Source organism: Stenotrophomonas sp. STEN033 (assembly GCF_056856655.1).
Window position 1 is genome coordinate 1 of the sequence record NZ_JBXFWM010000013.1, and the last position, 83,846, is coordinate 83,846.

69 protein-coding genes and 1 tRNA gene are annotated in these 83,846 nt (G+C 65.0%); 29 read left to right on the forward strand and 41 right to left on the reverse strand.

Translation table 11 applies throughout. The features are described 5' to 3' along the window. Window positions 1-52: 52 nt before the first annotated feature. A complete protein-coding gene (gene mprF / locus AC1VXC_RS06480; protein WP_481539853.1) occupies window positions 53-2,605 on the reverse strand; it encodes a bifunctional lysylphosphatidylglycerol flippase/synthetase MprF in 2,553 nt (850 codons plus the stop codon). Window positions 2,606-2,767: 162 nt separating this feature from the next. On the opposite strand from mprF, the gene AC1VXC_RS06485 reads away from it, so the two are divergent. From AC1VXC_RS06485 to AC1VXC_RS06495, 3 genes are all read left to right on the forward strand, one after another. Beyond that, the gene (locus AC1VXC_RS06485) at window positions 2,768-3,460 is read left to right on the forward strand and encodes a DUF998 domain-containing protein (RefSeq protein WP_481539854.1); all 693 of its coding nucleotides are present in this window, start codon (window positions 2,768-2,770) and stop codon (window positions 3,458-3,460) included. Continuing rightward, a complete protein-coding gene (locus tag AC1VXC_RS06490; RefSeq protein ID WP_313170746.1) occupies window positions 3,457-3,804 on the forward strand; it encodes a RidA family protein in 348 nt (115 codons plus the stop codon). Before AC1VXC_RS06485 ends, AC1VXC_RS06490 begins: the two co-directional genes overlap by 4 nt. Window positions 3,805-3,906: 102 nt before the next feature. Then, window positions 3,907-4,431: a hypothetical protein gene (locus tag AC1VXC_RS06495; protein WP_313170748.1), complete on the forward strand. Its 525-nt coding sequence runs from the start codon at window positions 3,907-3,909 to the stop codon at window positions 4,429-4,431. A 153-nt stretch (window positions 4,432-4,584) separates the two neighbouring features. Here the strand turns inward: AC1VXC_RS06495 and rnfB are convergent, their stop codons facing one another. The 10 genes from rnfB to AC1VXC_RS06545 form a co-directional block, all read right to left on the reverse strand. Then, window positions 4,585-5,073 (reverse strand): Rnf electron transport complex subunit RnfB, encoded by a 489-nt coding sequence (rnfB, locus tag AC1VXC_RS06500; RefSeq protein WP_313493372.1) that lies wholly within the window; start codon window positions 5,071-5,073, stop codon window positions 4,585-4,587. A 55-nt stretch (window positions 5,074-5,128) separates the two neighbouring features. Further along, window positions 5,129-5,719, reverse strand: a complete 591-nt coding sequence (locus tag AC1VXC_RS06505; RefSeq protein ID WP_313170752.1) for an HAD family hydrolase — start codon at window positions 5,717-5,719, stop codon at window positions 5,129-5,131. Window positions 5,720-5,889: 170 nt separating this feature from the next. Further along, the gene (metG, locus tag AC1VXC_RS06510; protein WP_481539855.1) at window positions 5,890-7,968 is read right to left on the reverse strand and encodes a methionine--tRNA ligase; all 2,079 of its coding nucleotides are present in this window, start codon (window positions 7,966-7,968) and stop codon (window positions 5,890-5,892) included. A 247-nt stretch (window positions 7,969-8,215) separates the two neighbouring features. Beyond that, window positions 8,216-8,662: a DUF2147 domain-containing protein gene (locus tag AC1VXC_RS06515; RefSeq protein ID WP_313170756.1), complete on the reverse strand. Its 447-nt coding sequence runs from the start codon at window positions 8,660-8,662 to the stop codon at window positions 8,216-8,218. 343 nt (window positions 8,663-9,005) lie between these two features. Further along, window positions 9,006-12,584: a M1 family aminopeptidase gene (locus AC1VXC_RS06520; protein ID WP_481538672.1), complete on the reverse strand. Its 3,579-nt coding sequence runs from the start codon at window positions 12,582-12,584 to the stop codon at window positions 9,006-9,008. Between the two features lie 11 nt (window positions 12,585-12,595). Continuing rightward, complete coding sequence (locus AC1VXC_RS06525) at window positions 12,596-13,489, reverse strand: ABC transporter ATP-binding protein (RefSeq protein WP_481538673.1); 894 nt, start codon at window positions 13,487-13,489, stop codon at window positions 12,596-12,598. 382 nt (window positions 13,490-13,871) lie between these two features. Continuing rightward, window positions 13,872-14,267: an SMU1112c/YaeR family gloxylase I-like metalloprotein gene (gene gloA2 / locus AC1VXC_RS06530; protein ID WP_481538674.1), complete on the reverse strand. Its 396-nt coding sequence runs from the start codon at window positions 14,265-14,267 to the stop codon at window positions 13,872-13,874. Then, complete coding sequence (locus tag AC1VXC_RS06535) at window positions 14,264-15,334, reverse strand: serine hydrolase domain-containing protein (RefSeq protein ID WP_313493377.1); 1,071 nt, start codon at window positions 15,332-15,334, stop codon at window positions 14,264-14,266. Before AC1VXC_RS06535 ends, gloA2 begins: the two co-directional genes overlap by 4 nt. 20 nt (window positions 15,335-15,354) lie before the next feature. Beyond that, window positions 15,355-17,250: a DUF885 domain-containing protein gene (locus AC1VXC_RS06540; RefSeq protein ID WP_481538675.1), complete on the reverse strand. Its 1,896-nt coding sequence runs from the start codon at window positions 17,248-17,250 to the stop codon at window positions 15,355-15,357. A gap of 146 nt (window positions 17,251-17,396) precedes the next feature. After that, window positions 17,397-18,074: a DUF502 domain-containing protein gene (locus AC1VXC_RS06545; RefSeq protein WP_313173861.1), complete on the reverse strand. Its 678-nt coding sequence runs from the start codon at window positions 18,072-18,074 to the stop codon at window positions 17,397-17,399. Between the two features lie 78 nt (window positions 18,075-18,152). Here AC1VXC_RS06545 and AC1VXC_RS06550 point away from each other — a divergent pair, with 78 nt between their 5' ends. Further along, complete coding sequence (locus AC1VXC_RS06550; protein WP_481538677.1) at window positions 18,153-19,472, forward strand: hypothetical protein; 1,320 nt, start codon at window positions 18,153-18,155, stop codon at window positions 19,470-19,472. A 27-nt stretch (window positions 19,473-19,499) separates the two neighbouring features. On the opposite strand, the gene AC1VXC_RS06555 is transcribed toward AC1VXC_RS06550, so the two are convergent. The 17 genes from AC1VXC_RS06555 to AC1VXC_RS06635 all read right to left on the reverse strand — a co-directional run bounded on the left by AC1VXC_RS06555 (window position 19,500) and on the right by AC1VXC_RS06635 (window position 37,206). Continuing rightward, window positions 19,500-19,961, reverse strand: coding sequence for a DUF4442 domain-containing protein (locus tag AC1VXC_RS06555; RefSeq protein ID WP_313173859.1), 462 nt, complete (start codon window positions 19,959-19,961; stop codon window positions 19,500-19,502). 56 nt (window positions 19,962-20,017) lie between these two features. Further along, complete coding sequence (locus AC1VXC_RS06560) at window positions 20,018-21,661, reverse strand: CHASE2 domain-containing protein (protein ID WP_481538678.1); 1,644 nt, start codon at window positions 21,659-21,661, stop codon at window positions 20,018-20,020. Further along, window positions 21,658-23,262, reverse strand: a complete 1,605-nt coding sequence (locus AC1VXC_RS06565) for a FecR family protein (RefSeq protein WP_481538679.1) — start codon at window positions 23,260-23,262, stop codon at window positions 21,658-21,660. The genes AC1VXC_RS06560 and AC1VXC_RS06565 overlap by 4 nt, the downstream gene beginning before the upstream one ends. Window positions 23,263-23,472: 210 nt before the next feature. Next, complete coding sequence (gene trxA, locus AC1VXC_RS06570) at window positions 23,473-24,336, reverse strand: thioredoxin (protein ID WP_313173856.1); 864 nt, start codon at window positions 24,334-24,336, stop codon at window positions 23,473-23,475. Between the two features lie 443 nt (window positions 24,337-24,779). After that, window positions 24,780-25,514: a DUF2968 domain-containing protein gene (locus AC1VXC_RS06575; RefSeq protein WP_313173855.1), complete on the reverse strand. Its 735-nt coding sequence runs from the start codon at window positions 25,512-25,514 to the stop codon at window positions 24,780-24,782. A gap of 134 nt (window positions 25,515-25,648) precedes the next feature. After that, complete coding sequence (locus AC1VXC_RS06580) at window positions 25,649-27,808, reverse strand: TadG family pilus assembly protein (protein ID WP_481538680.1); 2,160 nt, start codon at window positions 27,806-27,808, stop codon at window positions 25,649-25,651. Between the two features lie 8 nt (window positions 27,809-27,816). Continuing rightward, window positions 27,817-28,215 (reverse strand): DUF3613 domain-containing protein, encoded by a 399-nt coding sequence (locus AC1VXC_RS06585; RefSeq protein WP_313495455.1) that lies wholly within the window; start codon window positions 28,213-28,215, stop codon window positions 27,817-27,819. Further along, window positions 28,212-29,048, reverse strand: coding sequence for a tetratricopeptide repeat protein (locus tag AC1VXC_RS06590; RefSeq protein WP_481538681.1), 837 nt, complete (start codon window positions 29,046-29,048; stop codon window positions 28,212-28,214). The genes AC1VXC_RS06585 and AC1VXC_RS06590 overlap by 4 nt, the downstream gene beginning before the upstream one ends. Beyond that, window positions 29,048-29,980 carry a type II secretion system F family protein gene (locus AC1VXC_RS06595; protein ID WP_313173851.1) on the reverse strand — a complete coding sequence of 311 codons (933 nt, stop codon included), beginning with the start codon at window positions 29,978-29,980 and terminating at the stop codon, window positions 29,048-29,050. Before AC1VXC_RS06595 ends, AC1VXC_RS06590 begins: the two co-directional genes overlap by 1 nt. A gap of 37 nt (window positions 29,981-30,017) precedes the next feature. Beyond that, entirely contained in the window at window positions 30,018-30,932 is a 915-nt protein-coding gene (locus tag AC1VXC_RS06600; RefSeq protein ID WP_481538682.1) for a type II secretion system F family protein, read from the reverse strand. Continuing rightward, complete coding sequence (locus tag AC1VXC_RS06605) at window positions 30,929-32,284, reverse strand: TadA family conjugal transfer-associated ATPase (protein WP_481538683.1); 1,356 nt, start codon at window positions 32,282-32,284, stop codon at window positions 30,929-30,931. Before AC1VXC_RS06605 ends, AC1VXC_RS06600 begins: the two co-directional genes overlap by 4 nt. A gap of 2 nt (window positions 32,285-32,286) precedes the next feature. After that, entirely contained in the window at window positions 32,287-33,537 is a 1,251-nt protein-coding gene (locus AC1VXC_RS06610; protein WP_313173848.1) for a CpaE/TadZ family protein, read from the reverse strand. Window positions 33,538-33,564: 27 nt separating this feature from the next. Continuing rightward, on the reverse strand, window positions 33,565-34,797 hold the full coding sequence (locus tag AC1VXC_RS06615; protein ID WP_481538692.1) for a type II and III secretion system protein family protein: 1,233 nt from the start codon (window positions 34,795-34,797) through the stop codon (window positions 33,565-33,567). Between the two features lie 95 nt (window positions 34,798-34,892). After that, window positions 34,893-35,960: a Flp pilus assembly protein CpaB gene (gene cpaB / locus AC1VXC_RS06620; protein ID WP_481538684.1), complete on the reverse strand. Its 1,068-nt coding sequence runs from the start codon at window positions 35,958-35,960 to the stop codon at window positions 34,893-34,895. A 30-nt stretch (window positions 35,961-35,990) separates the two neighbouring features. Next, the gene (locus AC1VXC_RS06625; protein WP_313173845.1) at window positions 35,991-36,473 is read right to left on the reverse strand and encodes a pilus assembly protein; all 483 of its coding nucleotides are present in this window, start codon (window positions 36,471-36,473) and stop codon (window positions 35,991-35,993) included. Beyond that, window positions 36,466-36,999 (reverse strand): A24 family peptidase, encoded by a 534-nt coding sequence (locus tag AC1VXC_RS06630; protein WP_481538685.1) that lies wholly within the window; start codon window positions 36,997-36,999, stop codon window positions 36,466-36,468. The genes AC1VXC_RS06625 and AC1VXC_RS06630 overlap by 8 nt, the downstream gene beginning before the upstream one ends. Before the next feature lie 15 nt (window positions 37,000-37,014). Further along, window positions 37,015-37,206: a Flp family type IVb pilin gene (locus AC1VXC_RS06635; RefSeq protein ID WP_313173843.1), complete on the reverse strand. Its 192-nt coding sequence runs from the start codon at window positions 37,204-37,206 to the stop codon at window positions 37,015-37,017. A gap of 488 nt (window positions 37,207-37,694) precedes the next feature. On the opposite strand from AC1VXC_RS06635, the gene AC1VXC_RS06640 reads away from it, so the two are divergent. The 11 genes from AC1VXC_RS06640 (at window position 37,695) to AC1VXC_RS06690 (ending at window position 50,985) form a co-directional block, all read left to right on the forward strand. Beyond that, window positions 37,695-38,648 carry a helix-turn-helix domain-containing protein gene (locus AC1VXC_RS06640; protein WP_313173842.1) on the forward strand — a complete coding sequence of 318 codons (954 nt, stop codon included), beginning with the start codon at window positions 37,695-37,697 and terminating at the stop codon, window positions 38,646-38,648. 208 nt (window positions 38,649-38,856) lie between these two features. Then, window positions 38,857-42,978 (forward strand): ESPR-type extended signal peptide-containing protein, encoded by a 4,122-nt coding sequence (locus AC1VXC_RS06645; RefSeq protein ID WP_482995021.1) that lies wholly within the window; start codon window positions 38,857-38,859, stop codon window positions 42,976-42,978. 48 nt (window positions 42,979-43,026) lie between these two features. Beyond that, window positions 43,027-43,800, forward strand: a complete 774-nt coding sequence (locus AC1VXC_RS06650; RefSeq protein WP_481538687.1) for an outer membrane protein assembly factor BamE — start codon at window positions 43,027-43,029, stop codon at window positions 43,798-43,800. Between the two features lie 129 nt (window positions 43,801-43,929). Beyond that, window positions 43,930-44,514, forward strand: coding sequence for a DUF998 domain-containing protein (locus tag AC1VXC_RS06655; RefSeq protein ID WP_481538688.1), 585 nt, complete (start codon window positions 43,930-43,932; stop codon window positions 44,512-44,514). 203 nt (window positions 44,515-44,717) lie between these two features. Further along, window positions 44,718-47,360 carry a leucine--tRNA ligase gene (gene leuS / locus AC1VXC_RS06660; protein WP_313173838.1) on the forward strand — a complete coding sequence of 881 codons (2,643 nt, stop codon included), beginning with the start codon at window positions 44,718-44,720 and terminating at the stop codon, window positions 47,358-47,360. Window positions 47,361-47,451: 91 nt separating this feature from the next. Beyond that, window positions 47,452-48,057 (forward strand): LPS-assembly lipoprotein LptE, encoded by a 606-nt coding sequence (locus AC1VXC_RS06665; RefSeq protein ID WP_313173837.1) that lies wholly within the window; start codon window positions 47,452-47,454, stop codon window positions 48,055-48,057. 43 nt (window positions 48,058-48,100) lie between these two features. Then, window positions 48,101-49,144, forward strand: coding sequence for a DNA polymerase III subunit delta (gene holA / locus AC1VXC_RS06670; RefSeq protein ID WP_313173836.1), 1,044 nt, complete (start codon window positions 48,101-48,103; stop codon window positions 49,142-49,144). Then, window positions 49,145-49,852: a nicotinate-nucleotide adenylyltransferase gene (nadD, locus tag AC1VXC_RS06675; protein ID WP_313495012.1), complete on the forward strand. Its 708-nt coding sequence runs from the start codon at window positions 49,145-49,147 to the stop codon at window positions 49,850-49,852. It abuts the gene before it with no gap. Window positions 49,853-49,912: 60 nt separating this feature from the next. Then, window positions 49,913-50,332, forward strand: a complete 420-nt coding sequence (gene rsfS, locus AC1VXC_RS06680; protein WP_282269796.1) for a ribosome silencing factor — start codon at window positions 49,913-49,915, stop codon at window positions 50,330-50,332. Window positions 50,333-50,413: 81 nt separating this feature from the next. After that, window positions 50,414-50,884, forward strand: coding sequence for a 23S rRNA (pseudouridine(1915)-N(3))-methyltransferase RlmH (gene rlmH, locus AC1VXC_RS06685; RefSeq protein WP_282269795.1), 471 nt, complete (start codon window positions 50,414-50,416; stop codon window positions 50,882-50,884). Between the two features lie 24 nt (window positions 50,885-50,908). Next, a tRNA-Asn gene (locus AC1VXC_RS06690) sits at window positions 50,909-50,985 on the forward strand. 88 nt (window positions 50,986-51,073) lie between these two features. Here AC1VXC_RS06690 and AC1VXC_RS06695 read toward each other — a convergent pair. From AC1VXC_RS06695 to AC1VXC_RS06710, 4 genes are all read right to left on the reverse strand, one after another. After that, window positions 51,074-52,078, reverse strand: coding sequence for a hypothetical protein (locus tag AC1VXC_RS06695; protein WP_481538689.1), 1,005 nt, complete (start codon window positions 52,076-52,078; stop codon window positions 51,074-51,076). Window positions 52,079-52,238: 160 nt separating this feature from the next. Then, window positions 52,239-55,049 carry a TonB-dependent receptor gene (locus AC1VXC_RS06700; protein WP_481538690.1) on the reverse strand — a complete coding sequence of 937 codons (2,811 nt, stop codon included), beginning with the start codon at window positions 55,047-55,049 and terminating at the stop codon, window positions 52,239-52,241. A gap of 183 nt (window positions 55,050-55,232) precedes the next feature. Then, window positions 55,233-55,898: an energy transducer TonB gene (locus AC1VXC_RS06705; protein ID WP_481538691.1), complete on the reverse strand. Its 666-nt coding sequence runs from the start codon at window positions 55,896-55,898 to the stop codon at window positions 55,233-55,235. Window positions 55,899-56,253: 355 nt separating this feature from the next. Then, complete coding sequence (locus AC1VXC_RS06710; RefSeq protein WP_313173832.1) at window positions 56,254-56,991, reverse strand: SIMPL domain-containing protein; 738 nt, start codon at window positions 56,989-56,991, stop codon at window positions 56,254-56,256. A gap of 131 nt (window positions 56,992-57,122) precedes the next feature. Here AC1VXC_RS06710 and AC1VXC_RS06715 point away from each other — a divergent pair, with 131 nt between their 5' ends. From AC1VXC_RS06715 to tldD, 4 genes are read left to right on the forward strand one after another with little or no spacing between them, the layout of a single operon-like run. Continuing rightward, window positions 57,123-57,719, forward strand: coding sequence for a Maf family nucleotide pyrophosphatase (locus tag AC1VXC_RS06715; protein ID WP_313495018.1), 597 nt, complete (start codon window positions 57,123-57,125; stop codon window positions 57,717-57,719). Between the two features lie 5 nt (window positions 57,720-57,724). Beyond that, window positions 57,725-59,215 (forward strand): ribonuclease G, encoded by a 1,491-nt coding sequence (gene rng / locus AC1VXC_RS06720; protein WP_057627141.1) that lies wholly within the window; start codon window positions 57,725-57,727, stop codon window positions 59,213-59,215. 39 nt (window positions 59,216-59,254) lie between these two features. Beyond that, a complete protein-coding gene (locus AC1VXC_RS06725) occupies window positions 59,255-63,076 on the forward strand; it encodes a YhdP family protein (protein ID WP_481539396.1) in 3,822 nt (1,273 codons plus the stop codon). A gap of 48 nt (window positions 63,077-63,124) precedes the next feature. After that, window positions 63,125-64,570 carry a metalloprotease TldD gene (gene tldD, locus AC1VXC_RS06730; protein WP_481539397.1) on the forward strand — a complete coding sequence of 482 codons (1,446 nt, stop codon included), beginning with the start codon at window positions 63,125-63,127 and terminating at the stop codon, window positions 64,568-64,570. A 214-nt stretch (window positions 64,571-64,784) separates the two neighbouring features. On the opposite strand, the gene yjgA is transcribed toward tldD, so the two are convergent. After that, window positions 64,785-65,384 carry a ribosome biogenesis factor YjgA gene (gene yjgA, locus AC1VXC_RS06735; RefSeq protein WP_481539398.1) on the reverse strand — a complete coding sequence of 200 codons (600 nt, stop codon included), beginning with the start codon at window positions 65,382-65,384 and terminating at the stop codon, window positions 64,785-64,787. A gap of 132 nt (window positions 65,385-65,516) precedes the next feature. Here yjgA and pmbA point away from each other — a divergent pair, with 132 nt between their 5' ends. Both pmbA and AC1VXC_RS06745 read left to right on the forward strand, forming a co-directional pair. Continuing rightward, complete coding sequence (gene pmbA, locus AC1VXC_RS06740; RefSeq protein WP_481539399.1) at window positions 65,517-66,884, forward strand: metalloprotease PmbA; 1,368 nt, start codon at window positions 65,517-65,519, stop codon at window positions 66,882-66,884. 104 nt (window positions 66,885-66,988) lie between these two features. Next, the gene (locus AC1VXC_RS06745; RefSeq protein WP_313173826.1) at window positions 66,989-67,360 is read left to right on the forward strand and encodes a DUF4870 domain-containing protein; all 372 of its coding nucleotides are present in this window, start codon (window positions 66,989-66,991) and stop codon (window positions 67,358-67,360) included. 235 nt (window positions 67,361-67,595) lie between these two features. Here the strand turns inward: AC1VXC_RS06745 and AC1VXC_RS06750 are convergent, their stop codons facing one another. From AC1VXC_RS06750 to AC1VXC_RS06770, 5 genes are all read right to left on the reverse strand, one after another. Next, the gene (locus tag AC1VXC_RS06750; RefSeq protein ID WP_313173825.1) at window positions 67,596-68,474 is read right to left on the reverse strand and encodes a polyprenyl synthetase family protein; all 879 of its coding nucleotides are present in this window, start codon (window positions 68,472-68,474) and stop codon (window positions 67,596-67,598) included. Further along, the gene (locus tag AC1VXC_RS06755; RefSeq protein WP_313173824.1) at window positions 68,464-68,724 is read right to left on the reverse strand and encodes an exodeoxyribonuclease VII small subunit; all 261 of its coding nucleotides are present in this window, start codon (window positions 68,722-68,724) and stop codon (window positions 68,464-68,466) included. The genes AC1VXC_RS06750 and AC1VXC_RS06755 overlap by 11 nt, the downstream gene beginning before the upstream one ends. A gap of 31 nt (window positions 68,725-68,755) precedes the next feature. Further along, window positions 68,756-70,054, reverse strand: a complete 1,299-nt coding sequence (tilS, locus tag AC1VXC_RS06760; RefSeq protein WP_481539400.1) for a tRNA lysidine(34) synthetase TilS — start codon at window positions 70,052-70,054, stop codon at window positions 68,756-68,758. A 438-nt stretch (window positions 70,055-70,492) separates the two neighbouring features. Then, complete coding sequence (locus AC1VXC_RS06765) at window positions 70,493-71,020, reverse strand: WG repeat-containing protein (protein ID WP_481539683.1); 528 nt, start codon at window positions 71,018-71,020, stop codon at window positions 70,493-70,495. Then, complete coding sequence (locus AC1VXC_RS06770; RefSeq protein WP_313173821.1) at window positions 71,017-72,717, reverse strand: alkaline phosphatase; 1,701 nt, start codon at window positions 72,715-72,717, stop codon at window positions 71,017-71,019. Before AC1VXC_RS06770 ends, AC1VXC_RS06765 begins: the two co-directional genes overlap by 4 nt. 151 nt (window positions 72,718-72,868) lie before the next feature. Here AC1VXC_RS06770 and AC1VXC_RS06775 point away from each other — a divergent pair, with 151 nt between their 5' ends. The 7 genes from AC1VXC_RS06775 (at window position 72,869) to AC1VXC_RS06805 (ending at window position 80,148) form a co-directional block, all read left to right on the forward strand. Further along, entirely contained in the window at window positions 72,869-74,200 is a 1,332-nt protein-coding gene (locus AC1VXC_RS06775) for a dicarboxylate/amino acid:cation symporter (RefSeq protein ID WP_481539684.1), read from the forward strand. A gap of 310 nt (window positions 74,201-74,510) precedes the next feature. Continuing rightward, on the forward strand, window positions 74,511-75,044 hold the full coding sequence (locus AC1VXC_RS06780) for a hypothetical protein (RefSeq protein ID WP_313173819.1): 534 nt from the start codon (window positions 74,511-74,513) through the stop codon (window positions 75,042-75,044). Continuing rightward, entirely contained in the window at window positions 75,041-75,682 is a 642-nt protein-coding gene (locus AC1VXC_RS06785; protein WP_481539685.1) for a hypothetical protein, read from the forward strand. Before AC1VXC_RS06780 ends, AC1VXC_RS06785 begins: the two co-directional genes overlap by 4 nt. A gap of 47 nt (window positions 75,683-75,729) precedes the next feature. Further along, complete coding sequence (locus tag AC1VXC_RS06790; RefSeq protein ID WP_481539686.1) at window positions 75,730-77,145, forward strand: adhesin; 1,416 nt, start codon at window positions 75,730-75,732, stop codon at window positions 77,143-77,145. 143 nt (window positions 77,146-77,288) lie between these two features. Next, on the forward strand, window positions 77,289-77,990 hold the full coding sequence (locus AC1VXC_RS06795) for a C39 family peptidase (RefSeq protein ID WP_313173869.1): 702 nt from the start codon (window positions 77,289-77,291) through the stop codon (window positions 77,988-77,990). 12 nt (window positions 77,991-78,002) lie between these two features. Next, the gene (locus AC1VXC_RS06800; RefSeq protein WP_481539687.1) at window positions 78,003-78,770 is read left to right on the forward strand and encodes a hypothetical protein; all 768 of its coding nucleotides are present in this window, start codon (window positions 78,003-78,005) and stop codon (window positions 78,768-78,770) included. A 49-nt stretch (window positions 78,771-78,819) separates the two neighbouring features. Beyond that, window positions 78,820-80,148, forward strand: coding sequence for a transporter family protein (locus AC1VXC_RS06805; protein ID WP_313173817.1), 1,329 nt, complete (start codon window positions 78,820-78,822; stop codon window positions 80,146-80,148). A 54-nt stretch (window positions 80,149-80,202) separates the two neighbouring features. Here AC1VXC_RS06805 and AC1VXC_RS06810 read toward each other — a convergent pair whose 3' ends face one another. From AC1VXC_RS06810 to AC1VXC_RS06820, 3 genes are all read right to left on the reverse strand, one after another. Beyond that, a complete protein-coding gene (locus AC1VXC_RS06810) occupies window positions 80,203-81,534 on the reverse strand; it encodes a sigma-54 interaction domain-containing protein (RefSeq protein ID WP_313173816.1) in 1,332 nt (443 codons plus the stop codon). 205 nt (window positions 81,535-81,739) lie between these two features. After that, on the reverse strand, window positions 81,740-82,483 hold the full coding sequence (locus tag AC1VXC_RS06815) for a C40 family peptidase (protein WP_481529224.1): 744 nt from the start codon (window positions 82,481-82,483) through the stop codon (window positions 81,740-81,742). A gap of 106 nt (window positions 82,484-82,589) precedes the next feature. Then, window positions 82,590-83,123 carry a C40 family peptidase gene (locus AC1VXC_RS06820; protein ID WP_481539688.1) on the reverse strand — a complete coding sequence of 178 codons (534 nt, stop codon included), beginning with the start codon at window positions 83,121-83,123 and terminating at the stop codon, window positions 82,590-82,592. Between the two features lie 110 nt (window positions 83,124-83,233). Between AC1VXC_RS06820 and AC1VXC_RS06825 the strand changes: the two genes are divergently transcribed. Next, window positions 83,234-83,713 carry an FKBP-type peptidyl-prolyl cis-trans isomerase gene (locus tag AC1VXC_RS06825; protein WP_313173815.1) on the forward strand — a complete coding sequence of 160 codons (480 nt, stop codon included), beginning with the start codon at window positions 83,234-83,236 and terminating at the stop codon, window positions 83,711-83,713. The last annotated feature ends 133 nt before the right edge of the window (window positions 83,714-83,846 follow it).

The window sequence follows — 83,846 nt, forward strand, 5'->3', positions numbered from 1 at the left end:
TCTCCGTCGTCGGCAGCGTCAGATGTGTATAAGAGACAGCAAACCAACTTGCTTATTTCCTGCTGGGGTCCAGCGAAATCAAACGGGTCACATCCAGCAGCGCAGCCGGTAGATGCACGCCACCGGGCGCAGCCAGATAACGGGGCCGCCACTGTGGTGCGAACTTGGACTTGAAACGACGCAGCCCGCTGAAACCATAGAAGCGCTCTCCATGGCGCGCGACCAGATTGGCAAACCGGTTCCAGCGGCCCGCAAGGCGATGCTGGGCCAGGCCTGTGAGCGGTGCCATGCCGAGCGAGAAGCGGGTATAGCCATTGGCCGCGCCCCACAGGAACAATTCTATGAACAGGAAGTCCATCGTGCCCTTGGGCGCATCCGGGCGGTGTCGCATCAGGTCAACCGACAGCTCATGGCCTGCCGGTGCCTGCCAGATGTTGGCGAAGGCGACGATGCGTCCGTCCGCCTCGACCAGCGCCACCGGAAAGCGGCACAGGTAACCGGGCTCGAAGCTGCCCAGCGAGAACCCTTTTTCTTCGCCGGCCTTCTCGTCCAGCCATGCCTCGGAGATTTCTTCCAGCGTATCCAGCAAAGCGGGAACTTCGCTGGCCGCTGCCAGCCTGAAGCTCAGGCCGCTGCGTTTGCCCTTGTTCCATGCCTGGCGCAGATCGGCCCGTTCGCTGCCGGCCAGGCTGAAATCCTGCAATGGCACCATTGCCTCCTCGCCCAGTTTCACCAGCGTCAGGCCAAGGTCCAGGTAGTGCTGCCAGTACCTGTCGCTGGTCTGGTAGAACACCGGGCGCAGGCCGAGTCGATCAGCCTCCTCGCGGAACTTCCAGATCAACGCTGCTGCTACTGCTGGCGGCCCGACCGGGTCGCCCATCGCCACCAGCGAACCGCCGTAGCGCTGCAGCATCACAAAGCCATCGCCGGCCTCGCTGCGCAGGATCGCCTTGTCGCCGGTCATCGCCACGCAGGCCTGGGTATCTTCGGCCAAGGCGAGCACCGGGCGCAGCTGCTCCAGTGTTGCCGCATCCGGCAAGGGCAGGGGGCTGCGGGTGCTGTGCAGCAAACGTGCAAGCCCGAATACGACCAGCGCGATGCAGACCAGCAGCAAGGCGCGCAGCGCACGTGGTGCGTTGCCGGAGGTGGCGAATTGCCACCACAGTTCGTTCTGGTATTCGACGTGGCTGTAGACGAAGAACAGCAACCACACCGTCGCCACCAGCACCAGCGCGACATTGCGCAGCCATGGCCACGACCATGCCTCGTCGAGCAAGGCACCTTCGCGGTAGAACTCGCGCCGGGCCGCCCACAGCGCCACCGCCACCAGCGGCAAGGCCAGGGCTACGGTCAGATGGCCGCCACGCAACCAGGCCGGCACGGGCAGGGCGATGCACAGCGCCAATGCCAGCATCCACGCGGCATGGCTGCGCCGCTGCAGGCCTTGTCCGATCAACAGCAACAACACGCCGCCCAGACTGCCAAGCAGGTGTGAGGTCTCCACGATCGGCAGCGATGCCGGCAACACCCGCTGATGGGGCACTGGCAGCGTGCCGTCGATCAGCAGCAGTGCGCCGGCCGCAAACACGGCCAGTGCGATCAGTTGCGGCAGCCAGGGGCGGATCACCGTCCAGGCGGTACCGGCACCGCTGCGCAGCGGGCGACGCACGCTGGCCAGGGCGGCCAGCAACGCGGAAAGGAATAACGGCAGCAGGTAATAGGTGATGCGATAGGCCACGGCGGCGGCGAGGATGGCGGCCGGCGCCACCTGCGGCAGCAGCTTGAGCAGGCTCCACTCGAATACGCCCAAGCCTGCGGGCACTGTGGAGATCAGTCCGGCCACCACCGCGACCAGATACAGGCCAACGAAGCCGATGAAGCCGACCTCGGCCTGCGCCGGCAGCAGGACGTAGAACGCGGCCGAGGCCAGGCACAGCTCAACCACGCTCAGTACGGTTACTTCCAGTACCGTGCGACGGTCAGGAATCCACATCCGGTGCGTGCCCCAACCGACGCTGCGGCCGTCGCGGCCGACCAACAGCAACATCGCGGCGAAACCGACCAACACGCCGATGCCGAGGGCATGCACCGTCGTGGCCGAGATGGGCAGCGCCAAGGCGGCGGCGCCTGGTTCCAGCAGCAAGGCCAGGCCAAGCAGCAGCCAGGCACCGAACACGAAGCCCAGGGTGCTCATCAGCACCACCTGGCCGATCTCGCCCAGGCTGAGCCCGGCACGGCCGTAGCTGCGCACGCGGATGGCACCACCGGTCAGTGCGGCGAAGCCAAGGGTCTGCCCTGCGGCGTGGGCCAGGAAGGCGGTGATGCCGACGCGGGCGGCGGGCAGGGGATGCCTGGCGCGGCGCAGGCCAATCGCATCGAATCCGATCAGGCAGGCATAGCTGGCCATGCCCAACAGCGTGGCCAGACCCAACTGCGCCCATGACAGCCCGCGCACGGCGGCGCGGATCTGGTGGTAACCGTGATCGCTGAACTCACCCGCCAGCGCATGCAACGCCATTGCCATGATGGCCAGGGTGACGAGGATGGCGGCCATGCGCCGCCAAACCGGCGCGGAAGGTTCCGAAGGCGTGGAGGACGCGGTCATGCAGGCGGATAGGGCTATGCGCTGGTGCGGCGCGGACGCATAAGACTAGTCCTCACGCGTGATGATGGCTGCATGCATGCGCTGTCGCGTTTTCACCGCCTTCAGTCAGCGTAGCGGCCGCAGGCAGACTAGACTGGGTAATTCGAACGCAGGGGCAGGGGCATGGGGCGTGGTTCGCATGGACGGGCTTGGCAATCGGCAGCGCTGGCCTTGGCCGTGGTGCTGGCCCTGCTGCTGTTCTCGGCCATTGCCATCAGCCTGCAGTTTGCGCGCGATGATCTGGATTGGGTTCGCGCAACCCTCAGTCTGTACCTGCACGGCCCGTACGGCATCCTGCTGCGCGTCGCCTATTGTCTGCTGGCGCTGGCCATCGCCGTGCTTGGGGTAATGCTGTACCGGCAGGCGCACGGCAGCGCCCGGCGCGGCCTGCCCCCCAGTTTGTTCGTGCTGGCCGGGCTCGGTCTGGCTGCGGTTGCGATTGGCGACAGCTGGTTGCCGCAGCATGCGCCGCTGCTGGCGCCCCTGGTACACGGTCTGGCGGCGCAAACCGCATTCCTGTGCGTGACCGTTGCGATGCTGTTGCAGGCCTGGTGCTTCGGTCGTGATGTGCGTTGGCGGGGGCTGTACTGGCTGACCTGGGGCTGGGCATGGTTCGCCTTCGCCGGGCTATGGCTGCATGTGCTGTGGCGTGGCAGCCCGCGCGGACTCGGGCAGAAGCTGGTGATCGCCGTGGTGGTGGGCTGGCTGCTGCTGGTAGCGTTTGTGTCGTGGCGTCGTTCACGCAAAGAAACGCCTGAAACTTCCGCTTGCCCTCACAATGGCGGCTACATCCACAACACGGAGTCACCCCCATGATCCAACGCTTCGATACCGGCCCGCGCATGTCGGAAATGACCATCCACAACGGCGTGGCCTATCTGGCCGGGCAGGTGCCGGAAGATACCAGCGCCGATATCGTGGGCCAGACCGAGCAGGTACTGCAGGCCATCGACGATCTGCTGCGCCTGGCGCCGACCGACAAGACCAAGATCCTGCGCGCCGAGATCTTCCTGGCTGACCTGGCGGATTTCGCCGGCATGAATGAAGCCTGGGACAAGTGGGTGCCGCAAGGCGCAACACCGTCGCGCGCCACCGTGCAGGCCAAGCTGGCCAATCCGGAATGGAAGATCGAGATCGTGATCACTGCGGCTGTACCGTAAGCGGACGGCACCGCTATCGCGGGTCTGGCCCGGGTGCGATGGTGCCCGGGCAGATCCAGCCGTGAGGCTGGTGATGTCTTTGCAGGGAGGCAAGGGAAAGGAATGAGAAGCCGTCTGTTGTTCGCGCTGTGTTGTGTCCTGGCAGGCATGGGGGCCAGCGTGTCGGTGGCAGCACCGGCGCCGCTGTCGAAGATGATCTACGCGCAAGCGCCGGTGCAGCGCATCGAGCCCTTGGATTACCCGCAGTTCAAGCTGATCGAGGCGGAGCTGCGCAACACGGTACGGCGCCATGGTGACCGCAGCGTTCCCAACCGCTTCTGCGCGGTTGGCTACCAGCTCGCCGGCGGCACGGTGGAAACGGTGCTGATCTGGGACAACGCGCAATCGTTGATCCGCTGGTGGGGCGGTGATGCGCTGGCTACCTCGGAAGAGCGCTATGCGGTATCGGCCTCGTTCTCACCGTTTACCGACCTGCGCACGGATCTGGTCGAGGACGACCGCTATCCGCTGGGCACACGCGCGATAGTGCGGGCCGATGCGGAGGCCTTGATAGCGGATTGTCGTGCGCACGGGCACCAGTACACCGTGCCGCCACTGCCGCCGAAAGGCGAGGATGACGAGTACTGAGGGAGCACTGCAGCTGTTTGTGGGAGCGGCGTAAGCCGCGAAGCTGGCAATGCTTGAGTCGCAGCGTTCAACATGATCTGGAGCTGCTGCGTTTTTATGGTTTGATGCCGCGATAGGGATCTTCGCCAGCTCGGTTTCCACGAGCTTCGCGGCTTACGCCGCTCCCACAAAGCCGGGGTTCGGGACAGCCTGCAGCTCGATGCAATCGACTGGACAGGGCGGGATGCACAGCTCGCAGCCGGTGCACAGGTCGGCCAGCACCGTGTGCATGTATTTGGCACCGCCGACGATGGCATCGACGGGGCAGGCCTGGATGCACTTGGTGCAGCCAATGCAGTCGGCTTCGACGATGACCGCGACCTGCGCCGGTTTGTGCTCGCCGCGGCTGCGGTCGTAGGGCAGGGCCGGCACTCCCAGCACATGCGCCAGTGCACGTGCACCCGCATCACCGCCTGGCGGGCAGTGGTCAATGCCGGTCTCACCGGTTGCCATTGCCTCGGCATATGGGCGGCAGCCGTCGTAGCCGCACTGGCCGCATTGGGTCTGTGGCAGCAGGCGATCGAGGCGTTCGACCAGTGCAGCCTGCCCTTCTCCCTGCGGGAGAGGGGGGCGTGCAGCGTCTGATGGGGGTTGGGTAGTCATTTGAGAGTCCTGCTATTCGCCCTCACCCCAACCCCGCTCCCGGCGGGAGAGGGGCTCAGGTCAGGCATTTGCCGCGATACCAGCGCTCATGTGCCAGCGCCAGCATGGGCTTGTCTTCGCTGCTGTCGCCGTAGGCGTGAATTCGCTGGTACTTGCCCAGGTCAAAACGCTTGCGTATCAAGGCCACCTTGCGCGCGCCACAGTCGCCCTCGGCGTAGCGGCCGGTGAAGCGGTTGTCCTGCACCTCGAGCCGGTTGCAGATCATCTGCAGGCCCATCCGCCCGCACCAGTGCTGCAGGTATAGATCCAGTGAACCGGACACGACCACCACGGTATGGCCCTGTGCCTTGTGCCACTGGATCTGCTCCAGCATCTCTGGACGCACCATTTCCGGCAACTGCTCGCGTGCATAGTCGCTGGCCATCTGGCTGATCTCACCCGCGTGGCGGCCAGTGAACACCTGTGCAGTGACGCGGCGGCGGATGCGTTCAGCCGAGATAAGTTTCAGCCGATAGGCCAGCACCCACGGGCCAACCCGCCACCACCCCTGCGCGCGCTGCTCCGGCGTGGCCACACGACGCAGAAACCGGCTATAGGTGTCACAGACGGTGATGGTGTGATCGAAGTCGAAGAGGGCTAGTTGCATGAGTGCCGGGAACAGGGAGTTGGGAAACGGGAACCGGCAGGGCCGATATTCCCGACATCGCGACGGCTAGGTTTCTTTTCCAGACATTGCTTGGCCGGGAGAAATCGGAACCTCATGAAGCCATGCTCCTGCTTCTACGACGCCCGATTCTCCCTTCCCGACTCCCTGCTTCAGCGAACCGGCATGCCCGGCAGTGCTCCGCCATCGGCATCCAGCAGCGCCAGTGCGCCGCCGTCGAAACCGGCCGACAGAATCATGCCTTCGCTCAGGCCGAAGCGCATCTTGCGCGGGGCCAGGTTGGCGATGAACACCACATTGCGGCCGACCAGCGCTTCCGGCTCGGCATAGCTGCCGCGGATGCCGGAGAAGATCTGCCGCTGGCCGAGGTCGCCGGCATCCAGCAGGAAGCGCAGCAGCTTGTCGGAGCCTTCAACGAAGCCGCATTCCAGCACCTTGCCGATGCGCAGGTCGAGTTTGGCGAAATCGTCGATGCCGATGTACGCGGAAGCTTCACCTTCGGCCTTGGCCTCGGCCTTCACTTCGGCCTTGGCGGGCTTTTCAGCCTTGGCCGGCTTGGCCTCGGTGGCGGGCTGGGCGGTGAGGGTGTCCTTGGAGGCGTCGGTCATTGCGTCAATCATCTTGGGGTCGATACGGGTGAACAGCGCCACGTAGGCGGCGATGCTGTGTGCGGTCAGCGGTGTGGTGATGTCGTCCCAGCCGTGGACCGGGGCGTTGAGGAAGCTTTCGGCCTGCAGTGCCGTGGCCGGCAACACCGGCTTGAGGGCAGTAACCAGCACGCGGAACAGGTTCAAGCCCTGGGTGCAGACCGCCTGCAGTTCGGCGTCGGCACCCTCTTGCTTGGCGATGACCCACGGCTTGGTGTCGTCGATGTACTTGTTCGCTTCATCGGCCAGCGCCATGGTCAGGCGGATGGCAGCGGCCGCGTCGTTGCGCTCGTAGGCCTCACGAATCGGTGCCAGCGCAGCGATGAAACGGCCGTACTGGGCCTGGTCCGGCAGCGCGTCGGCCAGCTTGCCGTCGAAGCGCTTGGCGATGAAGCCGGCGCAGCGGCTGGCCAGGTTGACGAACTTGCCGACCAGATCAGCGTTAACGCGGGCGGTGAAGTCGCTCAGGTTCAGATCGAGATCGTCGACGCCGCCGGAGGACTTGGCGGCGAAGTAATAGCGCAGCGCTTCCGGTGCCAGGCCGGCATCCAGGTAGGTGCGGGCCATGATGAAGGTGCCGCGCGACTTGCTCATCTTGGCGCCGTCCACGGTCAGGTAGCCGTTGACGTGCAACTTGGTCGGGGTGCGCAGGCCGCTGCCCTTCAGCACCGCCGGCCAGAACAGGCCGTGGAAGTTGACGATGTCCTTGCCGAGGAAGTGGTGCAGTTCGGTGTTGCTGTCGGCGGCGAGCACGGCGTCGAAGTCGTCGCCGGTCCTGGCGCACAGGTTCTTGAAGCTGGACAGGTAACCGATCGGCGCGTCCAGCCACACGTAGAAGTACTTGCCCGGTGCGCCGGGGATCTCGAAGCCGAAGTAGGGCGCGTCACGCGAGATGTCCCACGCGCGCAGGCCGCCCTCGGCATCCAGCCACTCGGCGAGCTTGGCCTTCACGCCGGGCAGGGCCACGTCGCCGGCCAACCATTCGCGCAGGAACTCCTGGAAACGGCCGACTTCGAAGAAGTAGTGCTCCGAATCGCGCATTTCCGGGGTGGCGCCGGACACCACCGACTTCGGCTCGATCAGGTCGGTAGGGCCATAGGTGGCGCCACAGACTTCGCAGTTGTCGCCGTACTGGTCGGGCGATTTGCAGTTCGGGCAGGTGCCCTTGATGTAACGGTCGGGCAGGAACATGCCCTTGGCCGGGTCGTAGAACTGCGCCACCGAGCGACGGCTGATATGGCCGGCGGCGTCGAGTTTGGCGTACAGCGCCTCGGTCAGCTCGCGGTTGGTGGCCGAGTTGGTCGAGTCGTAATGGTCGAAATCCACGCCAAAGGCGGCGAAATCGCGTTCATGGCCGGCCTGGATGTTGGCGATGAAGGTTTCCGGGGTCACCCCGGCCTTCTCCGCGGCCAGCATGATCGGCGTGCCGTGGGTGTCATCGGCGCAGACGTACCAGACCTTCTCGCCCATCATTCGCCGCGCACGCACCCAGATGTCGGCTTGGATGTAACCTACCAGGTGGCCGAGGTGCAGCGGGCCGTTGGCGTAGGGCAGGGCATTGGTGACTAGGGCGTTGCGGGTCATGGCGATGGTTTGCGGCAGGGGACCGGGGATTATCGCATGGCCGGAAAGAAGCAGCCCCGGGAGGCCGGGGCTCGGGGCTTGCCAGACAGGGAGCGAAACCTGGGCCTTCCCTTCTCCCGTCTACGGGAGAAGGTGCCCCGAAGGGGCGGATGGGGGGAGCTTTTGACTTTCTAGCTAAACGCTCCCCCTCACCCCAACCCCTCTCCCGCAGGCGGGAGAGGGGCTTCAAGCAAAGGCTTTGAGCGGCTTACTGGTCGCGCAGCCAGGTCTGGGTGCGGCAGATGAAGGCGATGCAGCCGGAGACATCCAGCTTGCGGCCGTTGTCCACCAGCGCGACCTTGGAGCTGTAGGTCTTGCCCTTGGCCGGGTCCAGGATGGTGCCGTTGGCCCACTTGTTGGCGCCGTCCGGACGGACATTCCAGAGGATGGTCATGCCTTCGATCGGCTTGCCCTTGTTGGCACCTTCACACTTGTTGCAGACCGGGTGCGGACCCTGGTCGGACTGCAGTACCTGCAGCACCTTGCCGCTGAGCGTGCCGTTGGCGGCCTGGCTGATCTCGACGATGGACTTCACCCGGCCGGTTTCGTCGTCGATGGTGCGCCAGCGGCCGGCGGCGCTGTCACTGGCGCTGGCAGAGAAGCCGGCGGCCAGCAGCGGCAGGGCCAGCAGCAGGGTCTTGAAAGTCGTACGCATGTGTCCCCTCCCAGGGTGGGTTTGGTCAGCTGCCGGCGGCGCTGTTACGGGCCGAATGTAACCGCATTCGGTCCCGTACGGAATCCGCAGTGCAGCAGATTTTGCAGCCCTGTAGTGCCGAGCCATGCTCGGCAGGGGCTTTCACCGGCAATGCCTCAGAAGCTGCCCTCACCCCAACCCCTCTCCCGCATGCGGGAGAGGGGCTTTGAGCAGGGGCGGGACCTGTAGTGCCGAGCCATGCTCGGCAGGGGCTTCCCCGGAAATGCCCCAGAAGCTGCCCTCACCCCAACCCCTCTCCCGCGCGCGGGAGAGGGGCTTAAGCCGTGTGTCGCTCACATCTCGCTTACTGCACCGTCACCCGCTTGCGGTTGTCGGCGGAAACCCGGTCGATCAGCTTGTTGTACGGGTCGAAGCCGGCCTCATCGGGCTTCTGGTCGACGGTAACGGTGATGCTCGGGGCAGCGGCGGTGATGTGGTGGCGCTGCAGGTACAGCACCTTTTCATCGCGTTCCTTGCCAGACGCGCCCTTGGCGAACACACCGACCTCGATCCAGTCGTCCAGCGTGCCTGCGGTCTCCTTGCCCATGCCGTCGGCATAGCGCTTGTCCGCATGCAGCTGCAGGGTCACGTCGTAGCGGCCGTCCGCCCGCTTCTTGGCGTTGGCCTCGACCACGCGGTTGTCGTAGAAGCTGATCTTCTCGAACAGGTCGGTGATCAGACCCTGCTGCTCGGGCTTGGCTTCGGCGCGGATGAACTCCAGCAGTTCGGCCGAGGTGGTATACGGCGGTTGCTGGAAGGCCTTGGCCTGGATGAAGCGGGACAGGGCGCGGTTCAACGCTTCCTCGCCCATTTCCTCACGCAGGCGATAGAACACCAGCGAACCCTTCTGGTAATGGATGTACTGCTGGTTCTCCACCCGGTACAGCGGCAGTTCTTCGACATCTTCGCCACCGCGGCCAGATAGATACCTGTCCAGCTCATCCTTCAGGAACTGGCGCATGTGGCCGCGTCCGTATTCCTTCTCCATCACCATCAACGCAGAGTATTGCGACAGCGATTCGGACAGCACCGTGGCGCCTTGCACGTTGGCGCCGATCACCTGGTGTGCCCACCACTGGTGCGCCACTTCATGCGCGGTGACATAGAACACATAGTCGACATCATCCTTGTCGCGCAGGTCGGCGATGAAGCCGATCGACTCCGAGTAGGGGATGGTGTTGGCAAAGCTCTGCGCGAATGACTGGTAGCCGGGGAACTCGATGATGCGCACCTGTTTGTGCTGGTACGGGCTGAAGTTGGCTTCGTAATAAGCCAGTGACTTCTGCACACCTTCGATCATCCGGTCCACGTTGTACGGATGCTTGGCGTCGTAGTAGATCTCGATCGGGATGTCTTTGTAAGCAGCCTTCTTCACCTGCCAGCGTGCCGACAGATAGGCGTAGAAGTTCAGCATCGGCCGGTCCATGGCGTAGCTGAAGCAGCGACGGCCATCGCGTTCAAACTCCTTCTGCAGGTAACCCGGTGCCAGCGCGATCTGGTCCGGTGCGGTGCAGACGGTGCTGCGGAAATCCAGCCAGTCCGAATCGTTGGAGATGTAGGTATTGGCGCGCGCGGCTTCATCCTCCAGCTTGGGCATGCGCGTCGGTTCGCCGAGGTCGCGCTTGCGGCGTTCGTTGCGGTCGTCGATCTCGGCGCCGCTGTCATAGCCAAAGGCCGGTAACACGCGGCTGTTGAAGAAGCTGCCGTTGTCGACGATCTGGGTCTGTGCCTGGTCGGAAGTGATGCCGTTGGGATGGATGTCGACGGTGAAGCGGATATCGCGCTCCTCGCCCGGAGCCATCGGTACATCCAGGTGGTAGATGCGGTAGCCCAGTTCCTCATCGTGGGTGGTCAGCTTGGCGCCGCCCATCTCGATGCTGGCCAGGGTCTTGTCATCGCCCATCGCTACGTGGATGTCGGGGATGGCGGTCGCATGGGTATTGCGCACGCGGTAGACGCCGTCGATGCGCACGGACTGGGTTTCCGGGTGCAGGTCGACGTTGTTGTCGATGGCGATGATGCGCGGCTGCGGCAGGTCCTTGTACTTGCGATAGTCGCGCTCGTAGCGGGCCTGGAGGTCGAGCTGCTGGTCCGGCGAGACAAATTCATTGCGGATGTTGGTGTTCCAGTACAGCCAGCCGCCGCAGGCGATGAAGGCCAGCACCGCCGCCGCCAGGCCTGCACCCAACGGGCCGCGCAGGCGCTGTCTGGCCAGGCGCAGGCGCTGCCGCCAGCCCGAATCCACGCCACGTACCCACAGGGCGGCGCACAGCAGCAGCAATACCAGCAGGAACAGCACCCAGTAGCCCTGGAAGGCCAGTTGCCCGGTCAGGAAGTGACCGTAGCCATTCATGTCCGAGTACGGCGCATTCGGCCAGCTGCCGAAGTTGTACAGGTTCTGGGTGTAGTCGAGCATGCCCAGCACCGACTGCCCGATCAGCAACAGGATCAGCAGCGCATAACCCATGAACTTGTTGTTGCTCAGCACCTGCAGCACCAAGGCCATGCCGCCCATCAGGATGTAGACCACCGAGTTCAGGGCCAGCGTCTTGACGTACAGCAAGGGCTCGATCTGGGTGTAGCCCTTGCTCAGCTGGATGGCAATGGCGGTAAGGCCGCCAATGGCCTGGAACGCGACCACCACCGCGATCAGGGTGAGGAACTTGCCCAGCAGCGGCACCCAGTTCGGCACCGGCATGGCATCGCTGATACCGGCGATGCGCGCGCTGCGTTCCCGCCAAACCAGCTCGCCGGCATAGAACAGCACGATGATGATCAACAGGAAGCTGTAGCTACCCTGCAGCGCTTCCAGCATCTGCGAGGTCACCGGCCAGCTGGGTGTGCCGTACATGGTCTGACGGTGCAGGGCGCTGGGAATGAAGTTGGCCATGCCCAGTACCAGCAGCACCAGGAACGGCGCACTGCGGAACACGCCCAGCGCATCGAAGCCGACCTGACGCAGCAGCTGCCGCCAACCGGTTGCAGCGTTGAAGCTGGGAGTGACCTTGGGTGCAATCACATTGCTGCGTTTGCCGTCGGTGGTAGCGACGCTGGCCACCTTCCTGCCCCGCTTGCGGCCGGTGCCGCTGCGCTCGGTGCGGAACAGGGCGAACGTCGCGACGAACAACGCGCCGGTCACCGCCAGCCACAATACGCGGTTCTCCAGCAGGTAGCCGGTGAACGCAGGCAGGCCGGTGTTTCGCTCTTCGGCCGACCAGTAGCGTGTTGCATGGCTCATCGCGCGCATGCCAAGTGGATCGAGCAGCGAGGCGATGCGCATGTTGTCGATGTCGGCCAGCAGGGCGCGGCTGACGCCGTACAGCACGAAGAACACGATGACGCCGATATAGACCCACAGGATGTTGCGGGTGGTAACCGCCAGCACGGACAGCAGGGCGGTGGTGAACAGCACGTTCGGCAGCACCATGAAGGCGAACGACCACAGATAGGGCCGCAGTGACACTGGCCCCAGCCGGGCGGCATCGATCCACGGCATGAACTGGGCGATGAACAACCCGATGCCGATGATCACGTACATCAGCAGGCTGGCCAGCAGGGCCGCGCCAAGCCGCCCAAGCAGGTAGTCGCGGCGTTTGATCGGGCTGGAGAACACCAGTTCCGAGGTGCCGAGTTCGAAGTCGCGCAGCAATGCATTGCTGACGAACAAGGTAACCACCAGCAGCCCGAGCAGGGTGAAGGAGGTCATGAAGCTGGCGATCACCGACGGTGCATTGCGATGCACATTGCCGATGCCGCCACCGATCTGGACGGCGTCGCTGGAGGCGGCACCGAAGGCGAGCAGGGCGAACAGCACCGCAAGCAGCCACAACAAGGGAGAACGCAGCTGCTCGCGTAGCTCGAAGCGCAGGAAGGCGAGGGTCATGGTCGTCTCCGTCAGGCGGCCTGCGCCTGCAGGCGCAGGCGCTGGAAGTAGACGTCCTCCAGGCCCGGTGCTACCGGTTCGAAGCCTGCTTCAGGGCAGTTGTCGGCGAATACGTGGATCACCGGGTGGCCGCCAACCAGTCGCGTCGACAGCACGGTAAACCGGCTTTCGTAGTCAGGCAGCGCGGCCTTGGCCACCTGCCTGCGCCAGACCTGTGACTGCAATGCATTGATGGCATCGGTGGGACGTCCGGTCAGCAGCACCTCACCCTTGTTCATGATGGCCATGGTCGGGCACAGGTCGGTGACGTCCTCGACGATGTGCGTGGACAGGATCACCGCTACGTTCTCGCCGATCTCGGCCAGCAGGTTGAGGAAGCGGTTGCGCTCTTCCGGGTCCAGGCCGGCGGTGGGTTCGTCGACGATCACCAGCTGCGGGTTGCCCAGCAGCGCCTGGGCGATGCCGAAACGCTGGCGCATGCCACCGGAATAGGTGCCGAGCTTGCGCTTGCGTGCATCCCAGAGGTTGACCTGCTGCAGCAGGGCTTCGACCACTTCCTTGCGCTGCTTGCGCGCGGTCAGGCCCTTCAGTACGGCGAAATGGTCGAGCAGGTCGAGTGCGCTGACCTTGGGGTAGACGCCGAAGTCCTGTGGCAGGTAGCCGAGCTTGCGGCGCAGCGCATCCTTGTCGCGCAGGATGTCGATGCTGGCCCCATCGGCGGTGGTCAAGGTGGCGCTGCCGGAATCGGCCTCCTGCAGGGTGGCCAGGGTTCGCATCAAGGAGGACTTGCCGGCGCCATTGGGACCAAGCAGGCCGAACATGCCGCGGGGAATGTCGAGATCGACATTTTTCAGTGCGTGTACGCCATTGGCGTAGGTTTTCGACAGACCACGGATCTGCAGCATGGGAACCCAACCTCTCCTTGGATGATGACCGCAACCTTCCGCCACGGCCGGGCCGGCGACAATGCGCCGGAAGTCATTAGGACCAGGGACGTGGATACGGTCGGAATGTGACCTGTTGTTGCGCCCTCTCTTTGGCCGAAGGCGAAGGGGAGGGTTGGGGAGGGGTTGGCTTTATCGCTGTTGATCTTGCTTTGGCTTCGCGGCTTACGCCGTTCCTGCAATCCGTTGCGCTGGTGTGTTGCCAGGAAAGCGCCTGCCGAGCGTGGCTCGGCACTACGGGGTAGCGGCATCGCTTGCTTCAGCCCCTCTCCCGCTGGCGGGAGAGGGGTTGGGGTGAGGGCAGCTTTTCGCCAGGAAAGCCTCTGCCGAGCATGGCTCGGCACTACCTGGCTGGGGTCTCGTAGAGTTCCAGCGGTAGGTCGTCGGGGTCGGCGAAGAAGGTGAAGCGGCTGCCGGTGAATTCGTCCACGCGTACCGGCTCGCAGGCTACGCCTTCGCGTTGCAGGTGGGCCACTACATCGTCCAGCGCCGCGACACGGAAGGCGAGGTGGCGCAGTCCGCGGGCTTCCGGGCGGCTGGGGCGTGCGGGAGGGTTCGGGAAGGAGAACAATTCCAATTGGCTGCCATCGGGCAGGCGCAGGTCCAGCTTCCAGGAGTCACGCGCGTCGCGGTAATTCTCGGCAATCACTTCCAGCCCGAGGATGCGCACGTAGAAGTCACGCGAACGCGCGTAGTCGGTGGCAATCACCGCAACATGGTGGATGCCAAGCAGATTCATCGCGCAGCATCCAGCCAGCGCCGGGCGATGTCGATGGCCAGTGCATAGGGTTCGGGTTCGTTGCGGTTGCTCAACACGATCACCGTCAGCTTCTGCGTCGGATAACGCACGACCACATTGCGGAAGCCGATGCTCTCGCCGCTATGCCACAGCGCTTCCCCATTGATGCGCCAGCCGAAGCCATAGAACGGAACGTCGGGTTCAGTGGTTTTCGTTGCCGGGCTGAACGCCAGTTTCAGTGACGCTGCTTTCAGCAGGCGTTCGTCGTACAACGCCGCATCCCACTTGGCCAGATCGTCAATGGAGGAATAGATGCCGCCATCGCCGAGCACGGCACTGGTGGTGCTCTGGTCGGTACGCTGCCAGCGGCCATCGATCTGGCTGTAGCCATAGGCGCGGTTGGGCACCTCATCGATGCCGTCCTGGTGCGCGTAGGTGTTGCTCATGCCCAGCGGCAGGAAGATGCGCTGGCGCAGGAAGCTGGCGAAGTCGCTGCCCGATGCCTTGCCCACCACCAGCGCCAGCAAGGCATAGCCGCTATTGCTGTAGCGGTAGTCACTGCCCGGCGTGAAGTAAGTCCGGTTCTCTTTCTGCAGCAGTTGCAGCACGTCGGCGTCATGGACCTGGCGGGTATCCGCCGGGTCCATCAGCTCTTCATAGTCGAGCAGGCCGCTGGTGTGACTGAGCAGCTGCCGCAGGGTCATCGTGTCGGCCACGGCGGGCAGGCTGGGCAGCCACTTCTTCAGTGGGTCATCGATGCCCAGCTTGCCGTCTTCGGCCAGCAGCAGGATTGCCGCGGCGGTGAACTGCTTGCTGACCGAGGCCAGGCGGAAATTGCTGGCCGGGGTGACCGCAGTGCCGTCTTCGACCACGGCCAGTCCGTAGCTGCGGCGGAATGCCGGCTGGCCATCTTTCAATACCAGCACAGAAGCGCCGGGAACCTGGCCGTCGTAGCGCTGCATCAAGCCGTCGATGCCCGCATCAGGCGGCGCCAAGGGGGCGGCAGCGGCCAGGCTGGAGCACGCGAACAGGCAGAGCAGGGCGAGTCGGGGTTTCCAGCGTGGCATGGCGGCTCCTGGGTAGGTGATCAGGCTTTCTTGCTGGCGATCCAGCGGTCGATCTTGGCTTCAAGGATCTCCAATGGCATGGAGCCGTCCTTGAGGATTTCATGATGGAACTCGCGTGGGTCGAAGCGATCACCGAGTTCGGCCTTGGCCTTGTCACGCAGCAGGCGGATCTTGATCTCGCCTACGCGGTAGGCCAGGGTCTGGCCGGGCAAGGCCATGAAGCGCTCGACCTCGGAGGCGGCATCGGCGGCCGGAATGTCGGCGTTCTTGACCATGTATTCGGTGGCCTGCTGGCGGCTCCAGCCGGCGGCATTGAGGCCGGTGTCGGCGACCAGCCGCACGGTGCGCAGCAAGGTGGTCTGCAGATAGCCGAGCTGATCGTAGGGGTCGCTGTACAGGCCCAGTTCCTGGCCGAGCGATTCGGCGTACAGGCCCCAGCCTTCCACATAGGCGACATCGCCACCAAGGCGGCGGAAGCGCGGCAGTGCAGTCAGTTCCTGCTGCGCGCCCAGTTGGTAGTGATGGCCGGGAATGGCCTCGTGCAGGTACTGCATCGTCACTGCCCAGCGCTTGCGTGAGGGCAGGTCGCTGGTATTGACGTAAAGCACGCCTGGTTGCTGGCCATCAGCGCTGCCCGGCTGGTAGCTGGCGGCGCTGGAAGTGGCGGCGCGCTCGGCCTCCACGGGTTTGATTTCCAGGTTGGCCTTGGGCTGCTCGTTGAACAGTGCGGGCACGGCGGCATTCACCCGCACGCCGGTCTCTGCATAGCGCGCCAGCAGGGCGTTGGCGTCGCGGAACACGAACTGGCGGTCGTTGCGCATCGCGTTGAAGGCTTTCTGCTGCGAGCCGCGGATCCTGGCCTGCTTCATCACCGCATCGATGCGTGCCTGCAGGTCCTTGACCTCCTGCTCGCCCAGCGCGTGGATTTCGGCCGGTGTGCGCGCCGGTGAGGTGCTGCTGGCAACATTGTGTGCATACCAGGCGCGACCATTGGGCAGCGCGGCCATGCCATCGGTGCTGCGCGCGGCGGCCATGTATTCGGTGGCGATGAAACCGCGCAGGGAACGATAGGCCGGCATGATCCGGTTCTCGATCATGCGCTTGTACTCGGCGCTGAGCCTGGCCTTGTCCTCGGCGGAAAAGTCCTCGGGCATGTTGCGGATCGGGCCCCAGAACAGGCTTTCCTCGGCGGTGGGTTTGATCACCGCGTCCAGCTGCGGCAGCACTTTTTCCATCAATGCACGTGGCTGCACCACCCCGGCGGCCTTGCCTTCGCGCATGTTGGCGATGGCCTGGTCGAACAGCGCCGGGATGCCGAGTGAGCGCTTGGACCAGTTCTCATAGTCCTTGACCGTGCGGAACGGTTGCGCGCCCGCACCCGAGCCCAGCACCGCGATGATGCTGGACAGGTTGTAGTACTGGTTGATCGGCAGCATCCAGGTCGGGTATTGCTCGCCGGCCAGCGAGACCTGCGCGTCGCGCACGAAGATCTCATAGCTCAGCAGGTCCTGGCCCTGCAGGCCGCTGGGGCCGACGGCCTGGACCTTGCCCAGCCACTCGACCATGAAGTCGTGCGATTGCTGGCGTGAGGCGGCGGACAGGAAGTTGGGCAGCTGGTCGTTGTAGCGCGGGTCGCCCTGGAAGGTGGCCTGCAGCGGGTTGAGCCGCATCGAGGCATCCCAGTATTCGTCGTAGATGCGGTTGAGCTTGGCGGCGTTGTCCTGCTTGATCGGCAGCGGCACCGCCGCCGGGCGGCGCGGGGCCGGGCGCGGCGTGGTGCGGGGCTTGGCGGCGCGGCTCTGCGGCGCTGACTGGCGCTGGGTTTTCTTCTTCGCCGCGTCGGCAGGGGCCGCAACGGACAGCGTCATGATCGAGGCAATGGCAAGCGCAAGCAGGCGCAACGGGCTGTAAGGCATCAGGTGTTCCGCAAATACATCGACCCGGGAGCTTGCCCGATATCCGCGGTGACGACCAGCCGTGGCGCGGATGAACACGCGCCGGTGATACAGGTCCGGTTATATCCCATGCCTTGCGGGGCCCGCCGCAAGGCATGGGAGAGGGCTCAACGGTCGGCGGAGCGCGTGAATGGCACGCTGTCCGGGGCGACCGCACCACCGGAAATGATGAAGCTCATGGCCTGGTCCACGGTCCAGTCGGTGGGCGTGAGCAGCTCAACCGGGACGATTTCCAGGTAACCGGAGGTCGGGTTCGGGGTGGTGGGCACATATACCGCAGCCAGTTCGCGGCCGCTGCCCTGTTCCTTGAGGACCCGGGTGACCAGGCCGATCGACTTCATGTCGCGGTGCGGGAAGTCGATCAGCACCACACGCTGGGTGCTGCCCGGCTTGGTCTGCAGGATGTCGAGCAGCTTCTTGGCACTGTCATAGATGATGCTGGCCAGGGGGATGCGACGGATCACCGCACCGAACCAGCGTAGCAACTGCTGGCCGATGACCCGGCGACTGAGGATGCCGACCAGCAGGATGACCAGCAAAGTGGCCAGCAGGGCAGTGATGTCCTGCATCCATTCAACCTTGATCCAGCCCAGGTAGTCCGGGAACGAGGCGGCAATACGTTCGGACAACGGCACGATCAGCGGGCTGCTGATGCCCGAGAGCAGGACGAACACGAATTTGACGACCACCCAGGTCAACCAGATCGGCAGCAGGGTCAGCAGGCCGGTAAGGAAAAGACGTTGCAGGGAGGGGCGGGGGGCGGGGGAGACGGCTTCGGGCGACATCTGCGAATTGTAGCGGGATGCAGCTGCCGGTTAAGCTGCCGCGGTTCAGCTGCAACGGAACATCGGGAGAACGCTGTGTTGAAGTTGCTGCGATGGTTCGTGATCGCCGCCCTGCTGGTGCTGGTCACGGCGGTGCTGGTGTGGTTGGTGTCGCGGTGGATGCCACTGCCCAGGGTGCAGCAACAGGCGTTGGAGCTGATGGAGCAGCCAGCGCGGTTGCCGGGCGCCAATGCCTTCGAGATGGTCTGGTTGCTCGACTTCGACGACGTGCCGGACGCCGCCAGGCCTGCCTTGATCGCCGAAGACGGACGGCGGATTGCCGAGGCTGCGCGGACCCCAGCCGGCGATGCCGGTGGCGAGGATGACTGGGAGCCGGCGATAACGCGCGCGGCGCAGGGGCGTTACCCCGAAGTGCCTGACATGGCCGTGGTCTGCAGTTGGCGTGGCGCCGACTGCCTGCCGCAGGTGCGCGCGGCACCACTTGCGTTGGCGCAGGCGCTGCAATCGCAACAGGGCCTGCTGACGCGGATCGCGGCGTTGTCGCGCTACGACCGCTATCAAAGCCCTTTCGTTGCCGACGCCCACGCACCGCTGCCACGCTGGGGCCTGCTGCAGCGGTCAAGTGCCGCGCATGCCTTGGCCCATGTGCAGGGGCATAGCGATGCGGCCTTGGCGGGTATCTGCAATGACGCCCGTACCGGCAGGATGTTGATGTCGCACAGTGATGGATTGGTGCCGACGGTACTGGGGGCCGGCATGGTCCAGGGCAACGTCCGCCTGTTGGCCGAGGTGCTGGCGGAGCTGCCGCTTGATCACGCCTTGCCCGAGGCCTGCAAGGACGTGTTCACGGCAGCGGCGCCGGCCGAGCTGAGCATGTGTACGGCTATGCGGGGTGAGTTCCAGATGGTCAGCAGTGGCGGACCGGATCCACGCCAGCCAATGGCCATGCTGGTATGGGATGCGCGCAAATACCGCGCAGCGATGGCCCAGCGCCTGCAGGGGGCGTGCCTGCCGGCGAGCACGCAGGCATTGGCCGCCGATCAGGCGCAGCGTTGGCCGGTACCGCCGCCGCGTTCGCTGTGGCGACTGGAATGTGCGGCCAATGCAATGGGGTGCATCCTGGCCGACATCGCGAGTCCGGCCTATGACGGCTACGCGACACGGCTGCAGGACGCCGGCGCGAGCCTGCGTGCGGCGGAGGCATTGCTGTGGCTCCGGGCGCACCCGCAAGGTCCGACCGCCGAGAGCCTGGCGGCAATGCCGCTGCGCCTGCGCGGGCAACTGCGGCCGCTGCAACTGGACGCGGATGGCCAGCAATTGCGGGTTGCCTTGTACGGCAAGCCCGGCAGTGATGATTGGCTGGGCCTGCCGTTACCGGCCAGCCGGTTGCCGGACTGAGACGGAAGGAGCAGACGGCCCGGGCAGTCAGCCCGGACTGCGCGCGTCGGGTTTCAGGCGCACATAGACCTGCTTGCGCACCCGCGCGACCACCTCGCCACTGGCATCAAGCACGTCGTTCTGGAACCAGTGCAGGTATTTGTCGCCGTTGGCGGTGGCGGCGCGTACCTCCTCCAGGGTGGCGTCGTCGAGCCGGAACTCGGTCCAGACCACGCCGCGGCCCGGCTTGAGGAAGTCGATGCTGCCGGCCTTGTCCCAGACGAAATAGCGGCTGCCCATGTTCTGCAGCAGGCACAGCATCCAGAACGGATCGGTCATGGCAAACAGGCTGCCGCCGAAATGGGTGCGCACGTAGTTCACGTTCCACGGCCGCTGCCGCAGTTCGACCCGCACGTAGCGGTAGTCGGCGCTGATGTCGGTCACGTGGATGCCGGCGAACAGGAAGGGCGGCCACAGGTTGATGCCGCGGCGGAACAGGCTGGCTTTCATTGTGCGTGCAGACGGACGGGGAACCGGAGTCTAGCATTCGCATGCGTATGGAAGATTCAGTTCGGCCAGGGCGGAGCGATCCGGTAGCCATCGCGGCCGGCCTGCTTGGCCTGGTAGAGGGCGGCATCGGCGGCCTCGAACAGGCGCGCGGGGCCATCATCCGGACCGGGTAGCACGGTACATACGCCGATGGTGACGGTGGTCCCGGTCTTGCTGTGGTGGGCCTTGTCGACCGGGATGCTGAGCTGGCGCACCTGGTTGATCAGGGTCTGCACCCGTTGCTCGGCACCGGCAGGAGGCGTATCGGGCAGGATCATGGCGAACTCGTCGCCGCCAAAGCGTGCGGCCAGGTCGCGCGGCCGCCGCGCCATGTCCTCGATGGTGCGGCCCAGATAACGCAGCAGGCGATCACCGACGTAATGCCCGTGGCTGTCATTGCAACGTTTGAAGTGATCCACGTCGATCAGCAGCAAGGTCAGCGGCCGGCCACTGCGGCGCGCGGCATCGGTTTCGCGGCGCAGCGTTTCCTCGAAGCGCATGCGGTTGGCCAGGCCGGTGAGCGGGTCACGGTTGGCCTGGTGACGCCAGTAGCGCATCTGCCACAGCGTCCAGAACAACAGCATGCCAATGAGGCCGAAGCTCGCCGCTATCGGGGCAAACCACAGGCTGTTGGCATGCAGCAGAGCCAGGCTGAGCAACAGCGGGGTCGGAATGGCAAGCGCGCCGAGCAGCCAGCGTTGGCGGATGCGGGAGGTGATGCCCAGCGCACCCAGTATCACCAGCGCCACGGTGATCGTGGTCTGCAGGAGCGGCGGCAGGGGGCGAATGGCATTGCCGGCCAACAGCATCGCGGCCACGTTGGCCTGGTACTCGCTCCCGCTCATCCAGTTGTCGCGCGAGGTCGGGGTGAGCAGACGCGGGGCGATGCCGCTGGCGGTCATGCCGACGATGACCAAACGGTCCTTCAACAGGTCAGGGGATATGCGGCCTTCCAACACATCGATGTAGGACATCTGCGGAAAGCTGCCGGGCGGTCCGGCATAGCGCAGCCTTACATAGTGGTCGCGATGCCATTGATACGGGGAGCTGGCGCGCGGGCTGTCATCGGCCATGCCAGGCAGTGGGTCGTTGATGCCGGCCAGCGCTGCGCCCAGTGCCGGCCAATGCGGTGATCCGATGCCGGCCCTGAGGTAAGCCCCGCGCGCAACCCCATCGCCATCGACTTCGATGTCGGTATGCGCCAGCGCGGCGGCTGCCTGGGCGATGGCCGGCACCGGCAGCAGTTCCTCGGGAACGGCCTCGTCGCTGGCCGGTGCGGCCAACACCGGTAGCACCACCCGGCCATTGCGGGCAATGGCCGCGGCCAAGGCAGCGTCCTGGCCGGGGTCCTTGCGGTCGGCTTCAGGCAGCATCAGGTCCAGCGCGACGCGCGCCACGCCGGCCTGATGCAGGCGATCCAGCAGCGCCGCGTGCGTGCTGCGTGGCCAGGGCCATTGCCCCAGTTGCTGCAGGCTGCGGTCATCGATGGCGATGATCGCCAGCCGCGGATCGGGCGGGTAGCCCCAGTCACCAACCAGCAGGTCATAGCTGGCTACGTCCTGCTGCCAGAACACCCGTGCATGGCTGAGCCATCCGACCAGCAGGGCGCAGCCGAGCACGAACAGCAGGCGGACCCGCCAGCGTGGACGCAGTGGCCTCATAAGGCGAGCAGCAGCAAGACACCTGCGCCGACCCCATAGCAGAGCCGGCAGCGCAGCTGGATCTGCTGTGGCGCCGAGAACGCGCCGGCATAGCCATCCTCCTCGATGGCCTGCACACGGACGTGCAGGGTGCCGCCGCGCCAAGGCTGCTTGAATGCGACTTCCGGTGTATCCACGTGCTCATCCAGCAGCAGTCGTGAGAAGTCTGCCTTGCGCGAGACCTGTACGCGATAGCGTTCGGCGGCAGCGTCGGCTGGCCAGCGCAGGGTAAGCCGGCCCTTGCTGTCCTTTGCCGAATCCAGTGGCGTGGTCGCGGGCGCATCGCTGAGCTGCAGCGGCAGCGCCTGGCCATAGCGGCCCGGCGCGCTGTCACCGTCGATCGAGGCCAGCCGCCAGAAATAGCTGCCAGCCGGTAAGGGGCTGCCAATGCGCAGGTGCTGGGTGCTGGTCTGCTGTTCGAGCAGGGGGTTGCGGAAGTCGGCGTTGTCGGCGATCTGCAGGACGGTGCCGGTGGCGCCGGCAACCTTGGCCCATTGGAAGCGTGGCTGCAGCTGATGCACGGTCTGCCCGTGCAACGGGGCAATCGTCAATGGCGCAGGCAGGCCGTCGGGCACGGAAAAATCGCGTGCGGCGTCCAGCCCTTCAACCTCGTCGGCGTCGATCGCCCTTACCAGCAGGCGCAGCTGACCCGGAGGCAGGTTGTCGATCCGGATCTGCGGCGTGCTCACTTCGCGGGCGAACAGCAGAATGTCCGGTGTTGCCGCGGGTACGACTTCCACCCGGTAGCCTCGCGCCGCATCCATTGGCTGCCAGGCCGCCAGCAACGGCAGGGACTGCAGGCGCAGTTGTGCCTCCATCAGCTGCGGCGGTGGCAGCAGCGGGCGTGCCGCTGCGGGCGCTGTGCCGGGTGCCGGGATCAGCGTCGCATGGCCGGCGTTGATCAGTCGCTTGCCGGCCCGGTTGCCCACCTGGACACGGCCTTCGACGACTTCGGTGGTCGCTGCACTGTCTTCGTCACCGGCATTCACCCGGAACAAGGTGCCGCGCACGCTGCTGGTCGCGGTGGGTGCAGTGATGATGTAACGCGATGCCGGGCCGCGCGCAGGTGTCACCTGGTTGCTGCTGCGCCCGCGCTGCAGCCGCATGCGGGTGTCGACCATGCCGGTGGCACCGTAGCTGCTGAGCTGGTCCAGCTGCAGCAGCGAGTTCTCGCGCAGTTGCAGGCGTGAATCGTCGGCAAAGCTGAGGGTGACGCTGGCATCGTCTCCGGTCTGCAGCTGGCTGCCGATAGGCAAGAGCATGTCGGCCTGCAAGGGGCGGGTGCCGTTGACCGGGTCGCTGACCTGGACCGGGCCGCGCAATGCAACTACCCGTGCCGGAGCCGGTTGCACGCGCAACCAGGCGATGGGGAAACGCAGGGTCAGGCCGGGCGCGAGCCGGTAAGGGTCGCTGATCCGGTTATGCGCCTGCAGTTGCTGCCATGGCACATTGGCTTTCAGGTAACGCGCACCCAGGTCCCACAAGGTGTCGCCGGGGCGGGCGCGATAGGTCCAATCCTGGGCACTGGCAAATGTTGCCCAACACAGCAGAACTGCAGCCACCAGCAGCTGCACAAGGGAGGGGCGAACGTCGATGTTTCTCACGGCCACTTGGGCTCCAAAAACGCGTGTCCGTTACGCTGGCATCGTGCTGATTGCGGCTTCATCGTTTGGTGATCCGGGCTGCCGTGGCAAGGGCCACGGCGCGATCATCCACGATGGGCTGTCAATTTTCGTGCAATTGACACGCGAATTGAACTGTCTGGCGTTAAGTTAAAACAGTAGCGAAGACATCTTGCGGCGGTAGCGGCCCACCAGGTCCTCGTCTTCGATGACGCGGAACGCATCGATCAGTGCCTTCTTCGGCAGGCTGTCGCGGAAGCTGCGGTCGATGCGCAGCATCTCGATGAACTGCTCCAACGCGGCTTCGTCGGCACCGGCGAGCAGATGATGGATGCCGAGCAGGTAGCGTGCTTCCAGATCATTGCCGTCGGCCTGCAGGCGGGCCGCCAGCGCCTCGCTGGCAGGTGCGTCCTGCAGGGCGGCGGCGAAATCCAGACGGGCGCGTGCGCGGATGGCACGGTCGTCAGTCGCGAGGTTGGCCGGCAGGCCGTCAAGCAGTGCACCGGCTTCACTGGTGGCGCCGGTCTTGAGCAGGGCCAAGGCAAGGTCCAGCTTGAGCTCGGCCTTGTCCGGCTCGGCAGCGATGGCCTCGCGCAAGGCGGCAACTTCGGCGGCCGGGTCCAACGGCAAGGCCTGGGCTTCGTCCTCGATGGCAGCATCCGCCTCGGCAGGGCTGACGCCGTGCTGGGTCAGGAATTCGCGGAGCTGACCCTCAGGCATCGCGCCGGGGAAGCCATCAACGATCTGCCCGTCCTTGATCAGGAAGACAGTGGGTACGGAGCGGATCTGGAAGGCCGCAGCGATCTGCTGCTCCTTGTCCACATCGACCTTGGCCAGTTCGAAGGCACCGTTGTACTCGCCCGCCAGCTTCTCCAGGATCGGGCCCAGGCTCTTGCACGGCCCGCACCAGGTCGCCCAGAAATCGACCAACACCGGGGTCTGCATGGATTTCTGCAGGACTTCGGCTTCGAAGGTTTCGGTGGTGGCCTCGAATACGTGGGGAAGATCGCTCATGGCTGGCTACGTTGCTGTCAGGAACTTCCTTTATGGCGACGGCTGGGCGGGTTCTCAAGTTCTGTGGGGGCTGGCAGGGCAAATAGCAGGCGCGGGCGTCAGGGCGTCAGGTACTGGATTTCACCGACAGTGCCCGTAGTGCCGAGCCATGCCCGGCAGGGGTTTTCCCGGGCAATCCCTTGCGGCGCACAGCTCCGCACTTTGCGTTGCTCCCTCTCTTTCGCGCAGCGAAGGGGAGGGTTGGGGAGGGGTATGCTCTTCGCGGGCTGATGCCGTGGTGGCTTCGCAGCTTATGGCCCGAGGCCCGCCTGCACTGCTCCTGCGGGTGATCCGGGGCTGATGCGTTGCTGGGCAAGCCCTTGCCGAGCATGGCTCGGCACTACAAAAACGCCGCCTTTCCCGAAGGAAGGCGGCGTTCGCGTTTTTGCGCTGAAGCCAGGACCTCAGGGGTTGCTGGCTGGTTCCTGGGGCGTGTGGATCACCGGGGTGGCCGCGGTCACCGGGGCAACGGCGGGCGTGGCTGGCAGGGTCAACTCAGGATTGACCTGCTGCGCCTGCAAGGCCTTGATCTGCTGGTTCAGGGCTTCCAACTGGGTATTGGTGGCGCGCAGGTCCGAGCTCAATGCCACCGCCTGCTGCTTGCGCTCCTGCAAGGCGTTGCTGACCTGCAGCGACTGCTGGCGCTGTTGTTCCACTTCCTGCTGCAACCCGCGCAGGCGGCGCTCGTTCATGGCCACCAGCTTCTCACTGTAGGCCTTGCCGGCCTGCAGGCGGATGGTGTCCAGATAGACCTGCGCCAATTGCTTGGTCTGGTCGGCGAAGGTGAGGTAAAGCGTTTCGGCGTTTTCCACCGATTCGGTGCGGATCACCCGCCAGAACTCCTTCTCGTGGAACAGCGCGACGTAGTAGTTCAGGGAGTCTGCATGGAACAGCAGGCTGGCACCGTAATTGCCGTTATAGGTGGTGCGCAGCTCGGTAAGCTCCTGGTTGCCCATCAGCCGTTTCAGCTCGGCGACGGTATTGCCGACCGCGCTGTCCTCGCTGTTGGCGGGGGCAGCCGGTACCTCGGCCTCACCACGTTGCCAACGCCCGGCCATCGCGGCAGGTGCCGCCAGCAGGCCGACTACAAGCAGCAGTGCACACGCAAGCCGGCTCGGAAGCATCTCGATCCTTGTCATAAGTCCTCGTAACTCCCCCGAACTGCGATGGCTATCGCAATTCATGAATGCACACTGTACGCGGCTGAGCATAGCATGCGCTCCGGCGCTGGAAAGCCCCGTGGCGTGGGCGTCTGCACGGTTTCGGAAGGAACTCATTCGACCAGTTGGCTGCGGCCGCACTGGATGGATTGCATATGTACGTCGGTGCGACCCAACTGCAGGCCAAGCACTTCCGAAAGCACGTCCCTGAGCAGCTTGCCAACCCCGTCCAGCAAGGGGCGCAGGAAGCCATCAACCACGGGCTTGAGCAACAGGCACAGCCCACTGCTGCAACTGCCCGTACCCGTGGTCGGGTTGTAGCCGCCGGCACCACTGAGTCCGCCGGGCTTGGTCTGCAGGTATTTGACCAAGGCATCGCGCACGCAGTCGTTGTAACGCAGCAGTCCATTGATCAGGCCATCGCAGGCGGTCAGGCCCAAGGCATCCAGCAGGCCTCCGACCAGACTGATGTCGCTGATCCCGGTCTCGCGCTTGAAACCCTCCCAGACGCTACCCGGTACCTTGGCGGGCATGCAGACCAGCACGACGTATTTGCAACCGGGGATATCGGTGGTCCAGTCGCCGAGTGCCGGCAGGTTGACCTGGCTGGCCGCGTTCTGCTGGCCGTTCTGCAAGGCCTGCACGACCTTGGCGGGATTGTAGAGGCCGTTGACCTTGGTGGCCTCCAGGTACTGGGTGGCCAACTGCTTGGCGACGTCATTGTTGTCGCCTTGCGAGGCGAACAATGCGCCCAGGGTGTCCAGCAGCTCCTTGAGCAGATCGTCGACCAGCTTGCCTATCTTCAGGTCATTGGGCTTGACCGTGCCGGTCTCACTGGCGCTCAGTCGCAACGACTCACGTTGCGACAAGGCTTCCAGCGTGACCTTCTTGTTGAGTACGTCGCGGCCGAGCAGGCTGACCAGGGTCTCACTGCCCAGGCCGGTTCGGCACAACTCGCGGGTGGAGTCCCAGGGAGTGGTTGCCTTGCCGATGCACACATTGGCGATGGCGCTGGTGACATCGATGGTGGCTGTTGCCGGTTGGCTGGCGCAATCGATGGCGGTGAGCCGGCCGAAACCGTCGATCACATCGATATAGGTGGGCAAGCGGATGCGTGTGCCCAGCCAGGTCAGGATCGGACCCAGCGCGGGGATCCGCTCGGAGTCGATATCCAGAAACAGCCGGACCTGGCTGTTATAGGCGGTGGTGCCAACCGGGCCGATGCCGATCGAGGCCGGTTCGACGATGCTGGCCTTGGCGCTGAGGCCCAGCAGATCCAGCTGCGGCACCGCGACAGCGTGCTTCGCATTGGCAATGGAGATGCTGGTGCCCAGTAGATCCAGCGCATTGAGGTCCACATCCAGTGCGCCATTGGCGGCGTCGCTGCCGCCGGCTATCTGCGCGAACAGACCGCTGCTGGTGGCGTTGGAGCCCAGTTGCAGCAGCAGGCCGCTGATGCCCTTGTCGAGCAGTTTCTGCTGCAGCAGGCGCAGATCAACCGCGGCCAGTCCCTGTTGGCTGGCCAGGTTGGCCATCACCTCCAGCAGCCTGCCCACCGACACTTTGTTGGCCGCCAGCAGAGTGTTCAATTCACCGACATTGAGGTCCGTGGCGACCGGGATGCCCAATGCCTGCAGCAATCCGCGCGGGGTGATCTTGACGTTGGCCAGGCCCTGGTAACTGGCGATCTGGGTCTGGGTAAGGTCGACCCCGACCAGGCGCAGTATTCCCTGCAAGGGTGCATTGCTGTTGGTGTTGAGCAGGCGCGAACCAACGCTGAAGGCCGCTTGCGGTGAAATGCGCTTGGCCACAGCAGTGGCATTGACGCGGGGCAGTGAAGTGAACTGCCCCAGCAGCGGTATCGCCTGCCGCGAGGCGGTGACCTGCACGGCGTTCAAGGGACGGCTGCTGGCGACCGCTACAAAGCGCGCGCCGGGCGCCAACTCGGCCCCCCAATAGCCGCAGTTGATCGCCAGCTGGCCGGAGAACTGGTTGTCGGTCACCGCGTTGCTGCGCGCTGCCAGGTTGTCCTTGTAATCGGTAGTGCACAGCTCAAGCCGCTGCGCGCCCGCCAGTGCTGCCAGGTCGGCGGTCTTCTGTACATCGCGTTTGCTCCAGTACAGATAGCCGACCTCGACCAGCCCGAGGATCACCACCAGGCCGAGCAGCAACAACATCATCGGCAGGCCGGCGCCCCCACGCTGCCGCGCGCTGTGGCGGGGATCGCTTGGCGCGCGTGCGGGCGGGGGCGAAGACAGGCGCGGGCTGTACATGGTTGGCCTCAGCGGCTACTGCCGCCTTGCTTGGGATCGGGGAGTGCGGCTTCGAAGTACTCGGGGATGGGATGGCTGAAACTGTCGAGATAACGCTGGTAGCTGCGGCTGGCGGCTTCACCAAGCATCGGCAGGGCATTGCCGGGACGACCGCTGTCGGCCTGCAGCTGCAGCAGGCTGCGGGTGGTGTCACCTACCTGCGAACGGGGCAGGTAGGTGCGTTGGCGCGTGGCGGCGGCGCGGCTGTCCGCGACGGTGTTCGGCGCGTCCGTTGCAGTAGCGGAAGTAGTGGCCGGATCTGGATCCGCCATGCGTTCGATCAACGGCGCATGCTGTGCCTGCGCCGATGCGCAGATGCCGAGCATGCCCAGCAGCCATGTGCAGGGGAGGCGAACAGTTCGGTTCATGGCGTTGCCTCCTGCAAAGTGGCCGTCGTGGGGTTGAAGCGATCAAGCATCGAGCCCGGCGGACGGGGCCGCTGCGTGCTGCTGCCAGGTGGTTGCACGGCCAGGGCAGTGGTGTTGTTGACTGCGTTGGCATTGCTGGCGGCGGCTGCCTGTCTCAAGGTGTGTGCCAGGCGGTAGATTTCGCTTCGTGCCGACTGCGGCAGGTCGGCGCGCTGGATCATGCTCTCGGCCGTCGCATGCTGCCCTGACAGCATTGCCCACAGGGCTAGGTTGGAGATGGCGCGGATGTTTTCCGGTGCGAGCTCCGCCGCTTTTGCCAGTGGTGCACGCGCCTGTTCGAACTGGCCAGCCTGCAGCAGCGCGAAGCCAAGATCGCCCAGATAGGCGATGTTGAGCGGATCGGCACGCACGGCGCTTTCCAGTGCAAGGCGCGCGCCGTCGTGGTCACGCGCGTCGGCCGCGATCAGGCCAAGCCCATGCCAGGCCGGTGCGGCCTGGGCGCCTTTGGTCAGGCCGCGATAGATGTTGCCGGCCGTGTTGCGATCGCCGGTTTCGCGCAGTGCGTTGGCTTGCAGGATGCGCAGTTCCGGACTGTCGCCGAAGCGTTGCCGGAAGGCATCGATATGCGCCAGCGAGGCGTAGTAGGCGCCTTGCTGTTGCATCTGCCTGAGCAGCCCCAGGTACATGCCGCGGTCATCCTGGGGAGCCTCCACCAGGGCCGGTTCCACGGGAGCTTGCCGGTAGGCGGCATGCTTGCCACCGCAGCCGGCCAGCAGCGCAGGAAACAGCACAATCAGCAGCACCGTCTTGGCTTTCGACGCACCGATCTTCATCACATCCCCTTGATCGCGGCGGCCAGCGAGATGATCGCCGGCCCGGCCAGTACCAACATCAACGCCGGCAGCAAGGTGACCATCATCACCACGGTCATCTTCACCGAAAGCTTGCCGACCTTCTCCTTCATCTTCATGCGGCGCTGCTCGCGCAGGCGCATGCCGAACTGCTTGAGCGGTTCCTGCACCGCGCCGCCATGCTGGTGCACCTGCAATATCATCTGTATCAGGCTGCGCAGGTCGTCGTTGTCGAACGACTCGGACAGGCGCCGCAGCGATTGCGCGCGACTGCGGCCGCGGCTGTAGCCGGCATTGGCCAGCTGCAGTTCGCGGCCCAGCACGGGAATGGCGATATGCAGTTTCTCTGCGACCATCTGCAGGCTCTGGTCGATGCTGAAGCCCACGCCCTGCAGCAGCCGCAGCAGGTCGATCAGCAAGGGCAGTTCTTCGTCCACTTTCCTGCGCAGGCGCGCAGCCCAGCTGCGCAGCAGCAGTTTCGGCAACAGGATGCCCAGGGCAAAGCCGACCAGCAGGACGATCAGGGTATCGCCGCCGTGCGGCTGCAGCACCAGCACGGCGATGAAGGGCATCAGCACGGCCAGCAACAGTCGGGTGGCGAGAAAGGCGGCAGTGCCGGTGTTGTGGTTCCAGCCCACCTGTTCCAGCAGCAGTCTGTCCTCCGGCGCCAACAAGGCTTTCTGCAAGCGGCTGCCATCGAAGTGCTGGCCAATGGCGGCAAGATCGGCCAGACGCTGCCGCCACCAGCCGATCTTCGGCGCATTGTGCGGTTCCACATGCTGGGCAGTGTCCAGCGCGCTCTGCAAGGCCGCACCGGCCTGCTGGCTGCGCCGCCCGCGATAGAGCAGGCCGGCCGCCGCCAATACCAGGGCCAGCACGACCAGCATCATGGCGATGGTCAACAGCAGATTCATGCTGCGCTCCTGCGAAGGGAGGAGGACGTGCGCGCCGTCATAGCGATTTGGCCAGCCGGTACAGCAGGAAACCGCCAAACAGCTCCAGCAGCACTGCGATCAGCAGGATCTTCTTGCCGAGTGGCTCATGGAACATGGGCTGGAAGAAATCCGGGCTCATCAGCGCCATCGACAGTGCTGCGCCCACCGGTAGCAGGGCCAATACCCAGGCCGACATCCGGGTCTCGGAGGTTGTGGCCTGCAGTTCGCGCTGGACTTCCTCCAGGTCGCGCATGAAATCACTCATGCGTTGCAGGATCTGGTCGCTGCGGCCACCGATGCGGATGCTGGTACCGAGGATCACTGCCAGCATTTCCAGCGGACGCAGCCGATAGGCCTGCGCGGCGTGCTGCAGGGCGCGGTCCAGGTCCATGCCCGCGCGGGTATAGGTCAGCGCGTTGTCGAGGATGGGGCGCAACGGTGGATCGACGTTCTGGGTAGCGCTCTGGAATGCCATCGACAGGCTGTTGCCGATGCCGGCCATGCGCACCATGTTCTCCAGGAAGTCCGGCATCTGCGCGACCAGCCGTTGCTGGATCTTGTCGATGCGCCGGTACAGCCATAGCGCCACGCCCAGCAGGTAGAGCGCCAGCACAAAGACCCCGAACCAGGCGCTGCCCAGGCGCAGGCCGGCCGCGATGGGAAGGCCGATGGCGGGCAAGGCGAGCATCAGCAGCGTGCGCGGTGTGTCCGTCAGGCCGGCACGACGCAGCAGCTCGGCCCAGCGCTTGCCGGCGGGGCGGGTGTTGCGCGCTTCTTCGGCCGCACGCTGTGGGCCGGGCTGCGACAGCCGGGTGTCGGCGTGGCTGGCGGCGGCGCGCTGCTGCACACGGGTGGCCAGCCCCCACCACAGGACCATGGCGACCGCCACCAGCCCAAGCGCGACACTCCCCAGCAGCAGCGGCACCATCATGAAGAGAAGCTCCCCATGTTGGCCTCGCGCAGCTCCTGCCGGAACGGCTCGAGCTTGTGGCAGTGCGGATGGAAGCCCAGCCCTGTCCAACGATCACGTTCGCGGTTGTCCTGGTCAACCCATGCCTCGTGCTTGAACAGCTCCTGGCTGGTGATGACGTTGTCGCTGACGCCGGTGATCTCGGTGATGGAAACGATCACCCGGCGGCCACTGCCCAGTCGCGAAATCTGCACGATGAAATCGATGGCGCTGGCGATCTGCCGGCGCAGGCTGTCCTCGCTGCCCTGGAATCCGGCAAAGCCGGCCAGCATTTCCAGCCGGTACAGGCAGTCGCGCGCGTTGTTGGCGTGCACGGTAGCCATCGAGCCGTCGTGACCAGTGTTCATTGCCTGCAGCATTTCCAGCACTTCGGCGCCACGGACCTCGCCAACCACGATGCGGTCCGGACGCATGCGCAGGCTGTTGCGCACCAGGTCGCGGATGCTGACCGCGCCGCTGCCATCAAAGCCGCCCATGCGTGACTCCAGGCGCACGACATGCGGGTGGTTCAGGGCGAGCTCGGCGGTGTCCTCCACGGTGACGACCCGCTCGTTGTGCGGGATGAAGGTTGCCAGTGCATTGAGCAGTGATGTCTTGCCGGAGCTGGTACCGCCGGAGATCAGGATGTTGCAGCGCCCTCGCACCATCGCGTTGAGCAATGCATACATGGGTTTGTCGAACGCGCCACGGCCGAGCAGTTCGTCCGGGGTGAACGGGTCCTTGCGGAACTTGCGTATCGATACCATCGGCCCGTCGACGGCCAACGGCGAGATGATGGCGTTGAGGCGGCCGCCATTGGGCAGGCGCGCGTCGACCATCGGGTTGGAGTCGTCCAGGCGCCGGCCGAGCGGGGCGATGATGCGGCGCAGGATGCGCAGCAGGTGGCGGTCATCGCTGAAGCGCTGGGTCGAACGACGCAGCATGCCGCCGGCAGAGACATGCACGTCCTTGTAGCCGTTGATCAGGATGTCCTCGATCTCCGGATCATGCAGCAGGTCATCGAGCGGCCCGAAGCCGGTCAGCTCCTTGTGCAGGGCGCTGGCAACGGCTTCCATTTCCTGTGCGTTGACGGGGATCTTCCATTCCTTGACGAAGGCGGCGGTCTGCGTGCGCACGTACTTGCCGATGGTTTCCGGCGACCAGGAATCGATATCGACGCGCTGGTCCTCGACATGGTTGAGCAAGTACTCATGGGCGGCGGACAGCACGCTCTGGAACTGTTCGGTCTGCTCGAACGGCACGCTCGGTGCCGCTTCCACCGAGAGTGCCGCGGCGGCGATGCGGGGGGACAAGGGGGTGACTTTGTCTTCCATTGTTATCTACCCAGCAGATTGGCGAGACGCGCCAGCGGTGAGGCCGGTGCGGTGGTCGGAGACGGGGCGAGACGACGCCGGTCCAGCCGCTGCAGCAGTGGCTGCAGGGCCTTGAGATAGGGATCGCGCGGGGCCGCATCGGTCAACAGGCGGCCCAGTCCTGCGTTGGAGCGCAGCACCCGCGAGCGGTCCGGGAGCGTGGCCAGCAGCGGCAGGTTGAAGCGCTGCGCGATCTGGGTATCGGCCAGGCCGCCGTTGGGATCGAAGCGGTTGACGATCAGTTGCAGGCGTTCGTCGCGCAGGCCACGGCTTTCCAGCTCGCGCATGGTCTGGTCGAGGGAGACCAGTGAGCCGATGGCCTGGTCGGTGACCAGCCAGACCTCGGAGGCGCTTTTGAGCAGTGTGGTGGGTAGCAGCTGTACCGGCAGGCCGCCAACATCGCACAGGCTCAGCGGGAAAACGCTGCGCAGGCGGTCCAGCAACGTGATCGGCTCGTGCTTCTTCAGCAAGCTGCCGCTGGCGATGCCGAGCAGCGCCATGCCGCTGGGGTGATGTGCAAAGGCCGTGCCGGCGAAGGTGCGATCCATTCGTTCGACGTTGCGCAGTGCTTCCTCATAGCTGAAGTGGCTTTCCATGCCCAGGTACAGCGCGGCATCGGCAGCGGGTTGGCCCAGGTCGATCAGCAGCAGCCAACCCTGCAGGCCGGCAGCATCGGGCGACACCGGGTTCTGTTCGGCCAGACTCACTCCCAGATGGGTTGCCAGGGTGCTGGTGCCCACGCCGGGGCGCACGCCCAACAACACGATCAGGCGGCCGTCCGGGCGCAGTTCCGGCGTGGTTGCCACGCGCGCGGGGGTGGGGACGGCTGCGACGCGTTCAAATACCTCCAGCATCTGCGCGGTGCTGTTGTCGATGTCGATGAAGTCGCAGACGCCGGCGCGCATCGCCGCCAGCAGGTGTGCAGCCTGTTCCGGACCGGTAGTGCCCAAGCCGATCAGCGCCGGGCAAGCAGGCAATGCATGCAGCTGCCGGGCCAGATCGGTGGAATAGGCAGCGTTGCCACCGCAGTAGTCGAGCAGCACGAACGCCGACGCCGCCGCGGCCTCCAGCAGTTGCCGCGGCGCGGTTTCGCGACTGTCGACCCAGCGCAGGTTGGCCTGCCCCGCCAGTGCCGCCCCCAGCCGCGCCATGTGGCGGTTATCCGGTGCGTACAGCAGCAGATTCAGCTCAGCATGGCGTTGGGTCTGGGGCAATGGCATCACCGGGGGCATGGGAATACGTCAGCGTGAGAAACCGGGGAGTTGGTCGGGGCTGGCCGGATGCAGCAGCCATGCGCCCCAGACCGGAAGGCGCGGTTGTGCTTCGCGTTGGCCGGGCAGGGGAATGTCGGTGCCACGCGCCAGCGGCTTGATCAGGCGCGGGGTGACGACGATCACCAGCTCCTTGTCTTCGCGCTTGTAGCTGAGATTGCGGAAGAACGAGCCAAGCACCGGAATGTCGCCCAGCAGCGGGATCTTGTTGACGTTGGAAGACAGTTGGCTGCTGACCAGTCCGCCGATGACGAAGCTCTCGCCATCGCCCAATTCCACCGTGGTGTCGGCACGGCGGGTGGAGATGGCCGGGATCTGGGTGCCATCCAGGGTGATGCCGCGGGTGTAATCCAGGTCACTGGCTTCCGGCGCCACCTTCAATGCGATGCGGTCGGCGGACAGCACCGTGGGGGTAACGGTCAAACCAATGCCGAACGGTTTGAAGCTGACGGTGGTGGTGCCCAGTCCCTGCGGTTCCAGGATGGGCAGCTCGCCACCGGCCAGAAAGCTCGCGCTTTGCCCGGACAGCGCTACCAGGGTCGGTTCGGCCAGTACCCGCGCCATGCCGTTGGCCTGCAGCAGGTCGATATTGGCCTCCCAGGCACCGGGGACGGATTTGGCGATCAACTTGAAGGCCGACGAAAGCGCACCACCATCGCCGCCGCTGCTGGGGGAGGTCATGCCGTAGCTGAAGCCGCCATTGATGTTCTTGAAGTTGATGCCAACCTGACGCAACACGCTTTTGTTGAACTCCACCACCTTCACCTCGACCTGCACCACGCCGCTGCTGGCAATGGTCGCGACGTCGCTGATCACCCCCTTCTCGCCAATGGCGGAGGCGGCGGCCTTGCGACGGGCTTCATGCTCCAGCAGGGAGCTTGCGCTGCCCGACAGCAGGGCCTGGCCATCCTGCACGGTGAGCAGGTTGCCGTTGGCAGTCAGCAGGCCGCCTTGCACCGCGTTGCGCACTTCAACGCGGATACGCGATGGCGCAGCCTGCTTCTGCAGCCACAGCAGCAAGGTGGTGCTGCCTGCGGACTTGCCAACCAGCAACGCTTCGCTGTTGCGGCCGATACGGGTGATATCGGCGATCGAAGGATCGGCGATGGCGATGCGCTCCACGCCCGCTGGTAGGGTCCAGGGACGCTGTTCGTTGAGTTCGAGAACGACGCTGCTGCTGGTCTGCGCCTGGGCGAGCGGCATCAGCGGCGGCAGGCTGCCGCTCGCCGCAACAAGTGCCAGGGCGAGCAGGACCGATGCAGTGCGGGAAGAACGCTGGTGCAAGATTGTGCCCCCGGTCATGGCGAAGACAGACGGTTGGATGGGGTCGTGCCACGGATGATCTCGATACCCTGGCGTGCGGCCGGACGTGGCGAACGCCGCCGTTGCGGTGCCGTGGTGGCGGCATTTGCGTTGGTCGCCGGCGTCGAGCGGCTGCCGTCGCCTGCCAGCGCACTCAGGTCGATGCCGGCATAGGCACGGTTCTCAGGCCGCGCGGCAGCCTCCGCCGCGGCATCGTCCAGATTGCCGCGCAAGGCCAGCACCGGCGGCGGCGCGGCAAAGATGGTTTCGTCGGCCAGGCCCGTGTCGCCGGGGTTGCGCAGCGCCAGGAACAATTTGCCACTGTGTGCGGCCAGCAACAGGCGCCCGGCATCCTGCACCGGGACGGCGAGGATCGCACTGCGTGCCTGTGCGCCATCGGCATTGTTCGCACCGCTGCTGCGGCTGTCGCGGGCGGCGATGGTTTCGGCGCGGCTGCCGGGCTCCGGTGGCAGCTCGCCGACGTCATTGTTCCGTGCGTCGTCGGAGGCCGCCCGTTGGCCTACATCGGCGTTGCCGTAGCCGAGCACCTGCAGGCGCGAGAGCAGCAGCCGCGCCTGAGTATTGGAGCGGCCGCTGGCTGCCGCCGATGGATCCTGCAGGCTCATGAAGACATCGACGTAATCACCGGGCGTGACGCGATTGCTGACCCCGGCAAGCTCGTCGACCGGAACCGCCACCGCGCGTTCGCCTGGCTTGATGCCGATTGCAATGCCCTGCAGCAGGTGCTCGCTGGTGATCATTGCACCGGCAGCGATGTTTCTTGACGGCGTGCGTCCTTCCACTTCGCCGATCACCGTGTAGCCGTTTGCAGGCGGCAATGCCATTTCGGCGATGGTGAGATCACCGGCGGCAATTGGCTGGCCGGCCGGCAGCTCCTTGCCGGCGACCACCATCAGCCGCTTGGGCGGTTGGCGTAGCGTCGCTGTGCCGTGCGCGCTGTCGGCCGCTGCTGGTGCCCGGCGGCCCAATCCAAAGGCAAGCACCATCAGCAGTGCGGCGATGGCCAACAACAGGATTGCAGCTATGCGTATTGCCTTTGGCATCTTGAAGCTCCTCCCCCTTGGAGTCCGCGTTCAGCGGTCGCCTAGATCCAGTTGAACAACGGCGGTACTGCTCAGTGACTTGCCCATGGTCCACCCCATCAACGTGCCAGTGCCGGGCATGAAGGGGTGGGCATCATGGTCGTACGAGGTGGTCACCTTGATGCACTTGACAGTGCTATCGGCGGCACAGGCATAAGGTTGAGATACCGCAATCGGTGCAGCACTGGCCGTGCCACAGCTGGCTGCGGTCCTGGAGTAGTTCAACAACCACTGCATCGAACGTGCGGCTGCCTGGCAGGCATTGTTGCGTCGTTCGGCAGTAGTGCCATAACGCAGCGACGCACGGGCACCTTCTCCGGCAGCCAAGGCCAGTGACTGTTGGGCGGCGAAGATCATCACGCCGGTGAAGGTGATGAACAGCAACGGCAGCACGCCGAACATCATCATCATCGCGAACTCGATGGTCACTACCCCGCGCGTACGCCGGCGGCCTGGTGCTTTCCGCCTAGACATGGGCACCTCCGCTTGCCACGAGTGCAATCATTGCCAACTCCAGATAGGCCGCATAGGGAATACCCTGGCGGCCGCGACGTGCCGAGCGCAGATCCATCCGCCAGTCTGTTACCCGTCCGGAGCCCTGCAGCGACAGCACCATCCGTTGCAGCGGGAGCGGGGCGTAACCGGCGGCCAGCGGCCAGCAGATGGCAACCAGCGCATGCAGGCCGGCCGCCAGGCTGGCGATGATCCATATCGGCAGCAAGGCAGTGCTGCCGAGCAGCAAGCCGATCACCGAGAACAGCTTCACATCGCCTGCGCCCATCCAGCCGACGGCATAGAAGGGCAGCAAGGTGGCCAAGCCGATGACACCGCCGAGCAGGCAGTCGGCCAGCGACGGAGGGCTGCCAAACTGCAGCAGCTGCATCGCCGCCACCCCTGCAAGCACCGCCAGCAGCGTCCGGTTGGACACGCGACGGGCCAGCAGGTCGCTGATCGCGACCTGGGCACCAAGCAGCAGCGCCGTCAGGTAGGTGAGGGTCATGGTGGCCGCCGCAGCTCAGGCTGGCGTGCTACCGGTGCCGCCGCCAACCAGTTCGGTCAGCTTGTCGAGGACGGTCTGGAATACGGTTCTCAGGCCATCGCGTGCGAAGAAGATGATCAGGCCGGCCACCACCGCAGCCAACAGCCCGTACTCCAGTGCAGTGACACCGTCTTCTTCCCGGAAAAACCTGCGCAGCTGTGCGTTCATGATGTTCTCCCTGATGACCCGGTGTCGGTAGTGCACCGACAGATAGCCGGGCGATGGGCATTGCTGCCCGATTGAGGTCATTGGGATACGCGTGACACCGGCAAGAGTGTGCCGACGGTCGCACGGTGTGCCGGATGATGCAGGCGGCTTTCCTACCGTTGCTTCCGTTGTCCCCTGTCGGCATGCCGCGCATGCCCGGAAACATCATTGCAATCGGCCCCGTAGGCGGATGCGCATATTCGGCAAGAATCAATTGTTTTTCATATATGTGATGGACTTGGCGAATCGGCCATGGCGGAGCCGGCGTGAAGATCGTTTTTTTTTGTCAGTATCCAAGCGCAGGACGTATTTGAACGCACCTGCACGTGTGATTCCGTAATGCGGGTTTCAGGCTGTGCGGCAGGGGATTGCAGGTTTTGCTCATTGACCTGCAACGGATGGTCGGGCTTCTGAAGCGCGTCCTGGTCAGGATGCGCAAAGGCGTTCACATGGATGCGGTAGTCGGCGGAAACGGTTTGCGATCATTTGATCTGGCGTCGCTGAGTGGCACGCTTCGGGTGTGCCACGTTGAATTGGTGTTGCTCGACGATCAGCCGCCGACGGCCTCGATCACCTCCTTCGTCCACGACCAGGCCTTGCTCTGCACCTTCGAGATCGGCGCGCGCACGCGCGGCCGTTTCATGTTGCCGCTGGATTGGTGCCTGTTGGGTTGCCTGCAGGCGGTGGATCCGGACAGCAGCTGGTGCCATGGCGTCCCGTTGGTGTCGGGCAATATCGTGTCGGTGATGCCCGAGGGCGTCACCGAATTCGCGCTGGGTGCCGGTAGCCGGGTGACGTTTGTGCTGGTTCCACTCAAGCGTTTCCAGGAGCGCGCGGCCGCACAGCGGCTCGGCAGTCCGCTGGAAGAAGCCGCCGGCGTTCCCTTGTTGAGCAATCGCCCGCATGTGCCGCTGCAAACCTATTACCAGGGCCTGCACGAACGCATACGGCAAGGCGAGGTGGGCAGTGAAGAGATCGATGCCATGCTCGATGCGCACGTCAAGGAAGTGGTCACCAACGGGCCGCCGGAGCGCGCCGGCTGCAATCGCAGCCGCCGTGCGCGGTATCTGATCTTCCGCCGTGCTGAAGACATGATGTACGCCAATCTGCGCCGCCACATCTACATGCATGAGCTGTGCGATGCGGCGGGTGTGAGCGAGCGCGCCCTGCGCTATGCGTTCGAGGAGCTGGTGGGTATTTCGCCGGTGCGCTATCTGTCGATGCTGCGTCTATGCGAAGCCTGCCGCAACCTGTCCAGCGCGGATGCCGGGCGCAAGTCGGTCAAGTCGATCGCACTGAGCTGCGGTCTGTGGGATCTATCGCGCTTCGCCGACAACTACCGCAAGGTATTCGGTGAATTGCCGAGCGAAACCCTGATGCGCGGCACTTACTCGCCCGCCTGAGCTGTGCGTCGGCCAGCTGCGTGACGTCCATCACTCAATAATCGCCGTTGCCGAATACGTGCATGTGCGTGCCGACAACGGGCATCGCTTTGCCAAATCGTCCTATGGATGTGCCGGATGCGCGCAAACCGGCGCGCGTGCAAGCGGTGTACTGGCCTCACGAACCAAGACCCCTCCGCGCCCGGACGGGTCGAACCGGAGGCTCCACATGAACCGCATCTACCGATTGGTCTGGAACCGTGCACTCAATGCATTCGTTGTCGGTTCCGAATTGGCCAGCGTGCAAGGCAAGCGCTCGGGCCCGTCGAAGTTGTCGCCGTCCGTATCCTGGAGCCTGGCGGGCGTGGGCAGCGCCATTGCGCTGGCGATGGCGGGCCCCGCTGCGGCAACCGACGCCAAGCTCGCCGACCTGCAGGACCTGGTCGCCAAGTACAGCGCTACCGATGCCCAGCAGATTGTGGCCACCACCTTGCCAGCGACCAGCGCGGGCGCTGCGCTTGGCACCTCGGTCACGCTGCCGGCGGTATTGCGGGTGGATGCATCGGCTGCGGTCGCGATCAAGCCGCAGGCCGCGTCCGCGCCCGCAGCGATACGCGCCCGGCTTGGCGTGCGCGCCACGTTGCCGCGCGCACATGCACATGGGGCAGCAGGTGATCCGGCAGCGGCGCTGGCCGTGGTCGGCGACGCCGCCCTTGCGGTGAAGCCGCTGACGGCAGCGGCCAACGCCACGGTCACGGCGACGGTCGGGCCATTGACTGGAACCGGCGCGGGCTTGCGGGGCATCGCAGCGGTATTGCTGCCGGGCAAGGAGGAAGGCGGAAACCCGCTGCACGGGACGCTGGTTTCGACGACGGGCGCGGTCAAGGAGTTGACCGGCGAGGTGCTGGGTGGCCAGCCGGTGGCGGCAATCCAGACACTGGGTGCACATGCAGGCGCAACGGTGACCCCGCTTGTCGAGCATCTGGGGGGCGGTGTCGGCCATGTGGTCGGCGGGTTGCTGCCAGGTCATGCGCCGGGCGGGAATCCACTGCAGGGGACGCTGGTTTCGACGGCGGGCGCGGTCAAGGAGCTGACCGGCGAGGTGCTGGGTGGCCAGCCGGTCGCGGCGATCCAGACACTGGGTGCACATGCGGGCGCAACGGTGACGCCGCTTGTCCAGCATCTGGGTGGCGGTGTCGGTGACGTGGTTGGCGGGCTGCTGCCGGATCATGCGCCGGGCGGGAATCCACTGCAGGGGACGCTGATTTCGGCGGCGGGCGCGGTCAAGGAGCTGACCGGTGAAGTGCTGGGCGGCCAGCCGGTGGCGGCGGTGGAGACGCTCGCATCACATGCAGGTACGACCGTGGGCGCGCTGACCCAGCATCTGGGAGGTAGCGTCGCAGGCGTGGGCGGCGTGTTGGTGCCGGGTGCGGAGCAGGGTGGAAATCCCGTGCGTGAAACTGTGACCGGCACGCTGGGTGCGGTCGACGAGTTGGCTGGCGGTGCTGTCAAGGGAACCGGCTTGGGCGCAGTGGTGAATGGCTTGGTCAATGGCATCGCGCCGGCAGTGAACGGTGTCGGTGGCCTGCTGGGGGCGGTGGTTGGCGGAGTGACCGGTTCCAGTACGCTCGCTGCAGGCATCGTCGGCACGGTTGGCAGCTTGACCGGCGGGCTCAAGGACACCACCGGCGCACTCGCAGAGGGCAACGTAGGCGGCTCCGTGCAGCATCTGCTGGGAACGGTCGACAACACGGCCTCCACCTTGCTGGGTGCCACCGGCAACACGCTGGGCGGCATCACCGGTTCCGGTTCCGGAGTGACAGGCGTGACCGATGCGCTCAGCGGCGTGATAGGCGGCGTGACCGGGGGATTGTCGAATGTGGTGGGCGGGCTCACCGGCAGCCCGGCCATACCCAGTGCGGTACCTGCAGCGCCTGGCCCGTCGGGATTGATCGTCGGCAACGGAGGGTTGGTAGGCTCGGTCAACCAGCTGGTGGAATCGCCACTGACCTCCTTGCTCGGTGGCAACGGCTACATGCAGAGCGGCAGCCTGAAGGTCAACAACACCAATGTGATGCAGACCTATTCGGAGGTGCAACTGGCGGGCCTGCCGGTGGTCAACCTGACGCCGGTCGGTGATCTGCTGGATGGCCTGGGTAGCCTGACCACCGGCGGCAACTCGCACCTGACGCTGATCGGCGGTGTCACCTCCGACAGCTACATCACCAACATCAACAACGGCGATCCCGGTGGCCTGCTTGGTTTGGTGCTGCCTGATGGCGCGCCCGCCTGGGCGTCGAACTGCGTGAACGTGTTGGGTGTCGTCACGGCCAAGTGCTGGGCAGTGCCGGCAGCGCAGGATTATCAGGTGCTGATTGGCGATGGTGCGTTCGCCAACGGCTCCAAGGAAGTAGTCATCGGCAGCAACGCCGAGCACCGGCTGGCAACGCAGACGGCGGACCAGGTGTTCATCGATGCCTCTGGTGGCAAGACTGGCGTACCCACCGCCGACTACGATGCGCGGCTGGGGCATTCGGTGGTGGTCGGTGACAGTGCCAAAGGCACTGCCCATGCGCAGACCCTGCTCGGTGCGGAGGCAACGTCGGACAAGGCCAACAGTGTGGCGCTGGGCTTCAAGTCCAATGCCGCGCGTGGTGGCCAGGACAACTACGCTGCTTTTGGCTTGACCGCCGCGCAGACCTCCATTGGTGAAGTCGCCGTGGGCTCGAGCGGGCGCGAACGGCAGATCACCCATGTTGCCGCCGGCAGCCAGGACACCGATGCGGTGAACGTCAAGCAGCTGCGTGGCGCACTGGACCAGATCGATGATCTGGGGTTGGCGGCGGTGGTCTATGACGAGGACATCAACGGTGTCGTCAATTACAGCAAGGTGACGCTTGGCAGTGGTCAGGCGGTCAGCGGCACGGTGTTGGCCAATCTGGCCGCCGGTGCGGTCGCCGCGGGCAGCATGGAGGCGGTCAACGGTGGGCAGTTGTTCGGCCTGGGCGCTTCGATGGCGACCTATCTGGGCGGCGATGCGACCTTCAATGGTGGCGTGCTCGGTGCGCCGAGCTACCAGATCAACAGCATCAGCGTGCTGGGCGTGGCTGCGCTGCAGCCCTACGCAAACATCGGCAGTGCTTTCAGCTCCATCAGTGATTCGCTGCTCAACCTGAGCAACCTGTTGCCGCGGAGTGTCCCGGGTGGAAGTGACCCCTTGGCGGTGAAGTACATTGCGGACGGCGCTGGCAACCCGACCAACGCAGTGCGCTTGACCGGCGATGGCAGCGGCGCGGCGGTTGCCTTGGGCAACGTGGCTGCCGGCAGCGTCACCAGTGGCAGCCTGGACGCGATCAATGGCGGTCAGCTGGCCGCCACCAACGACGCAGTGGCTTCCACCATCGGTGGCACCATGCAGTACAACAGCAGCACCGGCCAGTGGAGTGCGGCCAGCTTCAACATCACCTCGATCAACAGCGGCGGCGCCGCTACCCAGCAGACGTTCGGCAATGTCACCGATGCCTTTGCGGCAATGGACAGCTCCATCGTCAACGTCAACAAGCGTATCGACAACATCCAGAACGGCGGTGCGGGCAACGCCTACTTCGCGGTCAACTCGACCAAGGCGGCTGCCTCGGCCACCGGTCAGGACAGCGTGGCCGCCGGCCCGCAGGCCACTGCCAGCGGCAACCAGGCGGTGGCCATAGGCGACGGCGCCAACGCGTCGGCAGCTGGCAGCGTGGCGCTGGGTGCAGGGTCGGTGGCCAATCGCAGCAACACCGTGTCGGTGGGTGCCGCAGGTGCGGAGCGGCAGATCACCAATGTGGGTGACGGCAGCGAAGCGACGGACGCGGTGAACCTGCGCCAGTTGCAGGCCTCGCAGCAGGGCACGGTGCGCTACGACCAGAACACCGATGGCAGTACCAACTACAGCAGCGTGACGATGGGTCGGCCAGGTATCAGCACCGTCATCCACAACGTGGGTACCGGTGTGGCGCCTACCGACGCGGTCAATGTCGCGCAGCTCAACAAGGGCATGGGGGAGGTCATGGACTGGTCGAAGAACTACACCGATCAACGTTTCAATGATGTCAGTCGCGACATGAAGCGCATCGATGACCGGGCGTCTGCCGGCGTCGCTTCGGCGATGGCGATGGCAGGCCTGCCGCAACCTACCGAAGCTGGCCGGCGCATGGCATCGATGGCGGCCAGCACCTTCCACGGCGAGTCGAGCATGGCCGTGGGCGTGTCGGGTGTCAGTGATGGTGGTCGCTGGATCTACAAGCTCAGTGGCTCGGCCAATACCCGCGGCGATGGCGGGGTGACCGTGGGCGCCGGCTTCCAGTGGTAGGCGGCGCCGTCCGCAGGTAGACACTCCTGGCTATGCATCGAGGACGCTATGAACACGAAATGGACCGTACTGGCTTTGCTGGCAACCCTGGCCGCCTGTGGCAAGGGGCATGTGCGCGAGGAATTTCCGGATCCGGCGCGCGCCTATCCTGCCGGTGGCACCTATGTGAACCTGGACAATCTGCGGCAGTACGCGCCAGGCATGAACAAGCGCCAGATCCAGGCGCTGCTGGGCACCCCGCAGTTCAACGAAGGCCTGTGGGGTGTGCGCGAGTGGAACTACGTATTCAATTTCCGGCGCTCGGTTGGGGCCGAGCCGATTCAATGCCAGTTCCAGGTCAGGTTTGATGGCAACGGGGTGGCCATGGGCCAAGCCTGGAAGCCGGACAGTTGTGCCGCGCTGCTGGAACCGGTGCCAGCTCCGGTTGCACCACCGCCACCGGCGCCACCTCCGGCTGTGGCACCCTTGAGGTTGTCGGCAGACGCCTTGTTTGCCTTCGACAGCGCCAATCTGTCTGCTGCCGGCCGGGCGAAACTGGATGAGCTTGTGCAAAGCCTCAGCGTCAGCGCCGCGCAGGCGACCCTGAACATCATCGGTTACACCGACCGCATTGGCAGTGATGCCTACAACATGGAGCTGTCGCAGCGCCGCGCGCAGAGCGTGCGCAATTATCTGGTGCAGCAGGGCATTCCCGCCGCCTCCATCCACGCCGAGGGCCGTGGCAACAGTGCGCCGCTGGTGCAGTGTGATGACGCCGGTGCCGCCTTGCTGGACTGCCTGGCCCCGAATCGCCGGGTCGAGATCGCCGTGAGCGGTGGCTGAGTCGGGACGCCCGGCGCGGGCGAACGATGCCTTTGGTGCCGGTAACCCTCACAATGGCGCTTGGTAGTCGCGGCACCGTTGCTGCGACCAGGGCGTGACAAGGTGGCGGTGTTGGAACGGAACAATGCAATGGCCTGGGCTGGGCCTTTGGCGGCAGTGGTCTTCATTGCGGCAGTGGTGGGCTTCGGCGCGCAGTTGCAGGGCTATGACCAGATGCGGCACCCGGTGTCCCTGCTGGGGGCACGTGGTGTCCCCGGTGGTACGGCTTTCAGCCTGCTGGGTTTCGTACTGCCAGGACTGTTGGCGGCGATTGCAATGCTGGACCTGATCCTGCGCATGCCGGTCAGCGCGCCCCGCCCGCTGCGCGTGGGCGGGCAGATGCTGCTGCTGGCGGCCATTGCCTTTGCCGCGATGGGCTTGTTTCCACTGGATGTGGACGATATCGAGAACCGTGCCAGCCAATTCCACGCCAGCGCCTGGTTGTTGTGGCTGCTGGCGTTCACTGCCGCCGCCATCGCCCTGCGCTTCGGCGCCGGCAAGGCTGCCGGCTGGCGCGCGCTGTCGACGCTGACGCTGGTCTGCGCGGCATGGGTCGTCTGCAGCGCGTTCCTGTTCGAGATCGCCATGCCGGTGGCAATGGCACAGCGGCTGGCCTTCCTGGGGTGGTTGGTATGGCTGCTGGGCGCGGCGCGGTTGGCGCCGTTGCGCCGTTGAGCGCCGCCGGCGCAATGGCCCCGATCCTTGGGGAAGGTACGCGCGGGCGCTGCACGCGGTGCCAATTCCAGAAACCTCTGGTTTTTTAAAAGCCCTATATTTCAATGACCTGCAGATTTTGTTGCCTGTGGGCCGGGGCCCGGATTGGAGTGCAATGATGCACTGCGGTACCCTTTGCCGCTTTGCCGTTGCCCAGCGTTGACATGTCCAGCGTCGAACCGAATATCTACGATCCCCAGCAGGTTGAAGCCGCCGCCCAGAAGTTCTGGGAGGCCGAGAAGGCATACGAGGTGAACGAAACCTCGGACAAGCCCAAGTACTACTGCCTGTCGATGCTTCCGTACCCGTCCGGTGCGCTGCACATGGGCCATGTGCGCAACTACACCATTGGCGATGTCATCAGCCGCTACAAGCGCATGACCGGCCACAACGTGCTGCAGCCGATGGGCTGGGACGCCTTCGGCCTGCCGGCCGAGAACGCCGCGATCAAGAACAAGACCGCGCCGGCCAAGTGGACCTACGCCAACATCGGCCACATGCGCAGCCAGCTCAAGTCGCTGGGCTATGCCATCGACTGGTCGCGCGAATTCGCTACCTGCACGCCGGACTACTACGTCCACGAGCAGCGCATGTTCACCCGCCTGATGCGCAAGGGCCTGGCTTACCGCCGCAACTCGGTGGTGAACTGGGACCCGGTCGACAACACCGTGCTGGCCAACGAGCAGGTCATCGACGGCCGTGGCTGGCGTTCCGGCGCACTGGTCGAAAAGCGCGAGATCCCGCAGTGGTTCCTGCGCATCACCGATTACGCCCAGGAATTGCTGGACGGCCTGGACGAACTGCCGGGCTGGCCGGACTCGGTCAAGACCATGCAGCGCAATTGGATCGGCCGTTCCGAAGGCCTGGAAATCCAGTTCGACGTGCGTGACGTGGACGGTGCCGCACTGGACCCGCTGCGCGTGTTCACCACTCGTCCGGACACGGTGATGGGCGTGAGCTTCGTCTCCATTGCCGGCGAACACCCGCTGGCCGTGCATGCCGCAAAGAACAACCCGCAGCTGGCCGCCATGCTGGCCGAGCTGAAGCAGGGTGGTGTTTCCGAGGCGGAACTGGAAACCCAGGAAAAGCGCGGCATGGATACCGGCCTGAAGGCCATCCATCCGGTCAGCGGCGAGCAGGTGCCGATCTGGGTCGCCAACTTCGTGCTGATGGGCTACGGCACCGGCGCGGTGATGGCCGTGCCCGGCCATGACCAGCGTGATTTCGAATTTGCCAGCAAGTACGACCTGCCGAAGAAGCAGGTCATCGCGCTGAAGTCGCCGAAGAACGACGACGAGCGCAGCTATGACGCCAGCCGCTGGCAGGACTGGTACGGCGACAAGACCCGCGAGACCGAGCTGGTCAATTCGGCCGAGTTCGATGGCCTGGATTTCCAGGGCGCGTTCGAGGCACTGGCCGAGCGTTTCGAGCGCAAGGCCCAGGGCCAGCGCCGCATCAACTACCGCCTGCGCGACTGGGGCGTCAGCCGCCAGCGCTACTGGGGTTGCCCGATCCCGGTGATCTACTGCGACAAGTGTGGCGCGGTGCCGGTGCCGGAAGACCAACTGCCGGTGATCCTGCCGGAAGACGTGACGCTCAACGGTACCGGCTCGCCGATCAAGGCCGACCCGGAATGGCGCAAGACCACCTGCCCGGACTGCGGCGGCGCGGCCGAGCGCGAAACCGATACCTTCGACACCTTCATGGAGTCGAGCTGGTACTACGCCCGCTACACCTCGCCGGGTGCCCGCGAGGCCGTGGACAAGCGCGGCAACTACTGGCTGCCGGTGGACCAGTACATCGGTGGCATCGAGCACGCCATCCTGCACCTGATGTATTTCCGTTTCTTCCACAAGCTGCTGCGTGATGCACGCATGGTGGACAGCAACGAGCCGGCGCAGAACCTGCTGTGCCAGGGCATGGTCATCGCCGAGACCTTCTACCGCCAGAACAGCGACGGTTCCAAGGATTGGTTCAACCCGGCCGACGTGGACACGGTGCGCGACGAGCGCGGCCGCATCACCGGCGCGACCCTGCGTGAGGACGGCCAGCCGGTGGTGATCGGCGGTGTCGAGAAGATGTCCAAGTCCAAGAACAACGGCGTTGACCCGCAGAGCATGGTGGCCAAGTACGGTGCCGACACCGTGCGCCTGTTCTCGATGTTCGCGGCGCCGCCGGAACAGTCGTTGGAGTGGAACGAGGCCGGCGTGGACGGCATGGCGCGCTTCCTGCGCCGCCTGTGGGCGATGGTGCAGAAGCACGTTGTCGACGGCGTGGCACCGGCGCTGGACGCCGCGGCACTGGATGCCGGGCAGAAGGCCATGCGCCGCAAGACCCACGAGACCATCGGCAAGGTCAGCGACGACTACGGCCGCCGCCACGCCTTCAACACCGCCATTGCTGCGGTGATGGAACTGCTCAACGCCCTGGCCAAGTTCGACGACGCCAGCGCGCAGGGCCGCGCAGTGCGCCAGGAGGCCCTGCAGGCCGCGGTGCTGCTGCTGAACCCGATCACCCCGCACGCCTGCCACGCCATGTGGCAGCTGCTGGGCCATGCCGAAACGCTGCTGGAAGACCAGCCGTTCCCGCAGGTGGACAGTGCTGCCCTGGTCAAGGATTCGCTGACCCTGGCGGTACAGGTCAACGGCAAGCTGCGTGGCACCATCGAAGTCGCCGCCGATGCCGCGCGCGAGCAGATCGAGGTCCTTGCCAGGGAAGAGCCGAATGCGGCCAAGTTCCTGGAGGGTCTGAGCATCCGCAAGGTCATCATCGTGCCGGGCAAGATCGTCAATATCGTTGCGGCGTAAGCCGCAACGGGTATCTCAAGTGCTGTTCACGCGGCATCAGGCAGGCTTGCTGCCTGTTGCCGCCCCCGGCCGGCTCCTCCAGACTGTGTGCATGACTCGATACCTGACCGCCCTGATACTCGCCGCCAGCCTCACCGGTTGCGGCTTCCATCTGCGTAACAAGCTCGCGCTGCCTGCCGACATGCCGGCGGTGCAGGTGGACTCAGCGGTGCGTTACAGCGAGCTGGTCAAGTTCCTCAACCGCGGCCTGCGCTCCTCCGGTGCCACCGTGGTGGAAGATGGCGACACGCTCGCGGTCGCCGGCAAGACACCCGGGGTTGCCCGCCTGCAGATCCGCTCCGAACGCTGGGGTGACCTGCCCATCGCCATTGACGCCCAGGGTCGTGCCCAGGAATACAGCCTGCGCTACGCCGTGGTGTTCACCTTCATCCGCCCGGATGGCGGTGTGATCGTGCCGGAACAGGCAGTGGAGTTGTCGCGCGATTATGTGTCGCCGCCGCAGGACGCCACCGGTACCACGACCGAGCGCGAAATCCTGGCCGACGAACTGCGCCGCGAAATGTCGGCCTCGATCCTGCGCCGTATCGACAGCGTGGTTCGCGCCGATCTGGAAAAAGCCCTGCATGCCCCTGCGGCGGACGAAGGGGCGCTTGAAGCACCCAAGCCTGCACAGGACGCTGCGGATCCGGTGCGCTGAGTTGCGGCTCTTGCGCGCTGTCCAGACGCAACAGGCCTGAGCGATGGAACTGCGACCGGAACAACTGGCCAGCCAGATAGCTTCCCAGCCCCTGGCGCCGGTGTACCTGATTGCCGGCCCGGAGCTGCTGCGGGTAATTGAAGCTGCTGATGCGGTGCGCGCCAAGGCGCGTGCCGATGGCATCGGCGAACGCGAGGTATTCGACGCCGATGGCCGCGACTTTGACTGGGGGCAGCTGGCCTCCAGCTTCAACGCGCCCAGTCTGTTCAGTGCGCGCCGCCTGGTGGAAGTCCGCCTGCCGAACGGCAAGCCTGGCAAGGAGGGCGCCGAGGTCATCAGCGACTTCTGTGCACGGCCGGCACCGGATGTCGTGCTGCTGATCACCGCCGGCGAATGGAGCAAGGCGCACCAGGGCAAATGGGCCGAGGCCGTCAACAAGGTGGGCGTGCTGTCGGTGGCCTGGGCGATCAAACCGCATGAACTGGCGGATTGGATCGAGCGGCGCCTGCGCAGCAAGGGGCTGCGTGCCGATCCGGCAGCCGTGCAGCGGCTGAGCGAACGTGTCGAAGGCAATCTGCTGGCGGCAGCGCAGGAAATCGACAAGCTGGCCTTGCTGGCCGATGGCCAGCCTCTGGACGTTGCCAAGATGGAATCGTTGGTGGCCGATGCGGCGCGTTATGACGTTTTCCGGCTGAGCGAAGCGGCCTTCTCCGGGCAGGCGCAAGCGGTGCTGCGGATGGTCGCGGGGCTGCGCGCGGAAGGCGAGGCGGTGGCCGCGCTGATGCCCATCCTGATCCGCGAACTGCTGATTACCGCTGGACTGGCGCGGGTGCAGGCCAGCGGCGGCAATCTTGCGGCGGAAATGAAATCGAAAGGTATCTGGGAGTCGCGGCAGGCGCCGTTCAAACGGGCCCTGCAGCGTCATCCCGATCCGCGTCGCTGGGAGCGCTTTGTCGCCGAGGCCTCGCAGGTTGATCGCATGGCCAAGGGCCGCGCCGAAGGCGATCCATGGCTGGCACTGGAACGCTTGTTGGTGGCGCTGGCCGAGGCGCGGGCAGTGCGCCTGCTCGTCCGGGGCGTGCGCTGAATGGCGGCGGTGCCGCCGCCGGCCACCGGTGCCGAGGACGCTGGCCTGTGGTTGTTGTACGGCGGCACCTTCGACCCGGTTCATAACGGCCATCTGGCCATTGCCCGCTGCGCCGCCGCCGAATTGCAGGTGCCGGTACACCTGATGCCGGCCGCCGACCCGCCGCACCGTGCGCCGCCGGGGGCCAATGCCGCCCAGCGCACGCAGATGTTGATGCTGGCGATAGCCGGCACACCGGGCCTGCGGGTGGATACCCGCGAGTTGCAGCGTGCCGAACGACAGCCCGGCGTGCCGTCCTGGACCGTGGACACCCTGCGCGACATCCGCGCCCAGATCGGTCCGCAGCGGCCGCTGGCGATGCTGATGGGGGCCGACAGCCTGCTTGGCCTGCCCAGCTGGCATGAATGGGAGCGCCTGCTCGACCTGGCGCATATCGTGGTGGCTGAACGCCCCGGCAGTGGTCTGGACGGTGATTTGCCAGCGGAACTGGCGCAGCGGCTGCACGGCGCCTGGGCCAGCACGGCCGAAGCGCTGTCCGTTCAACCGGCGGGGCGGGTCTGGCGACTGCGCCAACCGCTGCATGCAGAGTCCGCCACCGTGGTGCGTGCGGCCATTGCAAACGGTGGGCAATGGCGTGATTTGTTGCCTTCGGCGGTGGCGGAGTACATCCTTGCGCAAGGCCTGTATGGCAGTGGCGGGCGGGTGTGAATGCCGGCTGCGGCCAGGTTCTCTATAATCGTTCCCCTTAATTCATCGAGTTCTGCTGCTTTGACCACCGAAGCCCAAGTCATCAAGACCCAAATGCCCAGCCCGGCACCTTCCGTACCGGCCCTGCTGGCGTCCGTTCACTCCGCCCTTGAGGAGATCAAGGCCCGGGATGCCGTCGAGCTCGATGTGCGTGGCAAGTCCAGCGTGGCCGATTACATGGTTGTGGTCTCCGGCACCTCCACCCGCCACGTCAAGTCGATTGGCGAGGAAGTCGTGCGTTTCGCCAAGAACCTGGGGGTGATGCCGCTGGGTGTCGAAGGCGAGCGCGAGGCAGAGTGGGTGTTGGTCGACCTGGGCGACGTCATCGTCCATGTCATGCTGCCGCGCGTGCGCGAGCTGTATGCGCTGGAGCGTCTGTGGACCGTCGGCGACCAGCCGCGTTCGGCCTACGACGACGAAGACGAACAGGATGCTGGCTGAGCCCAAAGGCCGCAGCTTCTGTTTCTGTGACGGCGCCGCAGGGCGCCGTCTTCGTTTGTGCAGGCTGATAGGAGTCCACGCATGAAAGCCAGATTGATCGCCACCGGCGAACGCGCCCCGTCCTGGGTGGCGCAGGGGTTTGCCGAGTACCAGAAGCGGCTGTCGCATTGGCTGCCGTTGGAATTGGTGGAAATCGAGCCGGGCCTGCGCGGCAAGGGCCGCGATCCAAAGCGCGCAATCGAGGACGAGGGCAAGCGGGTATTGGCCGCGCTACCCAAGAATCCCTATGTGGTGGCGCTTGATGTGCCCGGCAGGCAGCTCAGTTCAGAGCAGCTCGCGCAGCGGCTGGAGCATTGGCGCACGCAGGGGCGTGACCTGGCATTCCTGATCGGCGGCCCGGAAGGGCATGCTGCGGAAGTGTCTGCGGTGGCGGACGAGAAGTGGTCGATAGGTCCGCTGACTTTGCCGCATATGCTGGTTCGGCTGGTGGTTGCCGAGCAGTTGTACCGCGCGGCAGCGATGTTGGCCAATCACCCCTACCATCGCGCGTAATTAACGTATAGAATGCGCCTCCCCGCCCGAATAGCTCAGCCGGTTAGAGCACTTGACTGTTAATCAGGGGGTCGTTGGTTCGAGTCCAACTTCGGGCGCCAAGATTCACAAAAAAACCGCATCGCGAGATGCGGTTTTTTTTTGGCGTTGCGCAGGTCGGGCGCCATCGTGCGCGTGCCTGCACCGCAGCTAGGCGGGGCAGGTGGCTTTGGCCAGCTGTGCCAGTACAAAGCGTCCGCGCGCGGCGATCCGCGCTGATCGATCCGCTGCCAGGATCGTGGCCAGTGCGCTTGCCTGCGCGCCGAAGCTGGGCAGGTGCAGGATCAGGGTTTCCGCAGCGACGTGGCGGACCGCAGGAGCGGCATCGCGCAGCGCTGTTTCCAGCAATTGCTGCCGTGGATAGTTCACCTGCAGTGGACGTTCGTCGATCACCGGCTCGTATTTGCCTTCGCACCACTTCAGATCCGTCCAGGTCCATGCGCGGCCTGCGAACCAGAATGCGCGGCCTTCCAGCAGGAAGCGCAGGGTCCTGGCGCGGACGGCAGGCTGCACCGCCTGCCGAGCGAGGGTGTGCAGCCAAGGATCGAAAACCGGCGTGCGGGTGATCTGCACCAGGATCGACGTGGCCGGGCCGGTGGCGGCGTTGCAGATGCGTGTGTACAGGGCCAGCCGCACCGGCTCGAAGGCAATCAGCGCATCGAGTGTGTGACGTTCCGGCGTACCCAGCCTGCCCCATGAGGCGACGTTGCACAGCACCGCCCATAAAGCTTCCGCCACATGTTCCGGTGCTGAGCTGTGGGCAATACCGGGAAGATGCTCGCGCGCGGCGGCGCGCACTTCAGGTACCCAATCGTTCAACCTGCGCAGCGCCAACGCCAGGCACAGCGCATTGGGTGCCGCCGACAAGCTGCGCAGGGTCCGTTCACGCACATGGCCATCGGCATTGCCCAGATCCAGCCAGGACAGGTGTCGGGCCGGCTTTGCCCGCGACCAGAAACCTGCATGCGCCGGCTTTGCGGCGGAGAGTTCCCAGCGGATACGCCGTTCCAGCCTGTCCAGGTTGTCCAATGGCAGGCTGGCTGACGTGTCGGCCACAGCCGCCAAGGCCTGTTCGGCGCTGGGGGCGTTTGAAGCTGCGGCAAACCGTTCGATCGCCTGCAGGAAAGCCTCCATGGGCGGCAAGCTAGGTGACATGGCGTGGGCGCTCCGGCAGCGAGTGGATGCGACAGTCTGCCATTGCCTGCGGACGCGGGGGACGATGACAGGCCGGCTGGGTGAGGAACTCTTGCCGGCAGCGCGGGCGCGCCTTTGTCGCCCACGTGGCCCCGGCGCGTTCGCGCCGGGGCCGGGGACATCACTTGAACGTGTACTTGGCGCCGATCGTGTAGTAACGGCCAACCGCACCGCTGTAATGCAGCGGGTTGTAGTTGACCGCGCCATAGGTCAGCGGATCCAGCGGCGCGATCCGATCGGTGACGTTCTGGACCGAACCGAAGATCTCGAACGCATCGGTCGCACGCCAGCGACCGGACAGGTCGATGGTGTAGAACGAACGCAGTTCGCAACCACGTGGTGCATCGGAGCCATCGCCATAGTGATTGGCACAGCTGTCACCTTCAAAGGCGACGTTGTCCATGCTGCCGATATAGTTGCCGATGGCGCTGACGCTGAAACGGTCCATGTCCCAGGTCAGGCCAAGGTTGAGCCGATCCTTGGGCGTGCCGATGCAGTTGGTGACATCGCAGTTGCCGTGCGTGCCGGCGTACTGGTACACGGTGCCGGTGCCATCGTCACGTTCGAACGAGTTGATGCGCGTCCACTGCAGGTCCATCAGCAGCTTGCCGTAGTTGCCCAGGGCCACCCGTTGGCGGATGTCGAAGTCGAAACCGCGGATGGTGGTGGAGGCTGAGTTGATGTAGTCGACGCTGACCGCCAGCAGGCTGCCACTGTTGGGAATGCCGGGCAGGTCATTGTCCGAGCGGATGCCGCGGCCGGCTGCCAGGGCCAGATCGGTATCGCCCTGGTTGATCTCGTTGGTGCGCTTGATCTGCCAGGCGTCGAAGGTCATCGTCGTGCTGGAGGTCGGGTCCAGCACCAGGCCGACGGTATAGCTCTTGGACTTCTCCGGTTTCAGGTCGGGGTTGGCCGAGGTGATGATGGCCAGGCTGACCGCGCAGTCCACCGCGGTCGCGCCCGGTGCCGGCGTACCGTTCGGGCAACGCACCGGGTCGCGCGCGGCGCTGAAAGCCGCAAGGCCGCCGTCGCCGGCTTCAGCCGGACCGGGGGCGCGGAAGCCTTCGGCATAGGTGGCACGCAAGGCGATCCAATCGGCAGGCGTCCATTTCAGGCCGACTTTCGGCGTGGTGGCGGTATCGCCGTCCTTGTACTTGTCCACACGCAGGGCGCCGGACAACTCCAGCGAGTCCAGCACCGGCGCTACGATTTCCGAGTAGAGCACGCCAACTTCCTGGGTGCCCTTATAGGCCGAGTAGCCCAGGCCGATGATGTCGCCCAGATCGGTGTAGCTCTGCGGGTCGAGATTGGCTTTCTGGCGGCGGTATTCGGCGCCGATGGCAAAACCCAGCGGGCCACCGGCCAGATCGGCCAGGCTGCGCGATGCCTTGAAGTCGATCATGTCCAGTGTGGTCGAGGCATTGGCGTGGATGGTGGGCGAGATGTAGTCGTACAACGCCTGCGAGTTCTGTCCTGCGTTGGCACCGATACGCCACCAGCCGACCGGACTGTTGGGGTCGGTCAGTGCGGTACGCACGTGGCTGTAACGCAGGAAACCGGTGCGTTCGTTGACCAGTTGCGTGGCCGAGTGCAGGTAGGCGGTGTCGATATCCCAGTCGCCGGCAGTGCCCTTCACGCCAACCAGGAAACGGGTGAATTCATTGGTGTTGGTGGTGACACGCGGGCCAACATCAAAGGCTGCATAACGCAGGCGTGCGTCCACGCCCAAGGGGTTGTCTGGATGGTCCGCACCCAGCACCGTGGCGCCGGGGCCGCTGCTGGCATTGACCGGGCCGCCCGGGTAACCCCAGGTGCCGGAGACGCCACTGGGCGTGTTGTAGAACACGTTCTTCTTCTTCGAGTAGCCGAATTCGCCGTACATCTCGAAGTTGTCCGAGAGCACGAAGGTGCCGCGCGCGAACAGGTTGCCGAATTCCTCGCTCGGGCTCAGGCTGCGGAAATCCTGGGTCTGCCACAGGCAGCCGCCGCCAGCATCGACCGGGCTGATATTGGAGAACTGCGAACAGCCGGGCAAGGACTGGTAGATACCGGTAGCGGGGTCACGGATGCTGCCCGCCGGTGAGCTGCTGGCGACGGTGCCGTTGGAGGTGATGGCGCCGTTGAGCGGGAAGAACTGGCCGCCGGCGACGCGATCGAAACCATACGGGCTCAGGTCGCCATTGCCGATCCACTTGCGGTTGCGACGGTCGGAAATGCGGATGTCATCGGTCTTGCTGAGGTCGATGCTGACGAAGGCATTGAAGCCATCGGTGTCCAGGTCGCCCACGCCGGCGGTCAGCGAGGCCTTGCGCGCATTGCCATCACTGTCACCGGAGGTGCCATAGGAAGCCTTGAGCATGGCGCCGGTGAAGTCGCGCCGCAGGATGATGTTGACCACGCCGGCGATGGCGTCGGAGCCATAGATCGCCGAGGCGCCGTCCTTCAGTACTTCGACGCGCTCGACCGCATCCATCGGGATGACGCTCAGGTCGGTGAAGACCTTCTGCCCATCATCGGCCAGGCCGTACGGCGCCATGCGCCGTCCGTTGAGCAGAACCAGGGTGGATGCTGCGCCCAGGCCGCGCAGGGAGATGCCCGAGCCGCCACCTGCAAAGCCGGTGCCGAAGCTCTTGGGAATGGAACCGGCACCGTCGCTGGTCAGGGTCTGCAGGTATTCGGCGATGGTGGCCTTGCCGGTGCGGTCGATTTCCTGTCGGGTGATGACCTGCACCGGGGAGGCGGTTTCAGTGGTGGCGCGCGGGATGTTGGAGCCGGTGACGGTTATCCGGTCCAGGTTGGTGGCCTGCTGCTCCTGTGCCATGGCCAACGATGCAGTCGTTGCCAGGGTCAGTGGAAGCAGAAGCAGGCGGCTGAGGTTGCCGGTGATGGCCGCACTGAGGCGGTTGCTGCGCAGGTAAGTCGGATGTTTCACGGTCTCTCTCCAGGGAACAGCGGCAAGAAGGCCGCCAGAACGCGGCCAAGAACATCGACGGCCGCGAATCTAGGTTTCCCATGGGTGACGACGCAGTGAAATAATCATTAATAGCCACAGACAGTTTGGCGGCGCTTATGGCAGCGTTTAGAAACCGCTGCCATAAGCGCTCATTTGCCCTGTTCAGCCCAGTTTGAAGTCGACCGGGATCAGTCCGTATGCCTGTACCGGACGGCCACCATCCGTGGCGGGCTGGAACTTCCAGCGGCGCAACACCTGGTTGCGTGCGGCGGTGTCCAGACTGCGATTGCCACTGCTGTGCTCGACACTGACTTCCAATGGCGAGCCGTCCACGTCCACCAAGACCCGCAGTGTCACCGTGCCCTGGGCGCCGGCCAGCAATGCCTCACGCGGGTAGCTTGGCGCCGGCGCCGAGAGGTAGCGCAGCTGCACGCCCTGCAGCGGCGCGGACGCGCCGATCGGGGCGATTGCCGGGCTGTCGTCGATGACAGGGGCGACATCCACCGGCGCGGCGACGACCGCTTCGGTGGCGAAGACCGGCATCGGCGTGCTGTCCACGGGCGCCGCCAGTGCCGGTTGCCGCGGAGGCGTGGCCGGGGCGCGGGTTACCGGAACATCGACCGGTGGCGTTGGCGGGTTGGGAACGATGGGTTTGACGTCGGGAACCTGCCAGCGCTCCCGCTCGGCCTCCCGCTGCAGTGGTACCTGTGACAGCGGAATCAACAACAGGCCCAGGGCAAGCGCGTGCAGTGCCAGGGCAGTGCTGTAGGCAAGGATGCGCGAGGGTTCTACGTGCAGGGACGGACTGCGTTGTTGCGTGCGGACCATGTACCACCTCCATGCGTGGGCGTGTGACAGAGAACAACGCGCGATGACACGGGACGGGGTTGCAGATGTGCGTCCCGTGGCTGCAGTGCGCCTTTTATTCAGACGTTCGGCAAGCGGGGGGAATGTTCCTGGTCAGCTGGCGGACAGCTTGAGGAGGCACAAAGGCCGGCTGTTGTGGGAGCGGCGCAAGCCGCGAAGCAGGTGCAGGGTCAGATGGCACAGCTGCCGATAGGCTCGGCAGTTCCAGCTTCGCGGCTTGCGCCGCTCCCACGAAAAGAACCGGCCAGCCCATCAAGGTAAGTGGCAAGAAAAACGGCGCCCGTAGGCGCCGTTCCGATTGCAGCTGCCGCGTTGCTCAGCGGCCCAGCTCGAACACCACGTCCAGGTTGACCGAGACGGTGGTTTCGCCCGGCGACACCGCGGTATCCATCTCCATCTTGTTGGCGCGGCCGGCGGCCATGGCCATCATCGGCATCGGCCGGAAACCGCCCTGGCTGCCTTCGGAAATGCTGACGATACGGCGCACGCGCAGGCCCAGCGACTTGGCATAGGTCTCGGCACGGGCCTGGGCCTTCTTCAGCGCGGCCAGGCGGGCTTCGTCATAGACCGGCTCGGGCTGGTCGATCTCGAAGCTGGGGCCATTGATCTGGTTGGCCCCCTGCGCGGCCAGGCTGTCCAGCACCTTGCCCAGCTTGCTGATGTCGCGCACCTTCAGGCTGACCGTGTTGTTGGCCTGGTAGCCGGTGATCTTCGGCGCTTCGTTCTCGGCGTAGCGGTACTGCGGGCTGAGGTTGATGCCGCTGGTCTGGATGTCGCGCTCGGCAATGCCAGCGGCCTTGATCGCCGCCATCACCTTGTCCATCTGCACGGCATTGTCGCGCATGGCGGTGTTGCCATCGACCGCCTGGGTGACCACGCCGGCGGACAGGGTGGCCACATCCGGCACCCGGCGGGCTTCGGCCTGGGCGGAGACGTTCAACAAGGTCGCGTCGCTGGCAACCACGGCCGGGACGGTTTGGGCATGGGCGGTCATCGAGACTCCAAGAGCGAGTGACAGGGACAGCAGCAGTGGGGCGAGGGCGGTACGGCGCATGGTGATCCTCCTTGGCTGGATCGTGAAAATGAACACAGGGCGATGAACGGGTGGTGAGCCATGATGGGGTCGCCGTCACTTTGCCAGCAATGCTCATCATTCAGGTTGCTGGCGCGGGTTATGCTTTCACGATGCTTTATCTCGCCTCCCGCTCGCCCCGTCGCAACGAACTGCTGTCCCGCCTTGATGTGCCTTTCCGCGCCCTCGACCTGGAGGTGCCGGAGCAGCGTGCGCCGGGTGAGGCGGCCGAGGCCTATGTGCGCCGGGTTGCGCTGGACAAGGCCCGGGCCGGGCTGGCGCTGGTCGCCGATGATCCGCAAGCCGTGGTACTGGGCTCCGATACCGAGGTGGTGCTGGATGACCGGGTCTATGGCAAGCCGGCCGATGCCGACGACGCGGCGGCCATGTTGGCCTCGCTGGCCGGGCGCACGCACCGGGTGATCACCGTGGTGGCCTTGGCTGCGGCCGGGCGACATGCATTGGACACGGTGGTCTCGGAAGTGACCTTCGCGCCGATGAGCGCGGCGCAGATCCAGGCCTATGTCGCCACTGGCGAGCCGATGGGCAAGGCCGGCGGCTACGCCATCCAGGGCGGGGCGGAGCGTTTCATCAGCCATCTGGCCGGCAGCTACTCCGGGGTGATGGGGTTGCCATTGCAACAGACCGCCGCGCTGCTGGCGGCATTTGCCGCGGGCGCGGACGAAGATTCCATGGACAAGGGGGAATGAAGGACGTGTCTGAAGAAATTCTGGTCAACGTCACCCCGCGCGAAACCCGCGTGGCGGTGATCGAGAACGGCATGTTGCAGGAACTGCATATCGAGCGCGGTTGGCGCCGGGGCGTGGTCGGCAACATCTACAAGGGCAAGGTGCAGCGGGTGATGCCGGGCATGCAGGCGGCCTTCGTCGAGGTGGGCCTGGACCGCGCTGCGTTCCTGCACGCCAATGATGTGGTGCGGCCGGCGCCGGTCGCGGCCGATACCGACGAAACCGCGCCCAGCCTGCCGTTGCCCTCCTCTGTGCCGATCGTGGAGCTGCTGCGCGATGGCCAGGACGTGGTGGTGCAGGTGGTCAAGGACCCGATCAGCACCAAGGGTGCTCGCCTGACCACGCAGATCAGCATTCCCTCGCGTTACCTGGTGCTGCTGCCGCAGTCCAAGATGGTCGGGGTTTCGGCCCGCATCGAGGACGAGGGCGAGCGCGCCCGCCTGAAGTCACTGGTCACCGAGATCTCGGCCCAGCACGGCGGCTACGGTTACATCGTGCGCACCAACGCCGAGGGCCAGCCGGCCGAGGCCCTGGCCGAAGACATCTCCTACCTGTCGCGGGTCTGGGCGGTGGTGGAGCGGCGCGGTCGCGAGGCACCACCGTGCAGCATCATTTACGAGGACCTGAGCCTGCCGTTGCGCTCGGTGCGCGACCTCATCCGCAAGGACGTGGACAAGGTCAAGGTCGACTCCAAGGAAACCTTCGGCCAGTTGCAGGCTTTCGTGGCCAAGTACATGCCGGTGCTGGGCGAGAAGCTGGAGCTGTATACCGGTGACCGCCCGATCTTCGACATGTTCGGGGTCGAGGACGAGATCGTCCGCGCCTTGAACAAGCAGGTGCCGCTCAAGTCCGGTGGCTATCTGGTCATCGACCAGACCGAGGCGATGACCACCATCGACGTCAATACCGGTTCTTTCGTTGGCCAGCGCAACCTGGAAGAGACTGTGTTCCGCACCAACCTGGAAGCGGCGCAGACGGTCGCCCGCCAGCTGCGGCTGCGCAACCTGGGCGGCATCATCATCATCGACTTCATCGACATGGATGACGCCGAGCATCGCCGCCAGGTGCTGCGCACGCTGGAGAAGGCGCTGGCCCGCGACCACGCCAAGACCACGGTGTATGACTTCTCGCCGCTGGGGCTGGTCGAAATGACCCGCAAGCGCACGGTCGAGAGCCTGGAGCGGCAGCTGTCGGAAACCTGCCCGCAGTGCAGTGGCCGCGGCAGCATCAAGACCGCCGAGACCGTGACCTACGAGATCTTCCGCGAGATCACCCGTGCCGTACGCCAGTTTGAGGCTGCGCGCCTGCTGGTGATCGCCTCCAGCAAGGTGGTCGCGCGTATCACCGATGAGGAGTCGGCGGCGGTGGCCGAGCTGGAGGAATTCCTCGGCAAGAGCATCCGCTTCCAGGCCGATGATCAATACCTGCAGGAGCAGTTCGATGTCGTGCTGCTCTGAGCGCGCTCACTTCGCCGCACGGAAGCACGAAGTGAGCTGATGACCACGCTGTTGCGCCACCGCCTACGCCGCTTCCGTCGCTACGCCTTGATGGCATTGGCGATCGCGCTGGTGTGCGTGGCTTTACTGGTAGGCACGGTCAGCCAGTTGCTGCCGATGGTGGAGGCACACCCGGACAAGGTGGCCGCCTGGTTGAGCGAACGCGCCGGGCAACCGGTAGCCTTCGATAAGCTGGACACCCGCTGGACCCGGCGTGGCCCGATCCTGCAGCTCGATGGCTTGCGGGTGGGGCAGGGCGAAGGCGTACGCATTGGCCAGGCTGAAGTACTGGTGGCGGTGTATTCGGGTCTGCTGCCTGGCGCGCCGCTGACCGAGTTGCGCCTGCGCGAACTGGCGTTGACCCTGCAACGGGCCGATGACGGCCGTTGGTCGGTGCGTGGTCTGCCCGAGTCCAGGGCCGGCGGCGATCCATTGGACGCCCTGCGCAGGCTGGGTGAGCTGCAGGTGATTGGCGGTCAACTGCAGGTGCAGGCGCCGTCCATCGGCCTGCAAACGCGTATTCCTCGCATCGACCTGCGCCTGCGCGTGGACGGTGAGCGTCTGCGGGTAGGTGCCAAGGGCTGGATCGACACCCGCGCCGCGCCGGTTACCGCGGTATTGGATTTCCAGCGTCAACGTGGCGATGGTCAGGCCTGGTTCTCGGCCGATCCAGCCGAACTGGGTGCCTGGTCCTCGCTGCTGAAATTTGCGGGCGTGCAGTTGCGCCAGGGCAAGGGTGAACTGCAGAGCTGGGTACGCTTGCAGGACAAACGCGTGGTGGCGGTCACCGCCGCGGGTGAACTGGACGATGTGCAATTGGCAGGTGCACCGTTGCCGGGCGCTGGTGCCGCGCCGACCGTGGCTTTCAGCAAGCTGCGCTTGCGCGCGCGCTGGAAGCTGATCGAGGGTGGCTGGCGGCTGGATGCCCCCACGCTGCGGATCGCTGCCGACGGCAACACTCAGGCGCTGGATGGTCTGTTGCTCGCCGGCGGCCGGCATTTCGCGGTCCAGGGCAAGCAGCTTGATGCCGGTCCGTTGCTGCAGGTGCTGGCGCTCAGCGACCGTCTGGAGCCCAGCTTGCGGCGTTGGCTGCATCGTTCCAAACCGTCGCTGCGGTTTGCGGATATCAACCTGCTGGGCACGGCCGATGGTCCGCTGCGGGCCAGTGGCGAGTTGCTCGATGCCAGCTTCGCTGCGGTCGGTGGCAGCCCCGGCCTGAGCGGTTTGCGTGGGCATTTTGAAGGCGATGCGCAGGCATTTTCACTGGCACTGAAGCCGGATCACGTGGTGCGCTTTGACTGGCCGACCGGATTCGGCGTGCTGCATGAGCTGCAGCTTTCCGGCGACCTGGTGGGGTGGCGCGAAGGTGCCGGTTGGCAGGTCGGGACGCCGGCGTTGCGGGTGCAGGGCAGGAACTATGCTGCCGATGTGCGTGGTGGGCTGTGGTTCCAGGGCGATGGCACGCGGCCGTGGATAGGCCTGGCGGCCAAGATCGATGATGTGCCGATGACTGCCGCCAAGCAGTTCTGGGTGCGCTCGAACATGAGCGAGGCGGCGGTGAACTGGCTGGATGCGGCCTTGGTCGATGGCACCCTGCGTGGTGGCACCGGCTTGGCGGTAGGCGATCTGGACGACTGGCCGTTCACCGGCAACAACGGCCGGTTCGAGGCCGGTGGGCATATCGATGACGGGTCCATCCGCTTCCAGCAGGATTGGCCGCTGATGCAGCACGTCAACGCCGATATCAATTTCATTGGCGGCGGATTTGAACTGAGCGGGCGTGGTGCGCTGGCCGGGGTCAAGGTGGATCAGCTACGCGCGGGTATCGCCAGTTTTGCCGATTCCCGGCTGCTGGTGCAGGCCAGTACTGTCGATGAAAGTGGGCGCTTGCTGGCGATGTTGCGGCAGAGTCCGTTGCAGGCCAGTTATGGCGACACCTTGGACAACCTGAGCGTCGCCGGCCCCGCTGCCGTCAATTTCGACCTGTTGCTGCCCTTGCGCCACGATGGTGGTGGGCATCTGCGCGGCGATATCGATCTGCGTGGCGTGCGCATGGCGGACAAACGCTGGGACCTGCAGTTCGAGGGTGTGCGCGGCAAGGCCCAGTACAGCAGCGATGGTTTCGATGCGCCGGCCCTGCAGGTACGCCATCAGGAGCGTGACGGGGTGCTGGCGCTGCGCGCCGGCAAGCCGGTCAAGGACCCCTCGCATGCCTTCGAGGCCGAGCTCAGTGCGGACCTGGACGCCGGGAAGCTGTTGGATCGCGCGCCGGAGCTGGCCTGGCTCAAGCCCTATGTGCATGGCACCTCGGCATGGACGGTGGGGGTCAGCCTGCCCAAGGAGCAGGTTGGCGCGCGTACGGGCCCGCCAACCCTGCTGACCCTGCGCTCGGATCTGCAGGGCACCCGCCTGCAGTTGCCGGCACCGTTGAACAAGCCGGCTGCCGATGCCTTGGCGACGACCGTGCAGGCCGCCTTGCCGATGGGCGCGGGGCGCATTGATGTCTCCTTCGGCAAGCTGATGGCCTTGGCCGCGCGCAGTCAGAACGGCAAGACCGGCGTGCAGGTCACCATGGGAAGCGATGCTGTCGATCACGAGCCGCCGGCCGAGGGGCTGGTGGTCAATGGCCGCACTCCTTCATTGGATGCGCTGGAGTGGATCACCCTGGCACGCGGTGGCGATAGCGATGGCAGCGACGGCGGTGTGGCGCTCAAGCAGGTCGACGTATTGGCTGACCAGCTGTTGCTGGTGGGCGGGCGCTTCGCGCAGACCCGGCTGCAGTTGCGGCCCGGTGCTGACGCCGTTGCCGTGCAGCTTGATGGCCCCGCGCTGGCGGGCAACCTGCGCGTCCCCACCGCCGATGGCGGCACGGTCAGCGGACAACTGGCGCGTGTGTACTGGCAGGCCGCCAAGGCGGCCACGGCAGAATCCAGCGACACCCCGGCAGCGGCCATCAATCCGGCCAACATCCCGCCATTGGCGCTGGATATCGACGATCTGCAGTTCGCCACGGTCAAGCTTGGCCAGACCCGACTGCGCACGCGCCCGACCAGTGATGGCCTGCAGGTGCAGGAGCTGGCGATCCGCGCGCCCAAGCAGGTGATCGATGCGCACGGGGAATGGCGTGGCATGGGGGCACAGGCGCGTACCCAGGCCACTGCCGCCGTGCAGAGCGAGGACTTGGGCGACCTGCTGCAGCGGCTTGGCTATGCCGGGCAGCTGCGTGGAGGGCAGGGCAAGGTCAATCTGCAGGCCGGCTGGCAAGGGGGGCCGGCGGCCTTCAACCTCGCCAGCCTGCAGGGCGGCATGGACATGAACCTGCGCAACGGCCAATTGCTGGAAGTGGAACCGGGTGCGGGGCGGGTGCTGGGTCTGCTCAGCGTGGCGCAGCTGCCACGGCGCCTGCTGTTCGATTTCCGCGATCTGTTTTCAAAGGGCCTGGCCTTCAACCACGTGGAAGGTGCGATGCGCTTCGGCAACGGCCAGGCCAGTACCGAGAAGATCGCCATCGAGGCACCGGCGGCGGAGATCACCATCCGCGGCCAGGCTGACCTGGTCGCCCAGCAGTTCAACCAGACCATCGACGTGAATCCACGCTCGGGCAACCTGCTCACCGTGGTCGGCGCAGTAGCCGGTGGCCCGGTGGGTGCTGCCGTAGGCGCGGCCGCCAATGCCGTGCTGGGCAAGCCGCTGGGCGAGATTGGCTCCAAGACCTACAAGGTGACCGGGCCGTGGAAAGACCCCAAGGTCGAAGTGCTGGACCGTGATGCCGCCCGTCTGCCGCCGCCCGCGGTGACCCCCGCGGCGGCGGGCACCCCCTGAATCTGCGCAGGCTTGCATGATGGCGCGCCTGCCCCCATCTGGAATGTCATGACCGAAAACGCTCTCTCGCTCGCCGAAACCCGCCTGCTGCTGCCCGCCGGGCTGGACGCCAATCGCCTGGAACGCACCTTTGGCACCTTGCTTGGGCCGGGTATCGATTTCGGCGATCTGTACTTCCAGCATTCGCGCCGCGAGAGCTGGAGCGTGGAGGACGGCATCGTCAAGGATGGCGCGCATTCGATCGAGCAGGGTGTCGGCGTGCGTGCCATTGCGGGCGAAAAGACCGGCTTTGCCTACTCGGACGATATCCAGCCGAGCGCCTTGCTGGCGGCGGCGCAGTCGGCGCGCGCCATCTCCCGCGAGGGCGGCGCGCAGAACGTGCGCTCGCTGGTGCGGGGCAGCGCACGCGCGCTGTACCCGGCGCTGGACCCGGTGGACAGCATCGGCAACGAGGCCAAGGTGGAGGTGCTCAAGCGCCTGGATCGCTTCCTGCGTGCTGCCGATACGCGCGTGCAGCAGGTGATGGTGAGCCTGTCCGGCGGCGTCGATACGGTGCTGATCGCGCGCAGCGACGGCGTGCTGGCCGCTGACGTGCGCCCGCTGGTGCGTTTGAACGTACAGGTCATCGTCGAACAGAACGGTCGCCGCGAGTCCGGCTATGCCGGTGGCGGTGGTCGCTACAGCTATGAAGAACTGTTTGCCGGTGAGCGCCCGGAAGCCTTCGCGCGCGAAGCGCTGCGCCAGGCACTGGTGAATCTGGAAGCCATTCCGGCGCCTGCCGGAGTGATGCCGGTGGTGCTGGGCCCGGGCTGGCCCGGCGTGCTGCTGCACGAAGCGGTCGGCCACGGCCTGGAAGGTGATTTCAACCGCAAGGGCACCAGCGTCTATGCCGGCCGCATCGGCGAGCGCGTGGCTTCGCCGGGCGTCACGATTGTCGATGACGGCACCCTTGATGGCCGCCGTGGTTCCTTGAACATTGATGACGAAGGCACGCCGACCCAGTGCACCACGCTGATCGAGGACGGCATCCTGGTTGGCTACATGCAGGACACGCTCAACGCGCGTTTGATGGGTGTTGCGCCAACCGGCAACGGCCGCCGCGAATCGTTCGCGCACATGACCATGCCGCGCATGACCAACACCTACATGCGCGCAGGCAACCATGACCCGGAGGAGATGATCCGTTCGGTGAAGAAGGGTTTGTACGCGGTCAACTTCGGCGGTGGCCAGGTCGACATCACCAGCGGCAAGTACGTGTTCTCGGCGACCGAGGCCTACCTGATCGAAGACGGCAGGATTACCGCGCCGGTGAAGGGCGCAACGCTGATCGGCAACGGCCCGGAAACCATGCAGAAGGTGCGCATGATCGGCAACGATCTGGCACTGGATGAAGGTGTGGGTATCTGCGGCAAGGACGGGCAGAGTGTGCCGGTCGGTGTCGGCCAGCCGTCCTTGCTGATTGATGGGCTGACGGTGGGTGGCACGCAGGCTTGAGGTTGAGGCTGAAGAGCCCCCCTCATCCGCCCTTCGGGCACCTTCTCCCGTAAACGGGAGAAGGGAAGGCTGGCATTTGGAATTTGGTGGAGTCAGCTCGAACTGCAGATCTGCGATCCCTTCTCCCGCTTGCAGGAGAAGGTGCCCCAACGGGGCGGATGAGGGGAGCTTTTCGCTGCAGAACCAAACCAGCAGCAACGCCCCTCAATCCAACTCAATCCTGCTCGTCGTCGCCATCCACATCATCATCAGCATCGTCATCATCGCCAGCAACTTCCGCTGCCGCGCTCAACACCGGCACCAGCATCAGCTCGCGCAATACCTGGTAGATCTCGCGGTAGGCGCGCGGCGGCTTGTTCTTGGCCTTTTCGGCCAAGGCGTTGCGTACCAGGGTACGCAAGGCCTGACGGTCGGCCTCCGGATGCTCGTCCAGCAGCTCGCCCAGGGCGACATCACCCTCGGCCAGCAGCCGCTCACGCCAGCGCTCCATGCGGTGCATGATCGCCACTTCGCGGCGCGAGGTTTCGCTGTTGGCGTCCAGTGCGTTGCGGATCGCGTCCAGCGTCTCGTCTTCCTCGCGGCGCATCTGCTTGGCCAGGAAGGCCAGCTGGCGCTTGCGCGCGCCGTGCGAGGTAATGCGCTTGGAGTACGCGATGTGTTCCAGCAGGCCTTCCGGGATCGGCAGGCGCGCCAGCTGGGCCGGGGTCAGCGCCACCAGGGTTTCGCCCAGGGCCAGTACTTCCAGCGCTTCGCGCCGGTTCTGGCTACGGCTTTCGCCCAAATATTCACCGGTTTCTTGATCGCGTCCACGCATCGCACTGCTACCTACTAAACTTCATGACAGGAAAGCCAGGCGCTCGCCGGGCTTCACGAAGAATCCACGCCACGCCGCCGGTCCTGCAAAACCGGGCAGATGTGAAGGGATTCGGCCACCAAGGATAAAGCATTGAACGTCATTAGCACCGATAACCCTGCCGCCGACGACAGCCTGCAGCGCCTGGAGCGCCTGGCCGGCATCTCCCAGCAGCTGTTGGAGCGGGCCCGTGCCATGGGCGCCAGCCAGGCGGAAGTCAGCTGCAGCGAAGACCGTGGACTGGATGTGAACGTGCGCCTGGGTGAGGTGGAAACGGTGGAGGCGACGCACGACCGCGGCATCGCGGTGACCGTGTACTTCGGCCAGCGCAAGGGCAGTGCCAGCACCGCCGACCTGCAGGAAGCCAGCCTGGAGGCCACCGTGGCCCAGGCCTGTGCGATTGCTCGCCATACCGAGGACGACCCGGCCTCCGGGTTGGCGGACCCGGCGCTGATGGCCACCGAGTTCCCCGATCTGGACGGTTGGCATCCGTGGGCGCTCACCGCCGAGCAGGCAGTGGACCTGGCGCTGGCCTGTGAATCGGCTGGCCGTGACAGCGACAGCCGCATCAGCAATTCCGACGGCGCGTCGGCCTCCACGGCGCAGAGCGTGTCGGTATATGCCAACTCGCATGGCTTCATCGGCCGTGATCGCAGCAGCCACCATTCCATCGGTTGCGCGCTGATCGCCGGGCAAGGCGATGGCATGCAGCGTGATGGCTGGTACACCAGTGCCATCGCCCGCGAAGACCTGGACGACCCGGCAGCGGTGGGCCTGCGCGCGGCCGAGCGCACGGTCGCCCGCCTGCAACCGCGCTCGTTGCCGACCGGCGAGGTGCAGGTGCTGTTCGCCGCGGAAATGGCGCGCTCCTTGATCGGCCACCTGCTCAGCGCGGTGTCCGGTGGCGCCCTGTATCGCCGTGCCAGCTTCCTGCTCGACAGTGTGGACACCCAGCTGTTCCCGGACTGGTTTGCCATCGACGAGCTGCCGCTGTTGCGTCGCAGCCTGCGCTCCAGCTCCTACGACGGCGAAGGGGTTGCAACCCGCAACTCGGCCTTGATCACCGACGGTGTACTGCAGCGTTACATCCTGGGCAGTTACTCGGCGCGCAAGCTCGGTTTGCAGACCACGGCCAATGCCGGTGGCGTCCACAACCTGAAAGTGAAGGCCAATGCGGGTGATCGGGCCTCCATGCTGTCGGGTATGGGCACGGGTTTGCTGGTCACCGAACTGATGGGGCAGGGCGTGAACGGGATCACCGGAGATTACTCACGGGGTGCTGGCGGTTTCTGGGTGGAGAACGGGCAGATCGCCTACCCGGTAGACGGCATCACCATCGCTGGCAACCTCAAGCAGATGTTTGCCGGTATCGAAGCAGTAGGTAACGACGTGGACAAGCGTTCGCATGTCGCCACCGGTTCGATCCTTGTCGGGAAGATGACTGTGGCAGGTAATGATTGACGCAGTCTTACTAAACAGCGGACTATTCTTATGTGGAAGTTAATAGACTTCCTATAGCTGTCTACCTTTATGGATAAGCCCTTTACAAGGATCTTGGGGAAACAATGAGCGACTACCAGAACACTCCGCCGCCGGCGCCGACCAGCGCAGGCGCTTCCGATGACAACAGCATTGCAATGCTGGTGCACCTGTCGGGCATCTTTTTCAGCTTCATCGTGCCGTTGATCGTGTGGCTGGTGAACAAGGACAAGCCGGAAAAGGCCTTCTTGAACGCCAACTCCAAGGAAGCGCTGAACTTCCAGCTCACGCTGCTGGGTGCCTACTTCATCAGCGGCATCCTGATGGTCGTGGTGATCGGCTTCCTGACCTATCTGGCTGCATGGATCGGTGGTCTGGTGTTCGCGATCCTTGCTGGCCTGGCGGCCAACAAGGGCGAGACCTACCGCTATCCGATGACGATCCGGCTGATCAAGTAATCAGCGCGATGTTTGTCTGACAAAAAGCCCGGGGAATCCCGGGCTTTTTGTTTATGCCAAGCGCGGCGGTTTTGCCGCTCCCTTTGCCGGGGCCAAGGGAGCGGCAAGGTCGGCTTGCGCACCTCTGGGGTGCGGCCTGGTGCACGGCAAAAGGCCATGCCCGCAGGCCGGACGGGGAAAGCCGGGATGTCAGCCCCGTGGCTTACAGCGCTCCCCGGGGCCTGTAGAAGCGCGGTCAGTGCGTGCGGCGCACCGTCAGTTCGGCCAATGCAGCCAATGCTGCCGCGCGCTGGCCGAATGGAACCAGTGCCGCCTGCATCGCGGCAGCCAGTTCCGACAACGTGGCCTTTGCGCCGTCCATGCCCAGCAAGGAGGGGAAGGTCGACTTGTCCTGCGCCTGGTCCTTGCCGGCAGTCTTGCCCAGTTGCTCCGAGCTGGCTTCGACATCGAGGATGTCGTCACGGACCTGGAAAGCCAGGCCCAAGGTGTCGGCGAAACTGTCCAGCTGCGCAAGCTGGGCGTCGCTGGCCTCACCACACAGCGCACCCATGCGTACCGCGGCGCGGATCAGGGCGCCGGTCTTCATGGCATGCATCTGCTTGAGGTCGGCCAGTGCCTGCTGCTGGCCGGTGGCATCGATGTCCAGTGCCTGGCCGCCGCACATGCCGGCGGCGCCGGAGGCGCTGGCCAGGGTCTGTATGCAGTTCAACGCCAATGCCGGCGGCATCCACGCACCTGCCAGGATCTCAAAGGCACGGGTCTGCAGGGCGTCACCAGCAAGAATCGCAGTGGCCTCGTCAAAGGCGATATGGGTGGTGGGTCGGCCGCGGCGCAGGTCGTCGTCGTCCATCGCGGGCAGGTCGTCATGCACCAGCGAATACGCGTGGATGAACTCGACCGCTACGGCGGCTGCATCCAGACGTGCCTCATCGGCACCGAACAGATGGCCGGTGGCGTAGACCAGCATGGGGCGCATGCGCTTGCCGCCGCCCAGCGCGGCATAGCGCATGGCCTGATGCAGGCCCTGCGGGGCAAGTTCCGGGTCGGGAAGGGCGTCTTGCAGCTGTTCTTCGGTACGTTGCAGCCAGCGCGTGAGCAGGGCGTCAGTCTTCATTGCCGCTGCTTTCAAAGGGTTCGGATTTTTCCGGCTGGGCCGGATCGGAAACCAGGCGCACGCGCAGTTCCGCCTGTTCCAGCGCCTGCTGGCACTGGCGGTAGAGGCCTACGCCACGCTCGTATGCGGTCAGCGACTGTTCCAGACTCAGGTCGCCGGCTTCCATCTTCTCTACCAATTGCTCCAGCTCTTCGAGCGATTGCTCGAAGTGGGCCACCGGTGAGGCTTCATTGGGGGACTTCTTTGCCATGGTGCAAGTGTGAGCGGCCAGCGGGAAAGGGTCAATTCACCGGGCCTGGCGGCTGCCATTGCAGTGACGCGTCGTGAGCCTGCAGCCATGCCTGCAGGGGCGCCGAAATCACCCGGTCCGCAGCCGCCAGCACGCTGTCGCCAGCGCAGATCAGGGGAAGTTGCGCGCGTAACCATGGCGGCACGTCAGCCTGCTGCAGGCAATGCTTGAGTTGGTGGCTGTGGTCGCGCCCTGGCAGTTGGATGCGCTCGCCACCGCGACGCTGGCGCAGTTGCAGCGGTTCATCGAAGGCGCCCGCGCCTTGCAGCAGCAATTTGCCGCCGTCGGGTAGATCCACTGGTTCAGCGCCGTCCCATTCGCGCGTCCAGCCCTCGGGCCAAGCCTTGATCAAGGGCGCTGCATGCAGCTGGTCCCGCCAGCGCACGATGCGGACCTGCTGCCAGCGGAACTCGGCCTGCTGGTCATGGCCAGCGGACAGCAGCTGTTGCTGGATTGCCTGCACGCCCTTGGCCGGAAGTGCTGGCAGCCCTTGTTGCTTCGCCCACAGGCGCAGTACGCGGGATTGTTGCGGAGCTGCGAGCTGCTTGAGCTCGCTCAGCAGCAGCGCGTTCTCAGCACCCAGGCAATGCAGTAGCAAGCTCGCATCGTCCTCATGCAACAGCGCCGCTGCCTGTGCCGCGAGTGCGGCGCTGCGTGCCATCGCTGCGTCTGCATGGGGCCAACGCTGGCGCAGCAATGGCAGCACCTGCAGGCGCAGGAAATTGCGGTCGAAATCCGCACTGCTGTTGCTGGGATCCTCGATCCACTGCAGCGCGTGCTGGCGGGCGTAGGCCTCCAGCGTGCTGCGCGCTACCTGCAGTAGTGGGCGCCACAAGGTGCTGGCCCCGAAGCTGCGTTGTGCCTGCATCGCGGCAAGACCGTCGACACCGGCGCCGCGCAGTGCGCGCAACAGGAAAGTTTCTGCCTGATCGTCCTGATGGTGGGCCAGGGCCAGCCATTCGTTTTCAAGCAGATGTGTCTTGAAGGCGGCATGGCGGGCATCACGGGCGGCCGCTTCCAGGCCTTGGCCAGCGTCGCGCGGAACCTGGACCTGCACCACCTGCAGCGGGATGTTCCACTGCGCGCAGAGCTTGCTGCAATGCTGTTGCCAGTCATCGGCAAGCGTCTGCAGGCCGTGGTGCACATGCAGTGCGCGCAGGCTGCCGGGCTGGCGTCCAGGGGCGTTGGCTAGCAGGTGCAGCAGCACGGTGGAATCCAGGCCGCCGCTGAAACCGACCATCACCGGGATGTCGGTTGCGGCCTGCAGCAGGGAAGGGGAAAGCGGGTTCATGGCCGCGCCGAGTATCGGCGGCGGCGGCGATGGCTGCAATTGTTGAAGCACCGGGGTTTTGCAGGAGTGGCGTCAGCCGCGAAGCAGACGCTCTGTCAGGTTGTGGAGTGGCTGGCAGTTTCAATGGTGCCGGCTTCGCGGCTGACGCCGCTCCCACAACACCCACAAATCACACGAGCCCGAGCTGGGGCCGTGGTGTGTCAAGACGGGTGGTGGATGGTGCTGGCGGCCATGGTAGAGCGGAGCCATGCTTCGCTGCGGGACTACCGGTGGAGCCCCTGCCGAGCATGGCTCGGCACTACGTTGCAGCGCCACCGGGTTTTGCAGGAGCGGCGTCAGCGGCGAAGCAGATGGTCTGTCAGTTTGCGGGGGGGCTGGTAGTTCAATGGCGTTGGCTTCGCGGCTGACGCCGCTACCACAAGGTCCTGCAAACCCAGCTCAGGGCAGGATATTGCCCTGGCGGTCGATGCGGTAATGCTTGCCGCCTTCAATGGCGGTGTGGCCGCCTGGGTCGGGTTTGCCTGGCGCGCAGCCCTGGCAGACTTCGGCAATGCCGTCCTTGAATGGCCAGCCCCAATCGAAACGGGCGGCGAAAGCAGGCTGCAGTTGGCGGTCGTAGTAGCCGATCCGGCCATCGACCAAGGCCCGGGTCAGGCCTTCCTCGAAGTAATCCGGGCCGTTGTCGTAGGTGATCACCGGCAGATTGTGGCCGTCGCGACGCAGGTAGTAATGCTGCTTGCCGGCGATGATCGCGGTCAGCCCATCGGCATCGTATTCAAGCTGCGCCAGTGCCGTTTCGGCGACGATCAGCCTGCCATCGCCGGTCCGCTTGCAGCCTTCCAGGATCTTGAACGCATCGGTGTCCATCCGGTAGCAGGCCTCATCGGCCAACGCGATTGCTGGCACCGTGGCCAGTGACAGCAATGCTGCCACTGGCCAGCCGGCAGCGTGCCGGGGACGGGTCACTGCGGCTTGCGCTCGAACTTGGCCGGCTGCGGCAGCTCGACCGGTACGCCATGCGCGTCGCAGGTACCCAGGGCACACAGGCGCTCACGCAGGCGCGGGGTGGACTGCACGATCAGGTGGTAGATGGTGTTCTGTTCCATCGTGCCGCGGACTGCCTTGCTGCCCGGGCCACGTGCCCAGATGCCGACGTCTTCGCCGCCGTGCGATTCGCTCTTGGACGGCACCAGCGCTTCCTGCATGTAGTCCGGGTGCTCGGTGTCGACATGGGTCAGGTCGGGACGGCCGTTGGCGGTCTCGAAGCTGCTCGGCGAATGCGGGAAGCGCTTGGGGCCGGCCGGCTGCTGGTTGCTGGCGCCGGTGTAGCCCGGGCCATTGGCGTAGCTCAGGGTGGTGTAGGGCATGCCCATGCCGTCGCGGGCCAGATCCAGTGCGCCCATGCCGTCTTCGCCGCCCTTGTCCTTGACCTTGCCGAGGATGGCGTTGCCGCGTGCCGGATAACCGACGAAGTTCAGCGTATGCGAGTGGTCGGCGGTGACGATGATCAAGGTGTCCTCGGCCGAAGTGGCATCAACCGCAGCCTTGACCGCATCCGACATGGCGATGGTGTCGCCCAGTGCTCGCGCTGCGTTGCCGCTGTGGTTGGCGTGGTCGATGCGGGCGCCTTCGACCATCAGCACGAAACCTTCCTGGTGCTTGGACAGGTTGGCGATGGCGGCGCGGGTCAGTTCGGCCAGCGAGGGTTCACCGGCGCGGTCCTTGGGGCGGTCCTGCTCGTACTGCATGTGGTCCGGCTCGAACAGGCCGAGCAGGGCCGGCGCGTTGGTGGCAGCCTTGAGCTGGTCGGCGTTCCACACATAGGCGCCCTGCGGATGCTTGGCCTGCCATTCGGCGACCAGGTTGCGGCCGTCCAGGCGCAGGCCAACCTTGTCGGCGTACTCGGGGTCCTGCTCGTTGATGGTGGTGAACTGGCCGCGGCCGCCGCCCAGTGCAACCAGCGGGCCCTGGCCGTAGCGCGCGGTGGAGATCAGCTGCTGGGCGATGTCCACGCAGCCAGCGGCCTTGGCGGCTTCCGGCAGGTCGGTGTCGTTCTCCCAGTTGCGCTCGGGCGAATGCGCATAGGTCGCCGCCGGGGTGGCGTGGGTCAGGCGCGCGGTGGAGACGATGCCGGTGGCCATGCCGGCGCTGTCGGCCAGCTGCAGCCAGGTCAGCAGGCCCTTGGGCAGGCTGTCGGCACAGTTGTTGCGGCTGCCGGCGCTGACGCCGATCGCGCCCATGTGGCTCTTCACGCCGGTGGTGATCGCAGTCATGGTGCCGGCCGAATCGGGGGTCTGCGAGTCGGTGTTATAGGTCTTGCTGAATGCGGTGGCCGGGAAGCGCTCCCAGGACAGCAGGTTCTCTTCACCCGGCTGACCCTTGCGCTGGCCTTCCAGGATGCGCGCGGCGGCCACCGTGGTCAGGCTCATGCCATCGCCCAGGAACAGGATGACGTTCTTGGCCTTGCCGGCCATGGCGCCATTGCCGGCGGCACGGGCGGCACCATCGCGGTACCACCACTGCGGGGTTTCACCGTCCGGACGGGTGATCTGGGGGACGTCAACGCTGACCGCGTTGGCCGGGCCGGACTGGGTGCCGGTGCTGGCACAGGCGCCCAGCAACAGGGTGGACAGGGCGGCGGACAGGAAACTGGCTTTGTGCATCGTGGTTGTTACCGCTGGATGAAGGCAGGCCGCCATTATGGTCAAGCGTGGAAGGCATGCATATGACACGCAGCTTTTCTGTGTGGGCATCGTGCTGGCTGGGGCCTTGCGCTATCGTGGGAACCTTCGATTTGTTCTCCGGATTGACGATATGAATGTGGTTTCTGCCTGGCTGCGGATCCCCTTCTGGCAGCGGGTGGTCGGCGGCTTCGTGCTGGGCGCGCTGGCCGGCTGGGCGCTGGGACCGGCGGCTGAGACCTTCTTTGGCCCGCTGGGCGAGCTCTACGTCACCCTGATCAAGATGATCGCGGTGCCGCTGGTGTTCTTCGCGGTGATCAACGCCATCGGCTCGCTGCATGGGCAGAAGTCGGTGGCCGCGCTCAGTGGCCGCACTTTCCTGTGGTTCGTCATCACCGCCGCGTTTGCGGTGGGTATCGGCCTGCTGGTGGGTACGGTGATGCAACCCGGTACCGGTGGCCTGAAGTTGGCAGTGGACTCGACCTACACGCCGCGCGATGTGCCTTCCATCGCCAAGGTATTGATGGATGTGGTGCCGTCCAATGTGTTCTATGCGCTGGCCGGTATCGGCACCAAGGCCAATGCGGCCGGTGAGCAGGTGCTGGCGGCCGGACGCGGCTCGATCCTGCCGGTGATCTTCTTTGCAGGCCTGCTTGGCTTTGCGATGGTCAAGCTGGGCGAGAAGGTCAACGAAGCGCGCAAGCTGGTTGGGCAGATGAGCGAGATCATGATCCAGGTGACCCGCTTCGTGCTGGAGATGACCCCGCTGGGTACCTTCGGCCTGATCGCCGGCCTGGTCGGCAGCTATGGTTTCGAGAAGCTGTTGCCGTTGGGTAACTTCGTGCTGGCGCTGTACGTGGCCTGTGCGCTGCACATCGTCATCGTCTACAGCGGCTTGTTGCTGGCCCATGGCCTGAACCCGTGGAAATTCTTCCGTGGTGCGGCGCCGGGCATGCAGGTGGCGTTCGTGGCCTCGTCGAGTTTTGCGGCGATGCCGGTGGCGATGCGTTCGATCAGCGACAACCTCGGTGTCAACAAGGACTACGCCTCGTTCGCGGTGCCGTTGGGCGCCAGCATCAAGATGGACGGCTGCGGCGCGATCTACCCGGCGCTGTGTGCGGTGTTCATCGCGCAGTACACCGGTGTGCCGTTGACGCCGGAGCAGTATGTGATTGTGCTGATCGCCTCGGTACTGGGCAGCTTCGGCACGGCGGGTGTGCCGGGTACGGCGGTGGTGATGGCCACGGTGGTGCTGAGCGCAGCCAACCTGCCGCTGGAGGCAATCGGTTACCTGTACGCCATTGACCGCATCCTCGACATGATGCGCACCATGACCAATGTCACCGGGCAGATGGTGGTGCCGGTGATCGTGGCCAAGGAGACCGGACTGCTTGACCAGCAGGTCTACGATGCGGCTGGCACACCGGCGATGGGAGCAGGTGCAGGCGGACGTCACCCGGAATAGCGCGGCGATTGCCGCTTGTGATCATGCAGAAGGCCGGCATTGCCGGCCTTTTTGCTGTGCGCGTCGCGTGGCTTGTAGCAGGTGTAACAACTGTCTGTAACAGGGCTGATACAGCGGCGTGAAAGCCGCATCAGACGTGGCTTTTGCGGTTTTCCGCGGGGCACCATACGCCAGCCGGGATATCCGCAATGCTGTGACAGGGATACACCTGTAACGCCTCTTGCAGAATTCAACCTTCTGTTTTTAAAGGAAAATTCAGCTTGGCACGGTTGCTGCTCTCTCACTCGCGTTGGTACGAGTGGACGACGCAATGGACAGCTGGACCCTACATCGTTATGCCGCACTGGTTGGCTTGTTGCTGATCAGTACCGCCGCCAGCGAGGCGGCCTTGGCTTCGGGAGCGCGGCAGGGCGTGAAAGCCCAGCCGGGCGAGATCGTGCTGCTGCGTGACGTGTCGACACGACCGGCTTATCGCATGGCCCCCCCGGGGATGGCGTTGATAGCCGATCCCTCGCCGCGCAAGGAGTTGGGTTCAGCGCTGGGCGCCGGTGGCATGAGCGAACTCAGTGACGATGATTATGCGGCGATGGGCTCCGGCATGGCCGACAGCCAGATGGCCGGGCATGGCCAGACCACGGTCGAGCGGGTGACCACCGGCGTGGTGGGCGGCACCCTGGGACGGGTGGCGGGCGATGATGGAATGTTGTCCGGTGGCCAGCTGTCACGCGCGATTGGCGGTCCGATGGGGGCCGTGGGCGGTGCCACACGCGGTATAGGCGATCAGGTACGCGGGGCCCTGGCCCAATTTCCGTTGGGCCAGCCGTCCGGGCAGGGGGGCAAATGAACACCGCAATCCTTCGCCTGTCGGCCGTGGCAATGGCGCTGGCAGTGGCAGTCGTCGGCACCGCAGCGGCGCAATCGCAGGGCGACAGCTATACCGGCATGTTGTCCTATCTGTCCGCCGATACCCGCATCGACGGCAATGCCTTGGCCGGGGCAGACGGTTCGATCAAGGTCAACCAGGCGGCGGGGGATCTCAACCTGCAGGCCAACCTGCACAGCATGGCCAATGGCGCGCATGCATCGGCGACTGCGCGCAGCCTGCAACTGCGACAAGCCAACAGCTTCAATTCACCGATGCAGGCCTCGGCCACCATCGGCGGCAATGCGCTGGCAGGTGCCAGCGGCATTGCATCCATCAATCAGGCCAGTGGTGGTGGCAACGCGTCGTTGAACGCCGTCACCGCGACACTGGCCGCACAGGGCATACGCGAGGCAAGTGATGAGGCCATGACTTCATCCGAGGTACTCGCGTCGGCGGGGGGGCAGTCCATCGCCACCGACCCACGCGCTACCCGCAGGGTAGGTGTGGAGGCATCCGCATTGCGCGGATTTGACGGTGTGCTGCAACTCAATCAGATCGCGGGGTCCGGCAATGCAACGGAGAACAGATTCAGCATCTCCGTGCAGGGCACCCCGTGAACACAGCTCCATCCACCCGATGCATCAGAAAACCTGAAGAGGGCACCATGAAAGCGAATAAATGGACCGTACTCGCCATGGCGGTAACCGCATTCACCATGAGTGCGGCTGCCAATGCGGCGGACAACCAGAACGCGAGCGCCAACATCGATCACCAGCACAACGTGAACGAGACGCGTACGCACACCAATACCAACACCAATACCAACACCAACACCAACGTCAATACCAACGTCGATACCGACATCGACCTGAAGTTGGATGCCGCAGCCCGCCTGCGCTACAGCGACACGCGTTCCAACTACGAGTCCAACAAGACCGTAACCGAGAACGTGCAGAAGACGTCCAACATCTCTGCCGACGAGCGCAAGGAAAAGAACAATCACGGCGTGGACGTGAACCTTGAGAAGGACATGCGTCTGAGCTCGGACGTGAACTTCTCCGGCGACCCGACCATCACCGGCAACATCGACCTGGATTCGGCCGCGATTGCCATCATCGACAACCGCCAGTCGATCTCCAACAACCACGCCGAGAACGGCCTGTTGAGCAACGATGCGTCGATTGCCGATGACGTCGGTTCCGATGCCTCGGGCAACCTGGGCTTCAACGTCGCCGCCGGTGACAACAACGCCCAGGACAATGCAGCTGCGCTGTCGGCAGCCGATGCCTCCTTCAGCTTCGGCATGGCGGACGCGGAAGTGTTCGTCAACCAGAGTGGCATGAACAACACCACCATGAACTACGGCGTGACCAACGCTGCAGGCGTGGGCGGCAATGCCTTCTCCGGGGCCAGTGGCAACATCGGTGTGAACGTCACCTCGGGCAACAACAACGAGCAGAAGAACGCTCTGGCTGCCTCGGTCGCCACCAGCGCTTATGCCACCTCGAGCATCAGCTCCAACCAGGTGTCTTCGGGTAACCAGGTCGACAACGATGGCTACTACGACTACCTGGTGAACAGCTACTCGATCAGCATGAGTGGCAAGGTTACCGGCACCACCAAGGGCACCGGCACGGGTACCTATACCGGCACCGGCAACTCCTACCAGAAGACCAACTTCTACCCGGATAACTGGTCCGGTGATTCGCATCCGGCCGGTGACCAGACCGGTCACTCGGATTGGGACAACCAGACCCAGGGTGCTGTCGCCAACCCGAACCGTCCGGGCGTGGGTGGCATGGCATGGGACACCGACGAGAAGGGCACCACGAGCTTCTCCGAGATGGGCACCGCCGACCTGACCGCGAGCTTGAGCGGCAAGGTGATCGACATCGATTGGATCGCGGTTGATGCGACCAATACCGCCAGCCTGTCGGGCAGTGCGTTCTCCGGCGCGTCGGGCAACATCGGCGTGAACGTGTCCTCCGGCACCGGCAACCTGCAGGCCAACAGCCTCGCGCTGGCGGTGGCTCAGCCGTCTACCGGTACCCCGGGTGGTGGCGGTGGCAACGAGCCGTAACCGGAGGCGTCATCCCAGTGGGTGACGCACCTGCTCCGCGCAACAAGCCCGGCCATCCGCCAATGACCGGGTTCCGGGAGCCCCCATTCCTCTCCCCCAGGAGGGGGGCTCCCACCTTTCGGCGCTCTGGAGGCATGACGCTCATGTTCTGTCGCTCGTTGCTGTTGGCTTGTGCGTTGAGCTTGGCCCCGGGCCTGGTGCATGCGGGCGAGGTGGCGTTCAGCAGTGTGCTGCCCAACGGGGCGTTGTACAGCGGCAAGATCGAGAGTATGAAGGAGCGGCGGTTCCGCCACCTGGTGCGGCAGCAGACCGATTACAGCTGTGGGGCGGCGGCATTGGCGACGATTCTCAAGCATGCCTATCACCTCAATACCGACGAGGCGACGGTGATCGAGGGCATGATGGGGGTCGCTGATCCGGAATTGGTTCGGCAACGCGGTTTTTCGTTGCTGGATATCAAGCGTTACGTGGAATCGTTGGGCATGCGCGGTCGCGGTTACCGGATCGATGAAGACCGGCTGATGACCCTGCGTGTTCCCAGCCTGGTGTTGATGGATGTACGCGGATTCCGCCACTTCGTCGTACTCAAGCAGATACGCGATGGCATGGCCGAGGTGGCTGATCCGATTCTGGGCAATCGCGTGGTGCCCATGGCCGAGTTCCTCCAGTCCTGGCCCTCGCGCGCGGTGTTCGTGGTGATTGGCAGTGACTTCGACCGCAATACGGTGCTGTTGCAACCCAGTGAGAGGCCCAGTGCACGCGCGCTGTATGCACGCCAAGGGGCCAACCCCATTACCGATGCAGAACTGGTCGATTTCGGTTTCAGCCATGCTGACCTGTTCTGAAGGAGTGCTGTGATGAACGTAACCAGGTTCGCCCTGCTGGCCTTGGCGCTGGGTATCGCGCTGCCGGCAATGGGAGCGGAAAATCAACAGAAGCCGGGAAAAGGCCTGCACGAGATACCGGACCCGGAACTCAACCTGATGCGCGGCCGCTACACCGTCGGTGGCAATGCGGTGGCCTGGTTCGGAGTAACCATGATTTCGACATGGCAGACCGCGACTGGCCAGAACCTGCAGGGCACCATGAAGCTTGGCATGGACTTCAGCAAAGGTGGCAATGTGCCGAAGGTGAGCTTCACGCCCAGCGTCAGCATCACCGATGCCAATGCGCCATTGCCCGATGCAAGCGGGCGCAGCATTGATGGCAGTGGTTTGAACAATGTGGCCGGTGTCAGCCAGAGCGTGCAGATAGCAGGCGACGGCAACCGCGCCAGCAATGTCATGCACCTGAACGTTCGCAATGACGGCATCGTGCCAGCCAACACCGGGTCGGTGGCTGGCAATGCCACGGCGCAGTCGGGCGGTGCCAGCGCGGTTGCCAGCTTCGACGGCAATGCGGCGCGCCTGCAGTTGACGATCCAGGGCCAGGGTGCCGTGCAGCAGTGGTTGCGCAGCGGCAGCGTCGGTCAAGGCATCCAGCTGACAAGTGACGGGCAGCTGGTCAGCAACCGGCTGCAGATTGATCTGGTGAGGGAGTCGATGGCAGGGAACCTGCCGTTGGCCCAGAACGTGGCACAGGCCATCACGCTCAATCGGGGGATTGGCGGGATAGGCGGGCAGTGAGCACGTGCCTGGCACGTGCTTTGGCGAGTCCAACGTAGAGGAACGACCAATGAAACGACTGGCGATGGCGGCGCTGGTGAGTCTGACTGTTGCTTCACCACGGGTGATGGCGCAGGAGGCGGAAACCGGCAATAACGATGCGGAAGATGTCAGGGCCCTGGTGGCACAGCTGGAGGCATTGAAGGCCAGTTATGCGCAGGAAGTGCGGCGCCTGCGCGAGCTGGACATGCAGGTACAGGCAATCCAGGCACGGGTCAGCGGCAAGACGGCACAGGCCTTGCCCACCCCGCAGGTAGCGGCGGGTACAACGCCTGCAGTGCCTGCGCCGCCGCAAGCGGCTACGGCAGCGGCACCGCCAGCGGGCGCTGAAGGTTATGCCAGCAGTGCAGCGGAAGCGCAGGAAGCCAAGGAAGCGGCGCGGCGCAGCGTCGATGACGTCAAACAGCAGCAGTCGGCGCTGTTCAACCAGAAGCTCACCCTGGAAAACAGCCTCACTTACGCCCGCTATGATCGCAAGCAACTCACCCTCAACGGCTTCCTGGCACTGGATGCGATCTTCCTGGGAAACATCGCCATCGAAAACGTCGAATCCGATTCGCTGACCTACAATTTCGCCGCGCGCTGGGGCGTCAACCCGCGTCTTACCCTGAATCTGGACGTGCCGTACATCGCCCGCAAGACCATCTACCAGAAGGGCGGAGCGGGCGGTTCGGCGGCGGCCATCGCGCAGGAGGAAACCCATGGCACGGGTATTGGTGATGTCACCGTCAGTGCCAATTACAAGCTGTTTGGTGAACGCGGCTGGCGTCCCGAGACGGTGCTGACCGGCGGTGTCACCGCGCCGACCGGGCGCGAACCCTATGGGCTGGACTGGAAGGTGATCGAACGCGACGACGACGACTTCATCCGTTTCGCGGTGCCGTCCAAGCAGCCGACGGGCAACGGCCTGTGGCAGGCGAACATCGGCTTGTCGGCGGTGAAGAGTGCCGATCCCGCGATCCTGTTCGGCAATATCGGTTATGTGCGCTCGTTCAAGCGCAGCTTCGACGATATCGATGCCAATCCGGACACGATCAATCCGGGTGAGGTGAACCTGGGGGATTCGTATTATTTCGGTGCCGGTGTGGCGTTTGCTTTCAACGAGCGCACCAGCCTGAGCATTTCCTTCAGTGATCGCATGAGTGCGCGTGCCAGCACACGCTACAAGAACGGCAAGTGGATGAAGGTGATCGGCAGCGATGGCAACGCGGGCACACTCAATCTCGGGGTGACCTATGCGCTGACATCCAAGGCCACCTTCGTCAGCATGTTGGGCATTGGCCTGACCCCTGACGCCCCTGACTTCACCTTGGCCTTCAAGTTGCCTTACATGTTGTGAGAGCGCAGGGTTGAAGATTCACCGATCAGAGGAGGCGGCGCTGCGTGCGGAAGGTCAACGCAGCGCCTCCAGTTCCAGCTGGTGCTTGCGACACATGCGGTAGATGGTGACCCGCGACACCTTCATCAGGCGCGCGCAGGCACTGATGTTGTATTGGCTTTGCTGCAGGCAGGAGAGCAGGGTTTCACGTTCGGCGTGATTGCGCGCCTTGTTGAGCTGGGCGCCGTCCGTGGACAGATTGAGTTCCAGGTCCGCGCTGCTGATCAATTCGCCTTCGGCAGTGATGGCCGCACGTTGTACCCGGTTGAGCAGTTCACGCACGTTCCCCGGCCAGGGAAAGCGATCCATGGCCTGGCGTGCCTCGGTGGTGTAGCCGCGTGCGCGGGTGGGGTGGCGCATGCGGAAGTTGCGCAGGAACTGGCGGGACAATAGTTCGATATCGCCATCGCGTTTGCGCAGCGGTGGCATGGCCAGGCGCAATACGTTCAGGCGGTAATAAAGATCGCGGCGGAAGCGGCCTTCTTCCACCGCGCGCTCCAGGTCAACGTGGGTGGCAGCGAGGATGCGCACATCCACTGGAATGGGCTGGTTGCTGCCGACCCGCTCGATGGTGCCTTCCTGCAGTACCCGCAACAGGCTGGTCTGTGCATCCAGCGGCAGGTCACCGATTTCGTCGAGGAAGACGCTGCCGTTGTGGGCGGTTTCAAACAGGCCCTGGCGACGACTGGTGGCGCCGGTGAAGGCGCCGCGCTCATGGCCAAACAGCTCTGACTGGATCAGTGTGGAGGGAATGGCGCCGCAGTTGATGGCCTGGAAGGGCTTGCCATTGCGTGCGGAGAGGCGGTGCAGCGCATGTGCTGCGACCTCCTTGCCGGTGCCGGTTTCGCCGGTGATCAGGACGGGCAGATCCACCGGAGCGTACTTGCGCAGGGTGGCACGCATGACCAGCATTACCTCGCTCTCGCCAAGCAAGGTGTCCAGCGCGTCTTCGCTGGCGGCCCGCGGCACGTCGTTGCTCAGGTCGTGCAGGCCGCGCAGCAGTTCCTTGAAGTCGGGCGGATGCGGGAACTGCTGCTGGCACGCCGCCAGCAAGGGATGGTGAGAGGTGTGCCCGTTCCCATCGGTGGCGGGGGTGATGGCGAACAATGGCATGTGCTGATGAGCGGCGGTCAGCTTGCCGATGCGTTCCAGTTCGCTGTCCGAACTGGTACGGAAATCGATCAGGCCAACCACCGTGTCACCGCCGCGCATGCCGATGTCGGCGGGCTGTTGGGGAAGTACCGTTCGCACTTGCCAGCCATCCGCAGCCAGCATCACTTTCTCTCTTGCCCCCGGATTTCCAAACCAGATCACACAACGTGTACTTGACATTTGTGCTGCCGCCATGTCTGGTCACCTCTCCATTCGCGGCAACGATATACCCCTGATTCGCGCATGCGCAATCGTATTCGCGCACTTTCTTGAGGGCCGCGTTGGATACCTACGCATTAACTTTTGTGCACTGTGGGTGACGGTTCTAGCGCGCCCACGCGGCAATAAAAAAGCCGCAACCCGAAGGTTGCGGCTTGGCAGGTAGGTGCCGGCAGGGCGCTTATAGCGCCATGCGACGTGCCTGCATGAACTTGTCACCCCAGTAGCCGCTGAGCAGGGTATCGGTGCGGACATCCTTGCCGGTGCTCGGGGCATGCAGGAAGCGGCCTTCGCCGACATAGATGCCGACATGGTCGACGCGGCCCTTGCGGCCGAAGAACACCAGGTCGCCGGCGGCCAGCGCCGAACGGTCGTTGATCAGTTCGGCATTGGCCTGGCTGGCCATCTCGCGCGATACGCGCGGCAGCTCGACGCCCAGCGCGGTGCGGAATACGTAGCCGACCAATCCACTGCAATCAAAACCGGCGTCCGGCGACGTGCCGCCCCAGCGATACGGGGTGCCCAGCAGGGTCATGGCGCGGCGCAGGATCGATTGCACCTTGCCGTCGGAGTCATTGGCCAGCGCGGCCTCGGTGGCGGCGGAAACGCCCTTGGAGGCGTCGTAGGCGGAAATCAGGCGGCTGAGATCGCCGGCGAACATCGCCGAGCGGTCCATCAACGGAATGGTGTCGCTGGCTGCCAGATGCGGCAGGAGGGCGGCGAGGGTTGCGGTAGCAGCGCTGTCGGCCTTGCTGCGTGGCGCCTCGGTCTTGGCTGCAGCCGGCTTGGCGGCTGCGGCGGTATCGGCGCTCTGGGCGAGGGCCGGCAGGCTGACCAGGGCCAGGGCTGCGGCGCACATCAGGCGACGGAGGGTGAGCGTAACAATTGTTGGCTGGCTCGGATGGGACGTGTTGTCAGTCGTCACGCGGCAGTCACTGAAAAAATTCGATGGGCGATCATGCCCTGTGAAACGTGTGGATAGGTACAAATTTCGTTAAATAATCGTTATTTTTCGCGAGGAATGTCTCGTTTTACCGTAATACCCGCTTCGCACCGGTGTAATGATCGCGCCAATAGGCCCCATCCAAATGATCCAGCCGCACGGTTCCGCCGGTGCTGGGGGCGTGGACGAAGCGACCTTCACCTACATAAATACCTACGTGCCAGACATTGCCCTTGTTGCCGAAAAAGACCAGATCACCGGCGGTGAGGCGATCAGTGGGGATTTTCGGGCCCTGGATGGCGGCCAGTTCGCGCGAGGTGCGCGGCAGGTTCAGTGCCAGCATGTCCCGATAGACATAGGTCACCAAGCCGCTGCAGTCGAAGCCGGACTCCGGGGTGTTACCGCCGTAGCGGTAAGGGGTGCCGACCAACCCCAAGGCACGCATCAGTATCGAGGCGGCTGCGGCGGGGTCCGCAGGGGCAACCGGCGAGTAATTTCGTGCCGGATCGGGTACGGCGGCCCGTTTGGGCGGGTTATGCCCGCAGGCGGTCAGCAGTACGGCGGTCAGGAGCGTGACTGGCAGCGGCCACGTGCGGATGCGGAGAACTGGCGTGATGTGCATGGAGCCCGGATAATGCGCCACCTTAGAAGGCCGTCATCATGGCGGCGTCCCCGGCGGCCGACAAGCCGTCCCAACGTCTGCCAGCGGGCAGCCATTTATCAGAGTTGCGCATGAAGATCGAAAAAGACCGCGTCGTCCGTTTCCACTACACCGTCTCCGAAGTCGGCCAGGAGCCGATCGAAAGCTCCAAGGACCGTGATCCGTTGGCCATCCTGATCGGCCACGGCAACATCATCCCGGGCCTTGAAACGGCGATGATGGACAAGGAAGCCGGCGAGAGCTTCGGCGTTGACGTGAAGTCGGCCGATGCCTATGGCGAGCGCCGCGAGGGTATGACCCAGCGCGTGCCGAAGAAGCACTTCGGCAAGACCCCGCTGGTCCCGGGCACCCAGGTGATCCTGCAGACCAACTTCGGCCCGCGTGCGGTCACCGTCGAGAAGGTCGGCATGACCGTGGTCGACGTCGACCTGAACCACCCGATGGCTGGCAAGGACCTGCATTTCGACGTGGAAATCGTCGAAGTGCGCGAAGCCAGCGAGGAAGAAGTGCAGCACGGCCACGTGCATGGCGACGGTGGTCACCAGCACTAAGCGATTGCCGCAAGGCAATGCAGCACCAGAACGGCCCGCTGACGCGGGCCGTTCTGCGTTGTGGGGCTGGTCCAATGTGGTGCCGAGCCATGCTCGGCAGAAGCTTTACCGGTAGAGCCCTGCCGAGCATGGC

Coding starts and splice junctions, on each gene's coding strand:
- mprF (WP_481539853.1), bottom strand. CDS start 2,605: ATGACCGCGTCCTCCACGCCTTCGGAACCTTCCGCGCCGGTTTGGCGG.
- AC1VXC_RS06485 (WP_481539854.1), top strand. CDS start 2,768: ATGGGGCGTGGTTCGCATGGACGGGCTTGGCAATCGGCAGCGCTGGCC.
- AC1VXC_RS06490 (WP_313170746.1), top strand. CDS start 3,457: ATGATCCAACGCTTCGATACCGGCCCGCGCATGTCGGAAATGACCATC.
- AC1VXC_RS06495 (WP_313170748.1), top strand. CDS start 3,907: ATGAGAAGCCGTCTGTTGTTCGCGCTGTGTTGTGTCCTGGCAGGCATG.
- rnfB (WP_313493372.1), bottom strand. CDS start 5,073: ATGACTACCCAACCCCCATCAGACGCTGCACGCCCCCCTCTCCCGCAG.
- AC1VXC_RS06505 (WP_313170752.1), bottom strand. CDS start 5,719: ATGCAACTAGCCCTCTTCGACTTCGATCACACCATCACCGTCTGTGAC.
- metG (WP_481539855.1), bottom strand. CDS start 7,968: ATGACCCGCAACGCCCTAGTCACCAATGCCCTGCCCTACGCCAACGGC.
- AC1VXC_RS06515 (WP_313170756.1), bottom strand. CDS start 8,662: ATGCGTACGACTTTCAAGACCCTGCTGCTGGCCCTGCCGCTGCTGGCC.
- AC1VXC_RS06520 (WP_481538672.1), bottom strand. CDS start 12,584: ATGACCCTCGCCTTCCTGCGCTTCGAGCTACGCGAGCAGCTGCGTTCT.
- AC1VXC_RS06525 (WP_481538673.1), bottom strand. CDS start 13,489: ATGCTGCAGATCCGTGGTCTGTCGAAAACCTACGCCAATGGCGTACAC.
- gloA2 (WP_481538674.1), bottom strand. CDS start 14,267: ATGAATCTGCTTGGCATCCACCATGTTGCGGTGATTGCCACCGACTAC.
- AC1VXC_RS06535 (WP_313493377.1), bottom strand. CDS start 15,334: ATGCCACGCTGGAAACCCCGACTCGCCCTGCTCTGCCTGTTCGCGTGC.
- AC1VXC_RS06540 (WP_481538675.1), bottom strand. CDS start 17,250: ATGCCTTACAGCCCGTTGCGCCTGCTTGCGCTTGCCATTGCCTCGATC.
- AC1VXC_RS06545 (WP_313173861.1), bottom strand. CDS start 18,074: ATGTCGCCCGAAGCCGTCTCCCCCGCCCCCCGCCCCTCCCTGCAACGT.
- AC1VXC_RS06555 (WP_313173859.1), bottom strand. CDS start 19,961: ATGAAAGCCAGCCTGTTCCGCCGCGGCATCAACCTGTGGCCGCCCTTC.
- AC1VXC_RS06560 (WP_481538678.1), bottom strand. CDS start 21,661: ATGAGGCCACTGCGTCCACGCTGGCGGGTCCGCCTGCTGTTCGTGCTC.
- trxA (WP_313173856.1), bottom strand. CDS start 24,336: ATGAGCGATCTTCCCCACGTATTCGAGGCCACCACCGAAACCTTCGAA.
- AC1VXC_RS06575 (WP_313173855.1), bottom strand. CDS start 25,514: ATGACAAGGATCGAGATGCTTCCGAGCCGGCTTGCGTGTGCACTGCTG.
- AC1VXC_RS06580 (WP_481538680.1), bottom strand. CDS start 27,808: ATGTACAGCCCGCGCCTGTCTTCGCCCCCGCCCGCACGCGCGCCAAGC.
- AC1VXC_RS06585 (WP_313495455.1), bottom strand. CDS start 28,215: ATGAACCGAACTGTTCGCCTCCCCTGCACATGGCTGCTGGGCATGCTC.
- AC1VXC_RS06590 (WP_481538681.1), bottom strand. CDS start 29,048: ATGAAGATCGGTGCGTCGAAAGCCAAGACGGTGCTGCTGATTGTGCTG.
- AC1VXC_RS06595 (WP_313173851.1), bottom strand. CDS start 29,980: ATGAATCTGCTGTTGACCATCGCCATGATGCTGGTCGTGCTGGCCCTG.
- AC1VXC_RS06600 (WP_481538682.1), bottom strand. CDS start 30,932: ATGATGGTGCCGCTGCTGCTGGGGAGTGTCGCGCTTGGGCTGGTGGCG.
- AC1VXC_RS06605 (WP_481538683.1), bottom strand. CDS start 32,284: ATGGAAGACAAAGTCACCCCCTTGTCCCCCCGCATCGCCGCCGCGGCA.
- AC1VXC_RS06615 (WP_481538692.1), bottom strand. CDS start 34,797: ATGCCGCTCGCCCAGGCGCAGACCAGCAGCAGCGTCGTTCTCGAACTC.
- cpaB (WP_481538684.1), bottom strand. CDS start 35,960: ATGCCAAAGGCAATACGCATAGCTGCAATCCTGTTGTTGGCCATCGCC.
- AC1VXC_RS06625 (WP_313173845.1), bottom strand. CDS start 36,473: ATGTCTAGGCGGAAAGCACCAGGCCGCCGGCGTACGCGCGGGGTAGTG.
- AC1VXC_RS06630 (WP_481538685.1), bottom strand. CDS start 36,999: ATGACCCTCACCTACCTGACGGCGCTGCTGCTTGGTGCCCAGGTCGCG.
- AC1VXC_RS06635 (WP_313173843.1), bottom strand. CDS start 37,206: ATGAACGCACAGCTGCGCAGGTTTTTCCGGGAAGAAGACGGTGTCACT.
- AC1VXC_RS06640 (WP_313173842.1), top strand. CDS start 37,695: ATGGATGCGGTAGTCGGCGGAAACGGTTTGCGATCATTTGATCTGGCG.
- AC1VXC_RS06645 (WP_482995021.1), top strand. CDS start 38,857: ATGAACCGCATCTACCGATTGGTCTGGAACCGTGCACTCAATGCATTC.
- AC1VXC_RS06650 (WP_481538687.1), top strand. CDS start 43,027: ATGAACACGAAATGGACCGTACTGGCTTTGCTGGCAACCCTGGCCGCC.
- AC1VXC_RS06655 (WP_481538688.1), top strand. CDS start 43,930: ATGGCCTGGGCTGGGCCTTTGGCGGCAGTGGTCTTCATTGCGGCAGTG.
- leuS (WP_313173838.1), top strand. CDS start 44,718: ATGTCCAGCGTCGAACCGAATATCTACGATCCCCAGCAGGTTGAAGCC.
- AC1VXC_RS06665 (WP_313173837.1), top strand. CDS start 47,452: ATGACTCGATACCTGACCGCCCTGATACTCGCCGCCAGCCTCACCGGT.
- holA (WP_313173836.1), top strand. CDS start 48,101: ATGGAACTGCGACCGGAACAACTGGCCAGCCAGATAGCTTCCCAGCCC.
- nadD (WP_313495012.1), top strand. CDS start 49,145: ATGGCGGCGGTGCCGCCGCCGGCCACCGGTGCCGAGGACGCTGGCCTG.
- rlmH (WP_282269795.1), top strand. CDS start 50,414: ATGAAAGCCAGATTGATCGCCACCGGCGAACGCGCCCCGTCCTGGGTG.
- AC1VXC_RS06695 (WP_481538689.1), bottom strand. CDS start 52,078: ATGTCACCTAGCTTGCCGCCCATGGAGGCTTTCCTGCAGGCGATCGAA.
- AC1VXC_RS06705 (WP_481538691.1), bottom strand. CDS start 55,898: ATGGTCCGCACGCAACAACGCAGTCCGTCCCTGCACGTAGAACCCTCG.
- AC1VXC_RS06710 (WP_313173832.1), bottom strand. CDS start 56,991: ATGCGCCGTACCGCCCTCGCCCCACTGCTGCTGTCCCTGTCACTCGCT.
- AC1VXC_RS06715 (WP_313495018.1), top strand. CDS start 57,123: ATGCTTTATCTCGCCTCCCGCTCGCCCCGTCGCAACGAACTGCTGTCC.
- AC1VXC_RS06725 (WP_481539396.1), top strand. CDS start 59,255: ATGACCACGCTGTTGCGCCACCGCCTACGCCGCTTCCGTCGCTACGCC.
- tldD (WP_481539397.1), top strand. CDS start 63,125: ATGACCGAAAACGCTCTCTCGCTCGCCGAAACCCGCCTGCTGCTGCCC.
- yjgA (WP_481539398.1), bottom strand. CDS start 65,384: ATGCGTGGACGCGATCAAGAAACCGGTGAATATTTGGGCGAAAGCCGT.
- AC1VXC_RS06745 (WP_313173826.1), top strand. CDS start 66,989: ATGAGCGACTACCAGAACACTCCGCCGCCGGCGCCGACCAGCGCAGGC.
- AC1VXC_RS06750 (WP_313173825.1), bottom strand. CDS start 68,474: ATGAAGACTGACGCCCTGCTCACGCGCTGGCTGCAACGTACCGAAGAA.
- AC1VXC_RS06755 (WP_313173824.1), bottom strand. CDS start 68,724: ATGGCAAAGAAGTCCCCCAATGAAGCCTCACCGGTGGCCCACTTCGAG.
- tilS (WP_481539400.1), bottom strand. CDS start 70,054: ATGAACCCGCTTTCCCCTTCCCTGCTGCAGGCCGCAACCGACATCCCG.
- AC1VXC_RS06770 (WP_313173821.1), bottom strand. CDS start 72,717: ATGCACAAAGCCAGTTTCCTGTCCGCCGCCCTGTCCACCCTGTTGCTG.
- AC1VXC_RS06775 (WP_481539684.1), top strand. CDS start 72,869: ATGAATGTGGTTTCTGCCTGGCTGCGGATCCCCTTCTGGCAGCGGGTG.
- AC1VXC_RS06780 (WP_313173819.1), top strand. CDS start 74,511: ATGGACAGCTGGACCCTACATCGTTATGCCGCACTGGTTGGCTTGTTG.
- AC1VXC_RS06785 (WP_481539685.1), top strand. CDS start 75,041: ATGAACACCGCAATCCTTCGCCTGTCGGCCGTGGCAATGGCGCTGGCA.
- AC1VXC_RS06790 (WP_481539686.1), top strand. CDS start 75,730: ATGAAAGCGAATAAATGGACCGTACTCGCCATGGCGGTAACCGCATTC.
- AC1VXC_RS06795 (WP_313173869.1), top strand. CDS start 77,289: ATGTTCTGTCGCTCGTTGCTGTTGGCTTGTGCGTTGAGCTTGGCCCCG.
- AC1VXC_RS06800 (WP_481539687.1), top strand. CDS start 78,003: ATGAACGTAACCAGGTTCGCCCTGCTGGCCTTGGCGCTGGGTATCGCG.
- AC1VXC_RS06805 (WP_313173817.1), top strand. CDS start 78,820: ATGAAACGACTGGCGATGGCGGCGCTGGTGAGTCTGACTGTTGCTTCA.
- AC1VXC_RS06810 (WP_313173816.1), bottom strand. CDS start 81,534: ATGGCGGCAGCACAAATGTCAAGTACACGTTGTGTGATCTGGTTTGGA.
- AC1VXC_RS06820 (WP_481539688.1), bottom strand. CDS start 83,123: ATGCACATCACGCCAGTTCTCCGCATCCGCACGTGGCCGCTGCCAGTC.
- AC1VXC_RS06825 (WP_313173815.1), top strand. CDS start 83,234: ATGAAGATCGAAAAAGACCGCGTCGTCCGTTTCCACTACACCGTCTCC.